General features: G+C 58.1%; 92 protein-coding genes, 3 tRNA genes, 2 rRNA genes and 1 riboswitch (2 of these 98 only partly in view). Of the genes, 50 read left to right on the top strand and 47 right to left on the bottom strand.

From position 1 onward, the window contains the following. Positions 1 to 980, top strand: the 3' portion of a protein-coding gene (locus tag ACYQ15_RS21365; RefSeq protein ID WP_459939488.1) for a chemotaxis protein CheA. The gene continues 1,924 nt to the left of window position 1, outside the view; only the last 980 of its 2,904 coding nucleotides appear in the window; its start codon lies off the left edge, out of view; its stop codon occupies positions 978 to 980. A 342-nt stretch (positions 981 to 1,322) separates the two neighbouring features. Here the strand turns inward: ACYQ15_RS21365 and ACYQ15_RS21360 are convergent, their stop codons facing one another. From ACYQ15_RS21360 to ACYQ15_RS21340, 5 genes are all read right to left on the bottom strand, one after another. Then, positions 1,323 to 2,321 carry a hypothetical protein gene (locus ACYQ15_RS21360; RefSeq protein WP_459939487.1) on the bottom strand — a complete coding sequence of 333 codons (999 nt, stop codon included), beginning with the start codon at positions 2,319 to 2,321 and terminating at the stop codon, positions 1,323 to 1,325. A 467-nt stretch (positions 2,322 to 2,788) separates the two neighbouring features. Continuing rightward, positions 2,789 to 3,718 carry a glycosyltransferase family 2 protein gene (locus ACYQ15_RS21355; RefSeq protein ID WP_459939486.1) on the bottom strand — a complete coding sequence of 310 codons (930 nt, stop codon included), beginning with the start codon at positions 3,716 to 3,718 and terminating at the stop codon, positions 2,789 to 2,791. Between the two features lie 467 nt (positions 3,719 to 4,185). Next, on the bottom strand, positions 4,186 to 6,552 hold the full coding sequence (locus ACYQ15_RS21350) for a glycosyltransferase family 4 protein (RefSeq protein WP_459939485.1): 2,367 nt from the start codon (positions 6,550 to 6,552) through the stop codon (positions 4,186 to 4,188). A 76-nt stretch (positions 6,553 to 6,628) separates the two neighbouring features. Beyond that, entirely contained in the window at positions 6,629 to 7,135 is a 507-nt protein-coding gene (locus tag ACYQ15_RS21345; RefSeq protein ID WP_459939484.1) for a hypothetical protein, read from the bottom strand. Between the two features lie 59 nt (positions 7,136 to 7,194). Further along, the gene (locus tag ACYQ15_RS21340) at positions 7,195 to 8,178 is read right to left on the bottom strand and encodes a GDP-mannose 4,6-dehydratase (RefSeq protein WP_459939483.1); all 984 of its coding nucleotides are present in this window, start codon (positions 8,176 to 8,178) and stop codon (positions 7,195 to 7,197) included. 377 nt (positions 8,179 to 8,555) lie between these two features. On the opposite strand from ACYQ15_RS21340, the gene ACYQ15_RS21335 reads away from it, so the two are divergent. From ACYQ15_RS21335 to ACYQ15_RS21320, 4 genes are read left to right on the top strand one after another with little or no spacing between them, the layout of a single operon-like run. Beyond that, positions 8,556 to 9,767, top strand: a complete 1,212-nt coding sequence (locus tag ACYQ15_RS21335) for a glycosyltransferase family 4 protein (RefSeq protein WP_459939482.1) — start codon at positions 8,556 to 8,558, stop codon at positions 9,765 to 9,767. Continuing rightward, positions 9,764 to 10,930 (top strand): glycosyltransferase family 4 protein, encoded by a 1,167-nt coding sequence (locus ACYQ15_RS21330; protein ID WP_459939481.1) that lies wholly within the window; start codon positions 9,764 to 9,766, stop codon positions 10,928 to 10,930. Before ACYQ15_RS21335 ends, ACYQ15_RS21330 begins: the two co-directional genes overlap by 4 nt. Next, positions 10,927 to 12,165 carry a glycosyltransferase family 4 protein gene (locus ACYQ15_RS21325; protein WP_459939480.1) on the top strand — a complete coding sequence of 413 codons (1,239 nt, stop codon included), beginning with the start codon at positions 10,927 to 10,929 and terminating at the stop codon, positions 12,163 to 12,165. The genes ACYQ15_RS21330 and ACYQ15_RS21325 overlap by 4 nt, the downstream gene beginning before the upstream one ends. Next, complete coding sequence (locus ACYQ15_RS21320; RefSeq protein WP_459939479.1) at positions 12,162 to 13,001, top strand: glycosyltransferase family 2 protein; 840 nt, start codon at positions 12,162 to 12,164, stop codon at positions 12,999 to 13,001. The genes ACYQ15_RS21325 and ACYQ15_RS21320 overlap by 4 nt, the downstream gene beginning before the upstream one ends. A gap of 334 nt (positions 13,002 to 13,335) precedes the next feature. On the opposite strand, the gene tpx is transcribed toward ACYQ15_RS21320, so the two are convergent. Continuing rightward, positions 13,336 to 13,851 (bottom strand): thiol peroxidase, encoded by a 516-nt coding sequence (gene tpx, locus ACYQ15_RS21315; protein ID WP_459939478.1) that lies wholly within the window; start codon positions 13,849 to 13,851, stop codon positions 13,336 to 13,338. A 424-nt stretch (positions 13,852 to 14,275) separates the two neighbouring features. Here tpx and ACYQ15_RS21310 point away from each other — a divergent pair, with 424 nt between their 5' ends. From ACYQ15_RS21310 to ACYQ15_RS21300, 3 genes are all read left to right on the top strand, one after another. Then, positions 14,276 to 14,932, top strand: coding sequence for an endonuclease III domain-containing protein (locus tag ACYQ15_RS21310; protein ID WP_459939477.1), 657 nt, complete (start codon positions 14,276 to 14,278; stop codon positions 14,930 to 14,932). A gap of 25 nt (positions 14,933 to 14,957) precedes the next feature. After that, complete coding sequence (locus ACYQ15_RS21305; protein ID WP_459939476.1) at positions 14,958 to 16,142, top strand: murein hydrolase activator EnvC family protein; 1,185 nt, start codon at positions 14,958 to 14,960, stop codon at positions 16,140 to 16,142. 238 nt (positions 16,143 to 16,380) lie between these two features. Next, positions 16,381 to 17,652 carry a S41 family peptidase gene (locus ACYQ15_RS21300; RefSeq protein ID WP_459939475.1) on the top strand — a complete coding sequence of 424 codons (1,272 nt, stop codon included), beginning with the start codon at positions 16,381 to 16,383 and terminating at the stop codon, positions 17,650 to 17,652. 96 nt (positions 17,653 to 17,748) lie between these two features. On the opposite strand, the gene ACYQ15_RS21295 is transcribed toward ACYQ15_RS21300, so the two are convergent. Next, positions 17,749 to 18,075 (bottom strand): hypothetical protein, encoded by a 327-nt coding sequence (locus tag ACYQ15_RS21295; protein WP_459939474.1) that lies wholly within the window; start codon positions 18,073 to 18,075, stop codon positions 17,749 to 17,751. Between the two features lie 106 nt (positions 18,076 to 18,181). On the opposite strand from ACYQ15_RS21295, the gene ACYQ15_RS21290 reads away from it, so the two are divergent. The 5 genes from ACYQ15_RS21290 (at position 18,182) to ACYQ15_RS21270 (ending at position 23,416) form a co-directional block, all read left to right on the top strand. Then, complete coding sequence (locus tag ACYQ15_RS21290; RefSeq protein WP_459939473.1) at positions 18,182 to 19,345, top strand: divergent polysaccharide deacetylase family protein; 1,164 nt, start codon at positions 18,182 to 18,184, stop codon at positions 19,343 to 19,345. Positions 19,346 to 19,390: 45 nt separating this feature from the next. After that, positions 19,391 to 19,756 (top strand): cupin domain-containing protein, encoded by a 366-nt coding sequence (locus ACYQ15_RS21285; RefSeq protein WP_459939472.1) that lies wholly within the window; start codon positions 19,391 to 19,393, stop codon positions 19,754 to 19,756. A gap of 72 nt (positions 19,757 to 19,828) precedes the next feature. Then, entirely contained in the window at positions 19,829 to 20,353 is a 525-nt protein-coding gene (locus tag ACYQ15_RS21280; protein WP_459939471.1) for a hypothetical protein, read from the top strand. 103 nt (positions 20,354 to 20,456) lie between these two features. Then, positions 20,457 to 20,645: riboswitch (cobalamin riboswitch) on the top strand. Positions 20,646 to 20,702: 57 nt separating this feature from the next. Further along, positions 20,703 to 21,353, top strand: a complete 651-nt coding sequence (locus ACYQ15_RS21275) for an anaerobic ribonucleoside-triphosphate reductase activating protein (RefSeq protein ID WP_459939470.1) — start codon at positions 20,703 to 20,705, stop codon at positions 21,351 to 21,353. Beyond that, positions 21,347 to 23,416, top strand: a complete 2,070-nt coding sequence (locus tag ACYQ15_RS21270; RefSeq protein ID WP_459939469.1) for a ribonucleoside triphosphate reductase — start codon at positions 21,347 to 21,349, stop codon at positions 23,414 to 23,416. Before ACYQ15_RS21275 ends, ACYQ15_RS21270 begins: the two co-directional genes overlap by 7 nt. A gap of 215 nt (positions 23,417 to 23,631) precedes the next feature. Here ACYQ15_RS21270 and ACYQ15_RS21265 read toward each other — a convergent pair whose 3' ends face one another. Next, positions 23,632 to 24,789 carry an ATP-binding protein gene (locus tag ACYQ15_RS21265; protein WP_459939468.1) on the bottom strand — a complete coding sequence of 386 codons (1,158 nt, stop codon included), beginning with the start codon at positions 24,787 to 24,789 and terminating at the stop codon, positions 23,632 to 23,634. A 387-nt stretch (positions 24,790 to 25,176) separates the two neighbouring features. Then, positions 25,177 to 25,266: transfer RNA gene (locus ACYQ15_RS21260), tRNA-Ser, on the bottom strand. A 387-nt stretch (positions 25,267 to 25,653) separates the two neighbouring features. Here ACYQ15_RS21260 and ACYQ15_RS21255 point away from each other — a divergent pair. The 4 genes from ACYQ15_RS21255 (at position 25,654) to ACYQ15_RS21240 (ending at position 35,166) form a co-directional block, all read left to right on the top strand. Beyond that, positions 25,654 to 27,198: an MFS transporter gene (locus ACYQ15_RS21255; RefSeq protein WP_459939467.1), complete on the top strand. Its 1,545-nt coding sequence runs from the start codon at positions 25,654 to 25,656 to the stop codon at positions 27,196 to 27,198. Between the two features lie 3 nt (positions 27,199 to 27,201). Then, positions 27,202 to 28,017: a DUF362 domain-containing protein gene (locus tag ACYQ15_RS21250; RefSeq protein WP_459939466.1), complete on the top strand. Its 816-nt coding sequence runs from the start codon at positions 27,202 to 27,204 to the stop codon at positions 28,015 to 28,017. A 245-nt stretch (positions 28,018 to 28,262) separates the two neighbouring features. Further along, complete coding sequence (locus ACYQ15_RS21245) at positions 28,263 to 30,977, top strand: UvrD-helicase domain-containing protein (RefSeq protein WP_459939465.1); 2,715 nt, start codon at positions 28,263 to 28,265, stop codon at positions 30,975 to 30,977. 664 nt (positions 30,978 to 31,641) lie between these two features. After that, complete coding sequence (locus ACYQ15_RS21240; protein ID WP_459939464.1) at positions 31,642 to 35,166, top strand: PD-(D/E)XK nuclease family protein; 3,525 nt, start codon at positions 31,642 to 31,644, stop codon at positions 35,164 to 35,166. 21 nt (positions 35,167 to 35,187) lie between these two features. On the opposite strand, the gene ACYQ15_RS21235 is transcribed toward ACYQ15_RS21240, so the two are convergent. Beyond that, positions 35,188 to 35,451 carry a FitA-like ribbon-helix-helix domain-containing protein gene (locus ACYQ15_RS21235; protein WP_459939463.1) on the bottom strand — a complete coding sequence of 88 codons (264 nt, stop codon included), beginning with the start codon at positions 35,449 to 35,451 and terminating at the stop codon, positions 35,188 to 35,190. Between the two features lie 418 nt (positions 35,452 to 35,869). Continuing rightward, complete coding sequence (locus ACYQ15_RS21230) at positions 35,870 to 36,433, bottom strand: arylesterase (protein WP_459939462.1); 564 nt, start codon at positions 36,431 to 36,433, stop codon at positions 35,870 to 35,872. Positions 36,434 to 36,918: 485 nt separating this feature from the next. Here ACYQ15_RS21230 and metK point away from each other — a divergent pair, with 485 nt between their 5' ends. Beyond that, positions 36,919 to 38,073, top strand: coding sequence for a methionine adenosyltransferase (gene metK / locus ACYQ15_RS21225; protein ID WP_459939461.1), 1,155 nt, complete (start codon positions 36,919 to 36,921; stop codon positions 38,071 to 38,073). A gap of 499 nt (positions 38,074 to 38,572) precedes the next feature. Here the strand turns inward: metK and ACYQ15_RS21220 are convergent. Then, positions 38,573 to 38,649: transfer RNA gene (locus ACYQ15_RS21220), tRNA-Arg, on the bottom strand. 102 nt (positions 38,650 to 38,751) lie between these two features. Here ACYQ15_RS21220 and ACYQ15_RS21215 point away from each other — a divergent pair. After that, positions 38,752 to 40,119 (top strand): UbiD family decarboxylase, encoded by a 1,368-nt coding sequence (locus tag ACYQ15_RS21215; protein WP_459939460.1) that lies wholly within the window; start codon positions 38,752 to 38,754, stop codon positions 40,117 to 40,119. Positions 40,120 to 40,122: 3 nt separating this feature from the next. Beyond that, positions 40,123 to 40,758 (top strand): UbiX family flavin prenyltransferase, encoded by a 636-nt coding sequence (locus tag ACYQ15_RS21210; protein ID WP_459939459.1) that lies wholly within the window; start codon positions 40,123 to 40,125, stop codon positions 40,756 to 40,758. 267 nt (positions 40,759 to 41,025) lie between these two features. Here the strand turns inward: ACYQ15_RS21210 and ACYQ15_RS21205 are convergent, their stop codons facing one another. Further along, positions 41,026 to 41,436 (bottom strand): hypothetical protein, encoded by a 411-nt coding sequence (locus tag ACYQ15_RS21205; protein ID WP_459939458.1) that lies wholly within the window; start codon positions 41,434 to 41,436, stop codon positions 41,026 to 41,028. Positions 41,437 to 41,837: 401 nt separating this feature from the next. Next, positions 41,838 to 42,218, bottom strand: a complete 381-nt coding sequence (locus tag ACYQ15_RS21200; protein WP_459939457.1) for a hypothetical protein — start codon at positions 42,216 to 42,218, stop codon at positions 41,838 to 41,840. Positions 42,219 to 42,937: 719 nt separating this feature from the next. Here ACYQ15_RS21200 and ACYQ15_RS21195 point away from each other — a divergent pair. Next, positions 42,938 to 43,669, top strand: coding sequence for a metal-dependent hydrolase (locus tag ACYQ15_RS21195; RefSeq protein ID WP_459939456.1), 732 nt, complete (start codon positions 42,938 to 42,940; stop codon positions 43,667 to 43,669). A gap of 11 nt (positions 43,670 to 43,680) precedes the next feature. Here ACYQ15_RS21195 and uvrC read toward each other — a convergent pair whose 3' ends face one another. Next, on the bottom strand, positions 43,681 to 45,540 hold the full coding sequence (gene uvrC, locus ACYQ15_RS21190; protein WP_459939455.1) for an excinuclease ABC subunit UvrC: 1,860 nt from the start codon (positions 45,538 to 45,540) through the stop codon (positions 43,681 to 43,683). Positions 45,541 to 46,077: 537 nt separating this feature from the next. Here uvrC and ACYQ15_RS21185 point away from each other — a divergent pair. From ACYQ15_RS21185 to mutM, 23 genes are all read left to right on the top strand, one after another. Then, the gene (locus ACYQ15_RS21185) at positions 46,078 to 46,653 is read left to right on the top strand and encodes a Na+/H+ antiporter subunit E (RefSeq protein WP_459939454.1); all 576 of its coding nucleotides are present in this window, start codon (positions 46,078 to 46,080) and stop codon (positions 46,651 to 46,653) included. Continuing rightward, a complete protein-coding gene (locus ACYQ15_RS21180; protein ID WP_459939453.1) occupies positions 46,654 to 46,926 on the top strand; it encodes an MrpF/PhaF family protein in 273 nt (90 codons plus the stop codon). After that, positions 46,923 to 47,243, top strand: coding sequence for a monovalent cation/H(+) antiporter subunit G (gene mnhG / locus ACYQ15_RS21175; protein ID WP_459939452.1), 321 nt, complete (start codon positions 46,923 to 46,925; stop codon positions 47,241 to 47,243). The genes ACYQ15_RS21180 and mnhG overlap by 4 nt, the downstream gene beginning before the upstream one ends. Before the next feature lie 12 nt (positions 47,244 to 47,255). Then, positions 47,256 to 47,492, top strand: coding sequence for a hydrogenase subunit MbhD domain-containing protein (locus tag ACYQ15_RS21170; RefSeq protein ID WP_459939451.1), 237 nt, complete (start codon positions 47,256 to 47,258; stop codon positions 47,490 to 47,492). Beyond that, complete coding sequence (gene mbhE, locus ACYQ15_RS21165) at positions 47,489 to 47,791, top strand: hydrogen gas-evolving membrane-bound hydrogenase subunit E (protein WP_459939450.1); 303 nt, start codon at positions 47,489 to 47,491, stop codon at positions 47,789 to 47,791. Before ACYQ15_RS21170 ends, mbhE begins: the two co-directional genes overlap by 4 nt. Beyond that, complete coding sequence (locus tag ACYQ15_RS21160) at positions 47,788 to 48,258, top strand: MnhB domain-containing protein (RefSeq protein WP_459939449.1); 471 nt, start codon at positions 47,788 to 47,790, stop codon at positions 48,256 to 48,258. Before mbhE ends, ACYQ15_RS21160 begins: the two co-directional genes overlap by 4 nt. Positions 48,259 to 48,260: 2 nt before the next feature. Next, a complete protein-coding gene (locus ACYQ15_RS21155) occupies positions 48,261 to 48,629 on the top strand; it encodes a cation:proton antiporter subunit C (protein ID WP_459939448.1) in 369 nt (122 codons plus the stop codon). Next, positions 48,626 to 50,125, top strand: coding sequence for a complex I subunit 5 family protein (locus tag ACYQ15_RS21150; protein ID WP_459939447.1), 1,500 nt, complete (start codon positions 48,626 to 48,628; stop codon positions 50,123 to 50,125). The genes ACYQ15_RS21155 and ACYQ15_RS21150 overlap by 4 nt, the downstream gene beginning before the upstream one ends. A 12-nt stretch (positions 50,126 to 50,137) precedes the next feature. Then, on the top strand, positions 50,138 to 51,673 hold the full coding sequence (locus ACYQ15_RS21145) for a monovalent cation/H+ antiporter subunit D family protein (RefSeq protein ID WP_459939446.1): 1,536 nt from the start codon (positions 50,138 to 50,140) through the stop codon (positions 51,671 to 51,673). Continuing rightward, positions 51,670 to 51,912, top strand: a complete 243-nt coding sequence (locus tag ACYQ15_RS21140; RefSeq protein ID WP_459939445.1) for a hypothetical protein — start codon at positions 51,670 to 51,672, stop codon at positions 51,910 to 51,912. The genes ACYQ15_RS21145 and ACYQ15_RS21140 overlap by 4 nt, the downstream gene beginning before the upstream one ends. Next, positions 51,902 to 53,623, top strand: coding sequence for a Na(+)/H(+) antiporter subunit D (locus ACYQ15_RS21135; protein ID WP_459939444.1), 1,722 nt, complete (start codon positions 51,902 to 51,904; stop codon positions 53,621 to 53,623). Before ACYQ15_RS21140 ends, ACYQ15_RS21135 begins: the two co-directional genes overlap by 11 nt. 318 nt (positions 53,624 to 53,941) lie before the next feature. Continuing rightward, the gene (hisD, locus tag ACYQ15_RS21130) at positions 53,942 to 55,249 is read left to right on the top strand and encodes a histidinol dehydrogenase (protein ID WP_459939443.1); all 1,308 of its coding nucleotides are present in this window, start codon (positions 53,942 to 53,944) and stop codon (positions 55,247 to 55,249) included. A gap of 308 nt (positions 55,250 to 55,557) precedes the next feature. Beyond that, positions 55,558 to 56,457: a phosphoribosylaminoimidazolesuccinocarboxamide synthase gene (locus ACYQ15_RS21125; RefSeq protein ID WP_459939442.1), complete on the top strand. Its 900-nt coding sequence runs from the start codon at positions 55,558 to 55,560 to the stop codon at positions 56,455 to 56,457. A 43-nt stretch (positions 56,458 to 56,500) separates the two neighbouring features. Next, a complete protein-coding gene (locus ACYQ15_RS21120; protein WP_459939441.1) occupies positions 56,501 to 57,265 on the top strand; it encodes an enoyl-ACP reductase FabI in 765 nt (254 codons plus the stop codon). Positions 57,266 to 57,350: 85 nt separating this feature from the next. Then, a complete protein-coding gene (lpxK, locus tag ACYQ15_RS21115; protein WP_459939440.1) occupies positions 57,351 to 58,427 on the top strand; it encodes a tetraacyldisaccharide 4'-kinase in 1,077 nt (358 codons plus the stop codon). 43 nt (positions 58,428 to 58,470) lie between these two features. Then, positions 58,471 to 59,505, top strand: coding sequence for an ABC transporter permease (locus tag ACYQ15_RS21110; protein ID WP_459939439.1), 1,035 nt, complete (start codon positions 58,471 to 58,473; stop codon positions 59,503 to 59,505). A 98-nt stretch (positions 59,506 to 59,603) separates the two neighbouring features. Continuing rightward, entirely contained in the window at positions 59,604 to 61,229 is a 1,626-nt protein-coding gene (locus ACYQ15_RS21105; RefSeq protein WP_459939438.1) for an ABC transporter ATP-binding protein, read from the top strand. Positions 61,230 to 61,470: 241 nt separating this feature from the next. Next, the gene (locus ACYQ15_RS21100) at positions 61,471 to 62,067 is read left to right on the top strand and encodes a nitroreductase family protein (protein ID WP_459939437.1); all 597 of its coding nucleotides are present in this window, start codon (positions 61,471 to 61,473) and stop codon (positions 62,065 to 62,067) included. Positions 62,068 to 62,079: 12 nt separating this feature from the next. After that, positions 62,080 to 63,492, top strand: a complete 1,413-nt coding sequence (locus ACYQ15_RS21095) for an NAD(P)/FAD-dependent oxidoreductase (protein ID WP_459939436.1) — start codon at positions 62,080 to 62,082, stop codon at positions 63,490 to 63,492. A 684-nt stretch (positions 63,493 to 64,176) separates the two neighbouring features. After that, positions 64,177 to 65,481, top strand: a complete 1,305-nt coding sequence (locus ACYQ15_RS21090) for a transposase (protein WP_459937363.1) — start codon at positions 64,177 to 64,179, stop codon at positions 65,479 to 65,481. A gap of 288 nt (positions 65,482 to 65,769) precedes the next feature. After that, positions 65,770 to 67,035: a phenylacetate--CoA ligase family protein gene (locus ACYQ15_RS21085; protein WP_459939435.1), complete on the top strand. Its 1,266-nt coding sequence runs from the start codon at positions 65,770 to 65,772 to the stop codon at positions 67,033 to 67,035. Next, on the top strand, positions 67,026 to 68,189 hold the full coding sequence (locus tag ACYQ15_RS21080) for a ChaN family lipoprotein (protein WP_459939434.1): 1,164 nt from the start codon (positions 67,026 to 67,028) through the stop codon (positions 68,187 to 68,189). Before ACYQ15_RS21085 ends, ACYQ15_RS21080 begins: the two co-directional genes overlap by 10 nt. A gap of 6 nt (positions 68,190 to 68,195) precedes the next feature. After that, entirely contained in the window at positions 68,196 to 69,026 is an 831-nt protein-coding gene (gene mutM / locus ACYQ15_RS21075) for a bifunctional DNA-formamidopyrimidine glycosylase/DNA-(apurinic or apyrimidinic site) lyase (protein ID WP_459939433.1), read from the top strand. A 32-nt stretch (positions 69,027 to 69,058) separates the two neighbouring features. Here mutM and ACYQ15_RS21070 read toward each other — a convergent pair whose 3' ends face one another. The 13 genes from ACYQ15_RS21070 to cls form a co-directional block, all read right to left on the bottom strand. Then, the gene (locus ACYQ15_RS21070) at positions 69,059 to 69,565 is read right to left on the bottom strand and encodes a DUF456 family protein (RefSeq protein ID WP_459939432.1); all 507 of its coding nucleotides are present in this window, start codon (positions 69,563 to 69,565) and stop codon (positions 69,059 to 69,061) included. Between the two features lie 24 nt (positions 69,566 to 69,589). Beyond that, positions 69,590 to 70,882, bottom strand: a complete 1,293-nt coding sequence (locus ACYQ15_RS21065; protein ID WP_459939431.1) for a phenylacetate--CoA ligase family protein — start codon at positions 70,880 to 70,882, stop codon at positions 69,590 to 69,592. 62 nt (positions 70,883 to 70,944) lie between these two features. Continuing rightward, complete coding sequence (locus ACYQ15_RS21060) at positions 70,945 to 73,620, bottom strand: replicative DNA helicase (RefSeq protein ID WP_459939430.1); 2,676 nt, start codon at positions 73,618 to 73,620, stop codon at positions 70,945 to 70,947. Positions 73,621 to 73,639: 19 nt separating this feature from the next. Continuing rightward, a complete protein-coding gene (rplI, locus tag ACYQ15_RS21055; protein WP_459939429.1) occupies positions 73,640 to 74,182 on the bottom strand; it encodes a 50S ribosomal protein L9 in 543 nt (180 codons plus the stop codon). Between the two features lie 14 nt (positions 74,183 to 74,196). Further along, entirely contained in the window at positions 74,197 to 74,454 is a 258-nt protein-coding gene (gene rpsR / locus ACYQ15_RS21050) for a 30S ribosomal protein S18 (protein ID WP_092123523.1), read from the bottom strand. Positions 74,455 to 74,457: 3 nt separating this feature from the next. Next, positions 74,458 to 74,769, bottom strand: coding sequence for a 30S ribosomal protein S6 (rpsF, locus tag ACYQ15_RS21045; RefSeq protein ID WP_459939428.1), 312 nt, complete (start codon positions 74,767 to 74,769; stop codon positions 74,458 to 74,460). A gap of 660 nt (positions 74,770 to 75,429) precedes the next feature. Next, a complete protein-coding gene (locus tag ACYQ15_RS21040) occupies positions 75,430 to 79,047 on the bottom strand; it encodes a PEP/pyruvate-binding domain-containing protein (protein WP_459939427.1) in 3,618 nt (1,205 codons plus the stop codon). 163 nt (positions 79,048 to 79,210) lie between these two features. After that, positions 79,211 to 82,909 carry a pyruvate carboxylase gene (locus tag ACYQ15_RS21035; protein WP_459939426.1) on the bottom strand — a complete coding sequence of 1,233 codons (3,699 nt, stop codon included), beginning with the start codon at positions 82,907 to 82,909 and terminating at the stop codon, positions 79,211 to 79,213. A gap of 128 nt (positions 82,910 to 83,037) precedes the next feature. After that, positions 83,038 to 83,958: a biotin--[acetyl-CoA-carboxylase] ligase gene (locus tag ACYQ15_RS21030; RefSeq protein WP_459939425.1), complete on the bottom strand. Its 921-nt coding sequence runs from the start codon at positions 83,956 to 83,958 to the stop codon at positions 83,038 to 83,040. A 170-nt stretch (positions 83,959 to 84,128) separates the two neighbouring features. Next, entirely contained in the window at positions 84,129 to 85,523 is a 1,395-nt protein-coding gene (locus ACYQ15_RS21025; protein WP_459939424.1) for an MATE family efflux transporter, read from the bottom strand. A gap of 26 nt (positions 85,524 to 85,549) precedes the next feature. Beyond that, positions 85,550 to 85,951 carry a PaaI family thioesterase gene (locus ACYQ15_RS21020; protein WP_459939423.1) on the bottom strand — a complete coding sequence of 134 codons (402 nt, stop codon included), beginning with the start codon at positions 85,949 to 85,951 and terminating at the stop codon, positions 85,550 to 85,552. Between the two features lie 87 nt (positions 85,952 to 86,038). Next, positions 86,039 to 86,650: a YqaA family protein gene (locus ACYQ15_RS21015; protein ID WP_459939422.1), complete on the bottom strand. Its 612-nt coding sequence runs from the start codon at positions 86,648 to 86,650 to the stop codon at positions 86,039 to 86,041. 211 nt (positions 86,651 to 86,861) lie between these two features. Further along, positions 86,862 to 88,298: a cardiolipin synthase gene (gene cls / locus ACYQ15_RS21010; RefSeq protein ID WP_459939421.1), complete on the bottom strand. Its 1,437-nt coding sequence runs from the start codon at positions 88,296 to 88,298 to the stop codon at positions 86,862 to 86,864. A gap of 517 nt (positions 88,299 to 88,815) precedes the next feature. On the opposite strand from cls, the gene ACYQ15_RS21005 reads away from it, so the two are divergent. From ACYQ15_RS21005 to ACYQ15_RS20995, 3 genes are all read left to right on the top strand, one after another. Continuing rightward, positions 88,816 to 91,965 (top strand): ATP-binding protein, encoded by a 3,150-nt coding sequence (locus tag ACYQ15_RS21005; protein WP_459939420.1) that lies wholly within the window; start codon positions 88,816 to 88,818, stop codon positions 91,963 to 91,965. Between the two features lie 351 nt (positions 91,966 to 92,316). Then, entirely contained in the window at positions 92,317 to 94,362 is a 2,046-nt protein-coding gene (locus ACYQ15_RS21000; protein WP_459939419.1) for a methyl-accepting chemotaxis protein, read from the top strand. A gap of 306 nt (positions 94,363 to 94,668) precedes the next feature. Next, entirely contained in the window at positions 94,669 to 95,160 is a 492-nt protein-coding gene (locus ACYQ15_RS20995; RefSeq protein ID WP_459939418.1) for a chemotaxis protein CheW, read from the top strand. A gap of 416 nt (positions 95,161 to 95,576) precedes the next feature. Here the strand turns inward: ACYQ15_RS20995 and pyk are convergent, their stop codons facing one another. From pyk to ACYQ15_RS20930, 13 genes are all read right to left on the bottom strand, one after another. Further along, a complete protein-coding gene (pyk, locus tag ACYQ15_RS20990) occupies positions 95,577 to 97,013 on the bottom strand; it encodes a pyruvate kinase (protein WP_459939417.1) in 1,437 nt (478 codons plus the stop codon). Between the two features lie 31 nt (positions 97,014 to 97,044). Then, positions 97,045 to 97,563, bottom strand: a complete 519-nt coding sequence (locus ACYQ15_RS20985; protein WP_459939416.1) for a Na+/H+ antiporter subunit E — start codon at positions 97,561 to 97,563, stop codon at positions 97,045 to 97,047. Continuing rightward, positions 97,560 to 99,314 (bottom strand): complex I subunit 5 family protein, encoded by a 1,755-nt coding sequence (locus ACYQ15_RS20980; RefSeq protein WP_459939415.1) that lies wholly within the window; start codon positions 99,312 to 99,314, stop codon positions 97,560 to 97,562. Before ACYQ15_RS20980 ends, ACYQ15_RS20985 begins: the two co-directional genes overlap by 4 nt. Continuing rightward, a complete protein-coding gene (locus ACYQ15_RS20975; protein WP_459939414.1) occupies positions 99,311 to 100,819 on the bottom strand; it encodes a complex I subunit 5 family protein in 1,509 nt (502 codons plus the stop codon). The genes ACYQ15_RS20980 and ACYQ15_RS20975 overlap by 4 nt, the downstream gene beginning before the upstream one ends. Then, positions 100,816 to 102,339 (bottom strand): complex I subunit 5 family protein, encoded by a 1,524-nt coding sequence (locus ACYQ15_RS20970; RefSeq protein ID WP_459939413.1) that lies wholly within the window; start codon positions 102,337 to 102,339, stop codon positions 100,816 to 100,818. Before ACYQ15_RS20970 ends, ACYQ15_RS20975 begins: the two co-directional genes overlap by 4 nt. After that, the gene (locus tag ACYQ15_RS20965; RefSeq protein WP_459939412.1) at positions 102,336 to 102,656 is read right to left on the bottom strand and encodes a sodium:proton antiporter; all 321 of its coding nucleotides are present in this window, start codon (positions 102,654 to 102,656) and stop codon (positions 102,336 to 102,338) included. The genes ACYQ15_RS20970 and ACYQ15_RS20965 overlap by 4 nt, the downstream gene beginning before the upstream one ends. A 198-nt stretch (positions 102,657 to 102,854) precedes the next feature. After that, complete coding sequence (locus ACYQ15_RS20960; RefSeq protein WP_459939411.1) at positions 102,855 to 103,949, bottom strand: hydrogenase subunit MbhD domain-containing protein; 1,095 nt, start codon at positions 103,947 to 103,949, stop codon at positions 102,855 to 102,857. Continuing rightward, positions 103,946 to 104,245: a cation:proton antiporter gene (locus ACYQ15_RS20955; RefSeq protein ID WP_459939410.1), complete on the bottom strand. Its 300-nt coding sequence runs from the start codon at positions 104,243 to 104,245 to the stop codon at positions 103,946 to 103,948. Before ACYQ15_RS20955 ends, ACYQ15_RS20960 begins: the two co-directional genes overlap by 4 nt. 3 nt (positions 104,246 to 104,248) lie before the next feature. Beyond that, positions 104,249 to 104,545 (bottom strand): MrpF/PhaF family protein, encoded by a 297-nt coding sequence (locus ACYQ15_RS20950; protein ID WP_459939409.1) that lies wholly within the window; start codon positions 104,543 to 104,545, stop codon positions 104,249 to 104,251. Positions 104,546 to 104,573: 28 nt separating this feature from the next. Then, complete coding sequence (locus tag ACYQ15_RS20945) at positions 104,574 to 104,897, bottom strand: sll1863 family stress response protein (protein WP_459939408.1); 324 nt, start codon at positions 104,895 to 104,897, stop codon at positions 104,574 to 104,576. A 99-nt stretch (positions 104,898 to 104,996) separates the two neighbouring features. After that, entirely contained in the window at positions 104,997 to 105,428 is a 432-nt protein-coding gene (locus tag ACYQ15_RS20940) for a sll1863 family stress response protein (RefSeq protein WP_459939407.1), read from the bottom strand. A gap of 439 nt (positions 105,429 to 105,867) precedes the next feature. Next, positions 105,868 to 106,341 (bottom strand): hypothetical protein, encoded by a 474-nt coding sequence (locus ACYQ15_RS20935; RefSeq protein WP_459939406.1) that lies wholly within the window; start codon positions 106,339 to 106,341, stop codon positions 105,868 to 105,870. Positions 106,342 to 106,457: 116 nt separating this feature from the next. Continuing rightward, positions 106,458 to 106,754 carry a sll1863 family stress response protein gene (locus ACYQ15_RS20930; protein ID WP_459939405.1) on the bottom strand — a complete coding sequence of 99 codons (297 nt, stop codon included), beginning with the start codon at positions 106,752 to 106,754 and terminating at the stop codon, positions 106,458 to 106,460. Between the two features lie 456 nt (positions 106,755 to 107,210). Between ACYQ15_RS20930 and ACYQ15_RS20925 the strand changes: the two genes are divergently transcribed. Together ACYQ15_RS20925 and ACYQ15_RS20920 are read left to right on the top strand one after the other, a co-directional pair. Then, positions 107,211 to 108,242, top strand: a complete 1,032-nt coding sequence (locus tag ACYQ15_RS20925) for an amidoligase family protein (protein WP_459939404.1) — start codon at positions 107,211 to 107,213, stop codon at positions 108,240 to 108,242. Beyond that, positions 108,239 to 109,042: a gamma-glutamyl-gamma-aminobutyrate hydrolase family protein gene (locus tag ACYQ15_RS20920; protein WP_459939403.1), complete on the top strand. Its 804-nt coding sequence runs from the start codon at positions 108,239 to 108,241 to the stop codon at positions 109,040 to 109,042. Before ACYQ15_RS20925 ends, ACYQ15_RS20920 begins: the two co-directional genes overlap by 4 nt. A gap of 177 nt (positions 109,043 to 109,219) precedes the next feature. Here the strand turns inward: ACYQ15_RS20920 and ACYQ15_RS20915 are convergent, their stop codons facing one another. The 4 genes from ACYQ15_RS20915 to ACYQ15_RS20900 form a co-directional block, all read right to left on the bottom strand. Further along, positions 109,220 to 111,208 carry a BCCT family transporter gene (locus tag ACYQ15_RS20915; RefSeq protein WP_459939402.1) on the bottom strand — a complete coding sequence of 663 codons (1,989 nt, stop codon included), beginning with the start codon at positions 111,206 to 111,208 and terminating at the stop codon, positions 109,220 to 109,222. Continuing rightward, positions 111,208 to 112,263 carry a DUF21 domain-containing protein gene (locus ACYQ15_RS20910; RefSeq protein ID WP_459939401.1) on the bottom strand — a complete coding sequence of 352 codons (1,056 nt, stop codon included), beginning with the start codon at positions 112,261 to 112,263 and terminating at the stop codon, positions 111,208 to 111,210. The genes ACYQ15_RS20915 and ACYQ15_RS20910 overlap by 1 nt, the downstream gene beginning before the upstream one ends. Before the next feature lie 146 nt (positions 112,264 to 112,409). Then, positions 112,410 to 112,486, bottom strand: a tRNA-Arg gene (locus tag ACYQ15_RS20905). A gap of 100 nt (positions 112,487 to 112,586) precedes the next feature. Beyond that, a complete protein-coding gene (locus tag ACYQ15_RS20900; RefSeq protein WP_459939400.1) occupies positions 112,587 to 113,489 on the bottom strand; it encodes a DMT family transporter in 903 nt (300 codons plus the stop codon). Between the two features lie 54 nt (positions 113,490 to 113,543). Between ACYQ15_RS20900 and ACYQ15_RS20895 the strand changes: the two genes are divergently transcribed. Then, positions 113,544 to 114,245: a PHP domain-containing protein gene (locus tag ACYQ15_RS20895; protein WP_459939399.1), complete on the top strand. Its 702-nt coding sequence runs from the start codon at positions 113,544 to 113,546 to the stop codon at positions 114,243 to 114,245. 258 nt (positions 114,246 to 114,503) lie between these two features. On the opposite strand, the gene rrf is transcribed toward ACYQ15_RS20895, so the two are convergent. Next, a 5S ribosomal RNA gene (gene rrf / locus ACYQ15_RS20890) occupies positions 114,504 to 114,618 on the bottom strand. Positions 114,619 to 114,722: 104 nt separating this feature from the next. After that, positions 114,723 to 115,343: ribosomal RNA gene (locus ACYQ15_RS20885) — 23S ribosomal RNA — on the bottom strand (it continues 2,426 nt past the right edge of the window).

Genomic DNA, 115,343 nt, shown 5'->3' with positions numbered 1-115,343 from the left:
CGGTCTTTTCCAGGTTTCCCCGGCTGGTCAGGGACCTGAGCCGCAAAAGCGGCAAGGATGTGGAGTTGATCACCGAAGGGGAGGAAACAGAGCTGGACAAAAGCATCGTCGAGGTCATCGGCGACCCTTTGGTGCACCTGATCCGCAACTCCATGGACCACGGACTCGAGGGCAGGGAGGAACGCCTTGCGGCCGCCAAACCGCCCACCGGAAGGGTCTGGTTGCGAGCCTACCACAAGGGGAACTCCGTGGCCATCGAGGTCGAGGACGACGGCCGGGGCATTGATCCGGCGAAGATGCGCAAGGTGGCCGTCAAGAAAGGCCTGATGAGCGAGGAGGAGGCGACCAGGCTGGATGATCGGGAAGCGGTGGAACTGATTTTCGCGCCGGGCTTTTCGTCGGCGGAACAGATCACGGACATCTCCGGACGTGGCGTGGGCATGGATGTTGTCCGGACGAACATCAAGAATCTCAAGGGCACGGTGAATGTGACCTCGGAACTGGGCAAGGGTTCGAAAATGACCCTGGTTCTGCCCTTGACCCTGGCCATCATCGACGCCTTGATGGTCACCGTGGCCGATGCAACCTATGCCATTCCCCTGGACGCGGTTTCCGAAACCACCAAGATCGAAACATCCGTGCTGACCGATGTCAGCGGCCGCAAGGCCGTCACCCTGCGGGATGAAGTGCTGGGCATCGTGGAGCTGACGGACCTGCTGGGTCTGCCCAAAAACAACAACCACCGTGAACTTCTGCCCGTGGTCGTGATCACGGACAACGACCGCCGCCTTGGGCTGGTGGTGGATCGACTTCTGGAACGTCAGGAAGTGGTCATCAAACCCTTGGGAACCTATCTCGGGGACATCGAAGGAATTTCCGGCGCCACCATCATGGGCGACGGCAGCGTGGTCCTGATTCTCGACCCCCATGAAATCTACACCATGGCCACGTCCCGACAGGGCAGAGCCTCGGGGTCATAACAGTCCGTTGAAAAACTTCCAATTGCTGCGTCGCTGCAAAAAGTTCGCACCTATTCAGCACATACTCTGTGGTCACTCGCCAGAGCTTGATTCCGGCTTTCGCCGGAATGACATTATCACCAGTCCTTACCAAGTTCAGTCATACCGGTGAAGGCCGGTATCCAGTCCGATTTTTCTCGGATGAGCTGAGTAGTTGCAAAAGTTCAAATTCACGCATGAATAAACACCCTTTGACATTGAACTTTTTTTTTTGCTCCTTGCACTTGAGATTTTTTGAACGGACTGTTGGATAAGGACTTTTTCAATACTCAAATACCCCAAAACCCTTTTGTTTTCCGTGGTTCACATGCCGAACATTCGCTCGTAGGCCATGGCCAGGAATGTCAGTCCGGCGACCATGAACAGGAGGTGCACGAACATCAATCCCTTCAGACGGAGCGGAGTCTGGCTTTTGATCAGCGGGATCAGACTGATCCAGGCCAACAGGCACAGGCCCAGGAACATCAGCATGGGCACGAAGGCCGGTGACGCGGGCAGGGCCTGAACCGCCAAGTCGGGCCATGTGCCGACATCTTGGAGGGCCATGTCCGCCCACGGCAGGGTCACCGCGAAATAGAGAACCACGCCCCAGATGACCTGGACAATGCCGGAACTGAGCGCCCGGCCCGCACAGGAACGAGCGGCCCAGGCATAATAATCCCGGCCGTAATCTTCCCTGTTCCTGCGGATCACCAGGTACACCATTCCCATCCCGCCGGCCACGGCCATCATCAGAAAAACTCCCTGCGCCCAGATCAGCCAGGGCAGCGGCTCCTGCAGAAGTGCCGGAAGAGCATGAAGATCCATTTTTTGCATTGGCCCTTCGGCCCGCATTTCCAGCCATCCCACGACGAAGAGCATCAGGGTGGCCAGCCAGACCAGGCTGGAAAGCGCACCCAGGACGTAATGCACCGAGGAACTCTTTTTTTTCTGTTTCCAGGTCCGGGTAAAAATAATGGACATCAGGGTGGCCACAAAGGCCAGGTGCCCGGGAATGTCGAAAAACAGATGGTAGAATTGCTGCCAGGCTGTGGAAACCCGCCAGTCGGCAAAGGCCCACAGCCCCCAGCGAACGGAAACCAGAATCAGACACAACCCCAGCACGATCACGCCGAATTCGGCCATCTGCTTGGCCAGCTTGTCCGCAAAGACCTTGGTTTTCTTCCGACCGGCAAATGCCGTCAGCACGGACACGCTGCCCGCTCCCATGGCGGAAAGCGCGAACAGCAGCAACACCGCCAGCCCCAGTGCCGGCAAAACAGCATCCGGGGCAAACAACGCCACGAACTCTTCTCTGATCATATCATTCGCTCCCAGTCACCCGAGCAGTTGATGAGGCATTTCGCATCTGCTCGGATATCTCATATAATTACAGAATCATACTTGTCAGAACCGCAATCGAAATCGGTATCGGGTTCGGGTATCGAAATCGTACTCGGCATTACAATAGATTCAAGGCCTATTCGGTTTTTCGTTCGATTACGATTTCGATTCGATTGCGATTTCGACTTAGGGCATGCACGTAACTGCTCAAAAAGGTTGGGCGATGAGGTTTCGCGTGCAAGGGGAGCCCACCCTTCGTGGAGCTTCATAATCAGCTACTGGGCCACGCTCCAGCCGGAATTTGGTACTGAGTGCGTTACACCGCTGGCCGCACTGGGGTGCGGCGCTCCCAGGATTTATCATCTTTGATTGCCGCAAGTTTTTGAGCAGTTACGCATGCACTGGATAATCGTTTCAAATGAACGCAAATCGCGATCACCACCTTGTCAACGATCAATGACATCCCGGATTATGTAGGACTTGTCCTTGGATTTTTCGTAATAGAACTTGGAAAGCATGTCCGCGAGCAGTCCGCTGACAAAGAGCTGGACTCCGGTCACCACTGCGAAGGTGGACAACAGCGGCCAGACCGTGTTGGACATGTTCTGGCCGCGCAGGAACAGAGTAAAGGTGTACAGGGAAAAAACCACGCCCACGCTCAGGAGGACCATTCCGGCGCCTCCCAGGAGGTGCAGCGGCCGAACAGCGTACTTGTTCCAGAACCAGACCGAAACCATGTCCACGAAGCCCTTCAGGGCGCGTTTCCAGTTGTACTTGGATACCCCGGCCAATCGGGGACGATGGTTGACCTCCACCTCGCCCACGGTGAAGCCCTTGATCTGCAGCAGGGCCGGAATGAACCTGTGCATTTCACCGAACAGGTTGATATTCTCGAAACATTCCCGGCGATAGACCTTCAACGCGCATCCGCTGTCGTGAATCCGATCCTTGACCAGCACATCCCGCAGCAACTTGGCGCCGTTGGAAAAGAATCGCTTGGAAAAATTATCCTTGCGTTTTTTACGCCATCCTGAAACCACGTCATAGTCGTTGCGTTCCAGGTATTCGATCATTCTGGGGATATCCCGGGGGTCGTTCTGGCGATCGCCGTCCATGGTCACGATGTATCGGTACCTGGCCTCCTTGATGCCGGCGTCAAAAGCCGCGGTCTGGCCGAAGTTCCGGCGAAAGCGGATGATCTTCACCGGCGAACATTCCATGGCCCGCTGCAGTGTCGTATCAGTGGACCCGTCGTCCACCAGAATGATCTCGTAGACGTAGCCATTGGCTTCGCAGATGTCCTTGATCTCGTTGTACAACTCGACCACATTGCCTTCCTCGTTGTACATGGGCACCACAACCGAAATTTCCGTCATATTTCAACCCGATCTTTTGTTTTCGTCTATTCTTGTAACTGCTCAAAAACCTGTGCTAATCAACGGTTAAATCCAGGGAGCGCCGCACCCCAGTGCGGCAGCGGTGTAACGCACTCAGGAAAAGTATCGACTGGAGCATGGCCCCTGTAGCTGAATCACGAAACTCCATCCCAAAGACACTCCTTCACGGCAACCCTCACCGCCCTACCTTTTTGTGCAGTTACCTATTAATTTAGTAAATGCTCAAAAAAACGGGCGATGAGGGTTCCCTATGTCAGGGTTCGCCCCCTGCTCGGGATCGTGAATCCAGCTATCCGGGCTAAGCTCCAGCTGAATGTTGGTCCTGGGGCGTTACACCGCTGCCGCACTGGGGTGCGGCGCTCCCGTGACTTATCCCTTTGATTTCGCAACTTTTTGAGCAATTACTTTTTTCGAGTTTATCAGGAGCGCAAGCCAAAGGATGCCCTCTAACAAAGCTCCATTCGCTTCAACAATATCTCAAATCTCTCGGCGAATCGGGCGGCGACGAAATCCTCGCGGCGCTGCTTCTGGGATGCAAGAACCGCACTCCGGATATCGGCATCCGTGACCAGCACGCGGGCCAAGGCGGCCAGCCGGGGAAAGTCCTCCGCCCGGTTGAACAGCGCGCCGGCATCGCCCATGGTCTCAGGAACCGCGGAACTGCTGTAGGCCAGCACCGGGATGTCGAACCACATGGCCTCGATCAGCGGGACCCCGAATCCTTCATGCTCGCTCATGGACCAGAACAAATGGGCGGTCCGGTAGCAGGAATGGACTTCGGCATCCGTAATGCTGCCCAGAAAAAGAACACTATCCCCCAGGCCGAACTTGTCCACCATCCAGGACAGACTGACGTAGTAGGGATCGGCCAGATCATAGCCGCCGGCCAGGACCAGGCGGGCATGCGGATCAAGGGCCCGGTAGGCGGCAAAAGCCCGGATCAGTTGATCCTGGCGCTTGTTCGGCGCCACCCGGCCCACAAAGAGCAGGTTGGTGCGGCCGTCCTGCAGCCGGGCCATCAGGGTCGGGTCCGGCGAGCTGTTCCAGTGGGTCGGGTCCACGATCAACGGCAGCACGCCCGGCTCACGGAAGCCGGCTTCATCCAACTCTTGGGCGTTGTACGCGGAATCCCCGACACTGAGCGCAAATCGGGCCGCAAGCCCGCCAAGCTCTTCCCGACCCCTGGTCAGGAGATCGGTCCGGAAATCGCTGTAGGGAGCAAAAAAATGGGCTGGCGTGATATTGTGATAGATCAAGCACTTCGGCCCATTATGATCGGCGGCGAAGGAGGTCAGGTCCGAACCGATGGAATGGTGGTAGATCAGTCCGTCGTCAGGCTTGATGCAGCCGTTGTGAAAGGGATGGGCCAGGTGACGGGCGGCGGGATCGAGATGCTGTCCGGGCAGGTAGATCTCCGAGGCGAATCCCTGGGCCAGCAACTGGTGCCGGATGGCTTGCGCATAATTGGAAATCGCGTCCCCAAGACGAAAACCGGCCACGATCTGATGCACGGCCCTGCCCCGGCCTTTCTCGGAAAGGCCGGCTGGTTTGCCGGCTGGAGCATGGATTCCCTTACCCTCCTCCGGGCGCAGTCCCAGGGCCGCTTCGTACCGGTCCACCACCCGTTCCCATGATGCATGTTCCCGGGCATGAGCCTGCCCCAGCTTCCCGAGTGCGGACAGCTCCTCGTCCGAGGCCTGGTCCACCCGTGCAAACAGCGAAGCCCACTGGTCGATGCTTTCCGCCAACCATCCGCCGCCGCTATGGCGCACCACAGTGGCCGTGGCCAGACAATCGGCGTGGGCGGCCACGGGACGTTCGCTGAACCATGCCTCCATGATCACCCGGGAATAGCTTTCGTTCCTGCTGGGATGAAACAAGGCCCGACAGCGGCCAAGCAGAAAAGCCTTGTCCTCCTCGGTCACCAGACCGAGATCCACCACGCCGTGCTCGCGTTCATCGTAGTTCTGCTCGCCGGGACCGGCCAGAACCAGCTTCAGGGAGGATGCGGGAAAGCGAGCCCGGAACGCATGATGGGCCTGAACCAGGAATTCCGTATTCTTGTGCATGTCCCGGCGTCCGAGACAGAGAACAAAATTGTCCCCCACGTCTTCCAAAATACGTGGCGGAGTTCCCTCGTGTTTGGAGACCAGCTCCACCCCGGCTCCCGCCAGCACGCCCTTGGCCATGATTCCGGGCCCATACAACCGCTCGGCCAGGGCCTGCTCTCCGGCGGACAGGTACAGGATGCCCCGCGCCTGCCGGAAAACGGCTTCCACGCAGGGCAGGTAGGCGTAGGCCTCGTCGTGCAGACAGGGCATAAGATAGGCCCGCTCCGCCACAAGCGGCAGACCGTTCAGGATCGGCCCGTACAGATAGGGCAGAAAAACGATGGCGTGGTAGTCGGCGCCATGAGCGCGCAGATGGGCCAGCAAGGCTGGGGAATTGATGTTGTCCGCGGCGAATGCCGCGGCGGCGTTGCCGGGAACCGGGCTGACGCCGGGCTTGAGCATGTTCCGGTCCAGGCGCAGCAGATGCCCGTTCAGGGCGTTGAAGTCGTGAAACGTGCTCCGCCGCAAGGCGAACCGCCGCACCACCAACCCCGCTTCCCGGGTTTCGCCGGCCGGATAATGGTTTTCAGCCCAGTTATCGTGAAAGGATCGCCCGCAGGTGGTCAGCACCTCCACCGTATGGCCCCGGGCCGCCAGGCGCGTGGCCGTCTGCCAAGCCTGCTGCTCCGCGCCGCCCTTGAGATCCCTGCCGAACCAGGGAGTGACCACGGCAATTTTTCGGCTTGATGGGTCGATCTGCACGGGAATCAGCAACCGGCAGCCAGGGGTGGACGCGAAGAAAATGCAATGCGCACTCTCATCGGCAGGCCGCGGGGGCTCATTTCCCGGCCTCCGTAATGCGCTGCCGCAGTTCCCGCAGGAGCCCTTCCTGCTCCCGGATCTGCTTTTCCAGAGCCTCCTGGCGTGCTGAGCCCTGGACGCGCGTTTCCCGCAAGGCCGCGGCGAGTTTTTGTTGACCCGCGACGACCTGTTCATTGAGCTGGCGATTGACGGCCATGGTTTCACGCAGAGCCTTGATCAGGGCCAGATTGACCCCGCGCTGCTCCCGGAAAAGGACTTCATAGAGACGCAGGATGAAGCGGTGCAGAAAACCGAAATGCTTCAGGGGGAACCGGTTCATCCTGGCAGGCAGGGACGTTCTGGCCGGAAAGGACTGGGAGGCCTCGTTGACCAGGCCCTCGACATGATAGGTGCGCATGGCGATGTCGTTTTGCAGCGCCTTGATCATCGGATCATCCTGGTTTCGGCCATACTCCTCAAGCAGGGCGTCAATCCTGGAATCCAGGTCATCGGCGGATATTCCCGCCACTTTAATGTCGGACATATGAGTTGGGATCGGTCAGAGGTTCTCGTTCAGCATACGGACGTGCTCGGAGCTGATCATTATGCGGGCGCGCCCATTGCTTCCAGCCGGGCTTGGACCATCATCCGGGCCACGTCCGGCATGGCGTATTGCGCTTTCCAGCCCAGCTCCCGCTCCGCCTTGGACGGATCGGCCCGGCTGATCATGATGTCCGTGGGCCGCAGGAATTCCGGATTGGTGCGCACATGTTTGGTCCAGTCCAGACCAAGGTGTTCGAAGACCATGCGCACGAAGTCTTCCAGCTTGAAGGTTTGGCCGGTGGCGATGACGAAATCGTCGGCCTTGTCCTGCTGCAACATCAGCCACATGGCCTCGATATATTCCGGGGCCCAGCCCCAGTCGCGTTGCACGTCGATGTTGCCCAAAGAAAGTTCGCCTTTTCCGGCCCGGGCGATGCGACAGGCAGTGGCAACGATTTTCTGGGTCACGAATCGCTCCGGCCGCAGGGGCGATTCGTGGTTGAACAGGATTCCGGAACAGGCGTACAGGCCGTAAGCCTCACGATAGTTGGCCACTTCCCAGAACGCCGCGGACTTGGCCACGGCATAGGGACTGCGGGGCCGAAAGGGCGTTTCCTCGTTGGCGGCCTGGCCGTCGGCATTGCCGAAGCACTCGCTGGAACCGGCGTTGTACAGGCGAACAGGACGATCAAAAAAGCGGATCGCCTCCAGCAGATTGATCACGCCGACGCTGATGCTTTCAAAGGTTTCCATGGGCTGTTCGAAAGAAAGCCCCACGGAACTCTGACCGGCAAGATTATAGATTTCGTCCGGTTCGGAACGGATGATGGCCTGCAAAACGCTCCGAAAGTCGTTCACGGCCACGGAGTACAGGGTCACCTGATCCTTGACTCCCAATCGCGTCAGATTGTTGAAGGAGGACATCGACACGTCCCGTGAGGTGCCGAAGACCTTGTAGCCTCGATCCAGCAGAAACTTTGTCAGATACGCCCCATCCTGCCCGGAAATGCCAAGGATGAGCGCTTTTTTTTGTATTTTCGACATGTCCACCTTGTGTACCATCTTCAACGCGTCCGTCAAACCATCGTTTTTGCCGCTCTTGCGTGAAGCTGTTCTTTATGGTCAAATTTTCAGCTTGTCCACCTGGGACCCTGTTCTCCAAGGGCAATTTTGTTCTTGATCAACCCTCGTTCAGGATGATGCAAATTCCCTCTTGAAGCGATACACTTTCCAATCGAAATCGAAATCGCAATCGAGCGTCATGAGCGCATATCAAGGACAATGGCGGCAGAACGATGAGAAAAAATCACCGAATTTTTTCGATTGCGATTGCGATTGCGATTTCGATTTGACGGATGAAGCCCGAGAACAAGCAATACCCTGCCCATGCCCACATCATCACCTGACTCATTACCCTTCATATGAACGTCATTCTCCTGACTGATGCGTTGCGGGACGCCGCATTGACGGGAATTGGGCGCTACGTTCTGGAACTGGCCCGCGGACTGCCGTCCCACCCTGAACTTGGTTCCGTGCGCTTCTTTGCCGGCCGGAACTGGATAGCCGATCCCTGCCGGCCTTTCGCCTCCGGTCCGGCGGCCGCAACCCATTCCCAGCCTGGCTGTCTGCAGCGAATCCGGGGAATTCTGCCGTGGCGGACCATGCAGGACCGAATCAGCTTCGGCGTCAAGAAGGCCGCTTTCCGGCTCAGAACCCGCAATGCCGCAACCAGTCTCCTCCACGGCCCCAACTACCTGCTGACTCCCCATGACGGCCCCGCCATCGCCACCATCCACGACCTGTCCTTCATCCATTACCCGGAATATCATCCCCGGGAACGTCTGGCGCTGCTGGATAGGGAACTACCGAAAACCCTGCGTCGGGCGGCGCATATTCTTACGGACACCGAGTTCGTCCGCGGGGAGATCATCCAGATCCTGGGCGTTGCGGAAACCAGGGTCAGCGTGACCCATCTGGGCGTGGATCCCGAATTCCATCCCAGGACGCCGGACCAAACCAGGGACGTCCTGCGGGAGTTGGGACTGACCCACGGGGCTTACCTGCTGTGCGTGGCCACCCAGGAACCACGCAAGAACCTCGCCCGCCTTGCCACGGCCTATTCCCGCCTTCCGGCAAAACTCAAGACAGCTTTTCCCCTGATTCTGGCCGGAACCGGAGGATGGTTGACACAATCCCTGGAAAGCCTCATCCAGCCGCTGGAGCAGGCCGGTTCGGCGCGTCGGCTGGGATATGTACCGGAATCCCGCCTGCCTGCCCTTTTTGCCGGGGCCGCCGGGCTGGCCCTGCCGTCGTTCTACGAAGGCTTCGGATTGCCGGTTCTGGAAGCCATGGCCTGCGGGGTTCCAGTGCTGACCTCTGATCGTGCCAGCCTTCCGGAAGTGGCCGGAAATGCCGCCCTGCTGGTGAATCCCGAGGACGAGGAGGAAATTTTGCAGGGACTGCGTCAATTATTGACGGATGAGGATTTCCGCCGCTTGGCGGCGGAACGAGGCCCACGGCAGGCCGCGAAATTCACCTGGCCCGGCTGTATCGACAAGACCGTGCAGTGCTACCGGCATGTCTGCGGAACCTTCATGGAAAGCACATCGAATCCGGGTTCCGGCGCACCATGAAGCGTCTGTTCGTGGACCTCAGCCTGACCGTCCAGACAGGCGCCGGCTCAGCCGTTTACGCCTGGGAGATCTGCCACCGCCTGATGCGCCTGGCCGCCCCCCTGCAGGTGCTGCCCTTGACCAATCCCTTCCGCACCCATGGCCGAATCGGCATGCGGCGCAAGATCCATGCCCTGCTCCGGGACCTGCTCTGGCGGCCCTGCCTGGCCGGACTGGAAGCCCGGACCGGGGACTGCTTCCTGTTCACCAACACCTTCGTGCCCCGCGGGCTCATGCACCGGGAATACGCCGTGATCCTGCTGGATCTGGGCGCATGGCACGACCGCTCCCTCCTGTCCTGGCGCGGCCGGCTGGGCATGCGCGCCCTGCCCAAGGTGCTGGCCCGGGCCACGCATGTTTTCGCCATCTCCGACCATACGGCCCGGGATGCGGCCCGGGAATTCTCCATCCCCCGAGAACGCATCACCCTCGCTCCCTGCGGTCTATCCGCCGGCTTCACCCGTCCTGCTCAACATCAGACGGAAATCAACGGCATTCCCCTGCCCGGACAATACCTGCTCCATGTCGGCAGCCTGGAACCCAAGAAAAACATTCCGTTCCTGCTCCAGGTCTTCGCCCTGGCGCGCGAAATGCTCAAGACCAGCGGCCATGGCAGCCCGGAACGGTGCAAGCTGGTTCTGACCGGGGGCGAGTCTTGGCACGACGATCATCTGCGGCGTTTGATCACCGCTCACCCTTTTGCCCGGGACATCGTCATCCTGGGAAATGTCCCGGCCCGGGATCTGCCGGCCCTCTACCGCCAGGCCGCGGCCCTGGTCTTCCCCTCGCTGCTGGAAGGCTTCGGCCTGCCGGTCATCGAAGCCCTGTCCCAGGGAACCCCGGTCCTGGTCCAGGCCAACAGCTCCCTGACGCAGTTCGGAACCTACGGCGCCACTGTTATGGAAGATTTCCAGGCAGAATCTTGGGTGAACCGCCTGCTGCCCATCCTCGCCGCAAACCAGCGAATCACCGACGCGCAGATCCATGCCGTGCGCGAGACCTTTGACTGGGACCGCACCGCGAACATTATTTTCCGGACCCTGCTCGGGTCGAAGGAAGACGATGCGGGCGTCTCAATTTCATCAATCCATGATCCGCAAGCAATGGATGCACGCCACGGATGAAAACGCTCTCTCTTGATTCGGGGATGACTCGCGGCCCCATGCGCATCGGTCTGAACCTGCTCTATCTCCTGCCCGGCATCGTCGGCGGCACGGAAACCTACGCCGCGGGCTTGCTGCGGGGGCTGGCCGATGTGGACGATCAGCTGGAATACATCGTCTTCGTGAACCAGGAGAGCTCCTTGTGGCCCCTGCCGGACATCCCGGCCATGCAGCGGGTGGTTTGCCCGGTCCGGGCCACGAACCGCCTGCAACGGCTGGTCTTCGAGCAGACCAGGCTGCCGGCCCTGGCCCGTGAACACAGCCTGGACCTGATGCACTCCCTGGGATATGTAACGCCGATCTTCAACTCCTGCCCCAGCGTGGTCACGATCCACGACATGAACACCAAGGGCCACGGCCGGAGCATGCCGCTTTGGAAACGCATGATTCTGTCGCTTCTGGTCCGCCGCGGCGCCTACGCCTCCCGGGCGGTGATCACGATTTCCGAATTTTCCCGCAATGAAATCAACGCCCACCTGGGTCTGCCCCTGGACCGGATCCATGTTGTCCATCTTGCATCGGATCTGTCTGACGAGTATTTGTCCGAACAGTCTGAATCCGCATCCGAGTCCCACTTGCCGGATCCGCCCGAGGAACTGGCCGGACCATATATCCTGGCCTTTGCCAGCCAGTCACCCCACAAAAACATTCCGCGCCTGATCGAGGCCTTTGCCCGCATTGCCCCGTCCTTTCCGCACAATCTCGTCCTGGCCGGTCACCTGCCCCAGGACGGGGCCGCGGACGCGGCCATCGCGCGCTGGGGCCTGGCGGACCGGGTGCGGGTCACCGGCTTCCTGCCCCGCGACCGCGTGATGCGCCTCATGGAAAAGGCGGAACTGTTCGTCTTCCCATCGTTGTACGAAGGATTTGGGTTGCCGGTTCTGGAAGCCCAGGCCCTGGGAACGCCCGTGGCGTGCTCCCAGCGCGGCGCATTGCCGGAAATAGCCGGGGAAAGCGCCGTATATTTCGATCCGGAACAGGTTCTGGACATGGCCGCGACCCTGGCGCATATCCTCTCGGACGAAGAACTCAGAACACAGCTGGCCGTCAAAGGCATATCGAACCTGAGCCGCTTTTCCTGGACCGCGGCTGCCCGAAAGACTCTGGATATTTATGCCATGGCTGCCTGGCGGGGAGGAAACCGGTATGTCGGGAAAAAGAAAAGCCTCGCCATCAAGCAGGCGGAGGACGAATGAACACGGCTGACCGCGATCCTGATTCCCATCCGGAAACCAGTCCGGCCCGGTTGCGGACGGCTTATCCCCTGGTCAGCATCGTCACGGCGGTGCTGAACGGCGAAGACCATCTCGACGCCGCCATTCGCAGCATCCGCGCGCAGCAATATCCCAACATCGAGCATATTATCGTGGACGGGGGTTCCCGGGATCAGACGCCGGAAATCGTCAAGGCGCACGGGGATTGGATCGCCAAGTCCATCCGCGAACCGGACAAGGGCATCTACGACGCCATGAACAAGGGCATCCGCATGGCGTCCGGGGAGATCATCGGCACGCTCAATGCCGACGACTTCTATCCCCATCCCGACGTCATCGCGGAGGTGGTCCGGTCATTCCAGGCAACCGGCGCGGATGCCGTTTTCGCGGATTTGCTGGTGGTGGACCGAGGCAATCCCGAAAAGGTGATCCGCTATTACGATTCGGCAGATTTTCACCCGGACCGGTTTGCTCGCGGCTGGATGCCACCCCATCCCACCTTCTTCACCCTGCGCAGGCATTATGAAACATTCGGTCTGTACCGTACGGACTACCGGATTGCCGCGGATTACGAACTCCTGGTCCGCTTTCTGGCCCGCCACGAACTGACCTACGCCCGCATCCCCGGAGTGCTGGTCCACATGCGGGCCGGAGGCGTCAGCTCACGCAACTTCAAAAGCAACTGGATCCTGAACCGGGAAATTGTCCGCGCTTGTCGGGAAAACGGCATCCACACATCCATGCCCCGCCTGCTGTGCAAGTATCCGCGCAAGCTGCTGGAATATTTCCGCAGACCCGCGCCCGTAACTGCTCAGTAACTACTCAGTTGCTTTCCGGCTTGTTGCGAGATGTGCCGAATTGTTACGCAGCTCAATAAGAGCGGGCAGGCTGACATCCAAGTTCCGTGCTGCCAGGATACCGGCCTGCGCCGGTATGACGGGATGGAATGCCACGTTGACACGTTCTTCGGTCACCCCGGCGCAGGCCGGGGGCCAGGTGTTTTCGTATTGCTCAGTCGCCGGGAGTTGTTGAGCACTTAGCCGCCCGAATGAATCCAGCGTCCCAGCCGTGCTTATGGTTTGGTGTCTGCAGCGTCTCTGTTGCCGGATGTCGCGAACGACATCCGGCTTCCGGCGCCTGGCTTCCGGCACCTCAGACCAGTTTTCTGGCGACATCCAGGGCCAGATCGTAATTCGGCTCCTGTCCGACTTCCTTGACCAGTTCAATATAGCGGATGATCTTCTGACGATCGACGATAAACACGGATCGGGCCAGGAGACGCAGTTCCTTGATCAGCACTCCGTATTCCGTACCGAAGGAAGCCTGCTGGTGATCGGACAAGGTAAGCAGATTGGACACGCCGGCCGCGGCGCACCAGCGCTTCTGGGCAAAAGGCAGGTCCATGCTGACGACCAGTATCCGGATGTTCTCGCCCAAGGCAGCGGCTTCCTGATTGAATCGCCGGGCCTCCAGATCGCAGGTGGGAGTATCCAGGGAGGGGACCGAGGTGATGATGAAAATTTTATCTTCCAGGGAAGCAAAGCTGAACGGCTTGAAGTCATTGTCCGTGACATGAAAATCCGGTGCGCTATCGCCTTCCTTGAGGCTGTTGCCCAAAAGGGTTACGGGCTGTCCCTTCAGAGTGACCAATCCAAAACGTTCTTTCATTGCCTTGCTCCTTGTTGAAGTATGGTTCATGGAGAAGCATGTCTCCGCCAAAAGAACCCTCATGACGGGATGCCTCGATTATTGCCGGAATCCTGCGGCGGCTTACGCTGGATTTCGCATTCTCAGCCAGGTTCCAAACCATGGAAATGATCAGTTTGAGAGGATCGAGCGCCTCCGAACACTAGCCTTGTCCTCATATCCATTATATCCTTCAAGTTCGTGACCGGCGCGGACAACCCGGACAGCGGATATTCCATGCGGAACATCATCGGCCGTTATTCATGCAAGAAACCTACCTGCTATCCATGTACAATTCAATCATAAATCCGTTTCTCTTCCAAATGTCCTTTGCGCAGGATACGCTTGAGGCTATGCCCAACCTTTCCGGAGAAGCCGGCATCCTCTTGCATGGCACCGTCTCATAATGGCCGTTCCATCCGATCAGCTGTTCAGCGACATGTTTGAAGCCATGCTCGCCATGCTTGGGCCGAGCGGGTGGTGGCCGGCCCATGGTCCATTTGAAATGGCTTTGGGAGCCATTTTAACCCAGAACACGAACTGGACCAATGTCCAAAAAGCCATCGCCAACCTGCGTGCCCAGGACTTGCTGGATCCGGAACGACTTCATCTGGCTCCGGACTCGCTGCTGGAAACCTGTATCCGGCCATCGGGCTTTTTTCGGCAGAAAACCAGGAAGGTCAGGGATTTCCTGAATTTTCTGAGTGTCGAAGACGCATTTGATTTCAGCGCATTCGATGTCCAGGAAACATCCCGCCTGCGGGAAAAACTGCTGTCCGTTCGGGGAATCGGTCCGGAAACCGCGGACAGCATTCTGCTGTACGCCCTGAAGCGTCCGGTTTTTGTGGTCGATGCCTATACGGCGAGGATCTGCAACCGCCATGGCCTGGTTCCCGAGGAGGTCTGCTACGACGAGTTGCAGGCGATGTTCATGCGTCATGTTCAGCCTGATACGGCCAAGTACAATGAATACCACGCTCTGCTCGTCCGGGTTGGCAAGGAATGGTGTCGCAAGCGGGACCCCAAATGTTCAACCTGCCCCTTGGCGGCACATCTCCCATGAGCGCCTCCTGATGCCTCCGAGCGCAATGAAAATCGAACCATCCGGGAAACTTTCATCCGGCAGCCGGAAACATGGATGCCGGTCGAGCCCGATCACGCCGGTGATCTTTTTGCTTGTTCTTCTTGCCGTTCTTGCAGGACTCTGCCTGGGCCCGCGGGTTCACGCCTCCCCCGCGAATTCCGAGGGCATTGCGCAATCGATTGCAGAGAAGCAGCGCCATGCCCGGGCTCATGAGAAGATTCTCCAGGGACTCACGGAGCAGGAGCGGAAATTGTTCGGCAATCTGCAGGACGTGGAACTCCAAATCAGAAATACCACGGATGAAATCCAGACCCTGGAAACGGAACTTGTCCGGTTGCGTCAGCAAGAAGAGCGCATTCAGCGCGAGTACCGGGATCTGGATCAGGACAGGGCCCAAACCGGAGAAGAGTTACGCAACCTGCTCACTCTGCTCTGGCCGGTGCATCTGCGGGGAATTGAATCAAAACTCCAGGATTTGACGACGTGGGACGAGGCGGATCGCCAGTTTCACTGGTTGTCCCGAATCTACGGGCTGGTCCAGGAGCGGATCGAGCGCCTCCAGGTTCAGGGCCGGGAATTGGCCCTGAGACAGGTGCGGCTGGAGGAGTCCAGGGCCGAGATCGACGCCCAGATCCATCGGATCAATGCGGGCAAGGATCAGCTCCTGACCCAGAAGCTGGATTTCCTGCGCCGGGTCCAGGAAGTGCGCGCCCAGAAGATTTCCACGGAGGAACAGGTCGCGGAGATTTTGCACAGCATCGCTGACTTGAATTACCAATTGCAGACCCTGACCAGCAAGACATTCACGGATCAGCAAGGCCGAATGTCCTGGCCCGGGCAGGGCCGGATCGTCCAGGGGTTCCAACCCCAGGCGTCACCTCCCCACCGCGGGCTGAGTCTGCAGATGGGGGAAAACGATCCCGTGCGCGCCATCTCCTGGGGCAAGGTGGTCCATAGCGACCTGCTCCGGGGCTACGGTCACGTCGTGATCATCTACCATGGCCAGGAATATTACAGCCTCTACGCTTTCCTGAACAATGCCGTGGTCAGCGTAGGTCAGGAAGTGGAAAAAGATGAAAAGCTCGGACAGGCCGGCTACTATCCCAAGCTGGACGGGCCGGGTCTGTATTTTGAATTGCGTTTTCACCAAAATCCCGTTAATCCTGACAACTGGCTGGTTGCCAAATAATCTTCATGTCTTATCATGGCGCTGAAACCATGAATGTTCAGCAACAACTCATCCATACCGGTGCTTTTTGCCGCGGGTCTTCGCCTTCTGCGGGTTTCGAAACTTCCAGGCTCAGCCGGACATGCACGGACGCCGTCTCCAGGCATCCCGTCAATTCCAGTCACCGATTGGATCTTTTGAAAGTCAGAATGTTCATCAATAATCAACATACCCTACTTACATGTACTCGGAGGTAATTATGCGGGTTGTCCACTGGGTTGGCACCCTGATGCTTCTTTTTTTTCTGGCCGTCACCTTTGGCCAGAGCATGGCCACGGACGAGGACCGATACTCTCCTCTCAAACGCTTCAGCCAGGTGTTGGATCTGGTGGAGCGTTATTACGTCCAGGACGTGGACCGCAATGAAATGATCCAAGGCGCCATTCGCGGCATGCTGCAGGAACTGGATCCCCATTCCAGCTTCATGACCCAGGACGCCTTTCGGGAAATGCAGATCGATACATCCGGCGAATTCAGCGGAATCGGCATAGAAATTTCCATCGTCGACGGCAAGCTGACCGTTGTTTCGCCCATTGAGGACACCCCCGCTTTCCGTGAAGGCCTCAAGGCCGGCGATCACATCCTGGAAATCAACGGCCAATCCACCGTGGACATCACCATCATGGACGCGGTGAAGCAGATTCGCGGTCCTCGCGGAACCACCGTCGAGCTGACCATCCTTTCCAAGGGCGAGTCGGTTTCAAGAACCGTGACCATTGCCCGGGACGTCATCCCCGTGCATACGGTCAAGCTTTTTGAACTCGAGCAGGATGTCCTGCTGATCCGCCTGACGAGCTTCAAGGAAACCACCATGGACGACCTGCGCGCCGCCATGGTCAAGGCCGGCCAGACGCCCCATCGCGGTCTGATCCTGGATCTGCGCAACAATCCCGGCGGTTTGTTGAATCAGGCCGTGGCCGTGGCGGACGCCTTTCTGAGCGAAGGACAGATCGTCTACACCAAGGGCAAGGTTTCGCAGTCCGAGATGAATTTTGAAGCTTCCCGGAACGTGCTGGATTCGGATTCGCCCATGGTCGTTCTGATCAACGCCGGTTCCGCATCCGCTTCGGAGATCGTGGCCGGAGCCCTCCAGGACCACGGTCGGGCATTGATCCTCGGCGAGCAGACCTTCGGCAAGGGCTCCGTCCAGACCATCATTCCCCTGGCCGACGGTTCCGGGATCAAACTGACCACCGCGGTCTACTACACGCCCAGCGGGCGCTCCATCCAGGCCAAGGGCATTGATCCGGACATTTTCGTCCCCTTCATCGCCCAGAACAACGAACAGGAAGCCCGCATGTCCATCATGCGCGAAGGCGACCTGATCCGGCACCTGGAGAACGGTAGGGAGCAGCAAGACGAGCTTGATGCTCCGAAAACCCAGGTCCAGGAAATGTTGGAACGGGACAATCAGTTGCGGATGGCCCTGGAAATGGTCAAGGCCATGCCGAGGTTGAAAGCATTGCGGTAATCCGTTCCAGGGGTCCCCTGAGTATGCCCTATTCCCAAACGCCCTCACGCGGTTGAAACTGAAGATCACGAAACGGTAGATCATACGGATACGTGGTTAGGCAATGACCGGCAAGACAACGAAGAAGAATGCAAAATCGCCTTCACGCTCAACTGCCGCGGGCGCAAAGGGTACGGGCAGGGGAACGGCCAAGGGAAAAAAAACCGCTTCCAAGAAGGTGAGCAAGTCCGGAAGAAAGCGCTCAACAAAGGGCTTTTCCAGAATATGGTTGGCCCTGCTTGCTTTTGCTACCGGTTTGACGGCCATAACCATGGTCTGGGCATTAAACCTGTCGCCTTTGGAAAGCCTTGCTCCCACCATGGTTTCTGCGCCGAAACCGGCGGCCCCCGTGTCCTCGTCGCCGGCGGCAACCCGGACGGCCACCGCTCCAGATACGCCCGTCAGCCGACCCTCCGGGGCAACACCAGTCGCGGCCCCCGCTCCAGCTCCTTCATCAGCCTCTCAGGCTCCTCGGGCTCCTGGCCCCGAAGTGGCCAAGCTGGCTCCACCGCCCGCCGGTTCCAGCCAGGTACGGGCCAAGATCGCTCCCGAACCGTCGGCCGCTGCTTCTTCGCGACACCAGGGCCGGGTTTATGAAGTTTTCGACAGCGAAGTCCTGGAGCAGCAGATCAAGGAAGTCGATCTGGCACTGGTCCAGACCATCATGGCCCTGAATCTGGATCCCCGTGAGGTTCGCCATCTGGATATCCAGATGAAAACCCGAAACGACCAGAAGTACCATACCCAATCCCTTTCCATCAGCCTCAACCAGGAAGCTCAGGTCTTTGTGCGGGCTCTCGACCGGAATCTGGATTCCTGGGTGGATAATGCCAAACTGGAGCTGGTGCGCACGGATGCCCGGAAACAGGAGTGGCGCATCACCTTGATGAATCTGCCCACCCACACCCTGTTTCTGGAGGAGAACAGCCGCAAGCCTCCGCCGCCGCCAAGGCCCGCCCAGCCAGGAACTGGCCCGCGCCTGGTGGTGATCATTGACGACCTGGGCGAGAGCGTGCAGCAGGCCAGGGAACTGGCCGCCCTGTCCTTCCCGGTCACCTTCGCCATCCTGCCGTACAGTTCCGAAACCAGGGAGGTGGCCCGCATCGGCGCTGCCGCGGGCAGGGACATCCTGCTGCACCAGCCCATGGAGCCCCTGGATTATCCACACCGGGCGGACCCCGGTCCCGGCGCCCTCTTCGTGGGCATGTCCGAGGAACAGATCATTTCAATCATGAGAACCAACCTTGCGCAGGTTCCCCAGGCCATCGGCGTGAACAACCACATGGGTTCGCGGTTCACCGCCGATGATCTGGGCATGGCCACCGTGCTCCGGGAACTGCAACACCGCAATCTGTTCTTTCTGGACAGCCTGACCACGGGCAACTCCGTCGTTGAAAAGCAGGCCCGAAAAATCGGCCTGGCGAATCTCCGGCGCCACATATTTCTGGACAATATTCCGAACGTTCAGGCGATCCTCTTTCAGCTCCGCAAGGCCGAGCAACTGGCGCATTCCACGGGCAAGGCCATTGCCATCGGGCACCCCTACCCGGAAACGCTGGAAGCCCTGAAAATATGGGAAAAGGAACGGGATGCCCGGGTGAACGTTGTTTCGTTGCGTTCGCTGGTTTCACAGCAGGCCCTGGCCGTTCGATGATGATATCCAGTTCGATAATCGACCAACAACCGCCATTGGCCACGCATGTCTTCAAATCTTTTCAGCATTCCGGAACCCCAGTCCGATGAAGAGGTCTTCGAGCTGCTTGCTGAAGGCCGGGAACTGCGGATCGAGCGAATCGTTTCCAGAGGCCAAGCCTCTCCGCATGGGTTCTGGTACGATCAGGAACTGGACGAATGGGTGGCCTTGCTGCAGGGAGAGGCCCAAGTCCGCTTTGAAAACGGGATCACCCGCCGGCTTCAGGCCGGCGACTGGCTGTTCCTTCCCGCGCGACTGCGCCACAGAGTGGAGAGCACCAGCAGCAATCCGCCTTGCATCTGGCTGGCCGTGCATGGACGTTTTTCGGAACAGGCGCGTGCCGCGTCACACGAGGGGAATCATGAAATTTGACCGTACCGGCCATCACCAAGCCCGCCAAGCCTATCAGGCTCGTTAAGGCCGCGACGAGGAGAAAGTTTAATCATGCGCCGATCATATTGCTTCGCAGTCATCATGGGCATCTTCCTGCTGGCGGGATGCTCCTATTCCAGTGTCGGTCATCTTCAGCGACAGCCGTGGATATTAAACTCCCCGCAGCAGCTGGAGATGCGGTTCTGGAAATTCACCTACACCGCGCAACTCGCCCAAGGACAATACACTCTCGTGGGCAAGGCTGAACCGGTTCTGGAGAATCTTCCTTCCGATCTGCACTGGATCGAGGATCTTTGGCTGGCCGTGTATCTCAGCGACGACCAGGGACGAGTCCTGGCTCAGGACCTGACCATTTTTACCGGTCTGCCCTTGGATTCCGGGAAAGGAATCCAGTTCGCCTTCGCGTTGCGGCCGGACCAGCTCGCCCGGTCTTCTTCCTTGCAGGTGACCTTCGGCTACAACATGACGCTGACCCCGCACGAACACTACACCCTGGAGGAACTGCCCGCAAAACAGCGTTCCGGTGAGCGAACACGAGTTTTTTTCGCTCATGAAGGCGCCCTGACCAAGATCTGAACTTTTTCCGCCATGGACATCCCGAATCTTTACTTCTAACAAGTTCAGCCTGCCGTAACGCTTCTTGCTGCACGACGGCGAGAGCAAAACCGGCAACATGCTTCCGTATTCATTTTCTTCAGGTCGCCCGTGAGGCGCCAAGAGGGAACCCGGTGTGATTCCGGGACGGTCCCGCCGCTGTAAATCCCATGCAACCCGTCCGGCGTTGCGATTGCCACTGGAACCGTGTTCCGGGAAGGCGTGCCGTAACGGGGGGATGAGTCAGAAGACCTGCCTGAAGAGCATTTTTCGCCCCGCACGCGGATGCCGGGAGCGATCATTCACCTGAGCTGACCAGCTCGCTGATTCTATGCAGGAACACGGTTCCCCCTGGTCCAGGCTGTGCGGTCTGGAGCCCATGAGTTTGTGCGATTGGCCCGGTCGCGTCAGCGCCGTGCTTTTTCTGGGAGGCTGCGACCTGCGCTGCCCCACCTGCCATAATTTCCAGCTAGCCTGGGAAATCCGGAACACCCCTTGCCTGCCCCGCTCCCAGGTCATCGATTTCCTCCAGAAACGATCTTCCTGGCTTGACGGACTGGTCGTGACCGGCGGCGAAGCCGCCTTGTCCGCGGATCTGCCGGAATGGCTGGCCGAAATTCGAACGCATCTCGGCTTGCCGATCAAGCTGGATACCAATGGCATGCATCCTGCTGTAATTGAACGGGCTCTAACCGCCGAAGCAGTCGATCTGGTGGCCGTGGACATCAAGGGGCCATGGACGAAATATCCGCTGCTGACCGGGAATCGGGCAACCCCGGCACAGGCAAAAGTCAATCTGTCGCAAATTTTTGATTTGGCTCAAAAGCGTCCCGGAGCGTTTCAGTTCCGGACCACCCTGGTGCCGCAGCTGACACAGGACGACCTGGACGCGATGCAACGCCTTCCACCTCCAGGATTTGTGTTGCAAACGCAACATTTCAGTACCCCCCGCAACAGTTTTCGAGAGGAGATGACATGCTGACCCATATTTGCAAACGTGATGGCCGGACGGAAACATGGGCCGTGGACAGAATTGCCGCGGCCATATTCAAGGCGCTGAAAGCCTGTGGAATCCAGGACGCGCTTCTGGCCGACCGATTGGCCCGCAATGTGGAAAAGCGGCTTTTGGAGGCAGGTCTTGTGGTTCCGGACCAGGAACAGGTCCAGGACCAGGTTGAGGCGGCCCTGATGCAGTCGCGGCTGTTCGACGTGGCCAAGCGCTATATTCTGTATCGGGAGAAACGCCGCCAGATCCGGGAACAGAAGGCCGCGTTCCTGGACATCACGGAAACCATCGACGCCTACGTGAACAAGTCAGACTGGCGTGTTGCTGAAAACGCGAACATGTCCCACTCCTTTCAGGGGCTGATGCTGCACCTCTCCGGCACGGTCCAGGCCCGATACGCCCTGGAAAAGTATCCCATGGAAGTCCGTCAGGCCCATGAACACGGCTACTTCCACATCCACGACCTGTCCTTCGGCCTGGCCGGGTATTGCGCCGGCTGGAGTCTGCGCGACCTGCTTCTGGAAGGATTCAACCTCGAAGGCCGCTCATCCGCCGGCCCGCCAAGACATTTTGATTCCGCAATGGGCCAGATGGTCAACTTCCTGGGCACCCTGCAGAACGAGTGGGCCGGGGCCCAGGCCTTCAACAACGTGGACACCTACCTGGCGCCCTTCATTCGCCACGATAACCTGGACTATTCCCAGGTCCGGCAGGCCGTGCAGAAATTCGTGTTCAACCTGAACACCACGTCCCGCTGGGGAGGACAGAGCCCGTTCACCAACCTGAGCTTCGACCTCGTCGCACCCAGCCACCTGGCCTCGGAAGCCGTGATCATCGGCGGAAAACTTGACGAGAACCTGACATACGGTGATTTTCCCGAGGAAATGGAAATGATCAACCGGGCCTTTTTGGAAGTCATGCTCCAGGGCGACTACCACGGCCGCATTTTCTCCTTCCCCATCCCCACGTACAACGTGACCAAGGACTTTCCCTGGGAGACGCAAGTCGGGCGACTGCTGCTGCAATTGACCGCCAAATACGGCGTCCCCTACTTCCAGAACTTCATCAATTCGGACTTCAAGCCCGAGGACGTGCGTTCCATGTGCTGCCGGCTGCAAATGGACTTGCGCGAACTGCGCAAGAAGGTCGGCGGGCTTTTCGGGGCCGGCGACCTGACCGGCTCCATCGGCGTGGTGACCCTGAACCTGCCCAAACTGGCCTTCCTGGCCCACGACGAGGAAGACTTTTTGGATCTGATCACCGAATACGCCGAACTGGCCAGGGAAAGCCTGGAGTTCAAGCGCAAGCTGATCAACGACAACCTGGAACGGGGCATGTTCCCCTTCACCAGGCGCTACCTCAAGAACGGCTTTCGGGGCCATTTCTCCACCATCGGGCTGATCGGCGGCCATGAAGCCTGCCTCAACCTGCTGGGCAAGGGCATTGAATCCCCGAACGGCATCCGCCTGATGCGCAAGATCCTGTTCCACCTCCAGGAACTGACCCGGCGTTTCCAGGAAGAGACCGGCAATCTCTACAACCTGGAAGCCACTCCGGCGGAAGGTGTCAGTTATCGTCTGGCCAAGCTGGACAAGGCCCTGTACGCCGGCATCAAGGCCTCGGGCAACGGCGTTCCCTATTACACCAATTCCACGGCCCTGCCCGTTGATCTCGGGCTGGACGTCTTCACCGCCCTGGAGCACCAGAACCAGCTCCAGACCCTCTATACCGGCGGCACGGTCTTCCATACCTTCCTGGGAGAATCCGTGGCTGATCCGGACTCCCTGAAGGCATTCCTGATCAAGGCCATGTCGCTGACGAAACTCCCCTACATCTCCATCACCCCGACCTTTTCCGTGTGCAAGGACCATGGCTACCTCTCCGGCGAACACCCCGCCTGCCCACAATGCAGCCAACCGGCGGAAGTCTACACCCGTGTCGTGGGCTACTACCGCCCGGTCCAGATGTGGAACCGCGGCAAACAGGCCGAGTATGCGGAGCGCAAGGTGTTCGCAGGATTGTCCGCGGATGCCTGCTGAAGGATTAAAAAAAGGCCCTGTTCGTTTGAACAGGGCTTTGATCTTTTAATTACTTACAAGCCGCCGCAAGCAGGAAGGTCGTGGATCTCCAGGAAGTCATGGAAGGCCGGAAGAACTGGAATCCCTGTTCCGGCTATCAGTTATCTGTAATCAGGAAAATCAGATACCTGGCCGTTCACTGACCAAAGTCATTGGATATGGCCAATAATCCACGATCACTCGCCCCCGCCGTCCACTGGACAGAGCAATTCGGGCAAGCCGGACAGGGCCTGTTCCAGAGGGATGACCTCGATTTCATCCAAATAGCGCCTCTCGCGTCCTCCGTAAAAAACATAGGCTTTGGCCATTGGATAGTCATGAAGAAACGCCCGAAGGCCGCGGATGTCTTTTGGTCTGATGGTCGCGGTGCGCTTGACCTCAATGGCGATCAATCCCTTTTCGCCGTACAGCACGAAGTCCACTTCCTGCTTTTCCGCCGTCCGCCAGTAATACAAGCCGAAGCCTAAACGCAGATTGTCGTTTACCGCTCGCAGCTCTTGAAAAATCAAGGTCTCAAAAGCCGCGCCATCGATTTCTTCGGGCCGGTCCAGCGGCCCTTTTGGTCGAAGCGCCCTGAACACTCCGGCGTCGAACAGGAAGAATTTCGGATGAGCAGTCATGCGGCGCTTGGCTTTTTTGGTGAATACGGGCAAACGCCAAGCCAGCAGGAGATCCTCCAGGATATGGAAATACTCCTCGACCACCTTACGGTTGACCTCGCATTCCCGTGCCACTTCGGAGATGTTCAGAACACTAGCCTGGGACAGGCTGGCAGCTTCAAGGAATCGAGTGAACGCTTGGAGATTGCGGACCAAGCCTTCCTGCTGGACCTCCTCACGCAGATAGGTGTGAACATAACCAGCCAGATAATCAGCTGGGTCCTCCTCGGTGCAGGCCGATGGTAGGTGTCCGTGCGCCAGGGAACGGTCCAAGGAGAAATCCGAGCCCAACTCCACTGCGGTAAGCGGGTGCATGGCTCTGGTCACTGCCCGGCCGGCCAGCAGATTGACGCCACTGCCCCGCAGTTTGCGGGCGCTGGAGCCGGTCAGTACAAAGTTCAAGCCCCGATTTTCAATAAGCCTGTGGACCGTGTTCAGCAGTTCCGGCACCCGCTGAATCTCGTCCACGACCACCCAGTCGCTAAAGCCCGGTGGGATCAGTTCTTCTAACCGGTGCGGCGAAGCCAGCAAGGAAGTGTAAGACCGAGAGTCCAGAAGGTCGACGTACACGGCCCCAGGAAAGACTGACCGGACCCAGGTGGATTTGCCCGTCCCTCGAGGGCCAAACAGGAAAAAACTTTTCTGCTCTGGCGGTTGAATTATTCTGGCATACATAACTCCATTTTACAGGCATAAATGGCGTTGTCAATGCAAATACCCTGGCCACATTACTTATAGCACCTCACTGCAAAACTGCCGATGGCAGGATGTCCAAGATTGGAGTCTTATCGGACGTTCTTCCTGAGGTTCATTTCACGGGTGATGAACTGGTGTATGCCCTTAATGCTGATCCAGACCCGAACAGGGGAGGAGGCTGAGTCTGTTCGAGCCGTCTCCGGAAGAACGGGCGAAGAGCAAGGACCTATGAGTCATTAACCGGGTCAACGCTTAGTGGGGGAAAGTTGTATCGGGTTTATCCAGTCTGATCCGACACATCAAATAAAAAAAGCCCTGATTTCTCAGGGCTTATTGCATTTCATCGGACAGCGCCGGATCATGATATGGCGGAGGGAGAGGGATTTGAACCCCCGGACCCCTCTCGGGGTCAACGGTTTTCAAGACCGCCGCCTTCAACCACTCGGCCATCCCTCCAAAAAAATATCCTCTAATCCGAGACGCGGTTTCTGTCCAGTACAGACCTGACTGACCTGGCGAACTCTGCAAAACAGCTGGTGGGGTCGGTTTGGGTCATTACGGTATGCGATGCTGACAAAAAGCTGGTAAGTGCTCAAAATGGTCGGCAGGAAGGCTCCTGTGCAAGGGGTCCCCCTGAACGCAGTTTCGTGATTCAGCTACTGGGGCCACGTTCCAGCCGGAACTCTGTTCTGAGTGCGTTACATCGCTGCCGCACCGGGGTGCAGCGCTCCCAGGAACTACCCGTTTTATTGCCACAAGTATTGAGTAGATACGGCAACTCACGAAAACCCGCTGGGATGATACTGGAAGTTGGTCGGGCTCTCTGATAGGTTGCCTTCCTTTATGTCCTCCATTCCCTCACCCATCAATCCCTCCGGGGAATCTTCCGGCCCGGCTCACGGCATCTCCAACGTCATTCCCCCCGATCAGGCTCCGAAGTACACGTTCCTGAGCATGATCGGGGTTAATCTCATGGTTTTCATGGCCACCCTGGACATGAGCATCGTCAACGTGGCTCTGCCGAGCTTGGCCAAGCAATTAAATACGGATTTCGCCACGGTGCAGTGGGTCGTTCTCAGTTACGTGCTGGTGGTCGCTTCCCTGCTGCTGATGGTCTCCCGTCTGGGCGACATGCGTGGTAAAAAACGCATCTTCAGCCTGGGGCTGGGCATTTTTACCCTGGGTTCCCTGTTGTGCGGGCTGGCGCCCAGCGTGGGCTGGCTGATCTTTTTCCGGGCCCTGCAGGCTGTGGGCGCGGCCATGAGCCAGGCTCTGGGCATCGCCATCGTCACGGAACTCGCGCCGCCCCATCGTCGGGGCCGGGCCATCGGTTTGATCGGCGCCTCCGTGGCCATGGGCCTGTCCCTCGGGCCTTCCCTGGGCGGCTTGATCATCGAGTTTGTCGGCTGGCGCTGGATTTTCCTGATCAACGTGCCTCTGGGCATTATGGCCCAAGTGATCATTTTCCGGCACATGCCGCCACTGGCTCCGGCAAATCGCGCTCAACGCTTCGACGTCCCCGGCGCGGTGCTGACCGCAATGACCCTGGTGGCCTATTCCATGGGCATGACCTTCGGCCAGAAGATCGGCTTTAGCTCCCCATTGAGCATCACGCTTCTCGTGGTCGCGGCAATTTCCCTGCTCGGTTTCATCGTTGTGGAACGCCGGGTCGAGCAGCCCATGATCGACCTGACGCTGTTTCGCAATCCGCTGTTCAACATGAACCTGATCATGTCGGTCCTGGTCTTCATTTCCCTGTCCGCCGGGTTCATCATGCCCTTTTTCCTGCAACTGGCCCAGGGCCGTCCGCCCAGCGAGGTAGGCCTGCTGATGATGGTCATCCCCCTGAGCATGGGTTTGGTGGCGCCCTTTGCCGGAGCCTTGTCCGATCGCTTCGGTCCGCGCGGCCTGAGCCTTCTGGGTCTGGTGATCCTGGCCTGCGGCTGTTTCGCCGTCAGCACACTGACCCTGGAAACCTCATGGTGGGGCTTTGTCCTGCGGGTCATGCCCATCGGACTGGGAGTCGGCCTGTTTCAGGCGCCGAACAACAGCGCCATCATGGGCGCGGTGCCGAGGGAACATCTCGGCGTGGCTTCGGGACTGCTGAATTATTCCCGGGTTTTCGGCCAATCAACGGGCTTGCCCCTTATCGGATCCATCTTCACCCTGTTTGTCGTTTCCGTCACTCGGGAGCCGGTCCGGACGGACTTTACAATGGTGCCCGCCGAGGCGCTGGCAGCGGGCATTGCCGGAGCCTACCTCTTCCAGGCCGTGTTGCTGCTGGCGGCCGTCGGACTGGGCATGGCGGCGTGGGTTGTCGATCATCGTCGACGCATCGCTCCCCTGGCTCCGGGCGAAGGGATTGAACGGCCGACATCAGGGGGATAGTCCATGATCAATGATACACGTACCAAGCCTTGCGTTTTCGCGGATTTTTCAGAGTATGCCGCTGCCGTGAACGACGTTCTGAACGCAGCAGGCGCTCCATCCGTGCTCAAACGGCGCAAACGGATCATCATCAAGCCAAATCTCGTGAACACCTCCCCCTTTCCGGTGACCACGCACCCGGACATGGTCCGCGCCCTGGTGGAGTATGTTCGCCGACACTCCAAAGCGCGGATCATCCTGGCAGAAGGATGCGGAGACGCCTGCCGCGAAACCGCGGAGATCTTCGAATCCCTGGGCTATACGCAGCTTGCCGCGGAGCAGGACCTGGAACTGCTGGATCTGAACCGTGCGCCCCTGGTGCGGCTGACAAATCCGGAATGCTCCTTCTTTCCCGAAATCTACCTGCCCAGGGCCGTCATGAGCGGCCTGCTGGTTTCCGTGGCCGTGCTCAAGCGGCACAGCCTGTCCCAGGTCACTCTGAGCATGAAGAACATGCTCGGCCTCGCGCCCCCCTCGCATTATCAGCGCGGCGGCTCATGGAAAAAATCCGCCCTGCACGCGGACATGCAGCGCGCCATTTACGAGTTGAACAGCTACCGCGCCCCGGACCTGGCCGTTATCGATGCCAGCGTCGGCCTGGCGGACTACCACCTGGGCGGTCCGACCTGCTCGCCGCCGGTGAACAAGATCGTTGCGGGTTTCGATCCCGTGGCCGTGGATGCGACCGGCGCGGCCCTGCTTGGACTGGACTGGCGCGACATCGGCCATATCCGCATGGCTCACGGCCGGCTGGGCCAGGCCCATGCCCCCGGGGAATGAGTATCGCCTTGTGGGCAACTCTTCTAGCTCAAACCAGGAATATCCAGCTTTTCAACAAATTGCGGCAGCATGACCTGGATTCCCGTAACTGCGCAAAAGATTGGGCGATGAACTTTCCTGTGCAAGTGTCCCATCTTGCGGAGTTTCGTGACCCTGCTACCGGGACCACGCTCCAGCCCGAACTTTGTCCCGGGTGCGTTACCCCGCTGCCGCACTGGGGTGCGGCGCTCCCAGGTTGACCTCCAATGACCACGACTCCGACATCCGACATCCCCCTGCCCCATGAATTCCCGCACGTCCTGGTGGTCCAGGCCTCGGCCGGCGCCGGCAAGACGTACAGCCTCGGATTGCGTTTCCTGCAGCTCCTGGCCCGGGCCGGGAATCCCTCCACCGATACTTTGGGCGGCATCCTGGCCCTGACCTTCACCGTGGCCGCTGCCCAGGAAATGAAGTCCCGGATCATTGCCTTTCTCAAGGACATCGCCCTGGAAACCCCGACCGGTTTGCTCCTGCGGGAGCAGAGCGGCCTCACGCCGGCCGCGGCGGCGGGCTGGCTGGACTGCATCCTGGAGCATTTTCCGCGGTTCCAGGTCAAAACCATCGACAGCCTGCACTTCCAGCTGGTCCAGGCCCTGGGCAGGCGCATGAACCTCTCTCCGGAGTTGGAAGCCAGCTTTGACCAGTCGGCCTGGTCCAGGGTGGTCCTGGAAGGCCTGCTGGCCCGGACGGACTGGGATCAGCTTGCGATTACCGGTTCCGAACCGGAAGGACCGGAAGCAACCGATTCGCTGCTGGGACTTTGGGACGGAATTTTCCAGGTCTATCTGCACCAGGAAATGCACAGTGGGCTGCGCTTCCTGCCCTGGCTGGAAAAGCAGGTGCGCAGCGTGGTCAGCGACCTGAACCAGCTTTTGACGCCCCTGGCCGTCACGTCCCTGGACGACTTGAAGGCCGCGCAGAACCATTTTCTGCGCTGCTGCCGGGAAATGATCGGAGCCCTGGACCGGGCTGGAATCCTGGATCAGATTTCCCGTTATGTCGCCGCGGACAAGCTGGGCAATCCCTTGGCCGAATTGGATTCGGCCTTTTTTTCCAAGACATCGGCCACGGAACTGTTCAAGAAGAAAGTTCATTGTCATCCGGCGCTTCCGGAATGCTGGGATCTCTACATGGACGTCTGCCAAGCCAGAAATGCGTATCTGCTGGCCAGGGCCCGACTCCATGCAACCCCTCTGGCCCGGCTCCAGCACGTCGTCAGCCGGGAGTTGGAACGCCTGGGGCAATCCCAGGGACTGCTCATGGGCGGCTGGTGGACCCGGCTGATCCGCCAGCACCTGGACCGGGAGGAGCTGCTCCAGGAGGCCGCCATGATCCTCGGGATGCGCTGGCAACACCTGCTCATCGACGAATTCCAGGATACCAGCCGGGAACAATGGGAAGTGCTCCGGGAACTGGCCGTGGAGGCCCTGTCCGAAGGAGGCAGCCTGTTCTGCGTCGGGGACGTGAAACAGGCCATCTATCGCTGGCGCGGCGGGGATTGGCGGCTCTTCTTCGACCCTCTGGACCCTCGGGTGACACCCAATGTCTCCGACCAGAACCGGATGCGCACCGTCCTGCCCTTCAATCGCCGCTCCTGTCCGGACGTGGTGGCCTGGAACAATGCCTGCTTTGCCGGCCTGGATAAACCTGACGCCGCAATGCTTCTTGCCGATGCCATGATCACGGCCAAGGAAAAACCCCAGGCCCGTTCGCAGCTGGCCGTGACCATCACCGAACTCTACGCCGATTCCGCCCAGCTCCCCTGGAAGGAGTGCTCCGGGGCAATTCACGTTACTCCGATCACGGCCGAAGACACCGAGGATTACAAGACCAAGGCCATCCTGACTCTCATCGCCGAAATCGAGGCCCTGCATGCCCGTGGTGTCAGCCATGGCGACATGGCCGTCCTGGTCCGAACAAATACCGAAGCCGGAGAATGTGCCAAAAACATGCTGGCCGCGTCCATCCCAACCATCACCGAGCAGAGCCTGGTCATTTCCGGACACCCCGCGGTCCGGGGGCTGCTGGCCCTGTTGACGTGGTTGGACAACCCGGCCGACGACGCCGCGCTGGATGCGCTTTGCGGAAACCCCCTGCTTTTTTCTCGGATTACGGATGTTGCGCCGGATCTGAGCATTCTCCTTCAGGCCGCGCCGGGTTTGGGAAAGAACAACCGGTTCCGGGGAGCGGAAAACCTTGAACCGGAAATGCCTGAAGAAGCTCATGTTCCCGACGTGGAAGTCGTTGCCGAAGATGACGCGCCGGGAAACCATGAGGCCGCGCCGCTCTATCGTCGGCTGCGGGAAGCGCATCCCGCTTTCTGGGCGGAGCACCTTGAGCCGTTCTGGAAACACGCCGGTTTTCGCGGAGCCTATGAACTGCTGCTGGCTGCCGCGGCCCATTTCCGATTGCGAGAGCTTCCCCTGGGCCAATGGGCCTGGGTGGAAAAATTGCTGGAGTCCGCCTTGAACGCGGAAGCCGAAGGGTACACCACATTATCCGGATTTTTGGAGTTTTGGCAGGAGAACGGCAGTTCCTGCGTGGTCGGACTTCCCGAGGGGCTGGCCGCCGTACAGGTCATGACCATGCACAAGGCCAAGGGACTGGAGTTTCCCCAAGTCTTCCTGCCCCTGCTGGGCTACGGCGAGAAGAACCGCTCCACGCACCTGCTGTTCCAGACCGAAAACGAGGCCCCGTTTCTGGCCGCCACGACCAAGCCGCGTTGTGCGGAAGTAACGGAGTTCATGGACTCGGAACGGGTCAATACCATGGCCGAGGAGCTGAACCTGCTCTATGTCGCCCTGACCAGGGCCCGAGAGGGGCTGCATATTTATATTGCGGACACCGGGACGGCCAAATCATCCCAGGCCGCGAACTGGCTGCGGGCCGTGATGCCCGGTGATTGGCGCGGAGAGGGATGATTGTAATTTCGTAGAGACAAGGCATGCCTTGTCTCTACAAACGCCCGGACCCGGCACGAACAGGCGGTGTTGATGCAATTCCTGTAGAGACAAGGCATGCCTTGTCTCTACAAACGCCCGGACCCGACACGAATAGGCGGTGTTGATGTAATTCCTGTAGAGACAAGGCATGCCTTGTCTCTACAAACGCCCGGACCCGACACGAATAGGCGGTGTTGATGCAATTCCTGTAGAGACAAGGCATGCCTTGTCTCTACAAACGCCCGGACCCGGCACGAACAGGCGGTGTTGATGCAATTCCCGTAGAGACAAGGCATGCCTTGTCTCTACAAACGCCCGGACCTGGCACGAACAGGCGGTGTTGATGCAATTCCCGTAGAGACAAGGCATGCCTTGTCTCTACAAACGCCCGGACCTGGCACGAACAGGCGGTGTTGATGCAATTCCCGTAGAGACAAGGCATGCTTGTCTCTACAAACGCCCGGACCTGGCACGAACAGGCGGTGTTGATGCAATTCCTGTAGAGACAAGGCATGCCTTGTCTCTAACCCCCGGACCCGACACGGATTGGCGATATTGATGCAATTTCCGCAGAGACAAGGCATGCCTTGTCTCTACAAACGCCTTGCCCTGCACGGGTTATTGAAATGGTACATCAATAGGTATGAAAATTTTCCCACGATTGCTCGTTGCTCCGCCGGATGATTCCGCATGGAAGGATCCTCAGGCTGCCGCGCGGCGTCTTCAAGGCGAGGTGGCGCACCAGGCCCTGGCCTTGCTGGAGCCAGGAGAAACCGGCGAGGCCGGAGTTTTGCGGCGGCTGCGCCAAGCGCGGACCCTGCTCGGGGTGCATCCCGAGCAGGTGGATGTTCAGCCGCTGGTTGCCGTTATCCGCCGCACCCTGGATCATCCGTTGATTGCCCGGCTGTTCGCCGCGGATGCCTGGGCCTTGCCGGAACAGGAGATCGTCATTCCGGGCAAAAGCGCGGCCGATCCACATTCCCTGGTTCGCGTCGACCGGCTGGTCGTGCTCCCGGACGGCGCCCTCTGGGTGCTGGACTTCAAGCTCGGACTCGGGGATTCAGCGGCCGATCAGGCCCAGATCCGCAACTACCAGCGCCTGCTGACCAATATGTTCCAGAGCCCGTGCCAGGGCGCCATCGCTTACCTGGAAACGGCGGACGTCACCGTTCTCAACCCTCAGGATCCGGGCGCAACAGGCGAACCTTCTCGAATCAGACTTTCTCTATCAAAGCCTTCAGCGCCGGATTCCCCCTCTGGAACCACCCAGGAAATCACCCCGATTCGCGTTTTTCCGCTGCAGGCGAACCTGATCGATCTGCTTCATGATGCAGTCCTGGACCGAACCAAGCCCGATCACCAATTGGGAATGGCCTCCATCCAGGTCGTTTTTCCCCACCGTCGCCCAGCCATCTTTCTGCACCAGCGCCTGGCCCGTTCCATGGGCATGCCATTCCTGCCGCCGCGCTGTCTGAGCCTGGAAGACTGGATTCTCCGTCAGGCCTGCCTTGCGTCGGACGATCCCCCGGCTCCGGCTTCACTTCTGGACCAGGCCTGGCTCCTGCATACGATCCGCCAGCAGTCCGGATCCACCCATTTTTCGGCTAACGGAGACGAAACGGACTGGCATCGATTCCTGCCCTGGGGGGTGCGTCTGGCCAAGGTTTTGGATGAGTTGGACCGGGAGCAGGTCATTGCCGGAAACGTGAGCCACCCCCCGGATGACCTGCCGGCCCTGGCCTCGGATCTGCTGGCCAATCTCGGCGATGTGCAAGCGCGGTTCCATGCCGGGCTCGCCGCACGCAAGATGACCACCGCGGCCAATCTGGCCGCGCGCATCGACGTTGCCGCCTGCGCATCACCCTGTCCGACGTATCTCTGCGGGCTCTATGCCCTGACCCGATCCGAGGCGGCCCTGGTCCAGGCTCTGCGCCAAAACGGCGCCCAACTCTGGTGGCAGGCGGACCGGCCGCTGCCCGATCCGTTGCGACGCTGGGCCAGGGAATGGCGAGCCGAGTTGGAATGGATTGACCCGGATGACGCCGTTCCCGAAAGAGACACTGGGCCCATTCGAAATTTGATTTCTAAGCCCCCCGCTTTCATCCTGGCCCACGATCTGCACTCGGAACTCCGCCATCTTGCCGCCGACGCCGCGACATGGGACGCGGAAGAGCATGTCGCCGTCATCCTGCCGGATCCGACGCTGCTCCGTCCGCTGCTGGCCCATCTGCCTTCGGATCAAACAGTAAACATCACCCTGGGGCTGCCCCTGGAGCGCACGGCCCTGGGTACGTTGCTGCACACCCTGGTGCGCATGAGCCGGGACGGGCAGCTCACCGGCGTCGGCCCCGGCAGCCGGGATTATCTTGATTTGTGGCAGAATCCCTGGGTGCGCGGCATCCTGCCCGCGGAAACCCTGAGCCTGGTGCGCCAGGCTGTCCGCAGCCGGGTCAAGCCGTATCTGGATGCCGAGGACATGGCTTTCGTGTTGCGGCAATGCTCCAGTCAGGCCGAAGCCATGGGGGAGACCACGGCGGTCGATCTGTGCAGGCTGTTTCAGGAAGCGTTGAGTTTATCGAGTTTGCGGGAACTCAGCGCTTACCTGCAACGATTGCTGACCCTGCTCCATGCCCATGACAAGGCGCCCTCATCCCGGGAAATGCCATTGGAGATGCACGTCGTGCATGCCCTGCACACCCGAATCCTGCCGACCCTGGAACTGGCTCTCAGCCGGGACCAGCTTCTGCCGACCGCGGCTCTCTGGAGCGTGTTCTGGAATTTTCTGAGCCTGGAGCGCGCGCCGTTCAGCGGCGAGCCGGTGACGCCCTGGCAGGTCATGGGATTGCTGGAAAGCCGGCTGATGTGCTTCGACAAAGTCGTGATCCTGGAATGCGTGGAAGGCGTGCTGCCCAGGACAGGCGCTCCCAATCCGCTGCTGCCCGAGGCCCTGCGCCCTGCCCTGGGACTGCCGCCGGGCCACGTCGACGAGCAGATCATCCGCTATCATCTGCGGCGGCTGATGGCCTCGGCCGGTGAAGTCCGCCTCTACAGCCGCCATGGCACGTCGCCGAACATGCTGGAGGGCAAGACCATTCCCTGCCGCTACTGGGAACAGGAACTTTGGAGGCTGGAAAAAGAGCACAAGGGCCTGCTACGGGACATGATCCAACGGGTTCCCCTGAACCTGGATCTGAGTCGATCAGTGGCCCCGCTTCCGGAAAAATCATCATTCCTTTCCCGGCTCCGCCGGCGCCTGCGGAATGGTTTGTCCCTCTCGGCCCTGAACATCTACCTGAGCTGCCCGCTGCGCTTCTTCAATGAACAGGTGGCCGGTTTTTCGCCCCGTCACGACCCACGGCAGGATCCCGCGGCCATGATCATGGGCGATGCGGCGCATCGAATTCTGGAGCAGCTCTTCAGGCCATATTGCAATGCCGAGGTCATCCCGCGGGATCTGATCCCGAACTTCGAGACGGCATGGAACGAGGTCATGCCCGAACTGGTGCGGGAAGCGCCTCTTTCCCCGGCGACCCGTTACTTCCAGGTTCGTCTGTTGCGGGAGTTGCTGTTGAACTACCTGGGCAAATCGGACCGGACCGTGCACCTGCTGGCAATCGAGGAACCGGTGCAGCGCCGTCTCCCTGGCCAGGCCGCCATGATTTGTTTGCATGGACGCCTTGACCGGGTCGACCGGGACACGGCCACGGCCCTGCCGCTTATTCTGGACTACAAGACCGGCAGCGCGCCCCAGAAAAGCCCCCGTAAAATACAGCGACTCATGGACTTGGCCGAGGAGCTAGAGCAGCTATCCCCGGACCAGGATTCCACCAGCCAGGCGGGACTGATTCGGATCAAGGAGGAAATGCCGTCCATTCAGCTGCCGGGATACCTTTATCTGTACGATCGTCCGGCGCTCTGCGGCTATCTGTATATCGGGGAGTGGGATGCCAAAAAAATCTTTGTTCCATTCAACCAGCGAGACAAAAAGAACGCCGGCGAACAGAACCTGCAGGATTTCCTACACTGGCAGGAAAACGGTCTGCCCGGAATCCTGGAGTGGCTTGGCCGCCATATCCTGGAAGCTCCCCGCTTCCATCAAGCCTGCCAACCCGAATCCTGCGCCTACTGCCCCTGGCGCATCACCTGCCCCTGGGCTCTGGAGTCATGAGAATTTCCTAAAAGGTCGTAATTAGCAGGACCATTCAGGCTGGTCCTTGAGGAAGTTCGGCGGATGCCTGGAAAGCGAGCGTTCAGCCTTGGTCAGTTCGATGCCTCCAAGCGAGGCAAAACGATCCGCGACCCTTGACCCCAGCCCCGGGATATCGGAAGCGCGGCAGGCCTGCCGAAGTATTCTTCGCGCCTCCTCTTCCATCGAGCACCCATGACGGGCCGCTTTGAGGCACAGTATCTGTTTGATTTCCTCTTCAAGATTGCGGATGGTGAGCGTAGCCATGACATCCCCTCCTGAGATTATCGACGGTTGATTGACAGCAATGCAGTCATTGCATGCGTGCATGATTGACTGGTCAATCGCATGCGTACCTATTCAGGTATGCTACTGCTGTTGCCGCGTTGATATCGGAGTCGGTGTCGGTATGGGGGGCGGTATCGAAGCAAAGCCATGTGAAGACTCCTCAACGTTTTGAAACGAACGCGACCTTGATTCCGACCGCGACCCCGATCGTCGGAGGCAGATGGCAAGGCAAAACGTGTGGCAGTCAATCGCATAAACCAAAAGCAAGGCCGGCCTCAGTCGGGTGGCCATGCAGAAAATAATGCGTCGCATGGACATGCAACCGCTGAACTTCCGCAACTCCGAGCGCCGCCCGCAATATATCAGCAAGCCATTCTGGTTGCGTTCCAGTTGACCATCACAGCCGAACAAGAATTTTGTCGAGCAGCAAATGCACTGCGGGAAGGATATTGTCGACGATCACATCCACCCCGGCTACATTGGGGTGGATGCCATCCGGAAGGGTCAGTTCCGGGTTGCCGGGAATACCAGGAATGAAGTCCGGCAGGAGAGGCACCTGCTTTGTTCTGGACAGTTCCTGATAGATGTCGTGAAATCGCGTGTTGTACTCCTGATCCGGATCCTGCAGGGAAAGCACGCCGGTCAAGAGAACTTCGGCTCCCATCGCCCTGCATTTGTCAATGATCATTTCCAGATTGTCCATGACCTCGTCCTCGGGCAATCGTTGATAGATGTCGTTGGCACCGAATTCAACGATCACCAGATCCGGATTGTGCTCAAGGAGCGGATCAAGCCGGTTCAAACCGTCATCTGCCGTATCTCCGGACACACCGCCATTGATCACCACCACGTCCCTGCCTTCACCTCTGAGGGCACGCTCCAATCTGGATGCGAACGAGTCCTCCGGCCGCAGGCCGTACCCGGCGGTCAGACTGTCTCCCAGCGCCAATATCGTAATCATTGTCTCTCCTGTTGTTTGCATCAGATCATCTGGCCTATGCCGTCTTGTTGTCTTAATATCATCATCATTTTAGGACTTATGATCAGATTTTGTTTTCAAACGCAAGCATGGAAGAAAAATTGTGAAAGAGCGATGTTCGAGTGATGCCTCATTCCATTGATGAAAGAACCAAACAGGAATTCTTTGTCGATTACAATGATCAGGCGGAACATTTTTTTCTTGACAGTTTAAAACATCGGAGTATGTTTCTCTCAGCGCCGATTTGATTCAGCTTGCGGGCGCGTAATAAATTCAGCTAAATCGAGATCCAATCCCGCTTTGGCTTCAAGCTGAGCGGTTTTTTTTGTTCAAATTTTTGTACGTCGCCGATTTAATTCACAACTTGCAGGGCGACATAAAAGTGCTGCTAAAGCGTTGGCCCGCCGAACTCGCTCCCAGTGGTCGCCAACCGCCGCCATTCACCAGGAGCGAAGAAGGTGCGTCCCATGTCTTCCGTTTCTTCATCTCAATCCTACCTGTTTACTTCGGAATCCGTTTCCGAAGGTCATCCGGACAAGCTGGCCGACCTGATTTCCGACCGCGTCCTGGACGCATTCCTGGACAAGGACCCCAATGCGCGGGTTGCCTGCGAAACCATGCTCGCGGATCAATGCGTCGTTGTGGCCGGAGAATTCAAGACAAAGCGAAAAGAAGATTTCCAGGCTGTCCAGGAAACAGCCGAAACCCTGGTGCGCCAGCTGCTTCGAGATGTCGGATACCAAAGCTCGGAAACCGGCATCGACCCGGATGGTTGCGAAATCCAGATCCGGTTCAACGGCCAGTCTGGCGACATCAACCAGGGAGTGGATCGCTCCGATGGAATCCTTGGAGCCGGCGACCAGGGCTTGATGTTCGGCTATGCCTGCAACGAGACCCCGGAACTCATGCCCGCGGCAATCACCTACGCCCACAGACTGGTCCAGCGACAGGCTGAGCTCCGAAAAAACGGAACACTTCCCTGGCTCCAGCCCGACGCCAAGTCGCAGGTCACTTTCCGCTACGACAACGGCCGGCCGACTCAAGTCGAGGCCGTGGTCCTTTCCACCCAGCACGACCAGGACATCGAACTTGACGAACTGCGCGAAGAAGTCCGGATACACATCATCGACCCCGTCATTCCTCAAGAAATCCGTTCTCCGAGCTTCCGCACCCTGATCAACCCCACCGGCCGCTTCGTCACCGGCGGCCCCAAGGGCGACACCGGGCTGACCGGCCGCAAGATCATCGTCGACACCTACGGCGGCGCAGCGCCCCACGGCGGCGGCGCCTTCTCCGGCAAGGACCCGAGCAAAGTGGACCGCTCCGCGGCCTACATGGCCCGGCTCCTGGCGAAAACCGTCGTCTCCCGAGGCTGGGCGGACCGCTGCCTGGTGCAGCTCTCCTACGCCATCGGCGTGGCCGAACCGGTCAGTTTTCTTGTCGATACTTTCGGAACAGGCAATGGACGGGATTTCGCATCCGAACTCTCCTCCGAGTTCGACTTGCGCCCCCGCGGAATTATCGAACGGCTTGATCTATTGCGCCCCATCTACTTCCCCACGGCGTCATACGGCCATTTCGGAAGGGAAAATCTGAGCCTGCCTTGGGAAAAAGCGTCCTGACCCTGACAGCATAACGCGAAAGCGATACTTCTTGATTCCGCTCAATCCGCGCTGCCAAACGCGATTCTTCGAGTTGACGAAGCCTCCAGTGACAACCCTGGAGGCTTTTTTTCTATCGCGAATCGCCTTCTTCTGTCCTCCCCCGCAGAGCATGGCGAAGACACCTCCACTTGTTTTGAATCGTGGGATGCGTGAATACAAATAACCAAGCCGTTCACTTCGTTGAGGTGGGCAGCCATTTTTTTTATGGCCCAACAAGACCCAAAGTCTTGGCCTGTTACGCAAAGCAGATGGAAGCAAATTAATTACACGGGGATCGTTTCAAGGCCTTATACCTGGATTGGCATAGGTGGTTAACATCCCAGAAACGGAAACAATGGATTAGATTGTGCCCCAGAGATAATAGGTCGCTTTTAGTCGTAGAGGTCGGAATAATGGTTGGAATGAAACAGGGCAAGAAAAAAGGGTTACGATTTTCATCGTAACCCCTTGATTTTCTTGGTGGGCAATGCAGGATTCGAACCTGCGGCCTTTGGCTCCGGAGGCCAACGCTCTATCCAACTGAGCTAATTGCCCTTGGTTGAAGAGGAGATATGTACGTCCTGAAAGGTTTATTTGTCAAGGACAAGTCCAAAGCCAGAAGCTGGATTATTTGTGGAAATTGCTTAGTATTGCGCCATGGACCTGCAAGATTTCCTGGAGGTGTTAGCGCAAGGCGACCAGCTGCTGACAATCGATGATGATACTGACCCTTATCTCGAGATTTCCGCTCTTTCCGCTCTCGCGGTTCGCGACCATGGCCAGGCCCTGCTGTTCACCAATCCGCGCAACAGCCGACATCCAATCCTGACCAACGCCTTTGCATCCGAACAACGACTTGCCCTGGCACTAGGGCATGACAGCCTGCACGCGTTCGGAGTCGCCGCGGATCACTTTCTGCGGCGGGCAAAAGAAAATTTTTCCGGGCAGCTCCCCACCGTTGACCATCCATCCTGCCAAGAGCAGGTGCATGCAAACCGTGATGTCGGGTTTCATCATCTGCCCATGATGACCTTCTGGCCCGGCGACGTCGGCCCGTGCCTGACAGCGGCCGTGGTGACGACCCGGCATCCGGAAACAGGGCGGCAAAATTACGGCATCTACCGGATGCAGGTTATCGATCCGTCCACGGCCACCCTGGGGTGGCATCCCGGTAGCGGCGCCGCGGAGCATTTTTCCGTAGCTTCTGCGCGCGGGGAGTCTCTGGAGGTTGCCGCCGCGGTCGGCGTTCCTCCCGCAGTGCTGTTGGCGGCGGCTCTGCCCCTGCCAAGGGAGGTTGATGAACTATGCTTCGCCTCCGACGTTTGTGACCCAAATCTTCGGCTGGCCCAATGCCATACCGTTGACCTTCACGTTCCTGCAACGAGCCAGTTCGTTCTTGAAGGCCATGCCCTCCCGCAACCGCGAGCCATGGAGGGCCCCTTCGGGAACCACACCGGAATGCAAACCGCTCCCCGGAGCTGTCCTGTTTTCAAGCTGCAGGCAATCACGCACCGCATGGATCCAGTCTTTCAGAGCATCATCGCGGGTCCGCCCCCTTCGGAGAGCACCTGGACGGCCAAGGTTTACGAGACCATGCTGCGGGTTCGGCTGCAATCCACCTTTCCCGAGATCCTGGACATCCACCTACCCCTGGAAGGCATTTTTCAGAATCTGCTGTTTGTGCAAATCCGGGCCGAATGCAAAAACGCCCTGGAAATGCTGGGTGCCCTGCTGGATCAGCCTGGATTGCAGCGGTTCCGCTTCCTGATCGCGGTTGACGAAGCCGTTGATGTCCGCAACACTTCCCAGATCCTGTGGAGGCTGGGCAACTGCCTCGATCCGGACGAGGACATGATCACCGTGGAAGGCCCCCTTGCTCCCTGGCATCGATCCGCATCGCCGGGATTCGGTCAGAAGCTCGTTATCGATGCCCGCCGAAAGCCTTCCCAGGAACTGATCCCTGCGCATCCGGATCCATCATTTCCCCAACGAATCGCCAAGCTTTGGAAAAAGGTTCAAAGGTAATCAATGTCCACGCCACGTCCGAAACGTATCGTCCTCGCCGTGACCGGCGGCAGCGGCATGGCCTATGCCGAGACTCTGGCCGGGTATCTGCAAAATTTCTGCGAACTGCACCTGATCGTTTCCCAGGCCGGATGGCTGGTCTGGAACCAGGAACTGGGCCTGCCCCAGGAGAGTCTGCTGCACAAGGCGCATAGCAGCTATGCACAGGACGATCTCGCCGCGCCCCCCGCCAGCGGTTCCTGGCAGCACCTGGGCATGGTGGTCTGCCCCTGCTCCATGGCCAGCCTGGCGGCCATAGCAAACGGCTTGGGCAGCAACCTGATCCACAGGGCCGCGGACGTCACCTTGAAGGAACGGCGAAGCCTGGTCCTTGTAACCAGGGAAACTCCTCTCAGCGCCATCCACCTGGAAAACATGCTTGCCGCAACCCGAGCCGGCGCGGTGATCATGCCGGCCAGCCCCGGCTTTTATCATCGCCCCCGCACCCTGCAGGAACTCGTGGATCACATGGCAGGTCGAATCCTGGACGCACTCCGGATCGAACACAACCTGACCCCCAGATGGGGTGATCAACACAACGCCACTCCCCGGCCTTCTGGAGGTGGGACAGGGGCGTATCTCCAGGGACGATATGATTGAGAACCAGGGTTTTGGCTTTGCATTCCTCGGCGACCCGGCCCACGGCCTCGATATATCCATGAAGGCAATGGTCGCTCCGCTGCCCATGCCCGTGGCGATGGCTTTCCAGATCGTCTCACCTGCAGTGGTCACTGTATTGCCGTACTCCGCTGGAGCCTTCCAGGCAGCAGCCGTGAGCCCGGCTCCGGGAAAGAGTACAAAAAACGCGCCCTGGGTTGCCCATCGCACGGCGCTTTGCGCACGACGGCCAGAGCCACCCAAATTGTGTCACAATGGTAGGTTATGTTTTGTCTGGCGCGCTTCCAATTCAGACCGGCGAATGTTTGTCGGACGTTTTTTGAGTTCACGCAGCATCAACGGGTAGAGACGCAAAGCCCACTCCACCCGGGCTTCTTTGCACATGGGGGCTTCCGTAATTGACAGGAGGGCCGAGTCATACAGGTATGGACCAAATTGCGGTTGCTCCATGATCGGAGTTTTAAAACCGTACAGAATGGAATATTCGCTTGGGGGTTCCTGGTATTGCGGCAGAAACAAATCCATCAGCTGCAGAATGGACAAGCTGACAATGTGATTGCTTGTCAAATATTCTTCAATACGATTTTTGACTCGTTTTTCGAATCCAATGGCGTTGAGCAAAAGCGTTGCGGGGAGGTAGGTTGTATTCATTTTTATCATGTGATCATCCTTCGTGCCCCCGTCTTGAAATGATCTGCCCGTGTTGCCCCCGCACCGAGCTCCAGGCAGGCACTGCCGGGATTCACGGCAGGTTTGGCGATGTCGTGGAGACGACGGTGTCGTACCCCGAACGGAAAAGCAAGGAAAGCAACAGGAAGTTTGTCATCTTTCACTGTATTGGCCACGGACGTGGTAAGAATTATTTTCCAGCCCTGACAAGGCGGTCTAAAGGCAAGGGGCACGCAACCTAGGGCAGGCCGACCTTTGGCCGGCCGCCCCTGGGCTACCCTATGAATCCCCGTTGGGACATAAGCCGATGAAAAATGATCATGCTCAGGAGGACAGTCCTGTCGGTAGACGGGTCATCCGTCCGAAACGCATAGGGAGCACAATAATTCGCTTCAGGAGGTTGGTCCCCCGTGACAGGGCCAGCTGCAACTGTTGTCCTTTGTCAAACCCGGTTGCGGGCCGCCAACCTTCCAGTGCGGGCAGTCGAAATGCCGCGTGTCCCTCCTGAGGCAATCGTTTCTGACCATCACGCATGCATCGAGACAGTCCAGGTTCCCCGGAGGGCACAGGACCTCGCACTGGTTCCATTGCGCGTTGCAGGACTCCAGGATGCCCCTGAAGGTTTCGTTGCAGCAGTTGTTGCAGTCGATCAGGTCGGGGCAGCCGTGGACGCAGTCGATATAGGTGCCGGTTGCAGCGTGAAGGTTGGGGGTTGTCATAAACAACAGGGCCAGAGCCGCTACTCCAAAAACCTTTCTCCAGATTTTCCTCATGACGGTCCTCCTTCGTTGAATGATGATGTTTCCTTGATTAGGCACGATCCATGCCACGACAAAAAGTAATGTGATTCCAAAATTTTGCAAAAAATTGCCAACCACATCTCGCCGGGAGTTCTCGCCCATTTTGTTGGCACTGCCAAAATTCTTGGCTGACCAAGAGCTGCCTGGAAGCTGGTGGAGACGTGTTCGGAGCGGAAAGAAAAGAATGCCAAGGCGAGGCTTCGCTCCTGGCTGCTGATAGCAGAGCTGGATGGTCAGGGCAATCGGATAGGTGTTTTTTTCGACATGCGGGGAAGGAGAAGATTCGAACACTTCTACTCAAAGAATTGGGGACCGATGCCCTGAAGCTACCATGATCTGCACTCATTGTTGCCCGAAAGAGCTTCCTGGGGTGCGAAGTCCATTGAATATGATCTAATTGCCCTTTTCTGCCGGTCGCGAACAGTCCAATTGCCCTCGGCAGAAGTAGGGCAATGACCATTGACTTCCCCGCCGCGCATATCAACAAGGATCTTGCTCAGGTGCACTGGAAACGGTGGAATCATTACGAGAAAGACGTCTCATTGCGAAATTTCCAATTTTCGCATAAGAAATAACATCCTGCGATTGAACTCTTTGGTTTCCGCGCCTGTTTTTTGAACGAACTGCCGACGTAGGATATGTAAAAAACTCACCACCTTTTGACCTTCACCGACGCCAACAGGAGGCTGACTATGGAACATCGATTGATCTGGCATGGACATGCCGCTTTTCAGATTGTCACGCCGAGCTTGAGCGTGTTGATCGATCCCTGGTTCGAGGGCAACCCGTCCTCGCGAACCACCCATGACGCCCTGGACAAGGTGGATCTGGTGCTGGTCACCCATGATCACGGGGATCATGTGGGGCAGGCCGTGGAGATCTGCAAAAAAACCGGGGCGCATCTTTTGGGGATTGTGGAAACCGTGACCAAGCTGAAATCACTGGGGCTTCCCGAGGACCAGGCGGTCAACGGCGTCGGCATGAACATCGGCGGCACCGTGCGCTTTCACAACCTTCAGGCGACCATGATCCAGGCCCAACATTCCTCGGAAAGCGGGCTGGCCGTGGGTTATATTCTGAAGCTGGATGACGGGACCTGCCTCTACCATGCCGGGGATACCGGCATCTTTTCGACCATGGAAATCTACGGCCGGCTGTACTCCATCGATCTGGCCCTGCTGCCCATCGGCGGGGTGTTCACCATGGACCCCAGACAGGCGGCCATGGCCTGCGCCATGCTCCAATGCAAGGAAGTCGTGCCCATGCACTGGGGCTCGTTCCCGGTTTTGGAACAGAATAGCGACGCCTTTGCCGAGCAACTGGGCATTTATGCGCCTCAGGTCCGGTTGAACAGCATGAAACCGGGTCAGACCCTGATCATGGGCAAACAGAACCTGGATTTTGTGGCCAGGATTGAGGAGTAGATTGTACCGGCTTACGAGCCGTTCCCTTTTTCCCGCAATCCCCTGAACACCTTTCCGGCCTTGTCCGGCCCCAGGCCGGGCAAAGCCGCGAGTTCTTCAAGCGATGCCTTCCGCATCGCGTCGATATCCGGAAAATGATTCCAGAGTAATCGGGACGTTTTTGGTCCTATTCCCGGAATGCTCGTCAGACGGCTTTCCAGGGCCGGCTTCTTGCGGGATTGGCGTTGTCGGGTAATGGTGAACCGGTGCACGCTGTCCCGCAGGTGCTGCAGGAACAGCAGGGCCTTGCCGCCGGGTTTGAGTTGCAGGGGATTCTTTCGTCCCGGCCGGAAGACCCGGTCCTCCAATTCGCCCCCGCTCCGGCCGGCCTTGGCAATGGAGGCCACGGGCCAGGACGGCTCCACTCCGGCTTCGGTCAGGGCTCGCATGACTGCGCTGAGCTGGCCGCGCCCTCCGTCCACCAGCAGCAGGTCAGGCCAAGGCGGCCCCGCGGCCACGCGTCGTCCGGCCCAATGCGCCAGGGCGAGGTAGTCGTCATGCGTGCCCTCCAGCTCGGGAAATGCATGAATCCGGTACGCATCCTTGCGTGGATGACCGTCCTCGAAGACCACCATGCCCACCCGCACGCCCTGACCGCCCAGATGGGAAACATCCACGGCTTCAACCCTCCTGGCCCGCGCCGGAAGATGCAACTGTTCGGCCAACAGGGTTCCCATATCCGGCTCACGCTGTTTCATGGCCTCCAGGGCATTGGCCCGGGCCATTTCCACCAGCCGCTTTTCCGCGTCCCCCCGGGCCGGCGTCAGGCGAACCGCTGTTCCCCGCCGCTCGGTCAGAATCTCGGCCGTGGATTCTGAGTCCAGGGACGTCTGCAGAATGATCCGTCCCGGGATGTACTGTTCAGGACCATAAAACTGGACCAGGAAACTCTCCAGGGTTTCGGTCAGGATATCCGAATCTTCCTCGACAGCCCCGTTCACTTCCCCTGCCATGCCTTCCCGGACCTCATCGACTTCCACGGCCGGCCAGAAATAACTCTTGCTGTCCAGGAGACGCCCCTGGCGGATGAACAGCACGCTCAGTCCGGTGCCATGACTGTTCCGCACCAATCCGACCACATCCCGGTCCAGTTCATCGTGGAAAACCACGGCCTGCCGTTCCAGGGTCTGGTTGACTCCCTTGAGCAGGTCCCGGAACTCCGCGGCCTTTTCATACTCCAGGCGATCCGAATGCTCCTGCATCAGCTGCTTCAGACTTGCGATCAACTCCTTGGATTGCCCGCCAAGGAACATGCGCACCCGCCGGACCATGTCCGCGTAGGATTCCCTGGGAACATCCAGGACACACGGACCGAGGCACTGGCCGATGTGGTGGTACAGGCAGGGCCTGATCCGGTTGCGGAATACCGTGTCCTTGCATCTGCGCAGCCGGAACAGGTGGTGGACGGCCTTGAGGGTCTGCCGCGCCCCATGGGAGGAAATGAACGGCCCGAAGTACAGCGCGCCGTCCTTGAGCACTCTTCTGGTCAGGGTCAGGCGCGGAAAATCCGCCTTGGCGTCCAGCTTGAACAGGACATACTGCTTGTCGTCCCGCAGGCAGATGTTGTAGCGGGGACGATGCTTCTTGATCAGCCCTGCCTCCAGCAACAGGGCCTCTTTTTCGGTGTTCGTGCACAGGAAATCCACCGCGGCCGCCCTGGCCATCATGGCCCTGGTCTTCAGGGGAAGCTGCTTCGGAGGCCGGAAATAGGATCCCAGGCGTTTGCGGATGTTCTTGGCCTTGCCCACATAGATGATCCGCTGCTTGCCGTCCTTGAAAAGATAGACCCCCGGAGTTTCGGGATAGGCGTTTGAAACAAATAGCAACGGCATGATATTCTTCAGAGATATTTGTTATGCCACGGACGCACGGGAAGTTTTGGCCATGACGAAACATATTGAAACAATGCGCAAATCATGACGAACATACTGTAATTTTTTTGTAACTACTCAGCACTTTCAGGATAGGGCTGGAGTGTTCCGGATTGTCTCGATTTTTCGGCATCGCCTGTTTGACTGAGCCAGGATTCGTTCATCGAACCATTGCCCAATGCCCAAAGCGCCAGATGAGGTTTATTCGAGCAATGGCTCGATGTTACGAAGCCGGCAAAGGAGTTGCGATGCCGAAAAATCGAGACAATCCGGAACGCAGCTGAATAGTAACATTTTTTTCAGGCAAATCAGACAAGTCCGGGATAAAAACACCTTGTTATCTATATCACAAGCAACCCTGAAACAAGGCTGTTTCCAGAAAAAAAATCTTGACAGGACAAATAAATCCACATATTAGCGTCCCAGCTTGTTCCAAAATGTGCAAAGTTTCCTTTTCAACATACAACCGAGTCCTTTTGGTTCGGAGATTGGAATACAATGCAAGCAAAAACCTCTTGGTTCCGATATCGCGGGTTGGTCATTCAGGCCCTGCTGCTCACGGCGGTGTGGCTGATCCTCAGCGGCAGGACCGATCCCCTCTACCTGTTTTGGGGATTCCTTTCCATAGTCTTTGTAATGTGGCTGTCCAGCAGGCTGCACAACATCCCTCTTGCCGACAACGAAACGTGCGGATCGACCCGGATCATTATTCCCAGACTGATCCTCTACCTTTTTTGGCTGGTCTGGCAAATCATCAAATCCGGGGTCTACGTAGCCTACGTGGTTCTGCATCCCAAAATGCCCATCGAGCCGATGATCGTGCGCTTCACGTCCAGGCAACCCAACGTCATCGCGCGGGTCATCCTCGGCAACTCCATTACCCTGACTCCGGGCACCTTCACCCTGGACATCGAGGACAATCTGTTCACGGTTCACGCCCTGACCCGGGACACCGAGGAAGACCTGGTCACCGGCGATATGGAAGCCCGGGTCGCCCGGCTGTACATGCAGGAGTGCGAGCGCGAGGACATGTGCTGCGATATTGAACTGATCACTTCCGGACGGGGGAGATAGATGCAGACCTTTTTCATCACCATCGCCTTGATACTGTGCATTGCCCTGCTGATCCCGTTCTACCGGGTCTACAAGGGGCCGACGGTGTTCGACCGTCTGTTGGGCACCACCGCGGTCGGCGCCAAGATCCTGACCTTGATCCTGCTCTTCGGCCTGATTTACGACCGTCTGGACATGTTCATCGACATCTCGCTGGGATACGCCATTTTGAACTTTGTCGGCGTGATCGCCATGGCCAAGTATTTTCGTTCCAGCACGAGGGCAGCGAAATGAGCTTTCTTCAGGATGCACTGGCCGTGATTCTCGTTCTGGGCGGGACGTTTTTCATGCTCGTGGGCAGCATCGGCATCAACCGCCTGCCGGACTTTTACACCCGTGCCCATGCCGCGGGAAAAGTGGACACGTTGGGCATTTTGATGTTTTTGACCGGCCTGGCCGTTTTTGAGGGATTCACCCTTACCGCGGCCAAGCTGCTGCTGATCATTGTCTTCGTGGCCTTCACCAGCCCGGTGGCGACCCATGCCCTGGCTCGCCGCGCGCTACTTTACGGCATGAAACCCTGGTACGGTAACCGCAAGGACCAAGGCTGAACCATGCATTGGATGATTGAATTTCTCCTTTTCGTGATCCTGATTGTTGCCGCGGTTGTCGGCCTGTCGGTTCGCAACCTGCTGGCCGCGGCGGTCATCCTGACCATCTTCAGTTTTCTCACCGCGGCGATCATGGTTTCCCTCGGGGCCATCGACGTGGCCTTTACCGAGGCCGTGGTCGGCGCCGGCGCCGTGGGCGTATTCAGCATTGTCGCCATCCTCATGACATCAAGGAAGAGTCGAGATTGAAAACACTACAATATTTCATCCTTCTGGCCTTTCTGGGTGTATTAATCGTTGCGGTCACGAGCCTGCCCCCCCGGGGCGACGTCACCGCACCGGTTCACCAGCACGTCAACCCCGCGGGCACTCCGGTGGCCGGAACCTACTTCATCCAGCACGCCTATGAGGACACCAGGACACCGAACATGGTCACGGTCATCCTCGCCGACTACCGGGCCTTCGATACCTTGGGCGAGGTCATCGTGGTCTTTGCCGGCGGCCTTGCCTGCTTTTTCATCCTGAACGTCGGGAGAAGAAAGCCATGAGCACCAGCAACAAGCAATTGTGCAGCAAGGAAACAGCAATGATGGCGCGCACGGAAAGCCCCATCATCCATTTGGCCAGCCGCGGCATATCTCCGGTCATTTTGTTGATCGGCCTGTACGTCTTTTTTCATGGTCACTACAGTCCCGGCGGCGGCTTTCAGGGCGGCGTGCTCCTGGCCGCGGCCATCCTGCTGCTGCGTCTGAGCCTGGGGTCCTCCCTGTCCCAGCCGGTCATGCCGTCCTGGGTCACCCTGCGGCTCAGCGCCCTGGGGGCGCTGATCTTCGCGGGAATCGGCCTGGTGTCCATCTTCTTCGGCGGCAACTTCCTGGACTATCATTACCTGCCCATGCCGTGGCTTGATCCGGCCTACCTGCGCTACTACGGCATCCTGCTGGTCGAGGTGGGCGTAACCATAACCGTCATGACAACGCTGGTCGCGATCTACGACGACCTGCTGGGATGTTGAGCATGCTCGAATTCATCCAAGGCTATTACGCCTACATCTTTCTGGCCACGGCTTTCACCATCGGCCTCTACGGAATGATGGTCAAACAGAACCTCATGAAAAAAGTCCTGGGCATGTCCATTGTCGCGGCCACCACGATCATGTTCTGGATCGTGGGCGCGTACAAGGAAGGCGCGGGCGTCACGGTTCTGGATCCTCGCTATGGCGTGGAAAACCCGGAGATGTACCTCAATCCGCTGCCGCATACCCTGATGCTCACGGCCATCGTCGTGGCCGTGGTCACCCTGGGCGTGGCCCTGGCCCTGCTCATCGGCATTTACCGGGAGTACAAGACTCTTGACGAACCGACTCTCCTGGAGCGGATGAAATGATCAGCTCTCAAGCTCCCATCCTCATCCCGATGACCTTTCTGTTCGCGGCGATGCTCATCCCTCTGGTGGGCGCCGTGAACCGTGCGGCCGCGCACATGACCGCGGTTTTGGGATCGGCCCTGGCCTTGTACTTCTCCGTGATCGGCATGCAGGCCACCCTGGCCCAGGGTCGGATCAGCTATCATATCGCCGGCTGGATGCCGCCCATCGGGATCGAGTTCGTTCTGGATCCGCTCTCCGCCTTCATTTGCGCCCTGCTCTGCGGCATCACCTTCATCGTGATGGTTTTCGGCAAACGCAGCGTGGAGTACGAAATCCCGCAGAAAGAGATCGCCTTTTACAGTCTGTCCATGCTCCTTCTTGGCGGCCTGGCGGGCATGGTCCTGACCGGCGACCTCTTCAACCTCTATGTCTACCTGGAAATCGCCGCCCTGGCCGGTTACGCCCTGGTCGCCATCGGCGATAAACGGGCCGTAGTATCGGCTTTCCGCTACCTGGTCATGGGCACTGTGGGTGCGACCTTCTATCTCCTGGGCGTGGCCCTGATTTTCATCAGCACCGGCACCCTGAACATGGCGGACATCGCCCAACTGATGCCCCTGGTTCAGGATTCACCGGCAGTGATCGTCGGCCTGGTGCTCATCGTTCTGGGCACGGGTCTGAAGATGGCCCTGTTCCCGATGCATGCCTGGCTGCCTGACGCATACACCCATGCCTCCACCACGGCCACGGCCCTGATCGCCCCCATCGGCACGAAGGTTTCGGCGTATGTGTTGTTCCGGGTCCTGTTCTTCGTGGTCGACCCGGACAACCTGCGTACCGAAATGTTGAATCTCCTGCAGATCATCGGGTACCTGGGCGCGGCGGGCATCATCTGGGGCTCGATCATGGCCATCTGCCAGTCGGAACTGAAGCGGATGCTGGCCTACAGCAGCGTGGCCCAGGTCGGCTACATCGCCGTGGGCATCTCTCTCGCCTCGCCCCTGGGATTCATCGGCGCGATTCTCCACGCCCTGAACCATGCCGTAATGAAATGCTGTCTCTTTTTCATCAGCGGCCACATGCGCCTGCGCCTCGGGCACAGCCTCATCCCCCAGATGACCAACAGCCTGCGCAAATCCATGCCCTGGACCTCCGCGGCCTTCACCCTGGCCGCCATCTCCATGATCGGCCTGCCGCCCACTGCCGGCTTCTTCGGAAAGTGGTATCTGGCCCTGGGCGCCATCGAGCAGTCCCACTGGATTTTCCTCACGGCCCTGCTGGTCAGTACGGTGCTCAACGTGGCCTACTTCTTCCGGGTCATGGAACGCATGTACCTGAAACCTCAAGAACCTGAAGGTGTTGACTACAGCACGCACGTCATTGCCCGCAATGAGGCGCCTGCATCCATGCTCATCCCAACAATCATTCTGGCCGTCGGACTCCTGGTACTTGGCTTTGCCAACGCCTGGATTGTCACAAATCTCATCGTGCCCATGATCCCCGGCTGGCTGTAAGGGAATTCCGCAATGTACGATATCGTCACCTATACATCCTCGGTTCCCTTTTTGGCGGTGCTGGTTTCCCTGGCTGCTGTCCCACTGATCTACGCCAGCTCAAACCGACCGAACATGCGGGAGTTTTGGACTCTGGCCGCGGCCTTCATCAAGTTTCCGCTGGTTCTGTCCCTGCTGCCGGGCGTCATGTCCGGGCATGTAGCGGAATTCACCATTGTCCAGATATCCTCGAGCCCGGACCTCGCCCTCAAACTGAGGGCCGACGCAGTCGGCATGCTCTTCGCCGTGGTCGCCTCGGGCTTGTGGATTTTGACCTCGTTCTACTCCATCGGCTACATGCGCGGGGCCAATGAGAAAAAACAGACCCGTTACTTCGCCAGCTTCGCGGTCTGCCTTTCGGCCACCATCGGCATCGCTTTTTCGGCCAACCTGCTCACGTTCCTGATCTTCTACGAAATTCTCTCCCTGGCCACCTATCCTCTTGTCATCCACAAGGAAAACCAGGAGGCCATGCGTTCCGGGCGACAGTACCTGCTCTACGCCATGTCGGCCGGCGTGGTGCTCATCGCAGCCATCGGGATCACCTACTTCATCGCCGGCACCCTGGATTTCAATCCCGGAGGAATTTTCGGCGGGATCGTTCTGGACCCCATGCTGATCAAGGTTTTATTCATCCTGTTCATTGCCGGGGTTGGAGTGAAGGCCGGGATCATGCCGCTGCAAAGTTGGCTTCCAGCGGCCATGGTCGCCCCGACTCCGGTTTCGGCTCTGCTGCACGCCGTAGCCGTGGTCAAGGCCGGCGTGTTCGGCGTCATCCGTGTCGTGGGGTTTATCTTCGGCCCTGAAGTCATGCACGAGTTCAGCCTGAACCTGATACTGGCCACCTTTTCCGGAGCCACGGTCATCCTGGCCTCCCTGATCGCCCTGAACCAGGACGACCTGAAACGCCGCTTGGCCTACTCCACGGTTGGACACCTGTCCTACATCGTCCTTGGCGTCGCCTTGCTCACTCCCGAGGGCTTCACCGGCGGTCTGCTGCACCTCTCGAACCACGCCACGACGAAAATCTGCCTCTTTTTCTGTGCCGGAGCCATATACGTCAATCTGCACAAGACGAAAATTTCCCAGCTTGACGGCATTGGCAGAGTCATGCCCTGGACAATGGGAGCGTTCACCGTCGGCGCCATGGGACTGGCGGGAGTTCCGCCCATAAACGCCTTTGTCAGCAAATGGTTCCTCTGTCAGGGAGCCATGGCCGCCGAGCAGACCATTATTCTGGGCATCTTCCTGCTCAGCGGCCTGCTCAACGCCGCCTACTTCTTCCCCATCGTTCAACGGGCCTTTTTCCGCCCCGGCGGCAAGGACCTGGAAAAACACGGTGAAGCCTCGCCCTTCATGGTCGTGCCCATATGCATTGTGGCCACTTTGTCCATTCTGTTGGGCCTGCAACCCAATCTGTTCCTCAACCTGTACGACTTGGCGGCGGGCATCTCACAAAGCGTGTTCCACATGCCGTCAACACTGCTTGCCTCAGGAGTCTGGCCATGAAGAGATGGCACTGGATGGTAATCATTGTTCTGACATTGCTGACCCTTGTCGGGCAATACCTTGAACACAATTATTGGTGGGAAGCGATTCCCGGCTTCTTTGCCGTCTACGGTTTTGTCGGAAGCCTGATTCTCATGTTCGGAGCCAAGTTTCTTGCAAAGAAGTTTATTTCCAAGAAACCCGATTATTATGATGAAAGCATCACGAAAGAACAGGATGTAAACACAAATGCCCATTGAACTGCCTCCGGTTCTCGTCATGTGGCTGGGGCTGCTCATCTTGCCGCTCCTGCCAAAAAATTTCCGGCCCGCCGCTTTCCTGGCTTTTCCGTTTGCCGCCCTGATTCTCGTGCTCACGATTCCCCTGGGAACCGTGGTCACCATGCCTTTCGCCACCTATGAACTGGTGGTACTTGAGGTTACCCAGATCAGTCGCGTCTTTGGAATCATCTTTGCGCTGATCGCTTTTCTGTGCGGCGTCTATGCGCTGCACATGCGCGATACCGGTCAACAGGCAGCGGCACTGCTCTATTCCGGCGGCGCTCTCGGCGTGACCTTCTGCGGCGACTTTTTCACTTTGCTCGTCTGCTGGGAAGTCATGGCCGCCGGTTCCACGTACCTGATCTGGGCCCGCCGGACTGATTCCGCGCAACGAGCCGGAATGCGCTACCTGCTCTACCACCTCTTGGGAGGCAGCTTTCTGCTGGCCGGTATCGTCATCCACGCCCAGACAACGGGTTCGCTGCTTCTGACGACCTTCGCGCCAGGCGAATCCTTCGCTTCATGGCTGATCCTGATCGGCGTCCTGATCAATGCCGCGGTCGTGCCGTTGCATGCCTGGCTCCCGGACAGTTATCCCAAGGCAACCATTACCGGCTCCGTCATTCTCAGCGCTTTCACCACCAAGACCGCCGTCTATGTCCTGGCAGTCCTATTTCCCGGCTGGCCTCTTCTCATTACCCTGGGTGTTGCCATGGCCCTGTACGGCGTGTCCTACGCGTTCCTGGCCAACGATATCCGGGAAATTCTCTCCTACCACATCATCAGCCAGGTGGGATTCATGGTGGCTGCCGTGGGCATCGGGACGGAGCTGGCCATCAACGGCGCGGCTGCCTTCGCCTTCAGCAACATCCTCTACAAGTCGCTGATGTTCATGGGCGCAGGTGCCGTGCTCTACGCCACCGGAACCAGCAAGCTCAGCGAACTCGGGGCCTTGGCTTCCCGGATGCGCTGGGTGCTGATATTTTACATGATCGGAGCGCTGTCCATCTCCGGTGCGCCGCTGTTCATGGGCTTCGTGACCAAGACCATCATCATCACGTCCGCTGGTGAAAGCTATTACTACGTCGCGAAATTCCTGCTGATTCTGGCCTCCGTTGGCACCTTCCTCTCTGTGGGCATCAAGCTGCCCTACTATACGTGGTACCACGAGGAGAAAGTGCACCATAAGGAACTCAAGCCGGTACCCACGGGCATGATGGCCGCCATGGCCGCAACGTCCCTGCTCTGCATCGTTTACGGAATCTTCCCCGGACTGCTGTACCAGGAGCTTCCGTACGACATGATCTTCAAGCCTTTCACATTCCCCTTGCTGGTGGAATCAACCCAGATCCTGATCTTCACCTTTCTCGGTTTCTGGTACGTGCGCCACAAGATGACGCCGAAGGATTTGATCTCCCTTGACGTGGACTGGTTCTACCGCAAGGCCGCCCCGTACTTTCGGCGTATCTTCATCGGCTGGGTCAACGTATTCTTCGATACCAGCGAACGACTTGGGTTCCGGTTCGCCGATTTTGTTTCCCACCTTTCTTCAGATCCCGTCCAGGTGCTGCGGACCTTCCGCACTCCCCTGCGTGATTTTGACCCCGACGTCGATCGACCACCCCTCAGCACCCCGATCATGGTCACGCTCCTGCTGACGGTTCTTGTCGCGACCTGGTCGTTATGGTGAAGATGATTGCACCATCAACCATGGATTGACCTTCACAAACGGGCTTCGTAAAAGAAGCCCGTTTGTTTTTGTTATTCTTTCCGTAACTACTCAGCTCATCCGAGAAAAATCGGACTGGATACCGGCCTTCGCCGGTATGACTCAACTGGAAAAGACATGGTATGATACGTCATTCCGGTGAAAGCCGGAATCCAGCTCCGGCAAGTGACCACAAAGTATGTGCTGAATAAGTTGCTTCTTTCCACTCAGCTCATCATAATTTGTTAATCTCATACATTTTCTGAACCATCAGAGGAAGCATTGTTTAAGGAGTACATCTTGCCTTGCCGTGAATTGAAATACTCGTCCAAATCAGATTGGAAAGCACTGAACGACCGGCTCAAAGGTCGCTGGAGCACGGATATTGCCATGGAGCAGCGCGTCCGCGACATTCTGGACCAGGTCCGGGATCAGGGCGACGCGGTCCTGGTTGATTATACCCGGCGCTTTGACTGCCCGGATTTCCAGAAGGAGCTGATATCCATACCCAAGGACGACTTGTCCAGAGCCCTCGGGTCAATCCCTGCAACAGACAAAGCCATCCTGGAAACCACCATTCAGAACGTCCGTGAGTTTCATGAACAGCAAAAACAGCGTTCCTGGTTTCAGACCCGGCCCGACGGAACCATCCTCGGCCAGATGGTTCGTCCCGTGGAGCGAGTCGGGCTCTACGTGCCCGGTGGACAGGGAGGAACCACTCCGCTGATCTCCAGCATGATCATGAACGCCGTTCCGGCCCAGGTTGCCGGAGTAGACGCCGTGGCCGTTGTATCCCCGCCCCGGGCCGACGGCACTCTGGACGACTACCTGCTGGCCACGGCCGCGTTGCTGAACATTTCAGAGATCTATCGCCTTGGCAGTGCCTGGGCCATTGCCGCTCTCGCTCATGGAACCGAAACCGTGCCGCCGGTGGACGTCATTGCCGGTCCCGGCAACATCTACGTCACCACGGCCAAGCGCCTGCTGGTCGGGCAGGTGGGCATCGACATGATCGCCGGCCCCAGCGAAATCGCGATTCTGGCCGATGATACGGCGAACCCCGAATGGCTTGCCGCGGACATGCTGTCCCAGGCCGAACACGATCCCCTGGCCGCTTCCATTCTGGTCAGCACCAGTTCCGGATTGCTGGAACGGGTCAGAAATGCTTTGGAAAACCAGTTGGCAAAGCTGCCGCGCGCGGAAACAGCCAGACAATCCCTGGGAGACTGGGGCGCCCTGATCGAGACGTCCAGCATGGAACTCGGAGCCGAGCTCGTCAACCTGCTGGCTCCCGAGCACTTGGAACTCTGCGTTGCCGACCCCTGGCAACTGCTTGGACGCATTCGCAATGCCGGGGCCATCTTCATGGGCCATCATTGCCCGGAACCCGTGGGCGACTACTTTGCCGGCCCCAATCACGTTCTGCCGACCCTGGGCACGGCGAGATTCGCCTCCGGCCTCTCCGTGGACAACTTCATCAAGAAATCGAACATCATCGCCACGTCCTGCGAATACATCGCCGCTCACGGCAAGGACATCGCCCGCCTGGCGCAACTGGAAGGCCTCGACGCCCACGCTCGCTCCGTTCTGGAAAGGATGGAGCGCTGACCGGCGGATCACGACACATAATCGTCGATTCCCGCCTGATGAAGAGACTTCCGAATTGCGGGCATTTACGTTATAGCTCCGACTCAAGCAGGAGACCTGTCCTTGGATTCTCAACATGAACCGTAACGACTCAGCACATACGGTGCATGATCAATATCCAGCACTGGATTCCGGCTTTCGCCGGAATGACGTATCCAGGCAAGCCTTTACCACGCTAGTCATCCGGCGAAGGCCGGCGCTATCGCTATCCAGGTCTTTTTCCGGCTCTGCTGAGTAGTTACCATGAACCTTGCAAATAACCGCCGCGTATGCATATCCTGACTCAATCCTCTCTTCCTGATTTCAAATTGCTGTCTCGCGGCAAGGTTCGCGATATCTATGAAATTTCGCAAGAAACCCTGCTGATCGTCACCACGGACAGGATGTCCGCCTTTGACGTTGTCCTGCCGAACCCCATTCCGTTCAAGGGCGTGGTCCTGAACCAGATCACCCTGTTCTGGATGGATAAAATGAAAGATGTCGTAGCCAACCACCTCCTGGCCTCGGATATCGCGGATTTTCCCGCTTCCCTGCAGCCCCATGCCGACCAGCTCAAGGGCCGGGCCGTGCTGGTCCGCAAGGCTGCTCCCCTGCCAGTGGAGTGCATTGTGCGCGGGTATATCACCGGTTCGGGCTGGAAGGACTACCAGAACACGGGAATGATCAGCGGCCATCGCCTGCCCATGAATCTTCAGGATTCTCAGGAATTGATCCCGCCGCTGTTCACTCCGTCCACAAAGGCCGATGTGGGTCTGCACGACGAGAACATCTCCACGGCCAAAGCCGCTGCTCTGATCGGCGATCACATTTTCGCCGAGGTGGAGCGCATTTCCCTGGAAATCTACTCCCGGGCTCGTGAATACGCCAAGGAGCTCGGGATCATCATCGCGGACACGAAGTTTGAATTCGGCATGGCGGGCAATGAACTGCTGCTCATTGACGAGGTGCTGACCCCGGATTCTTCTCGCTTCTGGCCCGTGGACGGGTATCGGCCCGGCAAAAGCCAGCCGAGTTTCGACAAGCAGTACCTGCGCGACTGGTTGACGCAAAGCGGCTGGAACAAGAAAGCGCCCGCTCCCAACCTCCCTGCTGACATAGTCGAGCAGACCAAGAATCGTTACCTTGACGCCTATGCCTTGCTTACCGGACAAAAACTGACGCTTCCCTGACATTCGCTCGGAAGACACCTGCCTTACCAATAAGGAGACCTGCATGCTCTTAGCTGGAAAAAAAGCCCTGATCTTTGGAGTGGCCAACGATCGCAGCATTGCCTACGCCATCGCCAAAATTTTCAAGGATCACGGGGCCGCGGTGGCCCTCAACTACGTGAACGACGCCATTTTGAAACGTGTTGAACCGATCAGTCAGGAGCTGGGATGTGAATTCATCTTTCCCTGCGACGTGACCAGTGATGACGACATAGCCAAGGCCGCCGAACTGGTCGCCCGGAAGTGGGATGGCGTGGACATTCTGGTGCACTCCGTGGCCTTTGCCAACCGCGAAGATTTGGCCGGACGGTACGTGGACACTTCCCGAGCCGGTTTTGCCCTGGCCCTGGACGTGTCCTGCTATTCCCTGGTTGCCCTGTGCAAGGCCTTTGAGCCGCGGATGTCCGAAGGTGGGTCCGTGATGGCTTTGAGCTATTTCGGCGCCGAGAAAGTCATTCCCAATTACAACGTCATGGGCGTGGCCAAGGCGGCTCTCGAAGCAAGTGTCCGCTATCTTTCCGTGGACATGGGCGCCAAGGGCGTGCGGGTCAACGCCATCAGCTCCGGTCCCCTGAAAACGTTGGCCTCCTCGGGCATTTCCGGGATGAAGCAAATTTTCAAGCATGTCGAGGAACGCGCGCCCCTGAAACGCAACGTGACCCAGGAAGACGCCGCGGGCCTGGCCCTGTTTCTGGGTTCCGAATTCTCCACCTGCATCACCGGGGAAACCATCTACGTGGACGCGGGCTACAACATCATGGGCATGTAGCCGGCTGACACGAGCTTGGTGCAAAAAGTCATTTTGCACCAAGCAGTGGTCTGTGATCAGTTAATATGTGCGGCATCAATTCCCCATGTCCATCCTCTCCCTTCCGGCATCCATCTATTCCGGGCTCATGGCTTGGCGCGCCCAGGCCTACGGCAAAGGGGTTCTCCGGCGCTGGAGGCCGCCATGTCCCTGCATCAGCGTTGGCAACATCCGCTGGGGCGGCACGGGCAAGACTCCGGTCTGCCATTGGCTGCTGAACTGGGCATCCCGGAGCGGGATGCGCAGTGTCGTCCTGACCAGGGGGTATCGCTCCCGCCCTCCGGCTCTGCCCTATCTCGTTCGTCCTGAGTCCAGACCCGCGGAGGCTGGCGACGAACCCTTGCTACTGGCCCAAGCCAATCCCGACGCCCATGTCGTTGTCGATCCCAAACGCTCCCGCTCCGGAAAATGGGCATGGTCAAAGTGGAGCCCGGACCTCTTTCTTCTGGACGATGGATTCCAGCATCTGCCCGTCATCAGGGACGTCAACCTGGCCTTGCTTCTGCCCCAGGATCTCGATCAAGACTGGAACCGGGTCCTGCCAAGCGGCCCATGGCGTGAAGGCCCGAAGGCACTTGCCCGGGCCGATGCCTTTCTGATCAAGCTTCCCGACCTGGACAATTTCCCCACCTTTGCGCGAGAATTGGTCGCAAGCCGGTTGAGCCTTTTCGGAAAGCCAATATTTTTTTTCGCACCCAGCCCCAAGGGACTGACCAACCTCCTGACCTCCGAACAGACCCACCGCCTGCCGGAAAGGCACGACAACACCTACATGCTGGTCAGCGGCGTGGCGAATCCGGCACTTGTGGACCACACCGCCTCGGCCCTGCTTGGCGCCGCTCCCCGACGTCATGACGCATTCGCCGATCACCATGCTTTTTCTCCACGGGATATCGATGATATTGTCCGCAAGGCAAAAACCGCGGGTGCCGGACATGTGGTCTGCACGGCCAAGGATGCAGTCAAGATCCGGGACATCATTCCCCTGGACACTCCGGTGCAGTGGTGGAGCCTGGACATGACCATCCGGTTCGCGTCGTTGAGCGATGAAGCACCCAGATTTGCGGAATGGCTGGAGCAAAGCTTGAAAAGCGCGAGACAAATCTTATCTGAAGAAACATGAATCACAGCCTCCCCCGCGGAACTCCCACCCAGCGACATCAAACATGGCATTTATGCGACTGAATCCCCTTAATCAGCGCCGGTGGGCCAATTTCCGGAAAAATCGGCGCGGCTACTGGTCCTTGTGGATTTTCCTGGTCCTTTTTTTTGGGACCCTGGGTGCGGAATTCATCGCCAATGAAAAACCGCTGCTGATCCGGTATGATGATGCGTGGTTTTTCCCCATCTTCAATGTTTATCCGGAAACGGCCTTTGGCGGGGATTTTCCTACGGAAGCCCATTATCGTGACCCGTACGTGGAGGATCTGATCCGAGAAAAAGGCTGGATGATCTGGCCCCTGATCCCCTACAGCCACCACACCGTCAACCTGACTCTGGACGTACCGGCCCCCTCTCCGCCGACTTGGGAAAACCTGCTCGGCACCGACGACCAGGGCCGCGACGTGCTGGCCCGCGTGATCTACGGCTTTCGGATTTCGGTCCTCTTCGGGCTGATCCTGACCCTGGCCAGCACGGTCATCGGCATTGCCGCCGGCGCGGTGCAGGGCTACTTCGGCGGCTGGACCGACCTGCTTCTGCAGCGCTTCATGGAAATCTGGTCCGGCTTGCCGCTGTTGTACCTGATCATCATTCTCTCGGCCTTGATCGAACCCAGCTTCTGGTGGCTGCTGCTGATCATGCTGCTCTTTTCCTGGATGGCCCTGGTGGGCGTGGTCCGCGCGGAATTCCTGCGCACGCGCAACTTCGACTATGTCCGGGCCGCGCGCGCCCTGGGCGTGGGCGATCTGACCATCATGTTCCGGCACATCCTGCCCAATGCCATGGTGGCCACCCTGACATTTCTGCCCTTCATCCTCAACGGTTCCATTACCACCCTGACTTCTCTCGATTTCCTGGGGTTCGGGCTTCCTCCCGGCTCGGCCTCTCTGGGGGAACTCTTGGCCCAGGGCAAGGCCAATCTCCATGCCCCATGGCTGGGCATAACCGCGTTTGTTGTCCTGGCCGTGATGCTCAGCCTGCTGATCTTCATCGGGGAGGCGGCCAGGGATGCGTTTGATCCGCGGAAAAAGACGGCATGATCATGCACCGTCGCCCAGTTGGACCTCCCGGAACACGTCTTGCTTTCGTTATGGTTTCCGGCAGCTCACATTCAACATGAATTCAAGACCCCAACACCATGCCATCCTCCCCTCTGCTCCAGGTTCATGATCTCTCAGTTTCCTTTCAGAGTTCGGGCAAGATCGTCGAGGCTGTCCGGAAGGTCGACTTTACTCTGGAAAAGGGACGAACTCTGGCGATCGTAGGGGAATCCGGCTCTGGAAAATCCGTGACCGCACTTTCCGTCGTGCAGTTGCTGCCCTATCCCCAGGCCTTCCATCCCACCGGTTCGATCCTGCTGGACGGCCAGGAACTGATCGGGGCTTCCGAAACAATCCTGCGCCATATTCGCGGCGGGCGGATCGGCATGATCTTTCAAGAGCCCTTGAGTTCGCTCAATCCGCTGCATACCGTGGAAAAGCAGTTATTCGAAATGCTGCGCCTGCACGGGAAGCTGACGCCACCCGCGGCCCGGGAACGCGCCCTGGAACTTCTTGACCTGGTTGGCCTGGACGACCCCGTGCAGAAGCTTTCCAAGTGGCCGCATCAGCTTTCCGGTGGACAATGTCAACGGGTGATGATCGCCATGGCTCTGGCCAACGCTCCGGACCTGCTGATTGCCGACGAGCCCACCACGGCGCTGGATGTCACCATCCAGGCCCAGGTCCTCGCCCTGCTCAAGGATCTTCAGAAACGCCTGGGCATGGCCATGCTTTTGATCACCCACGATCTGAACATTGTGCGCAAGAACGCTGACGATGTCTGCGTCATGCAGCACGGACGCATCGTGGAGTCCGGCACCGTGGATACGATCTTTCAAAGTCCCGAACATCCCTATACCCGCCGACTGCTGGCGGCCGAACCGCGCGGCGGAGTGGAAACGGGTCCGCCTTCCGGGGATCCCGTGATGTCCGGCCAGGAGATCAAGGTCTGGTTTCCGGTGAAAAAAGGCCTGCTCAAACGCACCGTGGGTCACGTCAAGGCCGTGGACGGGGTGGATGTCCGGCTGTACTCCGGCCGAACCCTTGGAGTCGTGGGCGAATCCGGTTCCGGCAAAACCACTCTCGGCCTGGCATTGCTTCGACTGACCGCCAGTACCGGGCGGATCATCTTCCAGGGACGGAACATCGAGTCAATCCGTTCCCAGGCCCTGCGTCCATTGCGCCGGAACATCCAGATCGTTTTCCAAGATCCTTTTGGCAGCCTCAATCCGCGAATGTCCATTGCCCAGATCATTGGAGAGGGACTGACCGTACACCGGATGGGGCACACGCCGGAAGAGCGAGAATCCCTGATCGCCCAGGCGCTCCAGGAAGTCGGCCTTGACCCGGAAAGCCGCCACCGGTATCCGCATGAATTTTCCGGCGGACAGCGCCAGCGCATCGCCGTGGCCAGAGCCATGATTCTCAAACCGGCCGTGCTTGTCCTGGATGAGCCGACATCCGCCCTGGACATGTCCGTGCAGGCCCAGATGGTGGATCTGCTGCGTGATCTGCAGCAAAAGCACAATACCGCCTATTTGTTCATCAGCCATGACCTGCGCGTCGTCCGGGCCTTGAGCCATGAAATCCTGGTCATGCACCGTGGCCAAGTGGTGGAGCATGGCCCGGCCGGAAAAATCGTCAACAACCCCAGACACCCCTACACCCGAACCCTGATGGCCGCGGCCTTCGAGCTGGAAACCACCCCCGACTCTGTTCAGTAACATACACCCCTTGCATTTTTCTCTTTTCCTGCGGAACAAGCCGTGATAGACACACTGTCTTGGCTTGATATCGCCTTGCCTTGCGTCTCCAGAACACAATCGGCCAGCAGGGTCACAAAGGCGGTTATCAAGCACAGGAGAGGCCTTGCGCAGAGCATGCCGGTCGATGCCGGTTTATTTGTTCAGAGGATCGAATGGAGGAGTTCTTGATGAGGAAGTTCTTGATGAAGGAGTTGAACTGATGACCCTGCGTGAACTTGTTTCCAGAACCCGCAGCTTCCGCCGTTTCTATGAGAATTACCAGCTCTCCCTGACCACTCTGGAAGACCTGGTGGATACGGCCCGGTTGACGGCTTCCGCGGCCAATCTTCAACCCTTGCGGTACATGATCAGCGTTGATCCCCAAATGAATGACCAAATCTTCCCGCAATTGGCCTGGGCAGCCTATCTCACGGACTGGAACGGACCGGCCGAGGGAGAACGCCCCTCCGGATACGTTGTGGTTCTCGGGGATGAACGTCATTCCAAAACCGCCGCTTGGGATATGGGCATCGCCGCACAGACAATTCTTCTGGGGGCAACGGAAATGGGTCTTGGCGGATGCATGGTCGGCTCCGTCAAGAAAAAGGAATTGGCCAAGATTTTATCCGTTCCCGAAGGCTTTGAAGTCCTCATGGTCATTGCCATTGGACGGCCCAAGGAGAAAATCGTCCTGGAGCAACTCGGCGAAGACGGTAGCATTAAATATTGGCGTGATGAAAAAGGAGTGCACCATGTTCCCAAGCGGGACCTGGACTCCATCATTCTCGCTCGCTTCAACGGTCAAAACAACTCATAACCGGAGCATCTTTTGTCGACTACCAATCAAACACCCCATGCCGACGTGATCATTGTCGGAGGGGGCCCCGCGGGTCTGTTTGCCGCCTACTACCTTGCGGAACACACGGACCTCAAGATCATGCTTGTGGATAAGGGGCGATCCCCGTTGCGTCGCACTTGTCCCATCGGTCAGAACCAGAGTCCAACATGTCATCATTGCAAACCCTGCAACATTCTCTCGGGCATCGGTGGGGCCGGATTGTTTTCTGACGGCAAGCTGAATTTCATCCACATCCTGGGCAAGACCGACCTGACCCAGTTCCTCACGCCGGATCAGGCCCGGGATCTGATCAGGGAAACGGAAGCGGTCTTTACGCAGTTCGGCATGGACGGACCGGTGTACCCGAGGGACATGGAGCAGGCCCGGGAAATCCGCAAGCAGGCGAAAAAGGCCGGAATCGATCTGCTCCTGATTCGCCAGAAACACCTGGGCAGCGACAAGCTCCCGGACCATATCGCGGCCCTGGCCAACCATGTCCAGAACAAAGGCGTGATCATCCGGACCAACGAGGACGTGCGCGAAGTCCTTGTGGACCAGGGCCGGGTCAGCGGCGTGGTCACCAACAAAGACGTCTTGCATTGCCGGAACGTGGTGCTGGCTCCCGGTCGGGTCGGCGCGGACTGGGCCGGGCGGATCGCCCAGGCCCACGGCATCAATCTCACCCAGCGCGGCATCGAGGTCGGGGTGCGCGTGGAAGTGCACAACGACATCATGCACGACCTGACCAGCATCATTTATGATCCCACCTTCTTCATCCAGACCAGGAAGTACGACGACCAGACCCGGACATTCTGCACCAACCGCGGCGGCTATGTTTCCCTGGAGAACTACCAGAATTTCGTCTGCGTCAACGGTCATGCCTATCTGGACCGGAAATCCGAGAACTGCAACTTCGCCTTCCTTTCCAAGGTGGTTCTGACCGAGCCGGTGACGGACAACCAGGCCTACGGCGAAGCCATCGGCAAGCTGGCCAGTTTGATCGGCGGCGGCAAGCCCATCCTGCAGCGTTTCGGTGATCTCAAGCGCGGACGGCGCAGCACCTGGAATCGCATTTCCAAAGGTTTCATCCGCCCCACCCTGTCCAACGTCACCTGCGGCGACATCGCCATGGCTCTACCGGAACGCATCCTGACCAATCTGGTCGAAGGCCTGGAAAAGCTGAACTGCGTGGTCCCCGGCGTGGCCAACGACGAGACATTGCTTTACGCTCCGGAAATCAAGTTCTTCGCCACGCAGATGGAAACAGACCAGGATCTGCGCACTTCCGTGCCCGGCATGTTTGTCGCAGGCGACGGCCCCGGAGTGGCCGGCAACATCGTCTCAGCCGCGGCCACCGGGCTTCTGGCGGCCAAAGGCATCATCAAGGATTACGCGACGGATTGAGAGCGCCGGCCTGGGCCGAATCATCATCCACCATCCGCGACGATTCCGTTCTATCGCGGACCATGCCCGCAACCCAAACAAAAGATTTGAACCGCCAGCTTCGCTCAGGACGCAAAGGCTACAAAGAAAGACAGTAATTTAAAATTACTGTCTTTTCTTTGTGGTAACGACACAGCCCCCTTCCTTCCTCAGGTAATCGGAATCGGGGTCGGAGGTCGGAATCGGTTTCGAAAACAGTAACTATTCAGTCCATCCGAGAAAAATCGGACTGGATACCGGCCTTCGCCGGTATGACTTAACTTTGAATGGACGTGGTATGATACGTCAATCCGGCAAAAACCGGAATCCAGCTCTCAAGTGATCACAGAGTATGTGCTGAATAGTTACCGAAAACATGGAATACCCCTTCACATGGTTTCGCTTCGACTCCGACACCGATATGGACTCCGATACTCATCACCCACTGAGGAAGCACGATCCCACCCGCTGAATCTCCTCTCTCATCAGTCGCCAAATTCCCTGAACCGTCTCCGGATTTGTTTGACAGCAATTCCCGCCAAAAATAAAAATTAAATTATAACAAATGGATATAAATTTCCAGGAAAATAGTTTTTCGTAAACTTTCTTGAAAATCAGTATACGTGCCTCTTTCTTAATTTCCATTGTACATTGAGGTTATCACGGATGCGCGACTCCTTCTCCCGCAAGCAACTCAGCATTCCTGGCCTGTTGCGTAAAGCCCGCCAATGCTTTGCCGCAATCCCTGATAAGTTAGGCTGCGACATACCGCTGGTGGACCACTTGATGGCGGGGCTGGCGTTATTTGGCCTCAAGTACCCTTCACTGCTTCAGTTCGACAAGGACGGAAGGCAAGGTACAACGCCCGCAAATCTCCAGTCGCTGTATGGCATCAAACGCCCTCCCTGCGATACCCGCTTTCGAGAGCGTCTCGATGAAGTCGATCCTCGCCAGTTGCGCTCCCTTTACAAGATTTTTTTGAGCATGCTCCAGCGCGGAAAGGGGCTGGAAGGGTTCAGCTATCTGGATGGGCACTATCTCCTCTCGTTGGACGGAACCGGTTATTTCTCCTCGCCAACCATCCATTGCGCGCAGTGCTGCGAAAAACACCACCGCAACGGCAAGGTCACCTACTACCACCAGATGCTCGGTGCCGTGCTGGTGCATCCGGACCATAAGGAGGTCTTTGCGCTCGCGCCCGAACCGATCCTCAAGCAGGATGGGGCTACAAAAAACGACTGCGAGCGTAATGCCGCCAAGCGGTTGCTGGAAGACCTGCGCCGCGAGCACCCTCACCTCAAGCTGATCGTCATCGAGGATGCGCTAGCCTCCAACGGCCCGCACATCCGCCAGTTGAAGGCCCAGGACATACGCTTCATTCTCGGTGCCAAGCCCGATGACCACAAGTACCTGTTCGACTGGGTCAATACAGTGCCTACCACCGTCGAATACACGGAGATTGATGAGGGCGGAACCAGCCATCGGTTTCGCTATCTCAACGGCGTCCCGCTCAATGACGCCAATTTCGACCTGGAGGTCAATTTTTTCGAGTATTGGGGGACCACCCCAAAGGGCAAGGTCGTCCATTTCTCCTGGGTGACCGACATCCTGATAACCCCTGCAAACATTATGGAGCTGATGCGAGGAGCCCGCGCCCGCTGGAAAATCGAGAACGAGACCTTCAATACCCTCAAAAACCAAGGCTATCACTTCGAACACAATTTCGGTCACGGCAACCAAAACCTCAGCACTGTGCTGATGCACCTGATGATGCTGGCATTTTTGATCGACCAGATCCAGCAACGCTGCTGCCGCTTGTTTCAGGCCGCCGTGTCTGCAGCGCAGGGCAAGAGCCGCTTTTGGCGGCTACTGCGGAGTGCTTTTGATCTCTGCCTGATTCCCGATTGGGAGACACTTTACCGCTTGCTCATCCATCGAACCGGCATCCCACTGACATGCGACACGTCTTAAGAGCTGGCTGTGATCGATCGTGTTCGACGTGAGGGTTTTTGTGAGAATTTTTGAGGAACAGCCAACCAGCTATCTAGCCACAATCCCGCGCCGCAACGCACGGAGGGCCCTGCTTTGCCTCCGCACTTGGCACGGGGGCGTTGGCGTGTGCAGAAGGGTATCAGAGCCGCGGAGCGGGAATTGCTGTTTGTTTGATGAAACACTTGCTTTTTCTGTTACGCATTGTTAATTATCCCTGTTTATAGGTTAGGAGTGGAAATTCGTGAACATGGAAGAGAGGAAGCAACTATGACCCGAAAAGACCGTACCGAAGGCATCTATAGTCGCCGGGAGGTACTGGATGAGAGTGAGCGTCGACAATATTATCAGATCCATCTGAAAGATCTGCTGACCTATGCCTACAGGTATTCCGAAGACGTCAAGAAACGTTTTGACCGGGCCCAGTTCAGCCCCGACAAGTTCAAGGTGCTCAATGACCTGAAGCACATCCCGATCATCAAAAAGAAGGAACTTATATTTCTGCAGACCATGGGCCCGCGCCTGGGCGGTCTATTGACCAAGGATCTTGGGGAATTGCGGCGCATCTTTCTTTCCCCCGGGCCGATTTTCGATCCCGAGGACCGGGTCGACGATTATTGGGGCTGGACCGAGGGGTTTTACGCCACCGGATTTCGTCCCGGCGACGTGAACATGATCACCTTCAACTACCACCTCACCCCGGCCGGCCTGATGTTTGAGGAGCCGCTGCGCAATCTCGGTTGCGCCGTGATTCCGGCGGGTCCAGGCAACACCAACACCCAGTTGGATATCATGCAAAAACTGCGGGTGACCGGCTTCATCGGAACGCCCAGTTATCTCATGCACCTGGCGCAGAAAGGCGAAGAAGCGGGTCTGAACCTGCGCAAGGACCTCTATCTTGAAGTGGCCTTTGTCACCGGCGAGAAATTTCCGGAGAAACTGCGCAACACACTGGAAAAGAAATTCGACATCATCATGCGTCAAGGATATGGAACCGCGGATGTCGGCTCCATCGGCTACGAGTGTTTCCATAAGAACGGCCTGCATGTCTCCAACCGCGTCTTCGCCGAAATCTGCCACCCGGATACAGGCATTCCCCTCAAGGACGGCGAAGTCGGAGAGATCGTCGTTACGGCCTTCAACAAGACCTATCCCTTGATCCGCCTGTCCACCGGCGATCTCTCCTACATCGACAGGGCGCCCTGCCCCTGCGGCCGCAGTTCACCGCGACTGGGCAACATCGTCGGTCGCGTGGACACCACGGCCCGCATCAAGGGCATGTTCGTCTACCCGCACCAGGTGGAACAGGTCATGGCCTCCTTTGAAGAGATCAAACGCTGGCAGATCGAGGTCACGAATCCCGGCGGCATCGATGAAATCGTTCTGTTCATCGAGGCCAGCCAGTTCAAGCGGGAAAATGAGCTTTTCCATACGTTTCGAGAAAAAATCGGTCTGCGTCCAGAACTGAAGGTCGTGGCCCCAGGTTCGCTGCCCGCCCAGATTCGTCCCATTGAGGACAAACGCAAGTGGGATTGATCCCTTTCCGGGCGCTGCCGTGCATTCTGCTCCTGATGGTTCTGAGTGCCGGCTGCGCCCCCCTTCATCCCCCGACAGTCCATCCGCCGGACATGGCACTTCCCGGCACGCCCGGCACCCTCTTCCTGGCCGAAGGACAACATCTGGCCAAGGATGACCTCGCCCGCCTGGTTCCTGACCACGACTTTATCCTGATCGGTGAATCCCACACCAATACCTGCGATCATCGATTCCAGAAAGACGCTCTGCTCGCCCTTTCCGCATCAAATCAGGATCTTGCCTTGGGGCTGGAGATGGTTCCATGGTCCGCCCAGGACATTCTCGACGATTTCAACAGGGGCGTTATTGATTTGGAGGAACTGGAGGAAAAACTGGGATGGCGGGAGTATTGGGGTTACAGTTTCTCGCTGTATAGTCCTATTCTGGCCCAAGCCAGGGAACTGGGCATTCCCGTTCTGGGGCTGAATGTTCCCAAGGAACTGCTCCACCGGGTCAGAACAGACGGCATGGAAAGCATTCCACCGGATGACCGGGGCCTGCTGCCCCATGTGATCATCCCTCCGCCGCCGCAACAGGAATCATTACTCGAAGAAGAGTTTTCCCTGCACATTGAAATGATGCCCGAACGTACCGCGGAGGCCGGATTCGAACTGGAGCGATTTATTCTGATCCAGTCCCTGTGGGACACGCAGATGGCTTTTAGTGCGATCCACTGGCAGAACACCCTGGAACGCCCCCTGGTCATTCTGGCGGGATCCGGGCACGTGGAATACGGCCATGGCATCCCGCATCGGTTGCGAGTGCTGGAACCCGCGTCGCGGATCCTCACGCTTGTTCCCTGGAGGGGCGGTCCCACACCTGATCCGGACTCCGGCGACCTGTTCTACTTTTGCCCGGAACAGCCACGCCGCCTGGGCATGGTCATTGCCTGGATCGAGGACAGAGCCATACTTTCTGATGTTCTCCCCGAATCCCTGGCTGATCAGTCTGGTCTCCAGCCCGGCGACGTCCTGATTTCGGCCAACGATGTTCCGATCACGGCGCTTGAAGTTTTGCATCAGGCCGGAATGCAGGCCGTGCGCTCCGGGGAACCGCTGTATCTTGAAGTTCTGCGCAACGGAACGCATCTGCTCCTGGAAGTGATCTTTCCCTAGCCGCCCATGCCCGAACTTCCCGAAGTCGAAACCATTGCCCAGGGTCTGCGACCCTTGCTGACCCATCGCACCATTACCGGCATCCCGCACCTGGCTCCCCATCTCGTTCGGCAAGGGCAAACCAGCCTGACCGAAAAGTTGATCGGACAACAGATACAAGACGTTTCACGACGCGGCAAACTGCTTTTCCTGGATCTCTCCCCCACTGAGCGTATCGCCTTTCATTTACGCATGACTGGGAGGCTGGGCATGGCTCCAGCCGGCCAGCTGCCCGCGGCACATGTCCACCTGCTCATCAATCTGGACAACCAGAGCGCGCTGTATTTCCAGGATCAGCGCAAATTCGGAACCTGCCGCCATTTCACGGAGCAGGAATTGAACGCCTGGCCTTTCTACAGCCGGATGGGCCCGGAGCCGCTGAGCATTGGCGCAGAAGAGTTTTCGGAACGATTGGCAGGGAAAAGAGGTCGGATCAAGGCGTTGCTGCTCAACCAGGAAGTGATTGCCGGAATCGGCAACATCTATGCGGATGAAAGTCTGTTCCGCGCTGCCATCCATCCGGCAACGCCCGCCGCGGCATTGAGCAGATCACGGATCACGAAACTTCATCACGCCATGCAAGACGTGCTCCGGGATGCCATAACCGCCGGCGGCAGCTCCATTCGAGATTATCGCACAGCCGCCGGGCTCGTGGGGACGTTCCAGAACGCCTTCCAGGTGTACGGCCGCAAACATCAACCCTGTCTTCGATGTGCCGAGGCGTTGCGAATCACGAAGGTAGCCGGGCGCACCACCTGCTACTGTCCCGGCTGTCAACCGGAAATCGAGGCCGGTTAACCGCACCGGCCCCTGGGCCTGCAACTGCCCTGTCACCGCGGCCAGACATGGGCGAAGCTCAGAACAATCATGGCCACGCCCAGGCCGATCTTGACCACCGTCCCGAAAACCTTGTTCAACAGGGCGCCCCATGCCGCGCGATAGGCTGCCGGATAGGAGTACCCCTGCCCCAGTTCCACCAGAAAACTGCCTGCAAAAGCTCCCAGGAACGAACCGGGAATAGCGCCAAAGCCAAACAGGAAAGCCGCGCCGAAAAAACCGCCGAGAATGGCGCCCACCACGGCGGCCCATGCCCCCCGGCGGCTCCCGCCAAAGCGTTTCCCTCCCCAGAGCTGGGCCAGGAATTCAACGATTTCTCCCAGAACGCACAGCGCCAACAGCAGAGCAAGGAAAGGCCAGCCCACGGCCAGTTCCGGATGGATCCACAACCATAGAGCGAGAGCGGCCAGGATCAACCAGTTGGCCGGAAGCCCCACCAGGTGCAGCAGGAGCAGGCCTCCCAAAAAAGCCAGAAAAACAACAGCCAGAAACAATTCCATCCGTTCCTCGAGTAGACCTTTCGGCTACTGTCCCCGCAAATCGCAGACCCGCTGCGCCTTGCCGTCGGAACAGGGCAGGCTGCGGGCCTCGACCAGTTCGACCTTGGGGGTGATCAACAGCTCATCGCGCAACATGCCGGTAATCCTGTCCTGCAGCTTTTTCAGCACGCGCATGTCTTCCACGAAGAATTCACTCTTCACTTCCACCTGAACCTTGAATTGATCCAGATATCCCTTGCGTTCGAGAACGATCAGATAGTTCTGCCCCACCTCCGGAATGGCCATCAGCACGCGCTCCACCTGCATCGGAAAGATGTTCACGCCCTTGATGATGATCATGTCGTCGCTGCGGCCAAGAATTCGGTCGATCCGACGATGTTTTCTTCCGCATGGGCATTCGCCGGGGAGAAAGCGGGTCAAATCCCGGGTTCTGTACCGCAGGATGGGCATGCCTTCCCGAGTCAGGGTCGTCAGGACCAATTCTCCGACCTCCCCCTCGGGAACGGGCTCAAGGGTCACCGGATCGATGATCTCAACCAGAAACGCATCTTCCCAGATATGCATGCCGTTTTGTTCCGGGCATTCAAAGGCCACCCCGGGGCCGTTCATTTCCGAGAGACCGTAGGAGTTATAGGCTTTCACGCCGTACAATTCCTCAATCCGCCTTCGAATTTCCTCGCTGTGCGGCTCCGCTCCGATCAGCGCGGTCTTCAGGTGCAGATCCTCCAGTTTGACGCCCAGGGAATCAAAAACCGTGGCCAAGTGCAATGCGTAGGAAGGAATGATGTGAATGACCGTGACCCGAAAGTCCTGCAGCAGTTTGATCTGCCGCTTGCTGTTGCCCGCTCCGGCCGGAATGGTCAGGCACCCCAGACGCTCGGCCCCGTAATGGATGCCCAAACCGCCGGTGAACAGTCCGTATCCGCTCATGTTCTGAAAAACATCATGGGGACGCACGCCGACCATATGGAAACAACGCGCCACCAGGTCCGCCCAGGTCTGGATGTCGTTGGTCGTATGAAAGACCACTGTCGCCGCTCCGGTGGTGCCGGAAGAGGCATGCAGGCGAACCATTTCCTCCATGGGCCGACAGAGCATGCCTTCAGGGTAGCTGGCGCGCAGATCTTCCTTGCCCGTGAACGGCAGCCGAGGCAGATCATCCAGGCCGTGCACCTGGTCCGCCTGGAGACCGTTTTCCTCGAAGACCCGGGCATACAACGGTGATTGAGCCGCCTGCGAGACAACATGACGCAACCGAACACCTTGCAGATTTTCCAGGTCTTGCCGTGCAAGCCCTTCCAAGGGATCAAAAAACACAAAGGCCTCCTATGAGGATGGACGAAACTCGTTAAACAGAAACCACCAGACGTGGCATGCAATTACGAAGCGGACTGAAAACTTTCCGAAGGCGGAGGAATGTCCACAAGATTTTCGAAGGCAGTGAACGAGTCAAGATAAGCCAGCTCCACTTCCCCCACCGGACCGTTGCGCTGCTTGCCGATGATGATCTCGGCGATGCCCTTTTTGGGGTTGCCTTCCTGCTTGTTGTAAACTTCATCACGATAGATGAAGGCGATCACATCCGCATCCTGTTCAATCGCGCCGGAGTTGTGCGAGACAATCCCATCCGCGGCCAACCACGAAGCTGGTCCGGGTACGGTGAGATCGAAGACTTCCTCCTCGCCGCAGGGTTCTATGCAGTGAACCGTATCCCAGAACAAGTCGCTGGTACATTGTTTCAGCAAGAGATCATCTTTGAGTATTGCGGCATAGGACGCCATGACCGCACGCGAAGGCGCGAAACGAAAATGGGATGAGCCACCGTAGGCGGTTCCCCTCCGAGAGGCCATCTGCCGATGCGTAATGCCTTTTTCCTTCATCAGTCCGCGCACCCGGTTGAACCAGGACACCGGGACCGTGTCCACGTTTGTATTCCCGATGCCGTTCTCCAGGGCACGGATCATCTCCTCGGCCTGAACCTGCTTCTCCCCAAAACCACCGATGAGATCAAGAAACCTTTTCTGAAACTTTCGGCCGCTGACATGAACGGCGTACCAGGGCCTACAGTCTTTTCTTGTATAGCGCTGGGTCCTGGAGACGATCCCGAGACGGAGCAGGAGGGTCGAAACATCCCCTGCCAGATTGGGGCTGGAAGTGGAGAAATACAGGGAGGCTCTCTTTCCAATCCCGCTCGGCCGCAAGTGATAGCATCCGTCCGTAGCCCACAGGTGGCGCAGCAGGAGAGCTGTTTGTCCATTGGACAGTTGGAAGGCTTGGTCCGGGATCCTCTTTTCGTGGGAACGCTGTCCAAAAATGCCAAGGTCCCGGAGCCACTTGTTCACTCCCGCGGGTTTCCAGCGGTCGCCGTTCCCGCTGATCAGCAGTTGATGCCACATGCCGCGTCCTGGATAGCGCTTTACCGTGCAACCGAAGCATTCTACGGCTGCCTTCGTGACCAGTTCGCTGTTGGCCTCGGAACCTGTGGAGTAGCGCAGCGGTGATCCCTTCAAATAGCTTCCGTCACCAACAAGATGACCCAAAAGGGCCACTTGATGGTCATCCCAGGCTACAGTATCCCAAGGCTCGGGAATCACCCGAGCCAGGGCCATACGACTGCCGGTCCGGAGTTCAGAGACGCGAATCCAGCCTTCCTCTCCAAGAAAGCGGTGCTCTGCAGTGGCCCTGACGGACCGCCCACTGGTCAACTTGATCCGGTACACCGGCCTGCGGCCCACTGACCAGACGGCATCGCATGCAGCTGAAGCCATGCGGCCTTGGTCGTCCATGGCCACAACGTCCGCTGAAGCCCCAGCCAGCTCCCGCACGCTGATGCGCCGTCCGTCCGCAAGCTGGACGAGGGTGTCTCCGGTCACGCACTCCCGCAGATCCGAGAGCATGGGCCGGCGGTTGCTGCGGTCTTCGACCTTGCGGTTGAGCTGGGCCAGGGCGATCATGGGCAGATCGAGTTCCTTGGCCAGTCCTTTCAAGGTTCGTGAAATTTCGGATATTTCCTGTTCCCGGGAATCAATTCGCCGACTGGCCCGCATCAGCTGCAGATAGTCCACCACAACCAGTCCCAGCTTCTTCTCCGATTTCAGTCTCCGGCAGCGGGTCCGCAAGTCCAGGGTGCTCAGAGCCGGGGTGTCGTCGATGAAAATGGGCGCTTGGGAGAGGGCGTCCGCGGAATGATAGAGCCGCGCCCAGTCTTCGTCATTGAGGAAGCCGCGTCGGAACCGGGCCAGATCCACCTTGCCCCAGGCGCAGAGCATGCGCATCATCAATTGTTCCTTGGACATTTCCAGGGAGAAGATGGCCGTGGGCACGTCATGCAGCACGGCCGCCCGCATGGCGATGTTCAGGGCGAAAGCCGTCTTGCCCATGCTGGGCCGGGCCGCGATGATGATCAGATCGGAAGGCTGCAACCCGGCGGTCATTTCATCCAGCTTGTGATAGCCGGTGGGCACTCCCGTGACCAGCTCCTGGCGCTCAACCCGTTTTTCCAGATTCTCGAAAACCTGGTTGACCAGTTCCTTGGTCGTGGAAAAGACGTTTTTGATCTTCGCCTCGGAAATGGCGAATATGGAGGCTTCCGATTCATCCAGAACCTTGTCCACATCCTGGGCTCCATCGTGGCAGGAAACCACAATGTCCTGTGCAGCCTGGATAAGGCGGCGCAAAATGGCCTTGTCCCGGACAATACGGGCATAGGATTCGGCGTGGGACGTGGCGACAAGGGATTCCGTGAGCGAAGCCAGATACACCGGACCGCCGACCTGCTCCAGCAAACCGGCGTTCTGCAGGCTGTCCGCCAAGGTGACCAAATCGATGGGAACACTGCGCTGGTAAAGACTCAAGCAGGACTGGAAAATGCTGCGATGGGCCGGAGAATAAAAATCATCCTCTCCGACAATGTCGAGAAGCGTGTCGATGAGGCCGGGACTTAAAAAAATCCCCCCCAGAACCGCCTGTTCGGCTTCCAGGTTCTGGGGGGGGGTTTTTCCGGAAAGGGTTGCCCCCGATCCGGCGGGATGTGATTGTTTCTGTGATCGTGCCAAAACTGTTTCCCGCTATCGACTACTCCTCTGAACGTGCTTCTTCTGCTGCCGCTGAGGCATTCTCGTCGATGGCGCCGGTCACAGGTTCAGGGGAGGGCTGGCTTCCGTTGAGGGCGTCGTGGCTGACCACGGCAACCTGAAGCTGGGCCCGAATGTCCTGGTGAACCCGAACCTCGATGCTGTACTCGCCCAGAGCGCGCAACGGGTCTTCCAGCAGGATGTTCTTCTTGTCCACATCCAGTCCATGGTCTTTCTTGATCAGGTCGACGATGTTCGCGGAGGTGACCGAGCCGTAAAGCCGGTCGCCCTCCCCCACGCGTACGGGGATCCGCAGCGACACGGCGCTGATCTTGTCCGCCAGTTCCTGGGCGGAGAAGCGGATCGCATCGGCTTTTTCCTGCAGTTTTCTGCGCTCTTGTTCAAAGCGCTTCTTGTTGCCGGGAGTGGCCAGCATGGCCAACCCTTGCGGGATCAGATAATTCCTGCCGTATCCCGGCTTGACGTTGACAATCTGGCCGAGACTGCCCAGCTTGTCCAAATTGGTGCGCAATATGACTTCCATGATAATCTCCCTTCCTAGCTGATCCTTTTCATGGCATCCACGCTGTGCGTGGCCGTGTAAAACAGCAAGGCCATCTGGCGGGCGCGTTTGATTTCCGTGGTCAGTTCCCGCTGATGCTTTGCGCAGGTGCCTGTGACGCGCCGGGCAATGATCTTGCCCCGTTCGTTGACGAAGTCCCGAAGCAGGTCCGGACGCTTGTAGTCCATCTTCAGGTCCTTGGCAGCGCAAAATCGGCAGAATTTCTTTCGGGGAGTAAATTTACGAAATGCCATGACTTAGCTCTCCTTTGGTTCCTGGTAGGTGTCGGCCAGCTTCACGGAAAGAAACTTGTACACCCCGTCCGTAATGCGCAGATTGCGCTCCATTTCCGCAACCACCGTGCCGGGAGCCGTAAACTCCAGTCGGACGTAGTGTCCCCTGGTGTGCTTGTTCACCGGATAGGCCAAGGTGCGCATCCCCCAGTCGTCCTCCACCAGAATCTTCCCATTATCCCGCTCCACAATCGCGGTCATGTTGGCAAGAACTTCCTGGCGGCTCTCTCCCGTCATTTCCGGACTGAAGAGCATAAGTGTTTCATAGTGCCGCATTATCGTCTCCTCCTTGCGGTCAATTCGGCCCTGACCACATGGCCAGAGCAAGGAAAAACGGAATCTTTAACAGTGAATAATCAGGCATGTCAATTAATTTGACGAACTTCATCGATCTAAAGCGACCTTTGCCAGGAACACAGTTACCAGTTATCTGTTATCTGTTATCTGGATTCTCCTGACAACTGATGACAAAAAACTGAGAACAATTTCGTAACTATTCAGTACATGGTGTGCGATCTGCCTCCGATATCGGGGTCGGTGTCGGGGTCGGAATCGGTTTCGAAAAATGTTGAGAAGACCTATCCATGGCTTCGCCTGCGATCCCGATCTTGATACCGATACCGACTGCGATGCCAAAGTCCGCAGGGCAGTAGCATGCTGAACAGTTACACAATTTCTTGCATTCCGGGTCGGTAACTACTCAGCTTCAGAGCGGGAAGAGGGTTAGCTTAGCACAAACTTGTGGCAAGCATGATCTGGATTCCCGCCTTCGCGGGAATGACTTGTTTTTGCCGTCTCCGGAGCACTCATCCCCGCGAAGGCGAGTATCCAGCCCGGTTTAACTCGGATGAGCTGAGTAGTTACCCGGGTCGTATATAAAAAAAGGCCCTGCTGACAGGGCCTTTAAGCGAGATGTCCGGAAAATATTCGGATGGATCAGGGATTGTAAACTTCGCGCTGTTTCTGCAAGGCAGCAACCTGCTCTTCGTAGGACTGAAAACCGGAATGCCTAAGGGCGTCAAAAACGGTTTCCTCCCAATCCCAGTTGGCATAGATGACCGGCTTATGGAATAGCCGCCGGAATTGATCAATTTCCTGGCGATAGAATTCCTCTCGCGGCTTGCCGAGGTGATCCTGCAGCTGCTCATGCAGGCGGGTCATCTCCCCCTCGAACCAGTCCATCAAATCCTTGGCGGTTCGGTTCTTTTTCAGGATGTGGTCGTATTTGTTCTCGGCCATGATCTTGCGCAGACTTTCCAGGTGCTGCTCTTTCAACCAGGCACCGAGTTTTTCCACGGGAATGTTTTCAGCCTCAAGTTCCGCGACGTCCTTCTTGGTCTGAGCGTACGTATCCGGAACAACTGAAGCCGAGACAATTCCTGCTATGCAGACTAAGCCTCGAATGATCTTGCTGTTGGAAACGCCCTGTCCGCAGAAGCCGACTTTCTTTCCGAACTTCTGCCCCGTGAATATGGTGCTCAGAATGGCCCAGACCACGGCCGGATCTTCCTCGTCGTAGATGTGGCGCAGCCGCGGGTTGTCCCTGTCCGTGCCCAGGACCAACTGCGTCATGTCGTTGGAGCCGATGGAGAATCCGTCGAATTCCTGGATGAACTGCTTGGTCAGGATGGCATTGCTCGGAATCTCGGACATCAGAATGATCTTCATACCGTCGTCGCCGGACTTGAGGTTGTGCACCCCTTCCAGGTAGCGACGCATGCTTCGGGCTTCTTCCAGAGTGCGCACAAAGGGAAACATCAGGTTCAGGTTCTTGCCGCCGAACACGCCCCTGGCCAGCTTGAAGGAGTCGATTTCCCAGTCGTGAATATTGCGGGAAACGCCCCGATACCCGATCATGGGATTGTCTTCGTAGGCCTCAAAGAGCAGTCCGCCCATTAGGTTGCGGTATTCGTTGGTCTTGTAGTCCGTGGTCCTGTAGATGATTTCCCGGCCGTAGAAGGCCATGGAAAAGAGCGCCAGTCCCTGGGCCAGGGTCTGGACATAATGCTCTTTTCCGGATCGGTAGCCCTTGGAACGGATCAGTTCCTTGATCCGTTCGGGCAGGGTGCGCACTTCTTCCCGTTCCCGCTCCAGACCGGATCGCATGGCCACTTCCGTGCGCATTGCATTGATGCGGTTCATGATGTCCACCACAATGGGCTCGTCCTTGATCCGTTCGACGATGCCGCGAATGCGGTCTTCAATTTCCTGGCGCTGCTTGATCTTTTCCTCATCCTGCTCATTGGCCGCTTCCATGATGTCGGAAAAGCCCATGATGGTGATCACATGCTCGCGCAGATCCGGAGACGTCTTGAGCGTTTCCAGCTTGTGGGAAGCCAGTTCCAGATGGTCGTTCAGCTTGACGTCCAGATCCCGCAACTGCCGGTGAATGGCCAGAACCTGGTCCGTACCCTTGTCGCCGCCCTTTTCCGTGAGCGCCTCGATCTCCTTGCTCAGGCCGGTGACGATGCCCACGTACTGCCGCAGCTTCAAGTCAAAGGAAATGGTTCCGGAAACCAGCTGTTCGCGCACCAGTTTCGTCAGTTCGTTGTTCAGCTCTCGCAGCTTGTTGTCCACCAGGGACTGGAGCTGACCGTTGTCGTATGCTTCCAACGCCAGGGGATGAACGCCGACGCTGCCCAGCATGAACTCTGCCCGCAGCAGTCCGACCTCGAAATCCGGCATGTTCCGCAGTCGTGAAAGGAACAGGGCCTGGGTGACGTCGGCCAAAATCAGGCCGATCTTGGTCTTGGTAGGCGGCAAGGCGCTGACGTCGATCTCGCCGCCCACCTCGATCAGCGGCAGCAGACCCCGGTAGGCCCGGCCTCTGGAGCCGTCTACGGTGACTTCCTGCCCGTCCATGCCCTGCAGCGTCTCCAGGCGCTGGATGCCGATCACGGCGGGGATGCCCAGCTCCCGGGAGGTAATGGCCGCATGGCTGGTGTCGCCGCCGGCATCGGCAAGAATGGCGGAGGCGATGCGCATTCCGGGAACCATGTCCGGGTCGGTGCGATCTGCGGCCAGAATGTCGCCCTTGGTGATCTTGTTCAGTTCCAGGGCGGAACGGAGGAATCGGACGATCCCCTGCCCGGCCCCCCGGGAGGCGCCGTTGCCTTCCACTAGCAGATCGGCGTTCTTCAGGGCCTTGGGATCGACCTCCAGACGGCGCATGAAGATCGTGTACGGATGTTTTTCCAGCTCGTCGTTCCAGCGCGTCTCGGGACGGGCCTGCACGAACCAGAGGCGATCCCACTGGTCGATGCAGAACTCCGTATCCATGATCATGCCGCCGTAGCTCTTGCTGATGCTGCGCACGCCTCGAGCCAGTTCCTCGGCCTGAGCCAGGGAGAGCGACCAGCGATAGACCTCCTCCGGCGCGACATCAATGGTCACCGTTCCCGCGCCTTTTTCGGCGTAAATGATTTTCTTGGACTTGAAGCCCATGAACCGCAAGACGACCTCTTCCCCGTCATCGCGCTGGAAAACGTAAAACTTGTCCGGGGTGACCATTCCGCTGACCACGGCTTCACCGAGCCCGTAGCTGGCGTCGATGGAAACCAGGTCCTTATGGTCCGTGCCGCGGCATCCGGTGGAAGTGTCGGCGCTGAAGGCCGTTCCGGAGATGACCGGGTTGATCATCCGCATGATGCACACGGACAGCGAGGTATTTTCAATGGCCCATTCTTTCTTCGCGTTTTCGACGATGCTTTCGTCGCCGGTTCGTTCCGCCAGGGCCACCATGTCCAGGATCGCCTCCCGGCGGTAGGTCATGCTGCGCAGGTTGTAGGCCGAGGCGCAGTCCCACTGATAGGCGTCCACCACGGCCTGCTCCCCGACGATGTTCAGATAGGTGTCCTGAAGACCGGCAAAGGCTTTCTTGCGGCTGTCCTCGCCGGCCGCAGAGGATCGGACGGCAACGGGAACGTTCTCCAGACCGGCTTCCTTGCAGATCTCCCGGTAGGATTGGCGAATCGCTTCATCCAGGTCCTTGGGCAGCTCCACGCACAGGATGGCCACCTGCACCAGGACGGAGCGTTTGCGAAGCTGATCAATTCCTTCCGGAGAAACCGCGAACCCTTCCACGATGTTGTTGATGAAGGAACGCAGCTTGACCAGGCTTTGCGTGCTCTGCTGCGTTGTCTGAATCTTTTTCGCCAAGCGGCGTACGAAATGGCGCAAAAACTCCGGATCTTTGTTTATATCGGCGTCATTCCAGTTGATCCGGTCGTATTCCTTGTCCACGCTGGTCCGGATCAAGGCGGCGTTGACCTTGGTTTCATCCAACAGCCGGTGAAAAACAATGGAAGATATGGCCCGAAACTGAGGAGCCCGGATGTTCTCGACCTGGCTGATCAGGGCAGTATTGTAGTTTTTCCCCCCCACCAGCAGTTCCGCGGGTTCGCCAAGACTGACAATGTCTTCACCGGTGAGTACGAGTTTTTTCTCTACTGCCCGAACATCCACTTTTGAAGTCTGGGCGGATTTTATCTCTACTTCGGCAACGTCCGGGCTATCCTTCTTGGGCTTGGATTTATCCTTCTCTGCTTTGGCCATTATCAATCCTCCTTGACGACACGTTCCGGCTTAGGTCGGCGATTTCACTTCGCTTGAACAAGAAAACGGGTTCACAAGTCGCTTTTTTGGGCAAACTCGAAGAGTTCACCATGCAAATCCGATTATACCATTACCGTTTAGAGTGAACCTAAGTCAATCGCCATCATCCTTCCTGCCCGTGCTGAAGACCGCAAGAGGGGCAAAAATTCACTTCCTCCAAAGGCAGAGGAAATGAACATCCCGTGCATGACCGCGGCAGTTCGGTCAGTTCGATCAGCAACTCGCCTTCGCGCACCGGGACCATTTTCCGATCCTCGGTGAAGTTGGCGAATTTCAGGACGCGCTTGACCTGAGCATGCACCGGCGAAAGGATGGATTTTTCCTGTTTCATGACCGAAATATTGAACAATTCTTCGCCTTGCTGCACCACGTCGCCGGGTTTGACATGCATCACCCAGAGATCGCCGTTGCATGGAGAGCCGACATGGAAGGGATTGCCGAGGGTGGCCATTTCCATGCCTTCGCGAGTCTTGCCGGATGCTTCGGCAACCTTGACCTGATGGCTCATGAACTCGGAATCCAGAATGTAGCGCACCAGGCTCACGCCCTGGTCGTCGGGCTTTGAGATATCCAGAATGACCATGTTCCGCGGCTTCCCGTCGCTGTCCAGGAACTGGAGTTCCTGACCGGGTTGCAGTCCCTCGAACCAGACGTCCAGCGGCAACTGGTTCGGGTCGCCGAACCGATGCCGAAATTCTATGGTTTTCAGGGCATCGCCGGGATGGTTCAGGTAGTTGATGATCTCTTCGGGAGACGGTTCCCGCTTGATATGCTCGGTCAGGTTGCGAACTTCGGCGTCCAGGTCGATGTCGGTGATGCTATCCAGCGGCGACGTTTCCACGCGCTGGGCCAGAGCCTTGCGGTAGTCCGCGCCAAAGGCGGATTCGTAGACCCAGTCCGCGGGAAAACCCAGCGGCAGACGGCCGAACTTGCCCAACAGCAGGTTCCGGAAAGCGTCGTTGCTGTGTACATACAATTCCAGTCTATTCTTGCGCATTTCCGGAGTCAGGTCCGCTTCGGCAGTGGTGGTCACGGTATCCATGATATCCAGCATCCGGCGCACGGCCCGTTCGCCTCCCTGCTTGAATGCTCCGGTAACCGCAAGGAACGCCGTGTTCCAGGTAACCTGAGAACCAGGCGTCACGTCATGATAGCGCACGATTTTTCGTGTTCCGGCCAAAAACCGCAACATGTAGGGCAGGAGGTGGATATAGCCCTGCTGCAGGGCTCCTTCCTGAGATGAGGACGTTGCGCCGCCGGGCATGCCGTGATCCACGACGTCATGATCGATACCCTGAAAATAAGGCGCCGTGTATCGATCGTAATAGGGCATGATCTGCTTGAGGACAAAACCGCAGGTGCGGATCATCTCCTTGTTCAGGTTGGTCTTCAGGCCCATTTCATCCTCGATATAGGCCGCGGTGGAAAGCACCTCGCCCTGCCCGTACCAACGCACTGCGGCCCCGATCCCGGTGTCCACGATGTGCGCGCCGGCCTGGGCCGCGGCGCCGACGGAAGGAACGAACAAGCCGTCGGTGTAATGGCGGTGGTAGTGGACAACCAGCTCGGGATACCTGGATCGAATCGCTCCCACCAGCTCGCGCATGAACCGCGGCGGGCAAACGCCGGCCATGTCCTTGAGGCCGAGTATGAAGTGCCTGGAAGCCTTGGCGGGATCCATTCCGGAGACGTCCGAGACCAGTTTCACGATTTCGTCGACCACGCCGAGATAATGCGGAACATCGAACCCTTGGGCCCAGGACATGGAGATTGCCGGTTCAAAGATATGTTCCCGCGAACCAAGCACGACTTCCGCGAAGGGGCGCATGTTCTCGATGTGATTCAGGAAGTCGAAGCAGCGGATCACGTGGTAGTGTTCGCAGATCATCTCGCCGGTCAGGCGCATCATGTTTTTCGGCTGCGGTTTGTATCCCAAAACATTGGTGGAGCGGATCAGGATCAGCTTCATGGTCTTGGGCGCGAACTGATTCCACTCCTTCGCTTCGGTGAAGGGATAGGTCATGTTCGCCAGCATGGCCACGTGGTAGTGGGCTCCGCCGCCGTTTTCCAGGGCGAAAAAGCCGCAGTTGTCCAGGTAGGGGCCGATCAGACGATCCTCGGCCAACCGGAAGCGGTTGCCGCTGTTGGACTGGGTCAGGTCCCTGGTGGTGGTGTCCATGAAGTGAACGATTCCGGAATCACGAATATAGTCCAGAGTGGCCAGACGGTCGCCGCGGGGATAGGGTGAAACCTGGGCGGAGAAGTCGATTTCCGGCAACACCGGCTCGAACCGGCCGAGGCGCTTGTCCTCGCGGCCCCGATATTCGCCCAGCTGGACATAAGGATTGTACCCGTGAGCGGAGATCTCCGCCGTGAGGCGGGCCAGACGCAAAGCCTGGGCCTCCTTGTCCACGTACTGCAACAATTCCGGATTCTGGGCGATGAATTTGGTATCGTATTCGCCGGAGCGGAAATCCGGATGGAGCATGATCTGGCGATGGAATGGTATGGTCGTCTTGACTCCACCGACAATATATTCCCGAAGAGCCCGGCTCATGATGCCCAGAATCTTCTCCCAGTCCCGGCCGTAAGCGATGAGCAGGGACGCCGCGGAATCGTACTGGGCCGGAAACTCGTAACCCACGGAAACGCAGGAATCCACGCGTATTCCCTGGCTGCCGGGGGAAATGTACCTGGTGATGGTTCCGGAATTGGGGGAAAAATTCTGTTGCGGATCTTCGCAGTTGATGCGGACCTGCATGGCATGGTTGAAAGGTTTGGTGGTTTCCTTGGAGAAGCGCAGCTTGGAACCAAAGGCAATGGCGATCTGTTCTTCCACGAGATCAATGCCGTACCGGCATTCGGTGATGCCGTGTTCCACCTGCAGCCGCGTATTCACCTCGATCAGGTACGGCGTGGCATTTTCGTCCAGCAGGAATTCCACGGTGCACAGGGAATAGTATCCGACGCTGGTGGACAGTTCACAGGCGTACTTCTTCAATTGTTCCCGGATCTCCGGGGTCATTTTCTCCCAGGGCGACGGCGTGATCTCCACCAGTTTCTGGTGATTGCGCTGGACCGTGCAGTCCCGCTCGTCCAGGGCATGCGAGTTGCCGTACTGGTCAGCGACGACCTGGATCTCGATGTGGCGCACCGAGGTCAGCAACTTTTCAACATAGAGGCGGGGGTTGCCGAAGGAGGCCTCGGCCAGGGCCGATGCCTTGGAGAAAGCGCGCTCCAGCTGCTCGGGCTTATATACTTCGTAAATTCCGCGCCCGCCTCCGCCACCTTCGGCCTTGAGCATGATCGGAAATCCGAGGGAATAGGCGATATCCCTGGCCTCGGCCACGCTCACCGCGCCATCCGAACCAGGTACGACGGGTATCCCCAGCTTCTTGGCCAGATGACGAACTTCCACCTTGTTGCCCAAAAGATGCATGGCTTCGGGGGGGGGGCCGATGAACGTGATCCCGGCCTGGGCGCATTTCTCCGGAAACTCCTGGTTTTCGGAAGCAAAGCCCCACCCCGGATGGATGCCGATGACGCCGCGAGCCTTGGCCTTGCGGATGATCAGATCAATATCCAGATAGGCTCTTGGATTCTCGCCCAACAGCAACAGTTCCCGAGCACCGGCGGTAAAGGGCGCGGTTTTGTCCACGTCCGTCGCCGTCATGATCGGTATGGCCTGAAAAACTTCTTGAATGGAACGGACAATCCGTCGAGCGGGAATTCCCCGGTTCGCGACCAGAATGGGTTTCCCTTTAATTTCCTTGGCCACCTGTTCAAATGATTTTGTTGCCATCAGTTATCCTGTTCCTGGTTTTGCGGAATATACGCAAGGCATGGCTCCGCGATTAACGATTATACGCAGATGCGCGAAAATCATTGCAATGATTTCATTTCCTGAAGCATCAATAAAATCGACCACCCTCATAAGGCTAAACGCACTTCCCCGGATGCAAACCTGCGAACTCCTTCCGGACAGGATACGAGCAGGCTGCCGTCCGAAGCGATGCCGAGCAATTTGCCCTGAATGGCTCCCGGATCATGAGCATGGTCGAAAATGGAAATTTGCCGGCCCTTCCAAATGAGAATGTCCGAAAATAAGTGAACGAAATCCTCTGGTCGGAGTTCCGGTAGGACGTCTTGATACCAAGATCGGCTCTCGGATACAAGCTGTTCCCAGCACATGGCCGGACTGATTCGACCGTCCAGGGAACCTGCTTCCATTGCGGCATGTTCCCGCAGGTTCTTTTGCTCGGGAACAGCCGCCAGATTCAGTCCCAAACCGACGAGCACCGTCTCGCCCCGCTGTTCGGCCAGAATTCCCCCGATTTTTTTGCCGTTCCAAACCAGATCGTTGGGCCACTTCAAATGCACATCAAATCCAAAATGGGCCAACGAACGCGCCGCAAGCCATGCCGGCACCAGCGAAGTCAGACCGTCCCAAGGCTTGGGCAGGGTCGGCGTCCTCCAGGCCAGGTGCAGGTTGCCAGGCAATGACGCCCACGGTCGTCGAACCTGCCCACGACCCGACCACTGCTCCACGGCAATCACCGCATCCCATAGCGCCAGGGCGTCCCATTGCATCAACCTCCAGGCCAAATCCAGGGCCGAGGAACATGACCGAGCCAAGTAAACACGACCCTGCCCCCCCCCCTCTCCGGTCCAGCCTCCCAAGGCCGCATTGTCATTCGCAATCCGCGCATCAGACAATTCGTTCTTCCACCATGGCCCCCAGTGCTCCATGGACTGCTCCCAAACCGGATGCGCTGCAGCCATGGCTTGAGGATCGCTGCCCGCGAGCAGCTCCGGGATATCCGAGGAAAAGAGGAACACCGAACATGGCATAAATTCGACCTCAAGGAAAACAGCAATAATTTTGAGAAGAACCTATGGCTGCCACCCAGCCGGAACACTCATGCCTTAAACAATCTGAAAATCGCAATCGCAATCGCAATCGCAATCGAAATCGAAATCGAAATCGTTTCATTCCACATCCGACCGCCAGCCCACCCCACTCACGCAGCCGGAGCAATCCGTTTCTTGCGCAGGGCAAAACGCTGCCAGTTCCAGTACTGGTAGACATAGGCCACGCATAGAGCCTGTACGGCCATGGACAGAAACATGGCCAGCCAGATGCCGGTGGCATGGGTGAAGATCAGGTGTCCCAGGATGAAGGCCAGGGGAATACGCACCAGCCAGGCCGTGCCGCCCATTACCAGGCCCTGGTAGATGGTTGCGCCTGCGCCGGTCAGGGCGCCGCCCAGGATCATGGAGACCAGCAGAAACGGCATGGCGGCGAGGTTGTAGCGCAGATAGTTGACCGCCTCGTCCCGCACCTCCGGATCCGGGGCGACAAAGGCGGCAATGGGCTCCAGGAACTGCCAGAGAACCACGGTCAGGATGCAGATGACCAGCAGTCCCTGCCCGAGGATCCGGTAGCCCATGCGCTTGGCCTCTTCCGGCTTCTTGGCGCCGAGATAATGGCCCACCAGAATGCTCGCCGTGAAATTGAAGGCAAATCCCGGCAGGAACATCAAGGACTCCACGCGCATTCCGGCGCTCATCCCGGCCAGGGCGACCACGCTGCCCACGGGCAGGCTGGCGGTGATGGAAAACAGGGCAATATACGCCGAATGCCAGACCAGCTGCATCAGGCCCGCGGGCCAGGCCACCTTGAACAGATATGGCGCGGCGCAGCGGATCCATTTCCACGGGGCAAAACTGCGCCGGACCAGCAACCCTCTGCGCTGGAGGATCCAGACATTGAACAGCCCCCCTGCCAGCACCGAGCCGAAGGTGCTCCAGGCCAACCCCTTGTACCCCAGCTCCGGAAAGCCGAACATGCCCAGACCCAGGGCAAAATCGCCGAAAGTGTTCAACGCCGCCACGATCATCATGCCGTACAGCGGATACAGGACCAGCTGCTGGGCGCGCAGGATCGCGTTGCCGATAATGAACAGGTAATAGGCCGGCAATATGAACAGATAGACGCTGAGCAGGTACGTCATGATGGGCAGCAGGCTTTCCGGCGTCTGCAGGATCCGGATCAGGGTTCCCTGGAAACCAAACCCGAAAACCAGCAGCAAGGCCCCGAACACGGCCGCCGCCTGCAGACTCAGCCCGACGTATCGCTGGACCCGGTGCGTCAGTCCGGCGCCGTAGGACTGGCTGATGGCCGCCACGCTGCCGTTGCCCACGGCAATGGCCACCACCAGAAAAATGAAAAAGGACTGGCTGACCATGCCCATGCTGGCCTGCACTTCCCGGCTGATCCGTCCGGCCACCCAGACATCCACGAAGCCGATCAGGAAGTGAAAAAGCATCATCAACACCTGGGGCCAGGCAAGCAGCCAGATGGTCCTGGTCGGCGACGCCTTGGGATCGAAGGGAAGCGACGGCTTGGTAGGCATTGCGGCCACGCCTCCTTTTCCCTGATTCAGCAAGGTAAATCTTCCTTCTTGCGATACGCCATCGCCTGCATCGAGGCCACGAGGTTGTCCGACGCATCACGCACTTCCACAAGATAGCTGGCCAATCGCCTGCTCCGTGAAAGTTCCCTTGCCGTTGCGAGGAGCGTTCCGGAGGAGACGGGTTGGTGATAGTGCATGCTGGCCTGCACGCCCAGCGCCACAGTGCCATGGGAGTTGGAGGCCGCGGCAAAGGCCAAATCCGCCAATGCGAAGAGCGTCGCACCGTGGGCCATGCCGAGGCTGTTGACGTGCTCCTGGGCCAGTACCATCCGAGCTGTGGCCGTACCAACTCCTACGGCAACGATCTCTATCCCGAGATGACGGGCCAGCCGGTCGTTTTCATTGATGTAACATTGAACTTTTTCCATTATGCTTCCGTCACGGACTGACACAGGTTTTGCCTGTCCGCATATCTTGGCTGCAATACCAGCCACCAGCCACTCACCACTAATGTGCTACACCATTTTCAACAGGACAAACCCGCCAACCAGGAGCAGTGTGAATATGATAGCCAGCAGATTGAAATACTTGTCGATGAACAAGGTGATCTGCGCTCCGAATTTCCAGATCAGCCAGGCCACGAGAAAAAAGCGGGCAGAACGGCCGACCAGGGAGGCCAGGATAAAGGGGACCAGGGAAATGTTGAAAGCCCCTCCTGCAATGGTGAAGACCTTGAACGGCAACGGAGTGAAACCGGCTGTAAAGACGATCCAGAAATTCCACTGCTCGAACAGTCCCTGGACCACGTTGAACTTGTCCACGGTGAAGCCGGGCACGTTGTTGAAAAAAAACTGGGCCAGGGCCGTAAACTCTCCGCTGATGGTCCACCAGGAAAAGTAGCCGATGCCGTAACCAAGAAGCGCACCGGTGACCGAGGCAATGGAGCAGACCGCGGCAAAACGAAAAGCATTTTCCCTGGCTCCGAGAATGAGCGCAATCAGCAGCGGATCTGGTGGAATAGGAAAAAATGAGGACTCAAAAAACGCGAGCACGAAAAGGGCCGCCGTTCCGTAGGGAGTGGCGGCCCAGCTCAAGACCCAGTCATAAAGCCTGCGCAGAATGTTCACGACAATTCAACTCCCGGGACGAATGCAAATCGGCTCGCAATCCGCCTGTTTTTGATGATGAAGACAAATGATGAAAAAGATGCACTTCAAGGCGATATTTCCCTTCACGTCAAGCTGTGTGAGCCATGAAACCGGGACGGATTTCCTCTCCCGACTGGCTTGCCCTGGCCATGAAACCCTTTCCGGTAATATGCGGCATGGAAGTACTGAACTACAGAAGCGGACTGAAGACCTTGGCTATGGCCTCCAGGAGTCGGCGGGGAAAAGGCCTGCGAGTCCAGGTTGCCGGATCGACCTTGTGTGAGCGGGATCGGTAATCGCTTTGCAGTTGGCGAACCGTATACAGAAATTCCTGATCAAAGAGAAACAGGACAACTTCCAGATTCAGATAAAAGGAACGGATGTCGAAATTTGCCGAACCGATCATGGCCATGGTGTCATCCACGCGCAGCAGCTTGGCATGGAGCATACCCTCATGAAACAGGTACACGCTCGCACCGTGTTCCATCAGGATGCCGCAATAGTGATAGCTGGCCAGGTCCACCATGGGATGATCGCTGCGCTGAGGCAGGATCAGATCCACTTCGACTCCTCTGCTCACCGCCAATCGCATTGCCGTCAGCAGACCTTCATTGGGAATAAAATACGGTGAAGTGATTACCACTTTGCGTTGCGCGGAATTGATGGCCAGGATCAGCAGATCCTGAAATCCCTCGGTGGGTTTGTCCGGTCCCGTGGGCACCACCTGCAAGGCCACCCCCCCTTCTTCAACCGCGGCGGGATAGAGCGTCATGCAATCCAGGGCCTCCCCGGTTTCCAGATACCAGTCCTCCAGGAACACGGCCTGCAGTTGTCGCGCACTGGGTCCTTCTATGCGTACCATCACGTCATGCCAGGCTCCGGCCTTGCGATGCCCGAAAACCGGTTCCACGATGTTCTGGGAACCGGCGTAGGCAATGCTTCCGTCGATCACCGCCAGCTTGCGATGATTGCGGATATCCAGGCGAGCCAGACGCATCCGCAGCGGATTGGCGGTCAACCCTGCCACCACCTGCACGCCGTGCAGTTGGAGTATCGCTCCAAGACCGCCGAACATCCCTCTGGAGCCGACCATGTCCGCCAGCACGCGGCAGCGAACTCCACGGCCGGCGGCACGGACCAGGGCGTCGCCCACTGTTCTGCCCATGGCGTCGTCGCGAAAAATATAGAAAAGCAGGTGCACATGATGCCTGGCCTGGTCGATGTCCTGGACCAGCCGCCGCACCACGTCATCGATGTCCGCCAGCAGAAGGACCTTGTTGCCGCCCAGCAGGGGCATGCCCCCATGATGTTCGGCCTGTTGCAGCAGGATTTCATAGTCCTCACGAACCCGGACATTGTCGAATTCCGGCAGGCTGGCATGAAGCCGGTGAACCGCGTCAAAGGCCTTATGCCGCTTCATACGACGCCGCACCCGCAAAAAGCCGATGCTCTGCTCCCCCAGCAGCAGATAGGTGATCAGCCCCAGCCACGGCATCACGAAAATCACGGCCAGCCATGCCAGGCATGTCGCCGAATTCTTTTGCCGCATGGCCACCACGGGAATCATGATCAACCGAATGACCCAACCGCTTAAGTTCAGGAAAAGAGAAAACTCGACCAGGAGCACCTCACCCTCCATCCGCTGTAACGATATGGCATGCCTTGATCCGACATGACACTCGCCTTGTCCTGGAAAAACCACGCGTCCGCATCAGCTCAAGCTTACCCGAAGGTGTTGCGAGGCCGAAAAATTGAGACGAACCGGAATACAGTCAAGTAATTACCCCAAATAGGTACTATTCAGCACATACACTATGGTTACTCGCCAGAACTGGATTTCGGCTTTCGCCGGAATGACGTATCATAGCCACATCCTTTCCAAGTTAAGTCATACCTGCGAAGGCCGGCGCTATCGCTATCCAGTCCGATTTTTCTCGGTTGAGCTGAGTAGTTACCCAAAATATAACAAAAACTCGCTCTGCGCCATAACAATCAACTTAAACACAACATATTAGAATTTATCAATAAAGATAAATATTCAACCTCTAAGATGATTTACAAGCTTTTCAAAATATACCACATGAAAATTACTGATACACGTAACCGGAAGGTGCCCCATACTCATCTCGAACTTTGGAACCCGCTTGCGGTTTATTCGCTCCATGGCAAACCTCAGCCAGGCCGAACTTGCCCGGAGCATTGGCGTGTCCACGCAGCACGTCAGCCGGATCGAACTGGGGCAGGTTTCGCCTTCGTTTTCCCTGCTGTCCAACCTGTGCGACGTTCTGCAGATAGCACCGGTAAACTTGTTTCTTTTTCCAGCCGAAAACGCCCTGTTCTCTCCTGACCAAACCGAAGACAGCTCTCCCCTGCACCACCGCCGGAATCTGCTGGCCTGGACCGGATTCTGGAAAATCGACCTTCCTGAACAAAAATTCACCTGGTCGAACTCTCTCTACATTCTCCTGGGCTATTCCCCCTACTCGGTCAAACCAACCCTGCGCCGCTTCAGCGGTCATGTCCTTCCGGATGATCGGGCCCTGTTCACGGAACGATTCGAGGAAATCCTGCAAGGTCTGCCGACACAGGATCTTTTCTTCCGGTTCCGCCGCCGGCAGGGTGGAGTTCGCCAGGCCCTTCTTCGGGTCGACGACCTGCAGCCCCGGACGTCTTCGAGCAGGGAGATCTGCGCCTGCATTCTGGACATTACTGAATGGCACGTTCTGGAAAATGCCCTGCTGCAGAACAAACTCCAACTGGAGGAACATGTTCGGGACAGGAACCTGGAGCTGTCCCTGGCCATTGAGGAATACCGCAAGGAACTCGACCAGCACAAAAAGCTGGAACAGGAGCTGCGATTGGCCGCCCGTTCGGCTGCCGTCATTCATGAGGCCCAGCGCGTTTCCCGGCTCGGAATCTGGGAATGGGACGGGTACAGTTCGGATATCAAGGCCTGCGACCTGTTCCACCAGATTCTGGGTTTGGACCCGACTCCAGAGCCCGAACCGGGTCCGCGAGTGCCGCCGACGCCGTCCCTTGCGGTCCGAACCATTGCTTTTCAACAATTTCAGGCGGCCTTTTCCGCACGGGAATGGAACCGGCTCCGCGAGACCATCCGAAAAAGCATGGCCATTCATGCTCCCTTCGAACTGGAACTTGAAGTCGTCCGACACGACGAGGAATGCGGTCATGTTTTGGTCCAGGGCTCACCAAGGCATGAGATCGGAAAGCCCGGGTTCATCGGCACGCTTCGCGATATCACGGAAATCTCGCAACGTGAGCAGGACCTGCGCGAAAAAATTTCCGAACTGGATACGTTTTTCAGCACTGCCATGGACCTGCTCTGCATTGTCTCCACCGAAGGCTATTTTCAGTTGCTGAACCCGGAGTGGGAACTGGTTCTTGGTTATCCGCTCAAGGAAATTACCGGAAGACGATTGCTTGATTTCGTCCTTCCTGAAGACCGTGCCGCGACCAGTCTGGCAATGCGGGACCTGCTGACGGACACCAGGCTCAAAAACTTCGTGAACCGATTCCAGACCAGGGACGGGGGGATTCGCTGGCTGGAATGGCGGGCCTGCCTGGCCAATGGATTGATCCATGCCGCCGCGAGGGATGTGACGGAGGTCAAGCTGGCCCAGGCCGAACTCACCGCGGCCAAACAGGCAGCGGAAACGGCCAACAAGGCCAAGAGCGATTTTCTGGCCCACATGAGCCATGAAATCCGTACTCCGTTGTCCGGAATCATGGGCACTCTGGAAATGCTCATGGACAGCGCCGACGACAACTCCCGCACCCCCATGCGCATGGTCATGGACGCAGCCCATTCCCTGGTCGGAATCATCAACGACATCCTCGATCTTTCCAAGATCGAGGCGGGCAAGCTGGAGTTGAACATCGTCCCTGTGGACATCAGGCAACTCATCCGTTCCTGCCTGGATATCTATGAACTGGAAGCCCAAAAAAAGGGCCTCAAGCTGAAACCACGGGTTGCCGATTCCGTGCCTGTTTGGATTCAGGCCGATGAACTGCGGTTGTCCCAGATCCTGCGCAACCTTGTGAGCAATGCGGTCAAATTCACCGAGCAGGGAGCCGTGGATGTCGATGTGGAGGTCGAGATCGGCGATCCAACGGCTGATCGGCCCACGCTGCGCCTTCGGGTGGCGGATACGGGACCGGGAATTGCTACGGAATTCCTGCCGCGCATCTTCGATGCCTTTGCCCAGGACGGATCCACCCGGGCCATGGGACACAAGGGAACGGGGCTTGGAATGCCTATCAGCAAAAACCTGGTCGAAATGATGGGCGGAACTATCCACGTCGCGAACAATCCCTCCGTCGGATGCACCTTCACAATACAACTGCCCTTCTCCATTGCTGACAATTCCCTGAAGGCAAGTTCCCCGATGGTGGAACATCCGGAACAGAAATCCAGCCCCAGGATACAGGACAAGGGCATAGCCGAACTGCCTCCGCTGCGCGTTTTGCTGGTGGAAGACACGGAAACCGTCCGGATTTTCATGCGTTACATCCTGGAACGGGCCGGCCATCACGTGGAAACCGCGAGCAATGGAATGGAAGCTCTGGAATTGATGGCTGCAGCACCGGCGCAAACTCCATTTGACGTTATTTTGATGGACGTCCGAATGCCGGTCCTGGATGGATTGGAGACAACACGGCGCATTCGGCGTTTGGAAAGTACGGCAGCGGAGTACGGCTTCGGGAAACGCACCCCCATTATCGCCCTGACAGCCCATGCCATGGCCGAAGATCACCAATCCTGCACAGATGCGGGAATGGATGCGGTGGTGATCAAACCACTGAACCGGGATTCTTTTTTTCAAACTCTCCAGGATGTTGTAACCAGATTCAAATCCGACGCTGCTTTGGGGAACAATATTGAGCCGCGATCTGATGCGTTGAAGTCCACTCCGGATCCCTCCGCCCTGCCCCTGGTGAACGAGGTTCTCGGCATCAGCCAATGTGACGGGGATGCAGCGCTTTGGTTTGACCTGCTGCATCGATTCGTCGATACTGAAGCTCCCAACTTTCGTATCTCGTTACAAAACGAATCCAATAACATGAATTATGAGGAGCTTTCCGGCATTGCCCACAAAATTAAAGGCATTGCCGCAATGCTGCATCTGCCCCGCTTGCTTCAGAATGCCGCAATGCTGGAACAAATGGCCCGAAAAAATAAAGCGCTATCCGTCGCGGACGGAATCAAGGACGTTTTGCAGTCTATTGCCGAACTCGAAGACTACGTATATGTCAATCGAATCAATACCCGGTAACTTTTTTGATGTTGCTTGCTGCTTCCGTAACTACTCAGCAGTTCCGGAGAAAAGATCTGTTATTCTGACTTCCATATTTTCTCCACTGGTAACTACTCAGCTCATCCGCGAATGATTCAGGCTGGATAGCGATAGCGCCGGCCTTCGCCGGTATGACTGACACAAAGCGACATAATACGCGATGTCATTCCGGTGAAAGCGGGAATCCAGTGCTGGAGGATGACCCATACACCGTGTTGCTGAATAGTTGCCTCCACTGTTTTCTGTCGAGTGCGGATCCTTTCGCACCCGACTCTGATAAAACGAACACTCAACCAGCCAACCAATGTACAAGCATGATGGGAGGAAGCAATGAAGAACATTCGGCTCGGGGTTAAACTTGTCGGCGGATTTGCCGTTGTGGCGTTAATCGTTTTCATCGTGGGCGCTTTCGGATGGTGGGGCGCGAACAATCTGACAGGACATATCGAAGAGGTGGGCACGGTCCGCCTGCCCAGCATCCAGACGCTGCAGGACATCGAAAAGGAATACGAATCCCTGCGCGTGGCCCAGCGCACCCTGCTGGTGCCGGGACTTGCCCCGGCAGACATGCAGCGCCAGTTCGACAACCTGCTCCGCCAGCGCAACGACATCGCAAGACTGCGCGACGAATTCGAGGCGCTCCCGGCAACGGCCGAAGAAGCGGCGCTGTGGCGCCAGACAGCGGCTGCACTGGACGCCTGGAGGACGGTCAACGACCGGTTCATCGAAATGGGCAGGGAGTTGCAGCGCACCGGCATCAGCAATCCCGCCAACCTGCGGGCCAACCTGCAACAGTTCCGCGGCGATCACCATGCCGTGATGGGCAACGTGTACGCCCTGATCACCCGCGGCGTGCAGTTCGACGGCGGAGACGATCCCACGGCCTGCAACTTCGGCCGCTGGTTGGCCGGTTTCCGCACGGAAAACGCCCGCCTGCTGGACATCCTGCGGCGCATGCCCGCATCGCACAATCCCTTCCACTCCTCCATCGGCAACATCAAGCAACTGGTCCGAGACGGCGACACTGCCGCTGCCAATCAGGTTCTCGTCCGGGAAACAATACCCGCGGCCGAGGAAACCTTTGCCCGCTTCGACGAACTGATCGCCATCGCCCAGGAGGCGGAATCCATTTTCGAGAGCATGACCCAGACGGCCATGGTTGAAGTGCGGGAACGTCAGGGCGAAGCCCTTAGACTGCTCACCCAGGTCCTGGAGTTGAACGAACGGTATACCGAAGAAGCCGTGTCCGCTGCCCAGACGGACGCGGCCCAGGCCCAAGTCGTGGCCATCGCCGGCATTCTTATCGGGGTCATCCTGGCTCTGGCTCTGGGCATCATCCTGACCCGGGCCATCACCAACCCGGTTTCCAAGGGCGTGCGCTTTTCCGAGGAACTGTCCACGGGCGAACTGGACGCGCATCTGGAAGTGGATCAAAAAGACGAAATCGGTATTCTGGGCAAGGCCATGCAGGAAATGCAGGGCAAGCTGCGCCAGATCGTCGGCGAGGTGAAATCGGCCTCGGAGAATGTGGCCTCCGGCAGCGAGGAACTGTCCGCCTCCGCGGAACAGATGTCCCAGGGCGCCACGGAACAGGCCGCGGCCGTGGAGGAAGTATCCTCCAGCATGGAGCAGATGACCGCCAATATCCGCCAGAACGCGGACAATGCGGCCCAGACCGAAAAGATCGCCCTGAAGGCGGCCCAGGACGCCCAGGAAGGCGGCAAGGCCGTGTCCCAGACCGTGACGGCCATGAAACAGATCGCCGAGAAGATTTCCATCATCGAGGAAATCGCCCGCCAGACCAACCTCCTGGCCCTGAACGCGGCCATCGAGGCGGCCCGGGCCGGGGACGCGGGCAAGGGTTTTGCCGTGGTGGCCGCGGAAGTGCGCAAGCTTGCGGAGCGCAGCGGCAGCGCGGCCTCGGAAATCAGCGAGCTGTCCGCTTCCAGCGTGCAGGTGGCGGAGCAGGCCGGGGAGATGCTGGTCAAGATCGTGCCGGACATTCAGCGCACGGCAGAGCTGATTCAGGAGATCAATGCCGCCAGCCGTGAGCAGAGCATCGGCGTGGAGCAGATCAACAAGGCCATCCAGCAGCTGGATCAGGTCATCCAGCAGAATGCTTCGGCCGCCGAGGAAATGGCCTCCACCTCCGAGGAACTCTCCAGCCAGGCCGAGGAACTGCAGGCCACCATGGCCTTCTTCAAGATGGGCAGTGATACCGGAGTATCCTCCCGCCGCGTCCAGAAACCGCGCAGGGCAGGAAACATGCTCGGCGGCTCACAAGCGGCGATAGCGTCCAAACCCGCAAAACCGGCCAAATCACAGGGGTTTGCCTTGGATATGGGCAAGGAGGACGAAGAGTTCGAGAAGTTCTAGTAGTTTGGGAACCTTCTCGGTAACTGCAAAAACTTGCAACAAGCATGGCCTGGATGCCCGCCTACGCGGGCATGACGTTGCTTGAAAACAGCTTACTCATTGAAGTCATTCCCGCGAAGGCGGGAACCCAGTTTCCCAAGCTACTCGCAAGTTATGTTTCAACATTTTGCAGTTACTCTTCTCGGCAAGAATGGAACTAGGGGTGCGGCTCACACAACCTTCAGGGCGAACGGCGTGAACCGCACCCCATAAATTTCGTGATGATTGAAAACCGCTACTGCTGCACCCTAAAGCCGGAGAGGCAACATGAATGAAAAATTCAGCACGACGTTGAACCAGTACCTGACCTTCACCCTGGACAGGGAACTCTATGCCATGGACATCGCCAAGGTCCGCGAGGTTCTGGAATATACGGACATCACGCGGGTTCCGCGTACGCCGGATTTCCTGCGGGGAGTGATCAATGTCCGCGGTCGGGCCGTGCCCGTGGTGGACATGCGGCTCAAGTTCGGCATGACCAGAACCGAAGAAACCGTGAACACCTGCATCATCATCGTGGAAGTGGATGTGGACGGCGAGAACACCATCCTGGGAGCCTTGGCCGACTCGGTCCAGGAAGTCTTTGACCTGGAACCGGATCAGATCGAACCGGCCCCTCGTCTGGGCACCCGCATCAAGACCGAATTTATCGAGGGCATGGGCAAGAACGGCGAACAGTTCATCATCATTTTGAACATCGACAAGATCTTTTCCGCCGAGGAACTGGCCATCGTCAAGGACATGGAGGAAGCGGCCTGATCTCTGGCCATCCGCATCGGGTAACTACTCAGCTCAGGTTGAAAAAAGGTAACTACTCAGCTCATCCGAGAAACTCAGACTGGATAGCGATAGCGCCGGCCTTCGCCGGTATGACTGAACTTGGAAAGGACGTGGTATGATACGCCATTCCGGCGAAAGCCGGAATCCAGTTCTGGCGAGTGACCACAGAGTATGTGTTGAATAGTTACGAAAAAAGATAGCTTTTCAAGAATTGCGGCAAGCATGACCTGGATTCCCGCCTTCGCGGGAATGACTTGTTTTTTAATGCCGTCTCCAAGTTCAGTCATACCCGCGAAGGCGGGTATCCAGCCGTTTTTAATCAGGTGAGCTGAACAGTTACTGCATCATTAATCATCGCGGGCGAAGCGTTCCTGCTTCGCCCGCACCTCGCGACCCTACTTCACGTAAATCTTCACCAGATTGGTGGCCGTGCGCTCCTGGCGGGGTTTGGGTTGTCCCGCAGTGATCACCACGGCCTCGCCGGTGGCGAATTCCCGGCAGCTGTCCACGAAATATTCCGTCCTGTCCAGGTGATCCGAAAGCTGCTCCTTGACCGGGTACGGCAGCACTCCTTTGGAAAAATTCAGGAACTGGCGGACCAAAGGCTCGGTGCTCAGGGCATACAACGGCTGCTCTGGCCGGCAGGCGCTGAGGTGGCGGATGGTGGCGCCGGACATGCTGTGGGCCACCAGAGCCCGGACTTTGGCCTTTTCGGCCAGCAGACAGGCGGCATAGGCCAGAAACCAGGCCGGATCGCTCTGGTCCCTGGGGGCAATGGGTCCTGGATTGTGCCGGGCGGCAAATTTCTCCGCTTCGTTCCCGATCTGGTTCATCTGCCGTACCGTTGCCAGGGGGTAATGCCCAACGGCCGACTCCTCGGAGAGCATCACGCAGTCCGTGCCATCCAGGATGGCGTTGGCCACGTCCGTGATTTCGGCCCGGGTCGGCACGGGGTTCTCCACCATGGAAAGCAGCATCTGCGTGGCCACGATCACCGGTTTCCCGGCCTGATTGCAGGCCTTGATGATCTCCTTTTGCAGACCTGGCAGCGATGCCAGGGGGCATTCCAGCCCCAGATCGCCGCGGGCGACCATGATCCCGTCCGCCAGCTTGAGGATTTCCTGCAGGTTCTCCACGGCGTTCAGGCGCTCCAGCTTGGCGATCACCGGCACCCGATGTCCAAGGCGTTCCATTTCGTTGATCAGGGATTGGACGTCCTGGGCATCCTGGACAAAGGACAGAGCCACCACGTTCACGCCCAGTTCCAGGCCATAGGCCAGATCCTGACGATCTTTCGGGGTGAATGCGGGCAACGGGCTGACCTTGCCGGGAAAGGCCACGCCTTTTCTGGATGCCAGCAGACCGGAATTGAGCGCCTTGAGCCGGACGGCATGGGCGTCGATCTTCTCCGCCACATTGAACTGCAGCCCGCCGTCGCTCAAGGTCACGGTATCGCCGACAGCAAGCACCTCCAGCATTTCCGGGTGGTCCAGATCGATCCAGCGCGCCTTGTTTCCTTCAAGAGCCGCCCCGTGCTCGTTTTGCTTGCCTGGAAGCCCCATGATCAGCTGATCGTCCTTGAAGACGTCCCAGGGTGCGTCCTTGATTTCGCCGATCCGGATCTTGGGACCGGAAAGGTCCTGCATCAGGCTCAGGGAAAGATCCATCTCCGCTTCCAGAGCCTTGAGCCGGCCGATCACCATTTCAAAATAGGCCCGGTCCCCATGGGAGGAATTAAGTCGAAAAACCCGCACCCCCTGTTCGATCAGCTTGCGCAACATATCCTCACTGTCTATGGCCGGACCGACAGTGACCACAATTTTCGTCTTCATGGAACACCCTCCTGAAACTTGAATCCAAAGTTTATTTATCCCCATTGCCGAACAGATCGTCTATCCGATCCTCAAGCTCTCGCAGCTTCCAGGCATCCGCGATGCTTTCATCCAGAACATGCACGCTCACCGTATCGCCTTGCAGGTCAACGCCGGCCGTACCGGGCAACAGACTGACCACCCAGATGAAGAAAACCCGCGCCGGTTCCGATTTGAACTTCATATCATGAGTAATCACCACAGGGCTGAGGTCCATCCGCGGCCGCAAGGCCCTGCGGGCCACGTCCAGGCCGCCCAGCAGGGATTGGTGCAAGAAATACGGCATGAAACGCAGCAGCCCTCTGATCCGCAACTTCCATGCGCCCGGAGGAATCATCCACAGGCTGAGAATCGATGCCGCCGCAACAGCGATGATTCCCAAGCCGGAAAGCGGCGAACCGCCCTGGGTGAGCACCCACCAGAGCAGGGCGAACATCACGATCCGCTGGATCAACATGCGCGGCTTCAGGAGCCGGAGATCCCGCTTTTTCGCACCCCGCTCTGTCGTCATGGTATTCCCCACCACGCCAAAGCCGTAAATCCGAGCAACAGAGCCGTGAAGAGCAGGCCCACGGTATGCCAGTACAGCAGTCGCCGTTCCAACATGTCCGGGACCGTGCGCATCCACCGGCTCTGCAGCACCCGGTCCGACCAGGTCACCAGATTGACCGATCCGCAGGAGGGATCGCACAACGGCCCCTTCCGCCATGCCCTGTACGCCCGGACCAGGACGCGGTCCACCGAACCCAGAATCAGGTCATCCAGCCCCCGTCGCTCCAGACCGTCCTTGTTCCAGCGCACGAACAGCGCCGCGGCAGCCATGCCCAGCATGATGGGCCAGAGACCGTCCCAGATGTCCAGCCAGCCAACCGTGAACACGGCCGGCCCCTCCGGAAACGCGGTGTTCAGGAGCGGCGCGGCAATCAGCAGCAGAGCGGCCACGGCCCCCCAGGCGCCGGCCATTCGGACTCCTGCCGTCTTCCGGCCCTGTGCCATGGCCTCGCGAACCCGCCAGACCAGAACCGCCAGCAGCAGCATGGTCCCCATGGCGGTCACGGAAAGCATGGCCTTGAAATACCCGCTCCAGGCCAGGGGCAAATGCGCCACACCCTCTTTCAGGGACTCTTTGACAATGGACCCGCCGGTGAACGGCAGCCCCGCCAGAACAAGTCCCGCCAGCATCAATCCGGCCAGAACAAAGGGCGCCTGCCGGGAGTCCCTGCCTGTGATCTTTGCCACGCCGACCCCGAAAAACAGCGAGGCTTTTGCCAACCCGTGCACCAGGGCGAAGAGCAGCACCCCTGAAATCAGTGACTGGGCTTCGCCGGCGCCGGGCAACAGGGCAAAGCCGAAGGCCATGGTCATCAGCCCCATCTGGCTGACGCTGGAATAGGCCAGAATGGTTTTCGGATCATGCCGGAGCACGCCGGATGCCACGCCGTACACCGCCGCGATCAGGCCCAGCCAGGCCAGCGTCATGCCCCAATGGCTCAATCCCGCGCCCAGGGGGAAGAACTGCAGCCAACCCAGCAGACCGGCCTTGATCATCACCCCGCTGAGCACGGCGCTGGCCGCGGTGGGCGCGGCGGGATGGGCCAGGGGCAGCCAGAGGTGCAGGCCAATGACCCCGGCCTTGATGCCGAAGCCGATAAATACCAGGGCCAAAACGAGATCTGCCTGTCCGTGTCCGGCAAGAGTCGCGCGAATTTCGGCAAACAGCAGACTCTCTCCGGAAACTCCGGCATAGTAGAACCCGGAAGCCAGCAGCACCTCGCCGATCACGGCCATGGTCAAATAGACGCGTCCGGCATACAGGGCCTTGGATGTCCGGTCATGGATGATCAGTCCATAGGCGGCAAAGCTCATTAAGGCAAAAAAAACATAAAAGGAAGCCAGGTCCTGGGCTACGCACAAGCCCAGGTTGCCGCACAGGGTCAGCAGGAAGAACAGCGCGAACCGGGTTTGCCCTGAACCGACCTTGCCTGACTCCTTGGCGGACGTGCGGGCAAAGACTCCGGCTGCCGTCCAGAGCAGGGCCGCCAGGAGCAGAAAAACCCGCCCGTACGGCCCGAAATGCAGCGTCGTGCCCAGAAACAGGGCCGAAAAAAAAGCGGATTCAGCTCCACTGCCCCACAGTGCCAATGCCAGGGCAGGCAGGGGCGCGGCCCAGAGCCCTTCCCGGGAGATCACGCTCCGCATTCCGGGAAACACGAGCAGTCCGGCCAGAACCAGAGGCCAAAGCACGGCTGTCAGCCAGGTCATGGCTGCCCCCTGCCGGCGACAATCTGGTGCGCCACGCCCAGAGGGCTCCATTCCCAGCCGGCAAAGACCCCGGCTCCCAGTGACATCAGGGCCGTGACAATGGTGGGAAACAGAAGCATCCAGGGAGCTTCGGGTAAGGCCCCGGATTTGCGGACAGGCTCCCCAAGGATTTCCTGGCCCGGAACAACAAACCAGGCCCGATACAGGATGGGCAGAAAATAGGCGGCATTGAGCAGACTGCTGGCCACAAGAACCAGGACCACCCAGTCCTGACCGGCCTGAATGCCGCCCTGGGCAAGATGCCACTTGCTGACAAAGCCGGCCACGGGCGGCACGCCGATCATGCCCAGGCTGGCGATGGTGAACATGGCCATGGTCAGGGGCATGACCCGGCCCAGACCGTTCATCTGATCGATCCGGCTGATGCCTCGGGATTCGGAAAAAATGCCGGCGCAGAAGAACAGGGTGATTTTCATGATGCCCTGATGCACGAGATGGGCAAGCCCGCCCACAGTGGCCAGCGGTCCCGCGACCACCGCTCCCAGGGCGATGTAGGAAACCTGGCTGACCGTGGAATAGGCCAGCCGCCGCTTGAGGTCGTTCTGCATCAGGGCCCGCACGGACCCGAAAACAATCGTTCCCGCCACCACCATGGCCAGGGGCTCCAGCACCTGCAACTGGGCCGCGAAGTCCTTGCCGTACACGTCCTGAACCACCCGCAGCACGCCGAAGGCCCCGGCCTTGACCACGGCCACGGCATGGAGCAGCGCGCTCACCGGCGCGGGCGCGACCATGGCCTCGGGCAGCCAGCCGTGCAGCGGAACGAATGCGGTCTTCACCGCCAGGCCGATGATCAGCAGGACGAAAATGACCCGCAGATGCCATGGGCCGATATGATCCAGCCCCGCCAATGTGCCGCCGGAAACGAAATCCTGGGGACCGGCCAACAGCTGCAGCCAGACCACGCCGATGAACAGCAGGGCTCCGGCGCTCATGGCGTACCAGAGATAGGTTCTTCCCGCGGCCAGGGCCCGGGGCGTGCCCTGATGCACCACCAGGGGATAGGTGACCAGGGTCAGGAACTCGTAGAAAATGAAAAAGGTGATCAGGTTGCCGGCCAGGGCCACCCCGGTGGAGGCGGTCACGCAGAGGCTGAAGAAGCCGAAAAAGCGGCTCCGGTTGCGTGAGCCTTCCAGGTAGCCCACGGCATAGAGCGTGGTCAGAAACCAGAGATTGCTGGACAAGGAGACAAAGGCCAGGGACAGCAGGTCCACCTGAAGCAGAAAATCGAAACCAAGGCCCATGGTAAAACGAACTTCGTAGACTTGGTCATGCACCAGCACTCCCCAGGCCATCACGAAGACCGCCACGACCTTCACCGTGGCACCGGCCATGTTCAGGGTTGTGCGCCATCCCGAACGTTCCCCCGGCAGCAGGAAAATGATCAATCCGGTAAACAGGGAACTGCACAGGACGATCAGCGGCAGCCAGGAGGTCATGGTCATGGACGCCCTCCTGGAAGATCCGGAAAGGCCATTCCAACACCTTGAGGCAACATGGCAATCACCTCTTCCGCCCGAAAACCGAACAGTACGCAGAGCACGCCAAGGCTCAGGGCGACCAGGGTCATGAGCATTGGCACGGGCTTGAGGTCCATGGGCCGGCCAGTGGAGGGGACGAAGGTGAAGGACAATATCTTGAAGACATAGGCAGCGGTGAGCAGTCCACCCAGGGCGATGACCACCACCCACCACCACTGCCCGCTGGCCAGGGAGGCTTTCAGAAGCATCCATTTGGCCACGAAGCCGGCGCTGGGCGGCAAGCCCATCAGGCTGATTCCGGCCACGCCCAGGGTGAAGGTGATCACCGGCAGGCGTCCGGCTATGTCACGCATTGAGCGCAGGTCGTCCGTGCCCATGGCCAGCACCAGGCAGCCCGCGGCCAGGAACAGGGCCGCCTTGGCCAGGCCGTGGGAAAAGACGTGGAACATCATGCCGGTCCAGGCTATGGAAGCCCAGGCATCACTTCCGTGCGCCCCTCCCGCGGGAGTGACCAGGGCGAACAGCAAGAACAGATACCCCAACTGACCCACCGTGGAATAGGCGATGAGCATTTTCAGGCTTGTCTGGCGCACGGCCTGCATTGATCCCCAGAGCACGGCCACTGCTCCCATGAGGCCGATCATCTGACCGGTGGCGGGAACGAGAATCTCCGGAAAAACCACGAACCAGATCCGCAGAAGCAAAAAAAAAGCCGCCTTGGTCACCATTGCCGACAAAATGGCGCTCACCGGGGCCGGCGCACTGGAATGGGCCGGAGGCAACCAGAAGTGAAAAGGCAGCAAGGCCCCCTTGATCAGCAGGCCGAAGGTCATCAGCCCGAATGCCGCCAGTACCGGCAGGGAAGGCGACATGGCCTCGGCCAGGAGAAAGAAGTCGAGGCGGCCGATCTGGGCGTAGAGCAGGGCCACGCCCAGCAGGTACATCAGGGAGGCGAACATGGTGGCCAGCAGATAGCGCAACCCCGCCGTCAGCGAAGCCCTGGTCCCGGAAAGCACGGTCAGCCCCACGGCCGCGATGCCGACAATCTCCAGCAAAACATAGGCGTTGAAGATGTCGGAACAGAGATACAGACCGTTCAGCCCAGCCCAGAGCAGCAGCCATATCGGCCAGAAGTACGGCCGCATCCGTTCCTGACCGTGCCGCCGGTCGCCTCGAACCGGCGAGGGTTGACCGAAGAAGCTCGCTGCATACAGCCCGACCAGCACTCCGACAATGGCCGTGAGGAGCATGAACAACGCTCCGATGCCGTCCAGATACAAGCCGATGCCCAGGGGCGCGGCCCATCCACCCAGTTCCACCCGGGCAAATCCGTGCTCCCAGACATGCATCACCAGGTTGATGCAGACGCCGAACACGGCCCAGGAAGCCGTCAAGCCCGCCCAGGCAATAGCCCGCCCCCGCAGCAGCAGGCAGGTCATGGACCCGAGAAAGGGAATCCAGATCGCCCAGACCAGGTGCGTCATTGCTGGTCTCCGTCCCGGTCGGAGTTCACTGACGGCGGATCATCGTCGGGGCGATGGATCCGCCGCACCAGGGCCAGGGCAAGGGCGGTGGCGCTGATGGCCACGACAATTCCGGTCAGCACCATGGCCTGCGGGACCGGGTCGGCAAACTCGTCCTGATTGCGGTAGGCCGTGCTGATCAACAGCAGGAATACCCCCCCGGCAATGACGTTCAAGGCCATGATCTGACGCAGCAGATGCCGCCGGACCATCAGTCCGTGCAGACCCAGCCCCACCAGCAGGACGGCAACAATGGAGTAAAGAAGAAAGGTGCTCATTGCATGCCGGGTTCCGTGTTTCGGTACAGTATTTCCGGGCTTGTTCAGAGCCTGTCGACACATCCGGAATTGAGCCGCCCGCTTCGCTCATGGAAGATGCGAAGGTCGCCAAGAAATAAATTTTGGCTTCCGCTGGAAAGATGTGGAAGCCAAAGACTCGCCGCCTATCGGCAATATTGGTTCCGCCCGCGGGGAGGACTATTCCGATGCGGCATCGTCACACTTGACCGTATTTCTTCTGTCCCTGCCGCCGGACAGGACGTGCACCACCAGGGAGGCCAGGGTCACGCCGATGGAAATGGTGGCTGCGGATTCCAGGACGAGGATCAGCGTCTTGGCCCATTGTTGCGGAAATTCCAGGGGATGCAACCGGGGAGCGAAGCTGGTGACCGCTGCCAGGAGCAGCACCGCGCTGAATCCAAACATCACAAGAGACAACAAGGCATTGCGGGAAAGCGTGTTCACGGATGGCAATCCGGTCAGCCGGAGCAGAACGAGCCCGGCGGCCAGGACGACCCCGGCCTGGAACGCCCCGCCCGGCGAATGCTCCCCCAGCCAGAGCAGTTGGACCGCAACGAGCAGGACAATCGGCGTCAGCAGGCAGACCAGCCAGCGCAGCACGGAATTGGAGGTTTCCCGGGCCTGCATCCGCAACTCCCGGCGGCCGTACACGGCCAGCACCGCAACCAGGGCCAGGATCAGCACGCCCAGTTCCAGCCAGGTGTCGTAAAGCCGAAAATTGAGCAGCACCGCGGTCACCGGATGCTCTACCCCGCTGTCCCGCATGGCCTGCGCCGCCCACTCCGTCAGGCCGCCCTTGTCAGTGGGCAGGTGCGTCACCGTCAGGACCAGCAGCAGGGTCAGCAGCCCCACCAGGCCCCCGGCAAGAAGATAGTGCATCCGGCCAGGGCAGGACGCATCCAGATCCAGGCGACAGGGCACAGCCTGGAACTGAGTGACCGACAGATCGTCCTCCCCAGTCCGGACCTGGTTCCGGTTTTCGTCCGTGTCGCCGGGGCCTTGGCGGTCACGGTACTGATCGTCTCGGACCCGGTTCGGCTCGATTCCCTTGAACGTGCCGAAGAGGAGCACTCCGGCCAGGCCTGCGCCCACCGCGGCCTCGGCCAGCGCGATGTCCGGAGCCTGCAAGCGAATCCAGGCCAGGGAAAGAAACAGGCCGAAGGAAACGAAGAGCACCGTGGCCTGAAACAGATCCGAAGCCATCAGAAGCCGCCGGCTGACCATCAGCAGCGCTCCCACCAGGAGCACGTCGAAAACCAGCATCAGGATCATGCCTGTCCTGCCTTTCTCTTGCGCATGATGCTCTGTCCGACCAGGAAGCAAATGCTTGAACTGGCTGCCAGAGCCAGGAGCCAGATCAAGATGATCTTCACGGCTTCACTGAGAGAATCGCCTGTCAGCACCAAGGCCAGGGCGATCAGCCCCAGACCCAGGTTGTCCGCCTTGGTCAGGGCGTGAATCCGGCTCAAGGAATCCGGAAATCGCAGCAGGCCGATGGTGCCGGCCAGAAAAAAGAAGGCTCCAGCCAGACACAGGCCGCCGGAAAGGATCTGGAGAACCAGCGTCATGCCCTACTCTCCGGGAGCAATGCGACGATCGTTCTTCTCGGCGTCGCTCTCATCGATTTCGCCGCGCACGAAAGCGACCACGGCCAGCACGGCCAGCAAGGCGAAAACCAGGGCGGCATTGCGGATGGCCGGGGCGTCAAAGGCCACGGCCAGGAGCAGCACAATAGCCACGCCCGTGGTGCCGAAAAGCTGCACCGCCACCACACGGTCCTCCTGGTTCGGGCCGCGAAAAACCCGAACCAATCCGACAATCATGGTCACGAGCAGAAAACAGGCCACTCCCAGATAGAAACTCGGCATCGGCACATTGCTCCCGGCATTTTGCCCATTACTCCGGCTTCTGCTTTCCTTCCTTGTATCCTTGCGAGAACGCCGCCTTTGCTTTTGCAAAACTCTCGGACCAGGTCTCCCAGGAGCGCTCAAGGCCCTGTTTCACCCCTTCCCAGGAAGATTCTCCCGCTTCCTGCAATGCCGCGATTTTTTCTTCGACCTCCTTGCGCCGGGCCCGCAATTCTTCCAGCCGGTGATGATACTCAAGTTTTGCTTCAGCTTTGACCAGGTCGGCCTGGGCCTCCAGCTTGTCGATCTCGGCATTCCAGGCATCAATTTTGGCTTTCATCTTCTGGATGTAGGCTTCTCGCTTTTCACTCATGGGTCTCCCTTTTCGTTTTTGCCGGAACTTCGTCCGACGATTCAAATGAACATAACTATTTCCTCACGCTTGGCCAGGAATGATCGGCCGCGAAAGTCGTCAATCCTCAGTTTCCTTTTGGAATTCGCGCACTGTGTTCGCCCAGGCCTCGTTCAGAACGAGATAGGCATCCATGAATCCCTTGCGCAGATGTTCCCAGGCCCCTTCGGAGGATTGCTTCAGGCTTCCGTACTTTTCGGCCAGGTCGATCCGTTGTCGGCGCAATTCCTGAATTGCCCGCAAGGATCTCTCCCGGGCCGCCTCGCTCATCTCGTCCCAATTGCTTTTGATGGACCGTTCCAGGTTGTCCAGGCGCTGATCCAGGGACTCCAGCGCGGGCTGAGCCTGCTGCACGGCCTTGTCCCGCTGTTCCGCCCCATATTTTGTCAACACATCACCCAACTCCCGCATCTCCCGGCGAACATCCTCGAACGACGCCTCATCCGGTCCAGCATCGGCCCAGGCGGCAGGAACGACCAAAACCAATACCATTACAAGGGCGAATATTGTACATGTACATGTAGAGACAAGGCATGCCTTGTCTCTACGAATTCTACAAATATTCATCATATAATCGCATATATTCATAAAACCCCCTAGATTATTGTGGGGTAGAGACAAGGCATGCCTTGTCTCTACAAATTGCACAATATTCATCATTAAATAACGCATATTCATCAAACGCCTGTACATATCATGATTGGTAGAGACAAGGCATGCCTTGTCTCTACCAATTGCCAAATATTTATCACACAATCACGCATATTCATCAACGCCTGTACATATCCTGATCGTAGAGACAAGGCATGCCTTGTCTCTACCAATTTCACAAATACACATCACAATCACACAATCTTGCATATTCATAAAACCCAGTACATTATTGATTAATTCAATTACATTCGGATGGCTGATCGGGAAACGCCATGGCTCACCCCACACGCAGCTGCGCCAGGGAAGCAATTGCCTCGCCGCCGCTGATGTCCGGCTTGATGTGCAGTTCCAGGATGGTCACGCCGTTCAGATCGATATAGATGTTCTCGGTTTCATACTGCATGCCGCTGGGACTGAAATTCCACTGCTGGCGAAGGATGTCCTTGTAGGTTTGGCCGCTGTCCGGAGACCAGCGCAGCACGAATTCATGGGTCCGCTCCACCTGGGCTTCCTCGAAATGGATCCAGATCCGCCGAATGGGTCGCGGTTCATTGAAAATGAGCCGGATGGTCTGTTCACCCGGTTGCCCCGCACGCCATCCGGAAGGATTTCCCGGCAGCAGGGCATGCTCGATGGGATGGTTCGGGTCCTCGGAGCTGATTTCCACTTCCGCCGCTGTCTCCAGATCCACCCAGTCGCCCTCCGGCCCGCTGTCCGCTTCCACATTGGTTGGGACTATTCGTTTCTTCATCCGTATGCTCTCCTTTGCCGCTCAAGGCGGATTGATTGATGTGACCTGCTTACTTGCTCCTGGGGAGCATGAATCAGGCATCCATCCGATTAACAACCCGAACGTGACCCCGATTTCTACTCTTTGCGCTTCCCGGACAAGGCCTCGCCATAGCCTTTCTTCAACGCTTCCCAGGAAGAATCGATGCCCTTTCTGAGTTCGGCCCATGCCGGTTCGCCCGCCTTTTGCAGTGCGGCGATTTTATCCTCCACTTCTTTGCGTTTGGTGCGCAACATCGTGATCTGCTCGGCGTATTCACTCTCCTTTTCCGCCTTGACCTGCTTGGCCTTGACCGCCAGCCGATCAATGTCGACATTCCACTCTTCGAGTTTTTCCTTCAGCATCCGAAGATACGCATCCCGCTTGTCCAACACGCTTTCACTCCTTATCTTGCATATCAAATCTCACACAACAAGGACAATACCATGACAATATCGCTCCAAAAATATGCAGCATGTCCTGCTCATCATGACCGTGACAGCCGGTGCCACAATTCCGTCATCTTGACCTGCCGGTAAAAACAAGTCAATTTGTATGGCATGTTGGCTCGGAACTGCTCAAACATCTGTTGTGACGTGCGGATGTGGTTTCGAAATGATGACATTCCCCCACCATATCATGGCAATCTTGGGCACCCGCAAGGGGAGCCCCTACTGGTCCAGACAAGAACATGTTCTTGAACCACGTACGCTCTGGGCCAGTATCGAAATCATGATCGAAATCAAAATCTGGCAACTTAAAACACGATAGCATTTTTTTTGATTTCGATATTGCTGCCCCACTCGGGTCCCCTTGAACAACCTGCTCCCTAAAGTACGAACCTGACTCCCATGATCCAAGACTGCCCCGCATCCGTGCAGAACACGACCCAGTTTGTCATGCCCGAACGAGTCCGGACCTCCCACGGCGATTTCCGTCACGTCGGCCTGGAGATGGAGATGGGAGGACTGGAACTGATGGAAATCGCCCGGGCCGTGACGGATGTCTTCGGAGGAACGACGATCTCCAAAAGTTCGTTCGAGATCGAAATCGAGAATGCGCGACATGGGTCGTTCCGCGTGGAACTCGACGCCAGCCTGCTCAAGGATCATGAGTACCGTCGCTACCTCAACCTGATCGGCATCGATCAGGACAACCCGCAAACCCGACACCGCATCGACGACCTCCTCGCCCGGCTGGCCGGAAACATTGTTCCCAGCGAGGTCATCGCTCCCCCTGTTCACCTGACGGCTCTGGCGGAAATGGACGACCTGCGGGTCCGCCTGCGACAGGCCGGAGCCAAAGGCACGCGTGCGGCCCTGGTCTATGCCTTTGCCGTACAATTCAACGTGGAGGCGGCCGAACTGAAGGCCGGCTATCTGCTGGACATCCTGCGGGCCTTTGTACTGCTTTATGAATGCCTGTCCGCGCGGGAACGGATTGATATCTCGCGCAAGATCCTGCCCTTCATCCGTGCTTTCCCGGGAGAATACAACCGCATTATCCTGGCTGACGGCTACGCACCGGACATCACGGAACTGATCCGGGACTACCTGCTGCATAACGCCACGCGGAACCGGCCGCTGGATATGCTTCCGTTATTCGCCCATCTGAACCGAGACCAGGTCATGGCCGCGGATGTGGAAACCCACCTGATCAACCCCCGCCCCACGTTCCACTATCGCCTGCCCAACTGCCGGATCGACGAGCCGGACTGGTCCCTGGCCCTGCCATGGAACGACTGGGTTCTTGTCGAGCATCTGGCCGCGGACAAGGAGCGGCTACGCGAACACAGCCGGGCATACCTGGAAAAACCCCTGGAGGTGGTTGCGGCAATGATTGACGACTGGGCGGGTAAAATGAGGAAATGGATCAAGAAATGAAGAATACTCGCCCCCTGATCGGCATCACCGGCCCGGATCACGGCGGTCTGGCCGCGTGGTGGTTCACTCATTTGGCGGTATTCCGGGCCGGCGGGCGCAGCCTGCGGATCACGCCGCAACGGCCTGCGACCATCGACGGGCTGGACGGCTTGATCATCGGCGGGGGAGCGGACGTGGCCCCGGATCTGTACGGCGAGGAACTGCTGCCGCCCACGGAGGAAATGGCTGTCGGCGAACGGGGCTGGTTTCGCCGCGCTCTGGCCGTATTGGCTTTCCCCCTCATGTTCCTGGCCCGCCGGCTCCTGACCACCCGCAACCCGGGATTGAACACGGACCGCGATGAACTGGAGCAGAAGCTGCTCCGGCAGGCCATGGACCGGAACCTGCCGGTACTGGGCATCTGTCGGGGAGCGCAGCTGATCAATGTTTCAGCGGGCGGAAACCTGCACCAGCATCTGGCGGGTTTCTATCAGGAAACGCCGAACATCCGCAGCCTGCTGCCGCGCAAAACCGTCCAGGTTGTCGACGGTTCCCGCCTGTCCGCCATCCTGAAGTGTGCCGTCTGCCGCGTCAACGCCCTGCACGATCAGGCCATCAACCGCCTCGGCGCCGCCGTCCAGGTGGTCGCCTCGGAAGCCAACGGTGTGATTCAGGCCGTCGAGCTGACCGACAAGGACTTTGTGGTCGGGGTCCAGTGGCACCCCGAATACCTGCCCCACCACCGCCGCCACCAGCGCCTGTTCCGGGCCCTGGTGGAAAAGGCGGGGGGCAAAAACAAAGTAGCTGCTCAGCACACATGATGTGACTCACCCTCCGGCAATCGGGGTCGGGATCGGTATCGGAATCGGTTTCGAGAACGTTGAGGCTCCCTCCGCATGACTTCGCTTCCGATCCCGGTACCGACAGCGATGCCGAACTGGGCAACGGCAGCGTATGCTGAATACAACAAACGTCTTTGAACTGACTTCCCCGCATCCCTACCGCACCGCATGCAGAAAATGCAGGTGCTTTTCGTACTGGTCCACCACGTCCGTAATGATCTGGTCCTTGGTCCAACCCATGAGGTCGTAATCCTGTCCGCCCTCGCTGAGGTGCACTTCGGCCCGGAAGAACTGGAGCTGCTCGCCGCGGCGTTTTCTGGTGTCGCGCATGACGAATGCCGGCGGACTGTAGATGCGTGGCCGCACCGAGTAGAAGAAATCGATCTCGTCGCCATGGAGCACTTCCAGCCAGACCCGGCCGTCCTCGCCCTCCTCCACCCGGACCTTGATGTTTCGCCGCTGGAATTCTTCCGCCACGTCCAGAAGCGCCGGTCTGACCGTATTGCGGATGAAATCCAGAACTTCGTCCCTGGTGGGATTGTGCAGCAACGCGGCCAGACGTTTTTGCCAGGATATCGGCTTGACCCCGACCTGGGGCATGAGCACGGCGCTGCGCAGGCTGATCCGTTTCACGCCCTCGAGGCGCAAGGACCGCAACAGACCCCAGCACATCAGGAGCATGATCACCGTGAAGGGCAAGGCGCCGACTATGGAAGCGGTCTGCAACGCACCCAGTCCGCCGGCCAGGAGCAGGGCCGCGGCCACAAGACCCTCGCTCAGCGCCCAAAAGATGCGCTGCCAGACCGGAGCGTCCTCTTCCCCGCCCGAGGCGAGCATGTCGATGACCAGTGATCCGGAGTCCGACGAGGTCACGAAGAACGTGACCACCAGGATCGTGGCGATCAGGGACATCAGGGTGGACAGCGGCAGGTGCTCGAAAAACTCGAACAAGGCCATGGTCGTATCCGCGGCCACGGCTGTGCCCAGTTCGGTGATGCCCTGAACCATGATCATGTACAGGGCCGTATTCCCGAAAAACGTCATCCACATGAACGTGAACCCCACGGGCACCAGCAGTACGCCCAGCACGAATTCCCTGATGGTCCGGCCCCGTGAGACGCGTGCGATGAACATGCCCACAAAGGGCGCCCAGGCTATCCACCACCCCCAGTAGAACAGGGTCCAGCCGCCGATCCAGCCCGTGGGCTCATAGGCGTACATGTTGAACGTCGTGGAGACGATGTCCGAGGCATAGGCCCCGATGTTCTGGGTCAGGGTCTGGAGCAGATAGACCGTGGGACCGGTGACCAGAACGAAGGCCAGCAGGCCCACGGCCAGGATCATGTTCAGTTCGGAAATCCGGCGGATCCCCCCGTCCAGCCCCAGGACAACGGAGACGGTGGCGATGATGGTAATTCCCGTGATCAGGGCGATCTGCACGCCAATGGTGTTGGGAACGCCGAACAGGTATTCCAGACCGGAATTGACCTGCATCGCCCCGAACCCCAGGGATGTGGCCACCCCGAACATGGTCCCCAGAATGGCGAAGATGTCCACGGCATGGCCGATGGGACCGTGGATGCGCTCGCCGATCAGGGGATAGAACGCGGAACGGATGGTCAGGGGCAGGTCGTGGCGATAGGAGAAGTAGGCCAGGGAAATGGCGATCACCGCATAGATGGCCCAGGCATGAACGCCCCAGTGAAAAAAGGTGATCTTCATGGCTTCCCGAGCCGCGGCCACTGTTGCCGGCTCGCCCACCGGCGGGGTCATGTAGTGCATCACCGGTTCGGCGACGCCGAAAAACATCAGGCCGATGCCCATGCCCGCGGAAAAGAGCATCGCGAACCACGAAAGATAGCTGTAACCCGGCTCGCTGTGATCCGGACCGAGCTTGATCCGGCCGTATCCCGACAGAGCCAGGAGCACCACGAAGATAAGGAACAGCGCCACGGAAAGAACATAGAACCAGCCCGCGGCGTGAACTATCCAACCCTGTACGCTGCCGAACACCGTCCCGGCCCGCTCCGGAGCAATCATGGCGAAGACGACAAAAATCAGGATCAGGCCGGCGGCGCCGAAAAAGACCGGCGGATTGATCTGGATTCGAGGCTTTGTTTCGGGTGTGTCAGGCGGTGTGTTCATCAGCTTTGCTCCTTTTCAGACATCGCCCGGTCCGGATCCGGAGCTTCCTCCCTGCGGACGATGCCGCGCAGCAGCCTGCCCAGGATGTCCGAACCGGTGATGACGTGTTTTTCCTCCCCCCAATAGAGAATGATGTCCTTGTCCACCACGTCGTCGTCCGGTCGTTCGGCGTGCACCTTCAATTTGGGAATGACCGATCCCAGACTGGTCATGGGATCGCGAACGATGATCGGCCGGTGGCAGTGAATCAGGGGATTGAAATTGCGCGGATCGAAAAAGGCTTCCCGCAAAAAACTGCCTGCATCCACCGCCAACCGGGGCTCGCCCTCCAGATCCACAAGGATGACCCAGGTCTTTTTTGAACTCTGGAGCAGCTTCAAAAAGTGATCCGACCTGGAAGGCTCGATTGGTGGAAAAACAGGCATCTCGCCCTCGAACTGCATGGTCAGGATGCTCTGCGGGTCAACCACCTCCCCTTCGGCGGCCACAGGCAGGTCGTCCAGGGCCAGAAAGTTCAGGCTGCCCTTGCCTTCCACCTTGTCAATTTCCGTGGAGCCGGAATTCATGTGCATCTTGATCAATTCACGCAGATCCTGTTCCCGAAAAAAACCGATCGCCTCGGGCCCCAGCCATTTGTCCAGGACCAAAGCCGTGGGTTTGGCGACAGGATACAAAATGACCTGATACAGCCGGATCATTGGCGACAGCAAAGAACCCATCTTCAGGGCGTTTCGAGAGAAATAGGCCTGGGGCATGATTTCACCGCAGATGGTGATCAGCACCGTGGAGAAAAGAAAAGCGGTCACCCCGGCGAGCACGGAATTGGACAGCAGGGCCAGCAGCACGTTCACGCCCACATTGGCCCACAGAATGGTCACCAGCAGAAAGTTGGAATCCCGGCGCAGGGCCAGAACCCGCCGGGCATGCGTGTTGTTCCGGGTGGCCTCCAGTTCCATCTGCAGCTTGCTCACGGAAAAAAAAGCCAGGTTCAGGCCGGAGAGCATGGCGGACTGCGTCAGGCAGGCGAAAATTCCGAGCCAAGTCAGAAGAGTCATGAAGCAGAGGGTAAAGCAAGGCAAGCGATGGAGCAACAAACAAATCCCCAAGTTTCCAAGACCTACGCTTCCCGCATATATGAGAACAGAGAAGGGAGAAATGAAATAAGGGTTTATGCCAAAAGCATAAACCCTTGATTTTCATTTGGTGCGCCAGGGAGGGATCGAACCCCCGACATTCGGCTTAGAAGGCCGATGCTCTATCCAACTGAGCTACTGGCGCATTACACATTATCTACTTCAAGCCGTGGAGACTGGTCAAGGGTGAACTGAAGGCCCTGGTGCAAAAATGGGTACAGAAATTGCCAGGCAACGGTTCAGTATCAACAAGAATTGCCGCGCACCGATACATTCCTGGACCAGACCATGAGCAGGACCGCTGTGATGATTAGAGCTGAACCCACGAGTCCCAGAGTTCCCAAATGTTCTTCCCACCACATGTAGGCGACAAATGCGGCGACCACCGGTTCAAATGTCGCGACCACCGAGGCCCGGGTTGCCTCAAGACGACGCAGACCGGCGCAGTACGCGAGAAAAGCCCCATAGGTGGAAACAAAAGCAAGAGCAGTGAGTGCGTACCAAGCAGTTGCCGTTTTATCCTGGAAATCAACCCATGGATACAGGGCAAGGGCTCCGATGGGCAACGCGTAAACCATCACCGTGGCCGCTGAGTAACCTTCGAGATAGCGCTTTCCGAATATATAGTAGAGAGCATAGGTCAAGCCGGAGAGCAGACCGAATCCAATGGCGGCTTGATTCCAGGATCCCTCATGAAAAGCTTTGAGTCCATCAGGACCAAGACTGACTCCCACTACGCCAAGCAGAGTCATGACCAGGGCGAACAGCTTCAGATTTCCCAACTGCTCGCCGAGAAACAACCTGGCCATCAGGGCAACCCAAGCCGGAGCCGTATACAGGAGGACGGCCGCCATGGAAGCTCCTCCCAGATCAACCGCCTTTTGAAACGCACCGTAAAAAAGCCCGACACAGATCAACCCAAAAAACAAAAAGGCAGGCGCATCCTGGCTCTTCACCCGCCATTTTCCAACGACCAATACATGAAGACCAAAAAACAGTGCACCAAGGCTTGCCCGCCAAAACGCAACCTCCAAAGGCTCCAATCCCTCCTGAAACGCCAGCTTGGCTAAAGGCCCGATCAATCCCCAGAGGGTTGCAGCCAGAAGGACATAGGCGTATCCTGTTTTTGTATTATCAAGAGCAATCATTTTAAGAACTTAGTTGAAACCTGTGACAACTTCAAACTGGACCACAAGCACCGCATGCGAATTGATTGCCATTTTCATTCAAGCCAATATTCCTGTTGCTCACACGTCAGCCCTCAACGAGCTTGCGAAATCGCCCTCAGCAGAGGGTTAAATGCCTTGCTGTTTACGGAACACGGCATTTATTGGAGTCAAGAAAAGCTTGACGAGTTGCAGGCGCAATATCCGGATCTAAAGCTGTTTTCGGGAATCGAGATCGCCCTGAACGAAGGTTACCACATCGTTGCCTTCGGAATCCGTTTTCTTGATCGCCAAATTCATCTCATGCCCCTGAACCAGTTGATCTCGATGGTGGCCAAGGATCGCGAAAACATATTTTTCTTTGTGGCTCACGCATTCCGTTACCAGCCCTACCCACTGCCGGAATTGCCTCAAATCCTGAAGTGGTGTGATGGACTGGAAATGAACTCCATTAATATATTGCGTGGTCACCACGTGCGGCAGCAGAAAAGCCTCGCTCCATCAAACCATGCCCTCTATCAGAAACATCTACGAGAATTCAAACTTACACCACTGTACAACAGCGATGGACACGACGAGGATATTATAGGTTTGATCGCCAATGAATTTCCAGATCCTGATCCTCCGAACGACGAAGTTGAACTGGCACGCCTCTTCAAGACCCAAAGACCCACCGAGTACCAAAATCCAGAGTTGCTCTCCCTGCATTACTTGTTGAACACGCCGGAATACTACTGATGTAGGAATACATGACCAGGAGTTCCTTTTTCTAAGGCTCTGTACTGCAATCCCCACTCCGATCCGTAGATTCTCCAAGTCATATCTGTCTGTTGTCTGCGTCTCATGGGATACGTGCCGCACTGGGGTGCGGCGGTCCCGGAAAAGGGATCAAGATACTGCAAGTACACAATTACTTTAACATGATGTGCTGAGCATGTACATCCAATACAAAAAGCCCGCTTCATCTGAAACGGGCTTTTTGTATTGGAAAGAAAGTTCTGGCGACGTCCTACTTTCCCACGGTTAGAACCGCAGTATCATCGGCGCTGGAGGGCTTAACTTCCGAGTTCGGAATGGGATCGGGTGTGTCCCCTCCGCCCAGGTCACCAGAACTAATTTTGTATAGGTGGTTTTGTGAGGTGTTTTTGTATGATCTGACTGATCAGTTGGAATCACTCATCACAATTCACCTTTTCATAGGGAATGAAGAATAGAGAGGTTAAGACTCACGGTCTATTAGTACTGGTCAGCTGAGCGTATTGCGACGCTTACACCTCCAGCCTATCAACCTGGTGGTCTACCAGGGACCTTTAGGGAATTTCTTCCAGGGAGACCTAATCTTGAGGCAGGCTTCCCGCTTAGATGCTTTCAGCGGTTATCCTTTCCGAACATAGCTACCCAGCTGTGCCGCTGGCGCGACAACTGGTCCACCAGAGGTTCGTCCATCCCGGTCCTCTCGTACTAGGGACAGGCCCTCTCAAGTCTCCTCCGCCCACAGCAGATAGGGACCAAACTGTCTCACGACGTTTTAAACCCAGCTCGCGTACCACTTTAAACGGCGAACAGCCGTACCCTTGGGACCTGCTCCAGCCCCAGGATGTGATGAGCCGACATCGAGGTGCCAAACCGCGTCGTCGATGTGAACTCTTGGACGCGATCAGCCTGTTATCCCCGGCGTACCTTTTATCCGATGAGCGATGGCCCTTCCATGCGGGACCACCGGATCACTAAGACCGACTTTCGTCCCTGTTCGAGATGTCTCTCTCACAGTCAAGCTCCCTTATGCCTTTGCACTCAACGGCTGGTTTCCAATCAGCCTGAGGGAACCTTTGCACG

The sequence above is a fragment of the Desulfonatronum parangueonense genome (assembly GCF_054656975.1).
This window is presented reverse-complemented; position numbering and strand designations above follow the sequence as displayed.

Coding starts and splice junctions, on each gene's coding strand:
- ACYQ15_RS21360 (WP_459939487.1), bottom strand. CDS start 2,321: ATGATCAGAGAAGAGTTCGTGGCGTTGTTTGCCCCGGATGCTGTTTTG.
- ACYQ15_RS21355 (WP_459939486.1), bottom strand. CDS start 3,718: ATGACGGAAATTTCGGTTGTGGTGCCCATGTACAACGAGGAAGGCAAT.
- ACYQ15_RS21345 (WP_459939484.1), bottom strand. CDS start 7,135: ATGTCCGACATTAAAGTGGCGGGAATATCCGCCGATGACCTGGATTCC.
- ACYQ15_RS21340 (WP_459939483.1), bottom strand. CDS start 8,178: ATGTCGAAAATACAAAAAAAAGCGCTCATCCTTGGCATTTCCGGGCAG.
- ACYQ15_RS21335 (WP_459939482.1), top strand. CDS start 8,556: ATGAACGTCATTCTCCTGACTGATGCGTTGCGGGACGCCGCATTGACG.
- ACYQ15_RS21330 (WP_459939481.1), top strand. CDS start 9,764: ATGAAGCGTCTGTTCGTGGACCTCAGCCTGACCGTCCAGACAGGCGCC.
- ACYQ15_RS21325 (WP_459939480.1), top strand. CDS start 10,927: ATGAAAACGCTCTCTCTTGATTCGGGGATGACTCGCGGCCCCATGCGC.
- ACYQ15_RS21320 (WP_459939479.1), top strand. CDS start 12,162: ATGAACACGGCTGACCGCGATCCTGATTCCCATCCGGAAACCAGTCCG.
- tpx (WP_459939478.1), bottom strand. CDS start 13,851: ATGAAAGAACGTTTTGGATTGGTCACTCTGAAGGGACAGCCCGTAACC.
- ACYQ15_RS21310 (WP_459939477.1), top strand. CDS start 14,276: ATGGCCGTTCCATCCGATCAGCTGTTCAGCGACATGTTTGAAGCCATG.
- ACYQ15_RS21305 (WP_459939476.1), top strand. CDS start 14,958: ATGAAAATCGAACCATCCGGGAAACTTTCATCCGGCAGCCGGAAACAT.
- ACYQ15_RS21300 (WP_459939475.1), top strand. CDS start 16,381: ATGCGGGTTGTCCACTGGGTTGGCACCCTGATGCTTCTTTTTTTTCTG.
- ACYQ15_RS21285 (WP_459939472.1), top strand. CDS start 19,391: ATGTCTTCAAATCTTTTCAGCATTCCGGAACCCCAGTCCGATGAAGAG.
- ACYQ15_RS21280 (WP_459939471.1), top strand. CDS start 19,829: ATGCGCCGATCATATTGCTTCGCAGTCATCATGGGCATCTTCCTGCTG.
- ACYQ15_RS21275 (WP_459939470.1), top strand. CDS start 20,703: ATGCAGGAACACGGTTCCCCCTGGTCCAGGCTGTGCGGTCTGGAGCCC.
- ACYQ15_RS21270 (WP_459939469.1), top strand. CDS start 21,347: ATGCTGACCCATATTTGCAAACGTGATGGCCGGACGGAAACATGGGCC.
- ACYQ15_RS21265 (WP_459939468.1), bottom strand. CDS start 24,789: ATGTATGCCAGAATAATTCAACCGCCAGAGCAGAAAAGTTTTTTCCTG.
- ACYQ15_RS21255 (WP_459939467.1), top strand. CDS start 25,654: ATGTCCTCCATTCCCTCACCCATCAATCCCTCCGGGGAATCTTCCGGC.
- ACYQ15_RS21250 (WP_459939466.1), top strand. CDS start 27,202: ATGATCAATGATACACGTACCAAGCCTTGCGTTTTCGCGGATTTTTCA.
- ACYQ15_RS21245 (WP_459939465.1), top strand. CDS start 28,263: ATGACCACGACTCCGACATCCGACATCCCCCTGCCCCATGAATTCCCG.
- ACYQ15_RS21240 (WP_459939464.1), top strand. CDS start 31,642: ATGAAAATTTTCCCACGATTGCTCGTTGCTCCGCCGGATGATTCCGCA.
- ACYQ15_RS21235 (WP_459939463.1), bottom strand. CDS start 35,451: ATGGCTACGCTCACCATCCGCAATCTTGAAGAGGAAATCAAACAGATA.
- ACYQ15_RS21230 (WP_459939462.1), bottom strand. CDS start 36,433: ATGATTACGATATTGGCGCTGGGAGACAGTCTGACCGCCGGGTACGGC.
- metK (WP_459939461.1), top strand. CDS start 36,919: ATGTCTTCCGTTTCTTCATCTCAATCCTACCTGTTTACTTCGGAATCC.
- ACYQ15_RS21215 (WP_459939460.1), top strand. CDS start 38,752: ATGGACCTGCAAGATTTCCTGGAGGTGTTAGCGCAAGGCGACCAGCTG.
- ACYQ15_RS21210 (WP_459939459.1), top strand. CDS start 40,123: ATGTCCACGCCACGTCCGAAACGTATCGTCCTCGCCGTGACCGGCGGC.
- ACYQ15_RS21205 (WP_459939458.1), bottom strand. CDS start 41,436: ATGATAAAAATGAATACAACCTACCTCCCCGCAACGCTTTTGCTCAAC.
- ACYQ15_RS21200 (WP_459939457.1), bottom strand. CDS start 42,218: ATGAGGAAAATCTGGAGAAAGGTTTTTGGAGTAGCGGCTCTGGCCCTG.
- ACYQ15_RS21195 (WP_459939456.1), top strand. CDS start 42,938: ATGGAACATCGATTGATCTGGCATGGACATGCCGCTTTTCAGATTGTC.
- uvrC (WP_459939455.1), bottom strand. CDS start 45,540: ATGCCGTTGCTATTTGTTTCAAACGCCTATCCCGAAACTCCGGGGGTC.
- ACYQ15_RS21185 (WP_459939454.1), top strand. CDS start 46,078: ATGCAAGCAAAAACCTCTTGGTTCCGATATCGCGGGTTGGTCATTCAG.
- ACYQ15_RS21180 (WP_459939453.1), top strand. CDS start 46,654: ATGCAGACCTTTTTCATCACCATCGCCTTGATACTGTGCATTGCCCTG.
- mnhG (WP_459939452.1), top strand. CDS start 46,923: ATGAGCTTTCTTCAGGATGCACTGGCCGTGATTCTCGTTCTGGGCGGG.
- ACYQ15_RS21170 (WP_459939451.1), top strand. CDS start 47,256: ATGATTGAATTTCTCCTTTTCGTGATCCTGATTGTTGCCGCGGTTGTC.
- ACYQ15_RS21160 (WP_459939449.1), top strand. CDS start 47,788: ATGAGCACCAGCAACAAGCAATTGTGCAGCAAGGAAACAGCAATGATG.
- ACYQ15_RS21155 (WP_459939448.1), top strand. CDS start 48,261: ATGCTCGAATTCATCCAAGGCTATTACGCCTACATCTTTCTGGCCACG.
- ACYQ15_RS21150 (WP_459939447.1), top strand. CDS start 48,626: ATGATCAGCTCTCAAGCTCCCATCCTCATCCCGATGACCTTTCTGTTC.
- ACYQ15_RS21145 (WP_459939446.1), top strand. CDS start 50,138: ATGTACGATATCGTCACCTATACATCCTCGGTTCCCTTTTTGGCGGTG.
- ACYQ15_RS21140 (WP_459939445.1), top strand. CDS start 51,670: ATGAAGAGATGGCACTGGATGGTAATCATTGTTCTGACATTGCTGACC.
- ACYQ15_RS21135 (WP_459939444.1), top strand. CDS start 51,902: ATGCCCATTGAACTGCCTCCGGTTCTCGTCATGTGGCTGGGGCTGCTC.
- ACYQ15_RS21125 (WP_459939442.1), top strand. CDS start 55,558: ATGCATATCCTGACTCAATCCTCTCTTCCTGATTTCAAATTGCTGTCT.
- ACYQ15_RS21120 (WP_459939441.1), top strand. CDS start 56,501: ATGCTCTTAGCTGGAAAAAAAGCCCTGATCTTTGGAGTGGCCAACGAT.
- lpxK (WP_459939440.1), top strand. CDS start 57,351: ATGTCCATCCTCTCCCTTCCGGCATCCATCTATTCCGGGCTCATGGCT.
- ACYQ15_RS21110 (WP_459939439.1), top strand. CDS start 58,471: ATGGCATTTATGCGACTGAATCCCCTTAATCAGCGCCGGTGGGCCAAT.
- ACYQ15_RS21105 (WP_459939438.1), top strand. CDS start 59,604: ATGCCATCCTCCCCTCTGCTCCAGGTTCATGATCTCTCAGTTTCCTTT.
- ACYQ15_RS21100 (WP_459939437.1), top strand. CDS start 61,471: ATGACCCTGCGTGAACTTGTTTCCAGAACCCGCAGCTTCCGCCGTTTC.
- ACYQ15_RS21090 (WP_459937363.1), top strand. CDS start 64,177: ATGCGCGACTCCTTCTCCCGCAAGCAACTCAGCATTCCTGGCCTGTTG.
- ACYQ15_RS21085 (WP_459939435.1), top strand. CDS start 65,770: ATGACCCGAAAAGACCGTACCGAAGGCATCTATAGTCGCCGGGAGGTA.
- mutM (WP_459939433.1), top strand. CDS start 68,196: ATGCCCGAACTTCCCGAAGTCGAAACCATTGCCCAGGGTCTGCGACCC.
- ACYQ15_RS21070 (WP_459939432.1), bottom strand. CDS start 69,565: ATGGAATTGTTTCTGGCTGTTGTTTTTCTGGCTTTTTTGGGAGGCCTG.
- rplI (WP_459939429.1), bottom strand. CDS start 74,182: ATGGAAGTCATATTGCGCACCAATTTGGACAAGCTGGGCAGTCTCGGC.
- rpsR (WP_092123523.1), bottom strand. CDS start 74,454: ATGGCATTTCGTAAATTTACTCCCCGAAAGAAATTCTGCCGATTTTGC.
- rpsF (WP_459939428.1), bottom strand. CDS start 74,769: ATGCGGCACTATGAAACACTTATGCTCTTCAGTCCGGAAATGACGGGA.
- ACYQ15_RS21040 (WP_459939427.1), bottom strand. CDS start 79,047: ATGGCCAAAGCAGAGAAGGATAAATCCAAGCCCAAGAAGGATAGCCCG.
- ACYQ15_RS21035 (WP_459939426.1), bottom strand. CDS start 82,909: ATGGCAACAAAATCATTTGAACAGGTGGCCAAGGAAATTAAAGGGAAA.
- ACYQ15_RS21030 (WP_459939425.1), bottom strand. CDS start 83,958: ATGCCATGTTCGGTGTTCCTCTTTTCCTCGGATATCCCGGAGCTGCTC.
- ACYQ15_RS21025 (WP_459939424.1), bottom strand. CDS start 85,523: ATGCCTACCAAGCCGTCGCTTCCCTTCGATCCCAAGGCGTCGCCGACC.
- ACYQ15_RS21020 (WP_459939423.1), bottom strand. CDS start 85,951: ATGGAAAAAGTTCAATGTTACATCAATGAAAACGACCGGCTGGCCCGT.
- ACYQ15_RS21000 (WP_459939419.1), top strand. CDS start 92,317: ATGAAGAACATTCGGCTCGGGGTTAAACTTGTCGGCGGATTTGCCGTT.
- ACYQ15_RS20995 (WP_459939418.1), top strand. CDS start 94,669: ATGAATGAAAAATTCAGCACGACGTTGAACCAGTACCTGACCTTCACC.
- pyk (WP_459939417.1), bottom strand. CDS start 97,013: ATGAAGACGAAAATTGTGGTCACTGTCGGTCCGGCCATAGACAGTGAG.
- ACYQ15_RS20985 (WP_459939416.1), bottom strand. CDS start 97,563: ATGACGACAGAGCGGGGTGCGAAAAAGCGGGATCTCCGGCTCCTGAAG.
- ACYQ15_RS20980 (WP_459939415.1), bottom strand. CDS start 99,314: ATGACCTGGCTGACAGCCGTGCTTTGGCCTCTGGTTCTGGCCGGACTG.
- ACYQ15_RS20975 (WP_459939414.1), bottom strand. CDS start 100,819: ATGACCATGACCTCCTGGCTGCCGCTGATCGTCCTGTGCAGTTCCCTG.
- ACYQ15_RS20970 (WP_459939413.1), bottom strand. CDS start 102,339: ATGACGCACCTGGTCTGGGCGATCTGGATTCCCTTTCTCGGGTCCATG.
- ACYQ15_RS20965 (WP_459939412.1), bottom strand. CDS start 102,656: ATGAGCACCTTTCTTCTTTACTCCATTGTTGCCGTCCTGCTGGTGGGG.
- ACYQ15_RS20960 (WP_459939411.1), bottom strand. CDS start 103,949: ATGATCCTGATGCTGGTTTTCGACGTGCTCCTGGTGGGAGCGCTGCTG.
- ACYQ15_RS20955 (WP_459939410.1), bottom strand. CDS start 104,245: ATGACGCTGGTTCTCCAGATCCTTTCCGGCGGCCTGTGTCTGGCTGGA.
- ACYQ15_RS20950 (WP_459939409.1), bottom strand. CDS start 104,545: ATGCCGAGTTTCTATCTGGGAGTGGCCTGTTTTCTGCTCGTGACCATG.
- ACYQ15_RS20945 (WP_459939408.1), bottom strand. CDS start 104,897: ATGAGTGAAAAGCGAGAAGCCTACATCCAGAAGATGAAAGCCAAAATT.
- ACYQ15_RS20940 (WP_459939407.1), bottom strand. CDS start 105,428: ATGGTATTGGTTTTGGTCGTTCCTGCCGCCTGGGCCGATGCTGGACCG.
- ACYQ15_RS20935 (WP_459939406.1), bottom strand. CDS start 106,341: ATGAAGAAACGAATAGTCCCAACCAATGTGGAAGCGGACAGCGGGCCG.
- ACYQ15_RS20925 (WP_459939404.1), top strand. CDS start 107,211: ATGATCCAAGACTGCCCCGCATCCGTGCAGAACACGACCCAGTTTGTC.
- ACYQ15_RS20920 (WP_459939403.1), top strand. CDS start 108,239: ATGAAGAATACTCGCCCCCTGATCGGCATCACCGGCCCGGATCACGGC.
- ACYQ15_RS20915 (WP_459939402.1), bottom strand. CDS start 111,208: ATGAACACACCGCCTGACACACCCGAAACAAAGCCTCGAATCCAGATC.
- ACYQ15_RS20910 (WP_459939401.1), bottom strand. CDS start 112,263: ATGACTCTTCTGACTTGGCTCGGAATTTTCGCCTGCCTGACGCAGTCC.
- ACYQ15_RS20900 (WP_459939400.1), bottom strand. CDS start 113,489: ATGATTGCTCTTGATAATACAAAAACAGGATACGCCTATGTCCTTCTG.
- ACYQ15_RS20895 (WP_459939399.1), top strand. CDS start 113,544: ATGCGAATTGATTGCCATTTTCATTCAAGCCAATATTCCTGTTGCTCA.